The organism is Actinoallomurus liliacearum (genome assembly GCF_039542035.1).
GTDB classification, from domain to species: domain Bacteria; phylum Actinomycetota; class Actinomycetes; order Streptosporangiales; family Streptosporangiaceae; genus Actinoallomurus; species Actinoallomurus liliacearum.
In genome coordinates, this window is record NZ_BAABHJ010000027.1 from 112,828 (window position 1) to 227,150 (window position 114,323).

Here is a 114,323-nt window from a genome sequence, read left to right on the forward strand (position 1 = left end):
CGACCATGACGGCGGCACCGACCTGGCGTCCTCGGTGACGGGCGACACGAACGCCCTCGTCCTGTTCCGCGACGTCCGCGACCAGCCCGTCACCGCGACCGCCTACCCCGTCCAGACGAAGGGCGACGAGGTCGACGCCATCAACCCGGTCGCGGGCGACTTCACCGGCGACGGGTACACCGACCTGGTCGTACTGGTGCGCAGCTCGATCGACGGCGAGCAGGTCGAGAGACGCGCCGAGCTCCGGCGCGGGTCGCCCGCCGGTCTCGGCGAGCCCACCGCGGTGGGCTCGGGCATCGGGCCGGTGGCGGTCGCCGGAGACGTCAACGGCGACGGCCGGGCGGACCTGGTCGCCGCCACCGGCGGGGGCGACGGCGACCGCTCCGACCCGCCGGAGGGGATCCTCGTCTTCCTCGGCACCGCGTCGGGGCCGGGCTCGCCGAAGAAGTTCACCCAGGACACCGCCGGCGTTCCCGGCGTCTCCGAGCCGCGCGACGGCTGGGGCACGGTGCTCGCCGTCGGCGACGTCGACGGGGACCGGCGGGCCGACGTCGCGGTCGGCGCGCCCGGCGAGGACGTCGGCCGGGTGGCGGACGCCGGCGCGGTCACGATCCTGCGCGGCGCGGCCGGCGGCCTCACCGCCAAGGGCGCCCAGATCTTCGACCCGAACACCGCGCATGTACCGGGTGTCGCGGAGACCGCCGACGCCTTCGGCGGCGGGCTCTCGCTGGAAGACCTGTCGGGCGACGGCCGGGCCGACCTGACCGCCGGCGCCCCCGGCGAGAACGGCCAGGAGGGCGGCCTCTGGGTGCTGCGCGGCTCCCGGACCGGACTCACCACCACAAGCCTGCGCACCCTCACCCCGGCGGACCTGGGCGTCGCGAAGCGCCACGCGCAGCTGGGCCGCGTCCTGCTGCCCTGAGACCGCCGGTTCCCATGCCGCGCGGGACGCGCGGTCCCCTCGCGCCGAACCGGCCACCGTCCCCCGGCGAGAACCGCGGGCCGCCCCGGTCGGAACCACGCGCCGCCGGCCCGCTCCGCTGATCCGATCGACGACGCCGCCCCCGTACGACCGTCCGTGTCGTACGGGGGCGGCGTCGTTCCGCGAGGGGAACGGCACCCGGACCGGTTCGCGGCGCGGGCCTACGCCGCCAACGAATTCCCGGGTATTCCGACGTTTCCGTTGACATCAGGCCCTCGACGCTCAATGCTCCGGGACGTACGCCCAAATTTTGCCCACCACGCCCACTATTCGGGCACCACAGGCTGGAGCGCGAGTTCTTGTCCGATTCACGGGAGCAGCGATCTTCCGGCGCCCCGGGGAACGACGCCGTGGCGGCCACGTCCGATCCCGGGAACGGACGCCGCCTGTCCGGATGGTGCGATCTCCCGGGCTCGCGCCTCGCGCCCTCCATCGCGCGGCGCTGGGTCGCGGCCATGCTGGACTCGTGGGACCTCGCGCTGCCCGCGGACGACCGGGCGACGGTCGCGGAGCTGACCAGCGAGCTGGTGACCAACGCCGTCCAGCACGCGAACCCGGGCCCCGCGGGCGACCAGGAGATCCGGGTCAACGTCCGGGTCGCCTACGGCATGGTCTGGCTCACCGTCTGCGACCGGGACCCGACCCTGCCCGTGCGGCGGACGCCCGACTTCGTCGCCGAGTGCGGCCGCGGCCTGTTCCTGGTCGACGCCCAGGCCGACCAGTGGGGCTTCGTCCGGTACCACGGCGGCAAGTACGTCTGGTTCGGGATGAAGTACCCCGCCCGCGCCGGCCGGTCGACCGCCCGGCGCCCGGAGCTCATCGTCGCCGTCGCGCCCGAACCGCCCGTCGTGCCCGAGCCGTCTGTCTCGCCCGACCCGTCCGTACCGCCATCGACAGAACAGGACCCGGTATGTCTCCCGTCGCCCTTCCCCATGCCCTCTGCGGCACCGGACCGCATCGGGTGATCGCGCTGCACGGCTGGTTCGGCGATCGCGACGCCTTCGCCAAGATCCGGCCGTACCTGAACGGGGAGGCGTTCACGTACGCGTTCCCGGACTACCGCGGCTACGGAGAGGCCCGGGACATCACCGGCGACTACACCCTCGCGGAGATCGCCGGCGACGTCATCACGCTGGCCGACAAGCTCGGCTGGGACGAGTTCTCGCTGGTCGGGCACTCGATGGGCGGGACGGCGATGCAGCGGGTGATGCTGGACGCGCCCGGGCGGGTCCGCAGGATGGTCGGCGTCTCGCCGGTCCCCGCCTCCGGCGTCCCGTTCGACGAGCAGGGCTGGGCGCTGTTCTCCGGCGCGGCGGACGAGGCCGGGAACCGCCGGGCGATCATCGACTTCACGACGGGCGGCCGTCTCCCGGGCGCCTGGCTCGACGAGATGGTGGACCACTCGCTGCGCGTCTCCACGGTCCCGGCGTTCCGCGCCTACCTGGACGCCTGGGCCCGTACCGACTTCCACGAGGAGGTGGTGGGCGACACCACGCCGGTACTCGTCATCGCGGGCGCGCACGACCCGGCGCTGTCCGCCGACGTCATGCGGGGAACGTGGCTGGAGTGGTATCCCAACGCGCGACTGACGACGTTCCAGGACGCCGGCCACTACGCGACGGACGAGACGCCGCTCGCGCTGGTGGCCGAGATCGAGGGCTTCCTGGCCGCCTGAGCGCCCTCCGGGCCACCGATCCACCGGTCCACCGGCCGCCCGGAACGTTCCAGCCGTCCGAGGATCCAAGGGGACATGTTGCCGGCCGAAGAACGAGACACCACCGCCGTCCCGGCGAACCCCGCCGCGGATCTCGACGTGTTCGACCCGAACGTCTACGGGCGGGGTGTCCCGCACGAGACCTACCGCCGGCTCCGGGACGAGGACCCGGTGCACTGGCAGGAGGAGTACGAGGTCGGCGGCTGGCCGGCCGGTCCGGGATTCTGGGCCGTGACCCGCCACGCCGACGTCGTCCGCGTGCTGCGCGGTCCCACCGAGTACAGCTCGTGGATCGGGGCGACGCAGATCCGCGACCCGGACCCGGCCGACCTGCCGTTCATCCGCCGCATGATGCTGAACCTCGACCCGCCGGAGCACGGCCGGCTGCGGCGGATCGTGTCCAAGGTGTTCACGCCCCGCCGGGTCGAACGGTTCGCGACCGACATCGAGCGCCGGGCGCGCCGGCTCGTCGACGACATCGCCGAACGCGGCGAGTGCGACCTGCCGGTCGACGTCACCGACGACTACCCCATCCAGAACCTCGCCGACCTGCTCGGGATCCCCGAAGAGGACCGCGACCGGATCCTGGGCTGGACCAACCGGGTGATCGGCTACCAGGACCCGGACCACGCCGAGGCCGCCCGCGGCCCGGACGGCAGGCCGGTGAACCCCCGGTCGCCCGCGATGCTGGCCGACATGTTCGAGTACGCGCACACGCTCGCCGACGCCAAGCGCCGGGATCCCTCGGACGACTTGATGACCGCGCTGGCGACCGCCGAGGTCGACGGCCGGCGCCTCAGCGATCCCGAACTCTCGATGTTCTTCTTTCTCCTGGTGATCGCCGGCAACGACACCGTACGGTCCGGCCTGCCGGGCGGGGTCATGGCGCTCCTCGACCACCCGGACCAGCACCGGCGGCTCCTCGATCAGCCGGAACTGCTCGACTCGGCGATCGACGAGATGCTGCGCTGGCATCCGCCCGTCCTCAGCTTCCGCCGCACCGCCGTTCGGGACACCGTGCTCGCGGGACGCCCGATCGCCGCCGGGGACAAGGTCGTCGTGTTCCATGCCTCCGCCAACCGCGACGAGCGGGCGTTCGCCGATCCGGAGCGGTTCGACGTCGCCCGGCGGGCGGGCGACCACGTGGCGTTCGGCGACGGCCCGCACGTGTGCCTCGGCGCGCACTTCGCCCGCCTGCAACTGCGGACCTTCTACCGCGAGTTCCTCTGGCGGCTGCCGGACCTGGAGCCCGCCGGGCCGCCCGTGCGGCTGGTGTCGAACTTCATCGCCGGGATCAAGCACCTGCCCGTCCGCTACACGCCCGTACGACGGAGCGACGCGCGATGACCGACCGACCGCACCGCTCGGTGCCGCCCGGCCGCCCGCACACCGATACGCCGGCCTCCCCCGACGCCGGGTCGGCGTACCCCGGCACGGAGCCGCAGCCGTCCCCGGCCACCGGGTCGAAGACCATCGACACCGGCCTGCGGCTCCTGGAGATCCTCCGGGACCATCCCGACGGCATGACGATCAGCGAGCTCGCCCGCGCCGCGGACGTGCACCGCAACGCCGTGGCCCGGCACCTGACCGCGCTGCGCAACCACCGCCTCGTCTTCCGGAGCGGAACGCGCTTCACGCTGGGGCTCGGCATCGTCGAACTCGGCGCCGCCGTACAGCACCGGCTGCGCGCCGCCGCCGAGGGAGCACTCCAATCGCTGGCCGACGACTGCCGCGCGACGGCGTTCATCAGCGTCCTGGACGACGAGGAGGAGGTCGTCGTGCTGGCCGTCGCCGAGCCGCGGGACTCCGACTTCCATGTGGCGTACCGGGCGGGCAAGCGGCACGCCGTGGACCGTGGCGCGCCGGGAATCGCCATCCTCGCCGGCCGGCCGCCTCATCCGGACGAACGGCCGATCGTGGACGAGTCCCGCCGGGCCGGCTACGCGGTCACCGCCGGCGAGCTGCAGTCCGGCGCTTGGGGCGTCGCCGCGCCGATCGTCACGAGGGGGCGGCCCGCCCAGGCGAGCATCGGCGTGGTGAAGATCGGAGTGCAGGACGAGTCCTCGATCGCGCCGCGCGTCCTCACCGCGGCGAACGAGATCGCCCGCCTGCTCTGACCGTCGGATCCCGGGCATCGCGCCTGCTCTGCCTCTCCGACCTGTGCCCGGATGAGGGCACGACCGGAGGTCTGCGGTTATCGTGCCGCTCATGCGCTTTGGGATGCTCGGCCCGCTGGCCGTGTGGGCCGACGAGGGACGGCCGGTGCCGGTGCCCGGGGCGAAGGTACGGGCGCTGCTGGCCGATCTGCTGGTGCACGCGGGACGGCCCGTCCCCGCCGACCGGCTGATCGACGACCTGTGGGGCGACCGGCTGCCCGGCAATCCCGCCGGCGCGCTGTCGGCCAAGGTCTCCCAGCTGCGGCGGGTCCTGGAGGACGCCGAGCCGGGAGCGCGCACCCTGGTGGTCTCCCGTCCGGCGGGATACCTCATCGCGGTCGACGACGACCGGCTGGACGCGCACCGGTTCAGGACCCTGACCCGCCGGGCGCGTACGGTCGCCGAGCCCGCCGAGACGGCGGCGGCCCTGGCCGACGCGCTGGCGCTGTGGCGGGGCCCGGCGCTCGCCGACTTCGCCGACGAGGCGTTCGCGCAGGCGACCGCCGCCCGGCTGACGGAGCAGTGGCTCACCGCGCTGGAGGACCACGCCGAGGTCCGGCTCGCCCTCGGCGAGCACGGCGCGCTCGTCGGCGAGCTCGGCGACATGCTGACCGCGCATCCGCTCCGGGAGCGCCTCCGCGCCGCGCACATGCGCGCCCTGTACCGCGGCGGGCGGCAGACCGAGGCCCTGGAGAGCTACGAGCGGCTGCGCGCCGAACTCGCCGACGAGCTGGGCCTGGATCCCGGTCCGGACCTGGTCGCCCTGCGCCAGGCGATCCTCGAGCACGACCCCGCCCTGGAGGCGCCGCAGCCCCCGAGCGCCGGCGCCTCGCGCCGGCCGCGGACCAACCTGCACGCGCCGGCCACCGAGCTGATCGGCCGCGACGAGGCCCTCGCGGCGGTGCGCGCCCGGCTGGCCACCGACCGGCTGGTCACGCTCACCGGGCCGGGCGGCGTCGGGAAGACGCGGCTGGCGCTCGAGGCCGCCGGCCGGCTGGTCGACGACTTCGCCGACGGCGCGTGGCTCGTGGAGCTGGCGGGCGTGTCCGGGCCGTCGGGGACCGCGCTCGAGGCGGCGGACGCACTGGCCGACGTGGTGCTGCGCGCGCTCGACATCCGGGACGCCGCGGGCGAGGGGCGCCCCGTCGCGCCGGTCGACCGGCTCGCCGACGCGCTCTCGGCGCAGCGGCTGCTCCTGGTGCTGGACAACTGCGAGCACCTGATCGAGCCGGTGGCCGAGCTGACCGACCGGCTGCTGCGGGCGGTGCCCGGCCTGCGCGTCCTCGCCACGAGCCGCGAGCCGATCGGGCTGACCGGCGAGGTCGTGTGGAGCGTGCCGCCGCTGCGGATCCCCGCGCGGGCCGACGAGGCGGATCCGGCCGCGCTCGCGGAGTTCAGCGCGGTGCGGTTCTTCGTCGACCGGGCGACGGCGGCGGCGCGCGGGTTCCGGCTGGACGCGGAGACCGCGCCGGCCGTCGCCGTGCTCTGCCGGCGGCTGGACGGCATCCCGCTCGCCCTGGAGCTGGCCGCGACGAGGATGCGGGCCCTGGGCGTGCACGGCCTGGTCGCCCGGCTCGACGACCGGTTCCGGCTGCTGGCCACCGGCCACCGGGGCGCGCCACAGCGACAGCGGACCCTCATGGCGATGATCGACTGGAGCTGGGAACTGCTGTCCGACCCGGAGCGTACGGTCCTGCGCCGGCTCGCCGTCCACGCGGACGGCTGCGCGCTGGAGGCCGCCGAGGCCGTCTGCTCCGGACCCGACCTGCCCGCCGAGGAGGTGCTCGACCTGCTCGTGCGCCTCGTCGACCGGTCGCTCGTCGTCATGGCCGAGGACGGCGACGACGGGCCGCGCTACCGCCTGCTCGAGTCCGTGGCCGCCTACTGCGCCGACCGGCTCGCGGAGGCGGGCGAGCACGAGCGGGTACGCCGCCGGCACCGTCGCCACCACACGGAGCTGGCCGAGCGCGCCGAGCCGTACCTCTACGGGCCCGACCAGGCCCGATGGCTGGACGTCCTCGACGCCGAGGCGGCCAACCTGCGGGCCGCGCTCGACGGCGCGGTGACCGACCGGGACGCCGAGGCGGCGCTGCGCCTCGTCAACGCGCTGGCGTGGTACTGGTTCCTGCGCGGCAGGCTGACCGAGGCGCGGCGGTCCCTCGAGGCTGCCCTCGCGCTCGACCATCCCGGCCGTGCGCGGCCGCACCGCGCCAGGGCCCTGGCGTGGCGTGCCGGCCTGGCCCTGCTGCAGGGCGACCGGACCGACTGGGCCGCCCGCAGGGCGGCGGCGCTGGAGCTGTTCACGACCGACGACGACCCGGCGGTGACGGCCCGGGCGCAGTGGTTCCTGGCCTTCACCGCCGGCGAGGTCGAGGATCCCGCCGCGGGCGAGGAACTGCTCGACCGGGCCCTCACCGGCTTCGACGCGGCCGGCGACCGGTGGGGGCGGGCGGCCGCGCTCATCCTCAAGGCGAAGTACGCGCACGCCCGGGGCGAACTCGCGGTGCTGGAAGGCGAGGCCGAACGGGCGGCGCGCCTCTTCACCGGGCTCGGTGACCGCTGGGGGCAACTGCAGGCCGCCGAGTGGCTCGGCGCCCTGGCCGAGCTGACCGGCGACCACGAGCGGGCGGAGCGGTTGCAGCGGCGGGGCCTGGCCGCGGCCGAGGAACTGCGGCTCTGGCCGGACGTCGCCGTACGGCTCGCCTGGCTCGGCTGGACCGCGATGATGCGCGGCGCGTACCCGTCGGCACGCGAGTACGGGCGGCGGGCGCTGCGGCTCGCCCTCGAACAGGGCCACCAGCCGGCCGCCGTGTTCGCGCGGACCACACTGGGCTACACGGCCCTGCGCGAGGGCGACCTCGACGTCGCCGAGGAGCACCTGGAGACCCTGCTGCGCGCGGTGCCCCGGGACGACCCCGACGCCGTGCCGCCGCTGCACCTGCCGATGCTGCAGACGGGCCTCGGCTTCGTGGCCGAGCACCGGGGCGACGCGGCCACGGCCCTGGCGTTCCACCGGGACGCCCTGGCCGCCGCGCTGCGGATGGGCGCGCCCCGCGACACGGCGGGGGCCCTCGAAGGCGCCGCCGGCGCGCTCTGCCTCTCCGGCGACCCCGCCCGGGCCGCCCGCCTGCTGGGCACGGCGGCCGCGCTCCGCCGGTCCTCCGGGCTGACCGCCGGCCCCGCCGAACGCGACCACGTCGACCGCGCCACGGCCCGGGTCCGCGCCGCGCTCCCGGAGGCGGAGTTCGCCGCCGCGTACGCCGAGGGCGGTTCCGCGTCCCCGGCCGACTGCCTGGAAGAGGTCGCCCGGCTGACCGAAGCCGTACGCGGCTTGGCGCGGTGGCCGTCGAGGCGAGGCGGCTGAGCGCGGTTGACGTCGCGGCGAAGCGGGCCGTGCGCGGCTGAGCGCGGTGGGTTCAGGCGGGCCGGGCCGGCGTGGGCCGGTGGGCGTGGCCGAGCAGGGCCAGCGCGCGTGCGGTCTCGGTCGCGGTGAACGGCAGGCCGGGCCGGTGCAGCCGGACCCGGTCGCCGGTCGGAGTCGTGAGGGACAGCGTCTCCCGTTCGGCCCGGCCGGCCCGGTCGCCCGTGTCCGGGAGGAGACGGGCCTCCAGCAGAGCCGCCAGAGCGACCGGCAGCCGATGCGGGTCCTCGCCGGCCCAGGACGCCAGCAGGAGCGCGCGGGTGACCGGATCGACGAGTTCCCGCACGGTGGCCGGGCGGACCCGCACCGACCGGCCGCCCGCCGCGGTGAGCGCGTCGACCAGCGTGGGCGCGGTGACGGGCTCCGGCAGTTGGACGTGAAGTTCGTCGATGGTTCCGTCGGTGTCGGGCTGGGTGCTCAGCGACAGGATGTTGCCGCCGAGCGCGGCGGTGGCGGCGGCCAGCGCCGCGAGTTGTCCCGGCGTCTCGCGCACCCGCGCCCGTACCCGCCACAGCCGCGCCGTCGGCAGAGCGGCCTCCGGCGCGGGGCCGGCCCGCGAGGGCGACGGGCGCCCGTGGTGGTCACGCCGGTGGGTCAGCCAGATGTGCGCCGACACGATGACGCAGAGGACACCGCCGAGCACGACGAGCATGAGGGCGCCGGACCGGCGATGGCCCAGCGCCGTGGAGAACAGGTGCGCGATGCCCGCCGCCACGAACAGCGCCGCGAACTCGACGGCCTCCCGCCGCCAGGCACGTCTGCCGTGACCGTGGGAGGCACCGACGCGGTCGGTCGATCGGCCGTTCCTGATCTTCAATCCCATGGGGGCCACTCTGCGGAACCCGCGTTGCGCCCTGCGGTCGGCGCCGTGACGTCCAGGTAACCGAGCAGCCCTTTCCGTAAAACCCGGACGAAGCGGGATCGATGACAGCGACGACAACAGTGCCTTACCGTGGGTGTCAGCGGATCGGCGACCCGGGGAGCGATGAGCGATGACGTACGGGGCGGACCTGGCGCGGCTGGAGTTCTGGGGGCGGCCGCAGGCCGAGCGCGAGCAGGCGTTCGCGGCGCTGCGGGCCACCGGGCGTCCGGTGTTCGTCGACTACGCACCGGACGCGGCGCAGCCGGTGGACGGGTTCTTCGCGCTGACCCGGCACGAGCAGATCATCGAGGTCAGCCGGAATCCGGAGGTCTTCAGCTCCGAGCCGACCGCGACGAGTCTGGACGACCCGCCACCCGTCCTGAGCGAGTTCACCGGATCCATGATCAGCATCGACGACCCCCGGCACGCGCGGCTGCGCCGGATCGTCTCCCGCGCCTTCACGCCCCGGATGATCAAGAAGTTCGAGGACGACGTCGCGCTGGTCGCCAGGGACATCGTGGACCGGCTCGTCGAGCGGGGGCCGTGCGACTTCGTTACCGAGGTGGCGATGCCCCTGCCGCTCACGATCATCTGCGCGATGATGGGAATCCCGGAGTCGGAGTACGACGGCGTGATCGACGCCACCAACCTCATCATCGGGGTGGGCGACCCCGACTACGTGGGGCCCGACGGGCAGGACCGGGTCTCGATGGTCGCCGAGCGGTTCGCCTACCTGCACCGCCTGATGGGCGAGCTCGCCGAGGAACGCCGGGCACGGCCGTCGGACGACCTGGTCACCGCCCTCGTCACCGCGAACGTCGACGGCGAGTCACTGACCGAACGGGAGCTGGGCAAGTTCTTCGGGCTCCTCGTCATCGCGGGGAACGAGACGACCCGTACGGCGCTGAGCCACGCCCTGACGTTGTTCACCGACCACCCCGACCAGCGGGCGCTGCTGATGGAGGACCTCGGCACCCGGCTGCCCGGCGCCGTCGAGGAGGTCGTGCGGTACGCCACGCCGGTGACCTGGATGCGCCGCACCGTCACCCGCGAGGTGGACCTGCTCGGGCACACCTACCGGGCCGGCGACCGCGTCGTCCTGTACTACAACTCGGCCAACCGCGACGAGGCCGTCTTCGACCGCCCGGACGTCTTCGACATCACCCGGACGCCCAACCCCCATGTCGGGTTCGGCGGGCCCGGTCCGCACTTCTGCCTCGGCGCGCACCTCGCCCGCCGCGAGATGACGGTGCTGCTGCGAGAGCTGTTCACCCGGCTGCCCGCCCTGCAGGCCACCGCGCCGCCCGTCCGGCAGCGTACGAGCTTCATCAACGGGATCAGCCGGCTGCCCTGCGCCTTCTGAGGCCGCACACAGCGGATCAAATGCGTGAATTCTGCGTTACACGCCGTGTCGTCCGCGCCGTCCGTCTTCGGGCGCGCCATGCTGTGAGTCCCCCTCTGATCGACACCTGTGCGAGGACATCGATGCTCAGGCGCTCGCGGCTGTTCGGCCGCAAGACCCGTGTCACTTTCAGCCTTCCCCCCGACCAGCCGGACGGCGTCGTCAGCGTCGTCGGCGACTTCAACGACTGGGAGCCCGGCCGCCACGAGCTCATCAGGCGGCGGCACGGCAGGCGCACCGTCTCGGTGATCCTCTCCCCCGGCGTCCACCGGTTCCGCTACCTGGCCACCGGCGGCGTGTGGTTCGACGACGAGACCGCCGACCGCAGAGACGAGCACGGCTCCCTGATCGAGGTCTGACCCCACCTCCGTCAGCACCGCGTCGACCACGACCCCGAGCAGCCGCCCGGGGTCGTGGTCGCTCCGAACGGCGGCCAGACCGGCAACGGGTCCTCAGGAAGCCCGACCCGCCGTCCCTTGAAATAGTGGTCGGGGAAGCCGCGCTACGTCAGCAGGTCGGTGACAGCCTGACGATGGGCGGTCAACTCCAGCGCCTCATCGAGGCATCCCATACTGGCCTGGCGGAGCTGCGCGTGCCGCCCTTCTCCGCCAATGCCCACCCCGGCATCGCCGGCCCGTTCCATATCTTGTCACTTCTATCGTCAGTGGATGCCAGTGATCACGGAAGGCGTCCTTCCGGAAGCCGGCTCGTGGGTGGGGTGGTGGGTCATGCCGCTGCGCCGTGCCAGTGTTGCAGCGCCTGGTGGAGGCCGTCGGCGTCGTCGTGATCGGCGGTGCGCAGCCAGGCGGTGTGACCGTCCGGCCGCAGGAGGATGGCGCGGAGGTCGGGCTGGTCGGGGCAGGTCGCGGGGACGATGTCGACGCGGTCCGTCCATCCTGCGGCCGACTCGCGGATGGCGCTTCCCCCGGTCAGGTCGAGCAGCAGGCCGCGTCCCGAGGCGAGCAACTCGGCCAGGCTCGTGCGGCCGGCGTCCGTGGTCAGGGCGAGGTCGGGCGCCAGGCGGCCCAGCCAGGGATGGTCGGTGGCGGGGCGCATCTCGTAGCGGGTGTCCAGTCCGGTGATGGTCTCGGCGAAGGCGCGGTTGCCCGCGGGGTGGCCGGCGACGCGGGTGAGCAGGTCGGTGAGCGGCGCGAGCCGATCGTCGGCGTCGCCGAGCAGCACCTGGGCCCGGGTGTTGGCCAGCACCTGCGCGCCGGCGGTGTGGCGTTCGGCGTGGTAGCTGTCGAGCAGGTCCGCCGGCGCGGTGCCGCGCACGGTGGCGGCGAGTTTCCAGCCGAGGTTGAACGCGTCGTCCAGGGCGACGTTGACCCCGATCGCCCCGGCCGGCGGGTGGATGTGCGCGGCGTCCCCGGCCAGGATGACCCTGCCCCGGACGTACTCGGCCGCCTGCCGGGCGGCGTCGCCGAACCGGGTCAGCCAACGCGCGGCGCGCAGCTCGACGTGGCGGCCGAGCGCGTCGTCCACGGCGGTCTGGAGCAGGTCGAGAGTGACCGGGGCGTCCTTGTCCACAGGGGGCCGCACGTCGGAGGTGATGATCCTGACGTAGCCGGGGCGGGGAATGACGAACACGGCCCCGCGGGGGCCGGTGGTCACGCCGAACGGCAACGCGTCGGGGTCGGCCGGCTCGACATCGCCGAGCAGGGTGAAGCGGGTCGCCTCGGTGCCGGGGAAGTCGATGCCGGCCTGTTTGCGGACGGTGCTGCGGCCGCCGTCGCAACCGACCAGGTATGCCGCCCGGACGCGGTACTCCCCGTCGCCGGTGGCGACGGTGGCGGTGACGGACTCGTGGTCCTGTTCCAGGGCGCGCAGTTCGTGTCCGCGCCGGATGTCGGCTCCGAGGTCGAGGGCGTGCTCCTCGAGGATCTCCTCGACCCGGGTCTGCGGGATGCCCAGCGAGTACGGGTGGTCGGTATGCGCGCCCGCGAGGGTGAGCGTCACCGGTAGGCCGGAGAACGGGGCGTGCGGGACCTGCCAGCCCTCGCCGATGAACTTCTCGGCGAGGCCGCGCCGCGCCAGCAGGTCCAGGGCGCGGGCGTTGAGGTTGAAGCCCCGGCAGAAGCCCGGCCGCTGCGCGTGGCGTTCGACCACGACCGTGTCGACGCCGGCGAGCCGGAGCTCAACGGCGAGCAACAGCCCGGCCGGACCGGCTCCGACGATCAACACCTCGGTCATCGGGTGGTTCCCTTCCGGTCTGTGGGGGCGGACCACGTCCATCCCTGTTCGGTTCGCTCGACCTCGGGCCAGAACAGGCTGCCGTCGCGGATCTCCGCGATGGTCCGCCGCGTCCAGGCCAACTCGGCCTCCCAGGCGTGCAGCGCGCACTCGACCTCGATCATGAACAGCCGAGGGACCTGGCCGGAGCCGACCGTGTCGGCCAGCACCGTGTTCGTCTCCTCGATCCGCCGCTCCAGATGCCCGGCCCGTTCGGTCAGCGCCTCCGCCGCCCCGTCGGGACCGAGCGCGCCGAGGTAGGACACCGCGGCCATGAACTTGGGGTACTCCGCGACGGGCGTGCGGAGGAGTTCGTCGATCCAGCGGACGAATTCGCGCTGGCCGAGCTCGGTGGGCGCGTACACGGTCCGCTCCGGCCGCCTGCCCTCACGCGCCGTCTCCACCGGTTCGATCCAGCCATGCCGGACCAACGCCTCGACCGTGTCGTACAGCGAGCCGGAGTTGACCTTGAAGCTGCTGTCCTTGTGCCGCTCCCGCAGGGTGGACGCCATCTCGTACGGGTGCATCGGCTGCTCTTGCAGCAGGCCCAGCACGGCCAGCGCCAGTGTGTTGGAGATCTTTCGCTTCGCCATCAGAATCACCGTTCCCTAATAGCCGGAACCTACTATAAGGCGTCGGCTATCAATGGCGAATCCGCCGCCGCGGCCCGAGCGCCGTCGCCGTTCGGGAGCGCGGCACGGCACACGGAGCCTCGGGCAGGGCCGGGCTACAGTGGAGGCCGCCGATCCGGAAGGACGCCGTATGGGGTATCTGCTGGACGCTGTGGCGATCCACGTGATCGGAGCCGTCAACCGGGTGGTGTTCCGGGTGTCCCGCGGCCGGGTCCTGCCGTACCGGTTCGACGGAACGCCGACCGCTCGCCTGACGGAGATCGGCGAGGTCCCGCAGCTCGATCCGGTCGCCGTGGACCACCTGCGGGACGGCGACGACTACGTCGTCCTCGTGCGCGCCGCCGAGGTCACGTCGGACCGGGTGCGCGACCTGTGCGGCGCCGAAGGTGTCACGTTCGAGGTCGAGGACGGCGGCTCTCGTACGGCCGTCGCCGTGGTCACCGACGGAGCGGACGACGACGCGGAGGCGGCACGGCTCCGGGCCGGGATCGACGCCGGGCCGACCGCGCGCGAGGTGCGGGCCGAGGTCCTCCCGGTCGCCGATGGCGTGGAGCGGAGGGAGCTCACCGCACGCCTGCTCAGGAGCGCGTCACTCGACGAGCGGTACGCGTTGCGGAGTGAGAACCTGCTCCCCGTCGCCCGGCTGAGGCCCCGCGCGTCCAGCCGTCGCAGGACCGCGCGCCTGGGTTGAGGTCGTCAGGACGCCGCGTCGGCGGCGGAAGGGGCGTCGCCGCGGACCACATCGAGGTACTCGGCGATGGCGTCTCGGTTGCGGGTCAGGCAGGTGATGCGCTCGGTCATCCGGTCGCGTTCGCGCTCGAGCGTCGCGAGCATCTCCGGGGTCGCGTCCGGGAAGTGGATGGACCTCGGCTTGTCGAGGCAGGGCAGGATCTGCTTGATGATCCGCGTCGGCAGGCCCGCGTCGAGGAGCCCCCTGATCTGGATGACCCGGTCGACGAAGCGCGGATCGTAGTCGCGGTAGCCGTTCGCGCAGCGCGCTGAGACGATGAGACCCTGCTCCTCGTAGTAGCGCAGCAGCCGCCTCGACGTGCCCGTGCGTTCCGCCAACTCTCCGATGCGCATGTGCGCCACCTCACATGGTCCCGAGTTGACCGTCACATCAATGTGAAGGTTTGAGCATACGGGCATGTCCCTCCATGACGCAGCCCCGTCTGCCGATCCGGCCTCCGAAGGCCGGCGCCTCCCGCTGTCCCCGCTGCTGGCGCTGGCGACGGCCGTGTTCATCACCAGCCTGACCGAGACGCTCCCCGCCGGTCTGCTGCCCGGCATCAGCGCGGACCTCAACGTCAGCGAGTCGGCGGCCGGACAGCTGGTGACCATCTACGCGGTCGCCACGGCGGCGACCGCGATCCCGCTGACCTCCGCGACGGCGGGGTGGCGGCGCAAGCGGCTGCTGCTGGCCGCGATGACGGGATTCGCCGTCGCCAACACGGTCACGGCCGTATCGACGAGCTACCCCCTGACCATGGCGGCCCGCTTCGTGGCGGGGGTGGCGGCGGGCGTGGCGTGGGCGCTGCTGGCCGGGTACGCCCGCCGTCTGGCCCCCGCCCACCTTCAGGGCCGGGCGCTGGCCATCGCCATGGCCGGCATCCCGATCGCCCTGTCGCTGGGCGTGCCCGCCGGGACCTTCGTGGGGAAGGCGCTGGGCTGGCAGACGGCGTTCTGGAGCATGACCACGCTGACCGTCGTCCTCATCGCGTGGATCACCGCGTCGGTTCCCGACCATCCCGGCCTGCGGCAGCACGAGCGGACTCCGATCCTCGGCGCGCTCCGCGTCCCCGGCGTGGCGGCGGTCCTGGTCGTCACGTTGGTCTTCGTCCTGGCCCACACGATCCTCTACGCCTACATCGCCACGTTCCTCGACCGGCACGGAATGGGCGACTCGACCGACCTGGTACTGCTGGTGTTCGGCATCGCGTCCCTGGTGAGCATCTGGGTCGTCGGCGTACAGATCCACCGACGGCTGCGCACCCTCACCATCGCCGCGACGCTCCTGGTCGCGCTGGCGGCCACCGTCCTCGCGCTGTTCGCCGACGATCCCACGCCGGTGTACGCGGCGAGCGCCCTGTGGGGCCTCGGCTGGGGAGGCGTTCCGACCCTCCTGCAGACCGCCGCGGGCCAGGCGGGCGGTGAGCAGGGTGACGCGGCCCAGGCCATGCTCGTCACCTTGTGGAACGTCGCCATGGCCGGCGGCGGGATCGTCGGCGGCCTCCTCCTCGCGCGGTCCGGCCCGGGGTCGTTCCCCTGGAGTGTCCTCGTGCTCATGGCGCCGGTCCTGCTGGTCGTGCTCGTGGCCCGCGCCCACGGCTTCCGTGACGGTCACCCGGCCTCGACTCCGCCGGCCGGCTCGCGGGAGGCCGTGCCGGATCCTCGGTGAGCCGACCCTCATGTCACACTTCGGCGCGGTACGTCGTCACTGGAACATGAGATTCGCCGTGGCTGGAGGAGAGCGGTCGTGACCGGAGCGCCGAGGAACGGTGACATGCCCGGCGGAGGCCGGTGGACGCAGGAGGACCTCGCCCGGGCCTTCGAAGCGGAACGGCCGCGCCTGCTGAGCGTCGCGTACGCGACCACCGGGTCCCTGGCCGAGGCGGAGGACTGCGTGCAGGACGCGTGGCTGCGGCTGCGCCGGCTCGAGGACCCGTCCACGATCCGTGAGCTGCCCGCGTGGTTGACGACCACCGTCGGCCGGCTGGCCCTGGACGCGCTGGGCAGCGCGCGCGTCCGGCGAGAGCGGTACGTCGGTCCGTGGCTGCCCGAGCCGCTGGTCGGGGACGCCCACGCGGACGATCCGGCCGATCGGGTGACGCTCGACGAAACGGTGAGCATGGCGCTGCTGGTCGTGCTCGAGCGCCTGTCTCCGGCGGAACGGACGGCGTTCCTGCTGCACGACGTGTTCGGGATTCCCTTCGACGAGGTCGCCGGCGTGGTGGGCCGCACGCCGGTGGCGGTGCGCCGGCTCGCCTCACGGGCACGCAAGCACGTCGAGGACGGCCTGCCGCGGTTCCCGCCGACGTACGACGAGCAGCGGGAACTCGTGTCCGCGTTCATGTCTGCCTGTCAGGGCGGCGACCTGGACCGGCTCGTGGGCGTGCTCGACCCCGAGGTCACCATGCGGGGCGACGGCGGCGGCAAGGTCCCGGCGGTGAGCCGGGTCGAGGGAGGCGCCGAGCAGGTCGCGCGTCTGCTGGTGGGGTTCATCGTCCAGCCGTCCGTCGAGGTACGGATCGCCGACGTCAACGGCGCGCCCGGGCTCGTCATGCTGGACCCGGCCGGTGTGCTCACCGTCATGGCGTTCACCGTCGACGCCGGCCGGATCACCGCGATCGACGCGGTCCGCAATCCCGACAAGCTGCCCGGCGTCCGGTTCTGACCGCCTCGTCCGCGCCGCCGTCCTCGACGAGGCCGGCGGCGCGGCGTCGGGGTACCGAACGCTCGGTGACCGCCGCCGCCGATGCGCGGGAACCACCACATCAGCTCGCGCGGCGGCGGCCTTCACCGAGCGGATCGTCCGCCCCTGTCGGGGGCCTCAGAGACGGGTCAGGTCGATGGCCGCGGCCATGGCCTGGTAGCCCGCGTCGTTCGGGTGCAGGTGATCGCCGGAGTCGTACGCGGGGTTCAGGGCGAGAGGGTCGGCCGGGTCGCGGGTGGCCGCGTCGAAGTCGATGACGGCGTCGAAGACCCGGCTGCTGCGGATGTAGGCGTTCACCGCCTCGCGCGTGGCCTCCAGCGTGTCGTCGTACACCGACCAGCCCTTGAACGGCGTGAGCGTCGCACCGATCACCTTGATGCCGCGGGCGTGGGCGCGGGCCGCGATCGTCTCGTACGCCGCGGTGATCTTGGCGGGGTCGGTCTGGTGCGGGCTCTGCTGGATGTCGTTGATGCCTTCGAGCACGATGAGCGTGCGGACGTCCGGCCGCGACAGGACGTCCTCGTCGAACCGGGCGAGCGCGTTCACGCCGTACGATCCGCCGTCCAGCAGCAGCCGGTTGCCGCTGATCCCGGCGTTGAGCACGCCCAGCCTCCGGGAGAGCGGCAGCGCCTGGATCCGGCGGGCCAGGTAGTCCGGCCAGCGGTGGTTCGCCCCTGCGGTGGAGTCGGCGCCGTCGGTGATCGAGTCGCCGAGGGTGACGAGGCTGCCGCGCATCGGCGGGTCGAACACGTCGACGCCGGTCAGGTAGTACCACCGGCCGAACGTGCCGGTGTAGGCGTCCCCGGAGACGTCACCGGCGTGGTCGCCGCCGGGCGCGTAGTAGGAGGTCTGCTGGGCGAGCGGATGCGTGGTCACCGGCCCGGAGACGACCGGCAGGTACGCGGTGACGAGAAGGTCGGCGCCGGGCCGTACCGGCAGGACGGCCGGATCGGCGGTGACGTCCGCGCCGGCGGGGACGGTCGCCGACGGGGCGCCGTGGAAGGTCACCTCGCGCAGCGTTCCCGAGACCGCCTGCGCGCCGTCCGTGGCCCGTACGGCGACCGTGACGTGGCCGAGGGTCAGCGGAGCGGTGCCGAAGCGGTTGGAGAGCCGGATCCGCACGGCCGCGCCGCCCGCGCTGAGGTGCACGACCTCGCGGATCGAGGAGCCGGACTGCGCACCGGCGGGCGAGGACAGGCCCATGGCGGGTGACGCCTCCCACGCTCCGACCCAGCCCTGCCCGGCGTGCGCCGCTGGGCGGGGCGGGGCGGCCGGGGCCGCGACGGCCGCTGGCGCGACCGCCACGGCGGACGCCAGGCCCAGGACCGCCGCGACCAGGACCCGTACGCCTGCGGGTCCGCGCCTCCGTGTGTTCGGCATGCGCCCACCTTTCGAGGAAAGAAAGCGTTTTCTGACACTGAAGGTAAAGTGATCATCTGCCGCCGACAATGGTCGGAGCGCCCCCAGTGGCCGGGACGGCCGGATGCGGCCGCGTGCCCGCGCCGGCTCAGCGCGGCGGCGCGAACCAGGGCGGGAGATAGACCCGCCAGTGACGCCCGAGCCCGGACAACGGGTGGGCGACCCAGGTGGCGGCGTAGCCGGGCGGCGGCGTGCCCGGCGACAGGATCCCCGTCGGTTCCCGGCGTGCGGTCTCGAGCAGCCGCGCGGGGGTGGTCGAGGCGAGAACGCCGCCGATCTCCCCGGTCCCGCAGCCGAGGTAGAAGGCGACCGGCACCGACCGCGGTCCGCTGAGCAGGCACGGCCGGCGCAGCCCGAGCCGTTCGAGCGCCGCCGCGCCGCGTACGTACGTCCGGCGCTCGGCCGCGTTCTCCCGCACCTGCCGGGACAGCGCCATCCCCTGGGAGCCGAGCTGGGCCAGCAGGGCCATGACGATCAGGCCGGCCAGCGGCCGGCGGAGACGGGGAACGGCCGCCGGAAGCCGGGTCAGGCACTCGGCGACGGGCAGTGCCAGCAGCGCGTACGCGGGCAGCAGGAACCGCGGCGCGGCGTATCCCAGGAGCAGCAGGTACGGCACGGCCGCCGAGACGCCGCACGCGGCGGCGACCGCGACCGGGCCCACGGCGCGGGCACGGGCCGCCAGCACCAGGCCGCCGGCGGCGAGCAGCGGAACGGCGGCCCACCAGAGCGTGAGTCCCGGACGCTGGACGCCGACCCCGCAGGGACGGCAGAGCAACGGCCCGTTCACGGCGGACAGCTCGTACAGAAGTCCGCGCGGATGCCAGGCGATGCCGCCCTCGATGGCGCTGGACCTGCTGAGCCGCGCGAGCGGTCCGCCGTAGCGCAGGTACGCCTCGGCGATCCACTGCGCGGCGCCGAGCGCGAGGCCCGTGAGGACGGCGATCAGGACCGGGCGCCGCCGCCTCCGCACCGCCACCGCCGCGATCGGCAGCGGCAGCGCGATCCAGAAGGCGTCCCCCGGCCGCATGAGCGTGGTGACGGCCCCCGCGAGGACGATTCCGACGAGGGCACCCCGGCCGCCCGTCACGGCGTACCGCGCGAACCAGCCGGCCAGGGCCACTCCCCCGACGGCGACCCAGAAGTTCGGGATGACCTCGGAGACGTAATAGCCGGTGACCCACAGCCCGCTGAACAGGAGCGCCGCCAGCGGCACGACGGCCCGGCGGGAGGTCACCGCGAGCCAGGGCGCGTAGGCGAGGACGATCGCGGCCGCTCCGACGACGGCGAGGTAGGCCCGGAGCACGACGACCGACCCCGTGACCCACACGACCGGCGCGATGAGGTACGTGACGCCGCGCGCCCGGGGCGCGCTGAAGAAGGCCGCCGGGATCCGCGGGCTCACCTGGGTGATGTAGAGGGCCTCGTCCCAGCCGACGGTGCCGTGCCGTACGACGACGGCGAACTCGAGCGCGGTCAGGGCCACGGCCACGGCGACCAGCCACACGGCGGGACGGCGGATGAGGTCGGCCGGCTTCGGCACCGCCCGATCGGCCGGTCGCGGCAGCATCCGGGTGCTCACCCGACCCCCGTCTCGCCGTCCGGCCGCGGCCGGAGTCTCCCCTGGACGTCCCAAGAGTCGTGCGGGTCGACGAACGGACGATGTCCGACGGCTGAACGGCGGCCCTCCACGGGGGGTCGGCTGCCCGTCTCCGTACGCTCGCTACGGCAGGGCCGCGGCCCGGCATCCGTCACCCTCGCCCCCAATAGGGCCGCCCCGCATCCGTTACGCTCGCCTCCGCAGGGTCGTAGCGCAGAGGTCGTCGCGCCCGACTGCACATCGGGAGGACGCCGGTTCGATTCCGGTCGGCCCTGCCCCGTGTCCGTTAGGCTCGCCCCGCGGAGCCGTAGCGCAGAGGTCGTCGCGCCCGACGCCACAGCGGGAGGACGCCGGTTCGATTCCGGTCGGCTCCGCCTTCCCGTGCCTCGACCTCTCCGGCCTGTCCTGGCTGCCCGTACCCGCCGCCCGACCGGCCCGGGGGCGGCGCGGGGACCCCCCACGCCGCGCGGCCTTTTCGCGGGGAAAGGCCGGAAATCGCGAGCCGTTCCTGCAATGTCCGGGTCGTTCGCTACGCTCTCCCACGGCAAGGCCGTAGCGCAGAGGTCGTCGCGCCTTACAGCGGGTTGGAGGACGCCGGTTCGAATCCGGCCGGCCTTGCCCCTTTTCGTCATGCGATCGGCGGGGGTGTCGGTGGTGGTGGTCGATCCGGACCTGACCGAGGCGCGGGCCGGGTCCGGCACCGGCACCGGCGACGCCGAGATCGACGCGTGCCTTCGGGTGCTCACGCGGGCCCGCGGGACGCACCCGGACGATCCGCGCTGGGCGGCCGTTCGCGAGGCCGCCGCGCAGCTCTACCAGGCCGACAAGAAGGCGCGGAAGGCGATTCGCCGCGCCGACCGCAGACGCCAGGACCGCGAGGCCATGGCCGCGTCCGCGCGGTTCCGGGAGCAGGACCCCGCGTCCGGGCCCGACCCGGTGGAGGAGCGGTCCGCACGGCCCGCGCGCCCACTGGCCGGCACCCGGCGCTGCTACGTCTGCAAGACCTCGTACGGGCAGGTGCATCCCGAGTACCACCTGCTGTGCCCGGCCTGCGCCGAGGAGAATTCCGCCCGCCGGCACGCCCGGTGCGACCTGCGCGGCCGCCGGGCCGTCGTGACCGGCGGCCGGGTGAAGATCGGTTTCCAGGTGGCCTTGAAACTGCTGCGCGACGGCGCGGAGGTGCTGGTCACCACCCGCTTCCCCCGGGACGCCGCCCGCCGGTTCGCGGCCGAGCCCGACGCCGCCGGCTGGCTGGACCGGCTGCACGTCCACGGTGTCGACCTGCTCGACCTGGCCGCCGTCGCGCACCTGCTGGACTCCGTCCACGGCCGCTTCTCGTCCCTCGACATCCTCGTGAACAACGCGGCGCAGACCATCCGCCGGCCCGTCGCGTACCACCGTGCGGTGCGCGAGGCCGAGAGCTCTCCGCTGACCGGCCTCGCCGCGCGGATCGACGTGACCGACGCCCGGCAGGCCGCCGCGCCGGCCGGGTTCGCGTTGGAGGTCTCGGCTCTGCCGGGCGCCGCGGCATCCGGGCTCCCGGCGCCCGACGGCTCGGCGCCGCCCGCCGACGCGCCGGCGCCCGGCCCCGTCCGCACTATGGCCGGCGGCGCGATCGAGACGAGGGACGACGCGATCGAGGCGCTCTTCCCGTCCGGCCGCACGGACGAGACCGGGCAGCCGCTGGACCTGCGCGACCGCAACAGCTGGAGTCTCCGGCTGCACGAGGTCGACCCGGCCGAGTGGCTGGAGGTCCAGATGGTGAACTCCTTCGCGCCGTTCCTGCTGACGGCCCGGCTGCGCGGCCTGCTGGAGGCGTCTCCCTGTCCGGACCGCTACGTCGTGCAGGTCTCGGCGATGGAGGGCAGCTTCTCCCGCGGGTTCAAGACCGTACGCCACCCGCACACGAACATGGCCAAGGCCGCGCTGAACATGCTGACGCGTACGTCCGCCGCCGACTACGCGGCCTCGGGCATCTACATGACCAGCGTGGACACCGGCTGGGTGACCGACGAACGCCCCCATCCGGACAAGATCGCCCAGCGCGAGGCCGGGTTCCGCCCGCCGCTGGACGTCATCGACGGCGCCGCGCGGGTCTACGACCCGATCGTGCGCGGCGTGGGCGGCGAACGGCTGTCCGGCCTGTTCCTGAAGGACTACCGACCGGTGGATTGGTGAAGATGGAGCCGACGCCCGTACGCTGCCCCGCGATCGAGCATCCCGACGTGCCGCCCGCCGACCCGGCGGACCTCGCGCCGCTGCTCGACCGGCTCGCCGCCCCGGCCCCCGTGGCGGCCGACGAGACCTTCCCGCTCGGCGCCGTACGCCCGGACGGCCGGGTCGACCTGTGCAAGCAGGGCCTCGGCCCGGCGGGCGCGGCCCTGCTGCTCCCCGTCGCGGCGGCCTCGCCGCACGCCGCGCACCTGTTGCTCGGCACCAACGCGATCGGGACCGAGGGAGCGCGAACCGTCGCCGCCGCGCTGGTCCCCGGACACGGCCTGCGGACGCTGTACCTCGGCTGCAACCGCATCGACGCGACCGGCGCCGAGGCGCTCGCCGACCGGCTGGCCGACGACACCACCGTCCACGCCCTGTGGCTGAAGCGCAACCCGGTGCGGGACGCCGGCGTGCGCGCGCTCGCCGCGATGCTGCGCCGGAACACGACGATCCGCACGCTGGACCTGGTCAACACCGGGCTCACCGTCGACGGGCTGCGGGCCCTGCTGGCCGCGCTCACCGAGCGGCCGGCGCCGGTCGAGCGGCTGTTCCTCGGCGGCAACGGGCTGGGTCCCGAGTCGGCGGACACGCTCGCCGCGCTGGTCCGTGAGGCAGGAGTCCGCGAACTGTACGCCCCGGCCAACCACCTCGGCGACGGCGGCGTCACGACGCTCGCCGCGGCGGCCGACCCGGCGCGGCCCGTGCGCCTCGGCCTCGGCGGCAACGGCATCGGCCCGGACGGCGCGCGGGCGCTGGCCGACGCCCTCCACGGCATCGAGGCGCTGGACCTGGGGCGCCCGCCGTCCGAGCGCGCCCTGGGGGCGCCCGCCAACGTCACCGGCGACGCGGGCGCGGCGACGCTGGCCGCCGCGCTGCCCGGCAGCCCGCTGCGCCACCTGGACCTGCGCCACACGGGGATCACGGGCCATGGCGCCAAGGCCGTGCTGGCCGCCGTCCCGGACGACACCCGGCTGGAGTTCGTCGGGTTCGGGCCGGGGGTGCCGCGCCGGGTGAAACGCGCCCTGGCACCCCGGCTGCGGCCCGTCTCCGGACCTCATCCGGACGTGCACGCGATCGGGAGCCTGTACCGGTGAGTTCCACCGTCGTCCCGGGGCTGCCGCCCCGGCCTCCGTCGCGGTCCCATCCGCCGCACGAGGCGTCCCGGCTCCGCCGGATCCGGCGGTACGCCGTGCCCCGCTGGATGATCGAGCAGGCCACCGAACGCCGGCTCGCCGGCGACTGGCGCGGCGCCTGCGCGGCCGCCAACGTCGACGTCGCCTTCGACCTCGCCGACGTGGCCGACGAGCACGGCGCCGCCGTCGCCGCCGAACTCGAGGACGACCTCCTCAACCTCGCACCCGACCTGCTGCGCTGGCACCTGCCCCGGCTGGACCGCGGGCGTACGACGATCGTCCCCGACCAGGTGATCGTCCTCAGCGCGCCGGGGACGCCGTCCGGTGGCCCCTCGCTGTTCGTCCGGACGCCGCGCTGGATGGTCCACGGCCCGCAGCGGCTGACCCTCGGCTTCGGCCACGCGTCGGCCGATTACGTCTTCCTGGACACCGACGTCTCCTACTGCGCGTTCTGGCACGGCCTCGTCCAGCGGTGGAGCACCGCCCGGCACCTGTGGGACGTACGGCACGCCGGTGACCTGCGCGAACGCTGTGGTGGGGACGCGGGCCGGGCGCCGTTCTTCGAGGCCGACGGCACTCCCCGGGCGCTGCCCGCCGCCGACCCCGGTCGCGCCGATCCGGCGGCGCACACCGAGTGGGTCACCCTGCTGCACGAGAGGGGCGAGGTCGCGGCGGCCTTCGCCGCGGCGGGCGTCGCCCTGGACGCCGAACGCGTCGAGATCGAGCCCTATTTCAGCGTCAAGGAGGTCGAACCGCTCGACGTGTTCGAGCGGATGCCCCTGGCCCTGACGCGGCTGGAGGCGGAGATCCGAAGGCTGGCGGAGCGGACGGGACGGGACCGCTTCTGGATCCCGTACACCCATTACGCCACCGTCATCCTCGAGGCCGGTCCCTCGCAGGTCCGGGTCCGCGTCGTCGCCAACGAGGGAGGCAGGGAGCCGGACGACGCCGCGGTGCTGCCCGAGGCGTGCTGGCGCCGCCTGCCCGACCTGGACCTGCTGCGCGACGGCGGCACCCCGCCGGAGCGGCTGCATCCGCTCGTGCGGGACGCGCTGTTCCCCGGCCGTGCGGCCGCCGACGGCCCGGTCGGTCCGCCCGGCCCGGAGGCGCCCGCCCCGGTCCGGGTGCGCTGCCGGGACGCCTGGCACGAGGTGTCCTCCCGTGGAGGCGTCCTCCACATCCCGCACGACGAGGAGGAGCAGCGGCGTGAGAGCGCGATGCGGGCGTTCGGCGGCGCGATCGCCGGCTGCTTCGCCGTACGGGAGACGTGGACGTCCGGCACCGGGCGGCTGCCGAAGGCGCTGCGCGACCAGCGTCGGGAGCTGTTCTCCCGGGTCGAGCACGGAGACCTGCCCGGAGTCGTCGAGCTGCTCGACGCCGGTGTCGACCCCCGGATCCGCGACGGCCGGCGGCGCACCCTGCTGCACCTGCTGCATCTGCTGGACCCCGGCGTCGACGTCCGGGGCGTGGGCCCGAAGCGCCGCGAGTTGCTGCACCGGCTGGGCCTCCTCGACCACGACGGTCTGCTCGCCCGGCTCCTGGCCGCGGGCGTGGACATCGACGCGCGCGACGTGGAGGGGCGGACGCCGCTGTTCGCGGCGATCTGCGGGGACGGCTCGCCGGCGCTGGTGCGGGCGCTGCTCGACGCCGGCGCGCGGATCGACCTGAAGGGCGAGATCCACGAGGAGGAGATGTCGATCTACCGGCTCCTCCAACTGCAGCCCCGCGACGACCTGGACTTCCTCGTGGAACGGATCGAGCGCGACCATCCGGAGCTCACCGAGGAATGGTGAACGCCATCAGCACGCCCGTCCCCCGGCGGCGCCGCGCCCGGTCGGCGTCCTATCCGCCGGATGAGGCGGGGAGCCTGCGCCGGATCCGGCGGTACGCCGTGCCCCGGTCGATGATCGAGCAGGCCACCGAACGCCGGCTCGCCGGCGACTGGCGGGGCGCCTGCGCGGCCGCGAACGTCGACGTCGCCTTCGACCTCGCCGACGTCGCCCGTACGCACGGCGCCGCCGTCGCCGCCGAACTCGAGGACGACCTCCTCAACCTCGCACCCGACCTGCTGCGCTGGCACGTTCCCCGGGGCCGCTACGCGCAGGCGACGATCCGTTCCGCGCAGCAGGTGGTGCTCGGCGGCTACGGCGACCGGTCCACGGGCGCGGCCCTGCTGCACGTGACCACGCCTCCGAGTCCGCACGCGCCGCAGCGTCTCGTGCTGCGTTTCGGCCCGGTCCGGTCCGAGGACCGGGCACGAAGGCCGTGGGTGCCGGAGGACCCGTGGCTGCTGCACGACTGGACCCTGATCCGGGAGCTGTGGGACGCACGCCGCGCCGGCGAGCTGCTCGCGCGCTGCGGGGGCTCGGAGCGCGCGCCGTTCTTCGAGGCGGACGGGGCTCCCCGGGCGCTGCCGGCCACCGACCCCGGCCCCGGCGACCCGGCAGAACACACCGAATGGGTCACCCTGCTGCACGAGGCGGGCGAGGTGGAGGCGGCGTTCGCCGCGGCCGGGATCCGGCTGGACGCCTCCCGGCACCGGACCCGCTGGGCCACCCTGACCGAGCGGCCGGGCCTCTTCCCGCCGCACGCCCGGCCGTCGGCCATGCTGGAGAGGGTCCCCTTCGCCCTGGCCCTTCTCGGGCCGGAGATCCGGCGGCGTGCCGGCCAGGGCTTCGGCCGCCGGTTCCAGGTGCCGTCCGTGCACGACTGGCGCTGCGTCCTGCTGGTGGAGGTCGAGGACGACGGCGGCCTGCGGGCCTGGGTCGTCGATTCCGAGCAGGCCGAGGGAGTCCCGGTCCTGCCCGAACCGTGCTGGCGGCGGCTGCCGGACCTGGACGCGCTTCGGCACGGCGACACCGAGCCGGACCACCTCCATCCGCTGGTCCGCGCCGCGCTGTTCCCGCGCCGCGCGGACTCCGGCGGCCCGATCGGCCCGCCGGACCCCGAGGTTCCCGCCCCCGTACGGGTCCGGTGCCGCGGCGAGTGGCACGTCGCCGCCTTCCGGGACGGGACGCTCCAGATCCCGCACGACGAGGACGAGCGGCGGCGGGAACGCGCCATGGGAGCGCTCGGCGGCGCCGTCACCGGCTGCTTCGCCGTGCTGCCGGTGGTGCGGTCCGGTACCGGCCGGTTGCCGAAGGCCCTGCGCGCGCAGCGGCGCGAGCTGTTCGCCCGGGCCGAGCACGGGGACGCATCGGGGGTGCTACGGCTCCTGGACGCCGGGATGGACCCGCACATCCGCGACGGCGGTAGGCGCACGCTGCTGCACGTGCTCCACCTCGTCGATCACGAACGGCTGCTGTCGCGGCTCCTGGCGGCCGGCCTGGACATCGACGTCCGTGACCACTACGACTCCACTCCGCTGCACGCCGCGGTCAGCGGCGACGGATCGCCCGACCTGGTGCGGGCGCTCCTGGCCGCCGGTGCGGGGATCGAGGCCGTGAACCAGGACGGGAGCACCCCGCTGCTCCTCTCCGTGTACCGTTCCGCCCCGGTCCCGGTCGTGCGGGCACTGTTGGACGCCGGTGCGCGGCCCGATGTCACCGACCGCTGGGGCTCGTCGATACGCGACCACATTCATCGGTGCAGGCGTACGGACCTGGCCTTCCTCGCCGAGGCGCTGGACCGAGACCACCCCGGCGTCGGCCACGGCCGCTGGCGCCGGTCGTAAGAGAAAGAGAACGCGTGAGCGCAGCCGACCACCTGTCCACCGAGGAACCGACCACCGCCGACCGCCCCGTCGCGGATTCCCCGAGCGCCGCCGGTCGCCCCTCCGCCGCGGATTCCCTGAGCGCCGCCGACCGTTCCTTCGCCGGGGATCCGCTGAGCGCCGCCGACGACCTGGTGCGCCGGCTCGGGGCGCGGCGGACGGAGCCGGCCGCGAACCCGCAGCTCGAGGCGCTGGCCCTGGCCGTGTCCGCGAACCTGCCCGTGCTGCTGTGGGGCGAACCCGGCATCGGCAAGTCCGCCGCGCTCCAGCAGCTCGCGGCCGGGCTCGGCGTTCCGCTGGAGACCGTGATCGCCAGCGTGCACGAGCCGTCCGACTTCGCCGGCCTGCCGATCATCGGGGACGACCCCGCCGCCTCGGGCGTGCCGATGGCCCCACCGGACTGGGCGGTCCGGCTGGCCACGGCAGGGCGCGGCCTCGTGTTCTTCGACGAGTTGTCCTCCGCTCCCCCGGCCGTGCAGGCGGCCCTGCTCCGGGTCGTGCTCGAACGCCGGGTCGGCAGCCTCACCCTGCCCGAAACGGTCCGCGTGGTCGCCGCCACCAACCCGCCGTCGAGCGCCGCGGACGGGTGGCATCTGAGCCCGCCGCTCGCCAACCGGTTCGTCCACCTGCAGTGGACGCATGACCCGAGAACGGTCGCGCGCGGCATGGCCGGAACCTGGCCGGAGATCACGATCCCCCGCGTCGACCCGGGCCGGGTGCCCAGTGCGGTCGCCCGCGCCCGGGGCGCGATCTCCGGGTTCCTCACCGCGCGGCCCGGCCTGACGCACCACCTGCCCGAGGACGCCGAGGGCCGGGGCCGCGGCTGGCCGTCGCCGCGCACCTGGGAGATGACGTTGCGGCTGCTCGCGACCGGTTACGCCACCGGCGCCGACCAGAAGGCGGTCGCCGCCGCCGTGGTCGGCGCGGTCGGGGACGGCACCGGCCTGGAACTGCTCTCCTACCTCGAAGAGCTCGACCTCCCGGACCCGAACCGCGTGCTGGCCGACCCGGACGCGTTCGCGCTGCCCGAGCGGGGCGACCGGCAGCTCGCGTTCCTGACCGCCGTCGTCTCCGCGGTGCAGACGAACCTCACCCGCCGGCGCTGGGAGGCGGGCTGGACGGTCCTGGCCAAGGCGGTCGACGCAGGAGTGCCGGACGTGGCGGCCCGGGCCGCCGCCGACCTGGCCGTGCTGCGCGACACCGACTGGCCGGTGCCCAGCGGCATCGACGCGTTCATCGACCTGCTCCAGCTGTCCGGCGCGCTGCCGGGCGGTGCCTGAGCATGGCCGGACTCGACCGGGTCAAGCTGCTCGCCGCGCGGTACCGCGCCGCCACCGACCGGCCGTACCTCGCGTCGGCGCTGTACTCGCTGACGGTCGTGCCGAGCACCGGCGTGCCGACCATGGGCGTCGACCGGCACTGGCGGTGCTATGTGTCCCCGGCGTTCGTGGACGCCACGCCCGTGGCGGAGCTCGCGGGCGTGTGGATCCACGAGGTGGCGCACCTGCTCCGCGACCACCACGGCCGCACCGACCGGCTGTCCCCCGCCGACCGGCGGGACCGGCTGCGCGTGAACGTCGCCCAGGACTGCGAGATCAACGACGACCTGCTCGCCGACGGGCTGACGCTGCCGGCCGGCCGGGTGGAGCCCCGCTCCTTCGGGCTGGCCACCGGCGAGCTGTTCGAGACGTACCTTCCCCACCTTCCTCCGTCGGTGACCTGCTCCGACTGCGGGTCCGGCGCCCACGGCTCGCCGGCGGACTGGGAGATCGCCGGCGCGGACGGACCGGGCGGCGTCAGTTCGGTCGAGGCCGAGGCGCTGCGCCGGCACACCGCCGAGGCGATGCGCGCCCACCTCCGCAATCGCGGTGACCTTCCGGGGGGCTGGCGGCGCTGGGCCGAGCAGGTCCTCGAGCCGTCGGTCGACTGGCGCCGGGTGCTGGCGGGCGCCGTACGGGAGGCGGTGGCCTGGGCCGCCGGAGCGGTCGACTACACCTACCGCCGCCCGTCCCGGCGCACCGCCGCCCTCCGCGGCGTCGTGCTGCCGAGCCTGCGCCGGCCCCTTCCCGTCGTGGCGATCGTCATCGACACCTCCGGGTCCATGGGCGAGGACGAACTGGCTGCGGCCCTGGCCGAGGTGACCGGCGTGCTGCGCGAGGTCGGTGTCGGCGGCAACCGGGTCACCGTGCTCGCCTGCGACGCCGACGTGCAGACGGCGGCGCGGGTGACCTCCGCGCAGCAGGTGGAGCTCGCCGGGGGCGGCGGCACGGACATGCGGGTGGGCATCCGGTCCGCGCTCGGTCTTCCCGAACGCCCCGGCGTCGTCATCGTGCTGACCGACGGCTTCACCCCCTGGCCCGAGGAGCCGGCGTCGTCCCGGATCATCGCCGCGCTGATCGGCGCCGACCCGCCGGCCCCGCCCGCCTGGGTCGAGGCGGTGCACGTCACCGACCCGGGCTGACCGGCCGCGGCGGGCCGCCGGGAGGGTCCGGGACGCGGCCCCGGGCGGCTTGCGCCGCCCGCCGGGACTAGCCTGGTCGGGCCAGGGGATCGATGAGGGGGGCCGGGTCGCGATGACCACACGACGCGAGCGCCTGCGGGCCGAGCTCGACCGGGACATCCGGATGTCCGCGCGCCGGCTGCTCGGTGCCGACGGGCCGGCGGCGATGACCCTGGCCGCGATCGCCCGGGACGTCGGGATCACCGCTCCCGCCATCTACCGGTACTACGAGAGCCACGACGACCTCGTACGGGCCGTCGCCGACGACCTCATCGAGGATCTGGTCACGACGCTCCAGGCGGCCGCGGACCCGTCTCACGACCTGCTCGCCCGGCTCAGCGGCGCGACCAACGCGATCCGTACCTGGGCCCTGGAGCACCCGTCGGAGTTCGCGTTCCTGTTCGGGACGCCGAATAAGGCGACGGGCCGGGCCCAGGGGGAGATATCGGCGACCTGGGTGGTGCGGCTCGCCCACCTGTTCGGCGGCCTGTTCGAGGAGCTGTGGCGGCAGCGGCCGTTCTCCGTCCTGCCGGACGAGTCGCTCGCCCCCGCCCTGCGCGACGAGCTCGCGAGCTACCGGAAGACCACCGGGCTGGACCTGCCGCTGGGCGCCATCTGGACGCTCCTGACCTGCTGGCACCGCATCTACGCCGGGGTCTGCCTGGAGATCTTCGGCCATCTCGGGGTCGGCATCGACGACCACGGTCCGATGTACGACCAGATGCTCGTCGAGCTGATGGCCTCGATCGGCCTGACCTACGAGCCGCCGGCCCGCTGACGCCTATCCGGCGGCGGCCTGGAAGACCAGGGAGCGGTCCTGCTTGACCACGCCGCCGTAGGGGCCGACGAGTGCGGGCGCGGCGCCCGGCGACGCCTCGCGGTCGCGGCCGGTGCGGGCGTCGAGGACGACAGGGCCGTTGGCCGTGGTTCCGTAGACGGCGCCGTGCCACGCGGCGGTGACCGACGGACTCGTCCGCCCGTCCTTCGGCAGCTCCCACAGGAGCTGCGCCGTGGTCGCGTCGAGCGCCATGACCCGGCCCGTCGTGAAGCAGACGACCACCGACCGGTCGTCGTCGCGGCAGTCGTAGAGTTTCTCCTGGTCGGGGTACCGGAACCGGCGCTTCCCCGTGGTGATGTCCAGCAGACCGGCGGTCTCGTCGAACCCTCCGGACAGGGTGACCAGCCTGGGCCCGGCGCGTTCCGCCTGATACGTGTCGGCCGTGGACGGCGCCGTGCTCCAGCGGACCGCCGCCGTCGCCGTGTCGATGCCCTGGAGCCGGTAGGTGCCCTCGATGTTGAAGAAGCCGGACGGACGGACGGCGTCGATGACGACGACCAGACCGTCGGACGTGGCGACCGGGGTCGCCTTCTGCCGGGTCCAGCGGATCCGGTGCGCGGCCGGGTCGGCCACGACGACGGCGTCCGGGCTGGAGCCGCTCAAGCCGATCACGACCGCCCGGCCGTCGGTGCCGACGATTTGGTGCAGGTTGAAACCCTCGGCCAGTTCCGCCGGCAGCGGCATCGCGTCGTCCCCGGCGGTCCGTCCCGTGGCCGGATCGACGAGGAGGAGCTCGAGCACCGGGGTGGCGGGCGTGGTGCCGTGTCCCGGCAGCTCTCCGGGGAACAGGCCGATGATGTACTGCCGACCGCCCAGCGACGCGAGGGCGGGCCGGATGTTCCGGCCGTCGACGGTCGCGCCCGCGCCCGGTCGCGCGCTCCAGGAGGACCGGCCGGTGGTCACGTCCACCGCCTGCAGCCCGTCCCCATCCTGGAAGTACGCCAGGCGTCCGGCCAGCACCACGTCGCTCACGTCGCGCGGTCCGGTGGCCGTCGTGGTGGGCAGCAACGGCCGGCCGTTCGGCGCGAACCGCACGGGCGGGTCGTAGTGCGGCGCGTCCTGCGCGGACGGCGTCCTGGTCTCGTGCGCCTCGGCGTGCGACCCGCCCCGGTCCCCGCACGCCGTCATCGCGAGGGCCAGTGCCGCCCCGGCGAGCGCCGCCGCGACACCGGAGGGTCCTCTCAGCGACGAGGCGTTCCCACGCGACCTGCGGTTCATCCGACCTGCCTTCCGTCCGTCATCTCGACAACCCACGGCACCCAGGGACGGGAAGCGCGGGCACGGCCCGGCCGGCCCCCCATCACAGTGAAGTGCCATAGCGATGTTAATGGCAATAACTCTGCTACGTCTCGTAATTCACTGGCCTTCGGCGCGGACGCCGGGGCGGCTGTTCATTCGGAGGAGGGAGGGGGCCTCGGCCGGGGGAGGGAGGCGGCGGACTCACGCGACGGGGCATACTCACCCGCTGTATCCCATGAGCGCAGGAGTCGGCCGTGCGTACTGGCATCTTCCGGGTCTCACGGCTCGACGTCGCCGTGGCCGCCGTCGTCACCGTCGGGACGGTGACGACGGCGTTCGTCCCGTACCGGCAGCCGTGGTGGTTCCTGGTACTGACACTGTCGGCCTCGGTGCCGGTGGTCTGGCGGCGCCGGGCCGTCCTCACCGTGGGCGGCGTGGTCGGTGGCTCGACGACGGTTCTGGCGGTCATCGCCCCCTCGCTGCCGCACCCGCCACTGCTGTTCCTGCCGTACGGCGTGCTCGTCTCCGTCTACACGTTCGCGGGGCGGACCCTGTCGCCGCCGCGGCGGGCCGTCGGCGTCGGCGCGCTGGCCTTCGGTGTGACGGTTTCCTTGGTCGTCCCGGGCGAGGACCTGGAGACCTACCGCTACCTCGTCACGGCCGTCGTCGCCGCGTACGCCGTCGGGATCGGCGCGCGAGCACGGCGGGCCGCGCGCGCCGCCGACCGGGAGCGCGAGCGCCGGATCCGGGAGGAGCGCGCCGCCGCGGTCGAGCGCGAGCGCACCCGCGTCGCCCGCGACATGCACGACATCGTCACGCACTCGGTCGGCGTGATGGTGGTGCAGGCGGAGGCCGGATCGCTCGTCGTACGCGACGACCCGGACAAGGCCGAGGCCGTCTTCGAGGCGATCTCCGAGGCCGGGCGGGAGGCGGTCGGTCAGCTCCGCCTCATCCTCGGCGCCCTGCGAAGCGGCCGGCCCTACGATGGGCCGGTGCCCGGGATCGAGGCCGTACCCGGGCTGGTCGGCAACGCCCGCCGAGCGGGCCTCGACGCCTCCCTGGACGTGCGCGGCGAACCACGGCCGGTCGCGGCCGACGTGGACGCCGCCGCGTACCGCGTCGTCCAGGAGGCGCTGACCAACACGATCCGGCACGCGGACGCCCGAGCCGTGGCCGTACGGCTCCGCTGGTCCCCCGACGCGTTGGAGATCGAAGTGACGGACGACGGCCGGGGCTTCCCCGACCTGTATGAAGGGCACGGCCTCATCGGCATGCGGGAACGCGTCGCCAGTTGCGGCGGCACCCTCAGCGTGCGCTCCGGCGGCCGCGGCTGCACGGTGACCGCCACGCTGCCGATCACATGAGCGAGCGGCGCGAACGAATCATGAGCACGGCGTTTCCGATCACTCCCCCGACGGAGGAGGCCGCATGAGAGCTCTGCGCGTCCTGGTCGCCGACGACCAGGATCTGTTCCGGGGCGGCTTCGCGATGATCCTGAACGCCCATGACGACATCACCGTCGTCGGTGAGGCCGCCGACGGGGCCGAGGCGATCGCGAAGGCGGTCGAGCTGCGACCGGACGTCGTGCTCATGGACATCCGCATGCCCGGCGTCGACGGCGTCGAGGCCACCGCCGAGGTGTGCCGGCGGACGACGGCGAAGGTCCTCGTCCTGACCATGTACGACGTCGACGAGTACGTCTACGACGCGCTGCGCGCCGGCGCGGGGGGCTTCCTCCTCAAGGACGTGCGGCGCGACGAGCTCGTACGAGCGGTGCGCCTGGTGGCAGCCGGTGAGTCGCTGCTGGCGCCGAGCGTGACCCGGCGGCTGATCGCGGACGTCGTCGGCCGGGGCAGGGCACGTCCCGGGTTGCGCCGCCGGCTCGACGAGCTGACCGGCCGGGAGATCGACACGCTGCGGCTGCTCGCGCAGGGCCGGTCGAACGCCGAGATCGCGGCCGAACTGCTGGTCAGCGAGCACACGGTGAAGACGCACGTGAGCAACCTGCTGACCAAGCTGGATCTGCGCGACCGCGCCCAGGCGGTGGTCTTCGCGTACGAGTCCGGGCTGGTCGTCCCCGGCGACGACTGAGCGGTCTCGTTCTCCGGGACCAGGCGGGGTTCACTCGCACCGGCGATCCCGCGGAGCGCTCCGGTGACCGATGCTGCGGCGGTCTTCGAGAAGGAGTCTGCTCATGCTGAAACGGATCTCCGCGGCGCTGGCGTTGGCCGGCGCCGCCGTGATGATGTCCTCCTGCGCGTCGTCCGCGACGCCCGCCGGCGCCGGGAGCCGCGCGGACTGCACCACGACCACCTCGCTCGGGGTGGTCGCGGGTACCGCCCGCGCCGGCCTGTGCGCGTTCCGGGGCATCCGGTACGCCGAGGCGCCGGTCGGGTCGCTGCGCTTCCGCCCGCCACGCCCCGTCGGGCGCTGGCGCGGCACGCTCCAGGCGACGGATGACAAGGCGGTGTGCCCGCAGGACCGGGACACCATGTCGGAGGACTATCCCGACGCGCGCACGCTGTTCACCGACGAGGACTGCCTGCGCCTCAACGTGTGGACCCCCGGCACCGACCACCGCCGCCGGCCGGTGATCGTGTTCGTCCACGGTGGCGCCGCCCGCTTCGGCACGGCCAATGAACCGCGCTACGACGGGGCGAAGCTCGCCACCCGGGGGGACGCGGTCGTGGTCTCCATCAACTACCGGCTCGGCGTGCTCGGCTGGTCCGAGCTGGGCGGGCTGGACCCCTCCTACAAGGGATCGGGCAACAACGGTCTGCGCGACCAGATGACCGCCCTGCGGTGGGTGCGCGACCACATCGCCGACTTCGGCGGCGACCCGGCGAACGTCACCGCGGTCGGGGAGTCCGCGGGCGCCTTCTCCCTGAGCGCGATGCTGGCCACCGACCATCCGGAGCGGCTGTTCCAGCGGGTGATCCTGGAGAGCGGCAGTGGCGCCCTCGTGCACTCCGCCGCGTACGAGCGCAAGGTCGCCTCGGCGCTGCCGGTGAAGAGCGTGGCCGAGCTGCGCCGCATGTCGACGAAGCAGATCCTCGGCATGCAGAACAAGATCATCGACCAGGACGAGCCGGGCATCCTCGGTGCGACGTACTTCGCCCCGTACATTGACGGCACCCTCGTCCGGGACTCGGTGATCAAGCGGGTCGCCCAGGGCAACGCCCGCGCCGTGGACCTGCTGCTCGGGACGAACCGCGACGAGATGAACTTCTTCGGCCAGCTCGGTCCCGAGGCGATGACCGGCATCGCACAGCAGTACGAGACGGTGTTCTTCCCGCAGGAACTGGCCGCGCGCCGGAAGCGCATGGTCGCGGCCTACCGCAGGGGCCGGTCGGCGACCGCGGCGGCGCTGGCCATGTTCAGCGACCAGGGAATGCGGGTGCCGGCGACCCGGCTCGCGCAGGCGCAGAGCCGCTGGCGGCCGACGTACCTCTATGAGTTCGGCTGGCGGCCGACCGAGGAGTACGGCGCCGTGCACACGATCGAGTTGCCGTTCGTCTTCGGGTCGTTCCGGTTCACCGGGATCCTGGGCGGTGACAAGGCGTTCCAGGCCGACCGGGCCCGCCTCACCACGTTGTCGGACCAGATGATCGACGCCTGGACGTCGTTCACCCGCACCGGCGACCCGAACGCCCGGCGTACCGTCCAGCGCCCCACCTGGCCCGCGTACCGGGCGCCGCAGCGCGCCACGATGATGTGGAACGTCGACGCCACGGTCGCGAACGACCCGCGCGGCCGGGAGCGCGCCCTCTGGGACGGCTACCCGTTCGCCGCGTTCGACCTGCCCGCCTGAGGCCCCGGCCGCCCGCTCCGGGTCATCGGGTGTCGGCGGTGCGCCGTCTTCCGGCGGCCGCGACCCGGAGGCCCGGGGCGAGGTGGTCGAGGTCCGTGTCCGGCCACCGCTGCTCGACCGCCCTGACGAGCGCGGCCACCAGGTCGCGGCCGTCGACTCCGCGTCCCGCCGCCCCGTCTTCGGGCAGCCGGTGCCACAGCTCGTTGACGGTCTCGAGGTAGGCGTCGGTCGGCCGCACGGTGTTCGCCTGGTGGAGCAGATCGAGCACCGCCGCGGCCGGCAGCCTGCCGACGTCGTCGCGCAGGCGCAGGAGGACGAGCCGGTGCAGCTCGGGGAAGGCGACCGCCGCCCGGAGGGATTCGCGGTAGAGCGCCGCGCGTTCGTCGCCGGCCGCGTCGCGGGCGTGGTCGAGCCGCCCGAGCCGGTAGCCGGGCAGGACGGCCTTCTCGTCGGCCGACCTGAACCGAACGCGGTCGCCCAGGGCATGGGACGACGGCACGGACTGGAGGAGCAGCAGCCCCATCCGCCAGTCCGGCAGGAACGCCAGGGTCCGTACGAGCATCCCGAGGTCGCTCGTCGCGGTCACCCGAAGGTCGTACGCTCCGGGATCGCCGGAGAGGAAGAGCTCATAGTCGGTCGCCTCGGGCCGGGTGCCCAGAGGCGCGATGGCGAACGCGTCGAGGACCGAGACGGGGGAACCGTCCTCCCGGCTCAACCGGATCCGCAGCTCATCGGCGAGGCGCACCCTGACCCGCAGGGTCTTCAGGATCCTGTCCCATTCGGACGGGGACAGCTGGGCCTTCCAGAGTCTGCTCAGCCCGATCCAGCGCTCCACGGCTGCGGCCCCGGAGCCGGGGAACATCTCGGCGACGGTGATCCCTTCGCCGGACAGGAGGACGAGGAGGACGGTGAGGTTCGCCGTGTACGCGGCGAGCCGCCGGGTGACGGGATGCGTCACCGGCTCGTAGGCGGTGTAGGACCGTCCGGCGTGCGGGTACGGCGCGCCGTCGAGGAGCTCGCACAGCAGCGCCCGGCGCCCGCGCTCCTCCGGCCGGCGGCGGAGCAGCTCGCCGAGGAAGTCGACGATCGGCTCGCGTTCGGCGACGCACGCGAAGGACAGGACCGCGAACAGGAAACCGTCGTCCGGCCGGCCACCGGCGGCCGTCGACCGCGCGCTCATCACCTCCTTCACGGCGGTCAGATCGTCGAGCACGCGGACGGCGAGCCAGGCGACCAGGAACTCCGCGAAGGTCGGATGCAGGAACTCGAAGGTCCGGGTCCGCTGATCGTGGATCCGGGCCTCGGAGCGGTGGATGAAGAAGAACCGGCCCGTCGTGCGCTGCGCGGGACTCAGCGCGGCCCGCTCGTCGACGGCGGGGTCCCGGTGCTGTGGCAGCAGGACGGACAGGTCGCGGTCCAGCTCGGCCTCGTCGGCGGTCTGCCGGCCGCGGTTGAACATGGCCAGCGCGGCGACGGCCAGGTGCTCCAGCTCCGCCTCCGCCAGCCGGCGCTGCGCGTCCGACGGCAGCGACGCGGTCTCCGGCGCCTTGCGCATCTCGCGGAACGCGAAGTCCAGCAGCAGCGCCTCGTACAGGTCGGCCTGGCCGAGGCTCCCGGTGGCGGTCTGCAGCGCGTTGTCCTGCGCGTCGAAGATGGCGAGCATGAGCAGGAGCAGTGGCTGACGCGCCAGCTCCCGATGGGCCAGGACGGTCTCGACGGGAAGCGGGCGGCGGGACCGCGCCGTGAGGAGCGCCCCGTTGTGCCGGTGCCAGACGTCCAGCCAGTAGCGCACCTGGTCGTCGGTGAAGGGCAGGAGTCGCAGCGCGACGGTGCCCGCCGGATACCGTACGCGGTCGGCGACCACGGTGCGGCTCGTCACGATCACGGCGATCGGCTGCCCGAGCGCCGACTGCCGGCGCTGCAGGTCACGGACCTGCTCCAGGTAGTCGTACCGGTTCACGCCCGCCGCCTGCAGCATCTCGTCGAAGCCGTCGAGGATCACGACGGGCAACGCGCCGTCGGCCGCCTCGAGCAGATCGGGCAGGGTCACCCGTTCGCCCGACTGGCGGTGGATCGCCTGCTCGATCTGCTCCTGGATCATCGACTCGGCGGCGACCTGGCGGAGTTCGACCCGGATCGGCAGGAAGTCCTCCTCCGGCAGGCGGGCGGCGAGGACCTCGGTCAGCTTCGACTTGCCCGACCCGGGCTCGCCGAGGACCACGAGCGGGGCCTGGACCGCCCGCGGAGAGGTCAGGAATCCGGACAGGAACGCCGCGGCGTGCGGCTCCCGCACCTGCTCGTTCGCCCAGAACTCCGGGTCGGCCGGGCTCTCCGCCGGGGGGACCTCCGCCACCTTGCAGCGCGGGTTGACGTACGCGTCACCCAGGGCGGGCAGGACCACGCCGTCGGGCGCCCGGCCGGTCGCGACGATCGGCTCGGACAGCGCCGCGCGGTATCCCCGGAGCAGGTGGCGTCTCGGCCGTTCGCCCGGCCGGTTCGCCGCCATGGTGCCGAGGAGCGTTCCCACCTCGGACAGCCCCGCGCCGAGCGCCTCGAGCCGGGTCAGGTTCGCCCAGACCTCGAACTCCCGGTTGTCCGTCGCGAGCCTCCGGAACGCCTGCTCGTAGTTCTCCAGCGCGGCCGGTGGCACGGCCGCCACCGCCCGGGTCAGGCGAGCGCGCTCCGGGCCGGAGAGCGCGTCCCACGCGGCGACGCCCCGCAGGAAGGCCGTCAGCCGCCGCGACATCTGCTCGTACGTCGACCTGATCGCCGCTCGGGTGCTCTCGTACGGGACGTGCGGCTCGGGCAGCGGGAGCCGGTCGTTCAGCAGTCCGTCGACCAGTTCGGCGCCCCCGCGCGCGGGAAGGCCGCCGGTCGCATGGGCGACCTTCTCGCCGGGGGTCAGGTCGAAACGCTCGAGCCCGATCGCGGGATCCGCCTGTTCCAGCGCCTCGAAGTAGGAGGACACCACGAGGACGGCGTGGGCCGCCGCGAGCCGCTGCGTACGGTCGAAGCGGGACAGCCCGTTGCGCCGCTCCGCGATCCGGCGCACGGTGTCGTGCCCGAACCTGACGATCTCCTCTTTCAGGTCGAACAGGTTGAGGGCGGCGGACATGTCGTTCCCGGTCGCCAGCGCGGCGACCGACCACGTCACCAGGCCCGCGGCCGCCAGCCGGTCGGCGAGGCCGATCAGGCGGCTGGGACGGCCACCGAGGATCTTCAGAGCGTCGGCGTAGGTCAGCGACTCTGCCACTCGGGCTCCTTTTAGGGGGGAAGGTTCGCCCCTATCATCGGCCGAGAGAGCCGGGAGTCGCACTCGCGCCCGCGTACGGTGCCGGGACCGGGCGAGAGCCGCTTCGGGCAAGCGAAAGCCGGGCGGGTCGGTGCGACCCGCCCGGCTTCGTCCCTCGTCAGTTGCCCGCCGGGGCTCCGGAGGACGCCGTGAGGGCGGTCGTCGTCACCGGCTGCTTCGTGGCGCTCTCCTTCATCCACTTGGTGAAGGACAGCTGCCAGTAGCCCCAGCCGTTGTTCCACTCGAGGTCACGGGTCGTGCCGCTGATGACGATGACGTCGCCGCGGTTGCTCAGGTTGAAGAACCACTGCGCACCGGCGGGCGTCTGCCGGACGCAACCGTGACTGCAGTTGCTGTGGCCGAGGCACCCGTACTCGCCGGGGCTCTGGTGCAGGTACTCGCCGCTGTTGCTGATCTGCACGTCCTTGTAGACGAGCTCGTGGTAGTACCCGGGCTCGCCCTCCTTGATGTTCGGCGAGGTCATGGTCACGACCGGGGACTTGCCCATCGCCAGGTGGACGCCGCTGGTGGTGCGGAAGTCGTTGCCGTGGGAGTCACCGCCGCCCATGCCGCCGCTCACCTTGATGGTCTTGGCGAGGTTGCCGTCGACGTAGACCTTGTTCAGGTGGGTCTTGAGGTTGACCTTGGCGATGTGGGAGGCGCCGATCGAGAAGTTCTTCGTGACGTCCTTGGTCCCGTACACGCCGGCGGACGCCCGGACGCCCGCCATGTGCGCGACGAGGCTGACCTTGCTGTGCGCGGGCCAGTAGGCCTTCGTCCGGAAGATGACCTGCTGGCTGGTGATCCAGCGCCAGGCGCCCTCCATCGGGGAGGTCGACCGCACCTCGAGTGCCTTCTCGACGGCGGCCTTGTTGGCGACCGGCCGGTCGAAGCTCACGGTGATCGGCATGCCGACGCCGACGGTCTCCCCGGCCCGTGGGATCACGTCGCTGACCTTCACCGTCGAGGACGCCTTGAGGGTCGTGAACTTACTCGTGGCGGTCGTGACCTTGCCGTCCGCGTTCTTCGCGGTGGCGGTCACGGTGTACGTGGCGCCGGGCTTGAGCGTCCACTTCGTCTGCCAGGTCTTCCTGTCCGCGGACAGGGCGCCGTCGACGGTGCTGGATCCCGCCTGAACGCTCACCTGCTGCAGGACGCCGCTGGCCGCCGTCACCGTCACGCCCTTGTCCGGGCGCACCTTGGCGGCCCCGTTGGCCGGCGTGATGGTGGCCGCCGCGTCCGGCGCCTTGGCGGACTTGCCCGTCGTGGAGGCGTCGCCGCTCGATGAGCACGCCGCGGCCAGTGTGAGAAGGGCTGCGGCCGCCGCCGGCATGACCCATCGACCCGATCGACTGATGCGCACTGATGACCCCACTTCGCGCAGAAAGATGCGCGGCTCATCACGGCAGAACGGAGGCGCGCATCGGTAGATCCCCGGTAATTTGAGCATCATAGTATCGATCATCGCCAATTAACCGGGCAATACCGCTTTTGCGGCCGCTGACTCGCGAAACGGTGATACGAGGCGGGCGGTCGCCGCGCTCTTCGGCGTGAACGCCGGCGGATACGACGGGACCCCGCCGGTCGGCTCGACCGGCGGGGTCCCGCGTCCCTTCCGCTCGTCAGCGGGTGAAGACGGTGAGCGTCTCGGCCACCGGACGCGGCTCTCGCGGCGAACACGGAACGACGACGTCACCGAAGGGCGCGGTGCTCACCTTGAGCACGACCCTGGCGAGCCGGAGCCGATCGACGCCGATCGCCCTCGGGACCCACCCGCCCGTGAGGTCGCCGGTGACGGGCCCGTACGCGGCGACCGGACCGCCGGATCCCGACAGCCGGAACGCGCCGGTCTGCGCACCGGCGACGTCGACGTCGGCGATGGCGCTCCAGGAGGTCACCGCCACCGGCGGACGCAGGCTGAGCCGGGCGACGTGCAGGTCGACCCGCGTGAACGTGCCGACCGTGGGCCGGTCCGGCGTCGCGGTCAGAGTGCCGTCGAACTGCACGCTCCGGTCCCCGAGGATCGGCACCGCGCACGTGTAGACCATGGAGAAACGGGCCGCGTCTGCGGGCGCCTGGGTGAGGACGAGGCCGAGTGCGACGGTCGTGGCCGCGGTGACGATGCGTCGGTCGAAAGACTTGATCATCTGATCTCCTTGGCAGAGGTCGTTTCCGCCAAGAAGACGATCACGGGTGACCGGCCGGGCCACCCCCGTGAAACGCGATTCGACGGAATCTTTGAGCCGCCGGTACCTCGCGCGGGGCGCCGCCCGGCCCCGCCCGCTCTACCGCCGTGCCGCGGGCACGACCAGGGGCGTCCCGGTCTCCGGGTCGTCGATCACACGGCAGGGCAGGCCGAAGACCTCCTCCACCCGCTCGGCCGTGACCACCTCGGCGGGGGCTCCCTCGGCGACCACCCGCCCGCCGCGCATCGCGATCAGATGGTCGGCGTACCGTGCCGCGTGGTTCAGGTCGTGCAGCACGGCGACGAGGGTGCGGCCCTGCTCCCGCTGCAGGCGCGCGCACAGGTCGAGCACGTCGATCTGATGGGCGATGTCCAGGTAGGTCGTTGGCTCGTCCAGGAGCAGCAGCGGGGTCTCCTGGGCCAGCGCCATCGCGATCCAGACGCGCTGGCGCTGGCCGCCGGACAACTCGTCGACGTGGGCGCCGGCCAGCTCCGCCACGCCGGTGGCGGCCATCGACTCCTGGACGACGCGCTCGTCGTCGGCCGACCACTGGCGGAACAGGCCCTGGTGGGGGTGCCGGCCGCGCGCCACCAGGTCGGCGACCCTGATGCCCTCCGGGGCGATCGATGACTGCGGCAGCAGCCCGAGCGTTCGCGCGACCGTTCGCGTGGCCTGCGCGTGGATGTCCCGGCCGTCCAGCAGCACGGTGCCGGAGCGCGGCCTGAGCATGCGCGCGAGCGCGCGCAGCAGCGTCGACTTGCCGCAGGCGTTCGGCCCCACGATGACGGTGAAGGACCCGTCGGGGATCGCCACGGTCAACTCCTCGGCGACGACCCGGCGCTCGTACGCGAGCGTCAGCGCCCGCCCCATGAGCCGGGTTCCGCCCGCTCCCGCGCCCCGCTCCCCCGCCACCGGTCCGGCCGCGTCGTCCGGCGGACGGGGCGTGCGGTGCCCCTGGTCCGCCGGTCCGGGTACGGCGCCCGGCGTACGGTGTACGCGTTCGCGCGTGCCGTCGTGTCCCACGTTTCCTGCCTCCGTCGTCGAACGGTCCGAAGTCGTCACAGCCGTCCCGTGCGGCGTTCCGTGGCGAGCAGCCAGATCAGGTAGGCGCCGCCGAGCACGCCGGTCACCACGCCGACCGGCAACTGGTGGCCGGGGATCAGCCGCTGGGCGGCCAGGTCGGCGGTGACCAGCAGCGCCGCGCCCATGCACAGGGAGGGCAGCAGGTTGGGGCCCGGTTCGCGGGTGAGGCGCCGGGCCAGTTGCGGGGCGGTCAGCGCGACGAACGACACCGGGCCGGTGGTGGCGGCGGCGAGCGCGCTGAGCAGCACCGCCGAGGCCAGCAGCACCAGGCGGATCCGCTGCACCCGCACGCCGAGCGCCGTCGCCGCGTCGTCGCCCATCTCGAGGATCCGCAGTCCCCGCGCGCAGCCGAGCAGCACCGCCGGCACGACCACGACCGTGGCCGTCAGGACCGGGGCCAGGTCGCCCCAGCCGCGCCCGTCGAGGGTGCCGGTCAGCCAGAGGACCGCGCGTGCGGCGTCGGAGATGTTCGTGCGGGTGATCAGGTAGCCGTTGATCCCGGTGAGGATCGCGGCGACGCCGATGCCGACGAGGACGAGCCGGCCGCCGTGCAGACCTTCGCGCCAGGCGAGCAGGTAGATGACGACGCCGGTGGCGATTCCTCCGGCGACCGCGCCGGCCGCCAGCGCCACCGCGCCGCCGCCGACGACGATCGCTGTGAGGGCCCCGGCCGCCGCGCCCTGGGTGAACCCGAGGAGGTCCGGGCTGCCGAGCGGATTGCGGGCCAGCGCCTGGAACGCGGCACCGGAGAACGCCAGCGCGGCACCGGCCGCCAGGGCCGTGAGCACGCGCGGCAGCCGTACCTGCTCGACGATGAAGACGTCGGCGGGGCTTCCCCCGCCCAGGAGCGTACGGACGACGTCCACCGGGCTCATCGGATAGTCACCGCCGCCGATGGCGAGGACGGCCCCGGCCGCGGCGATCAGGACGCACGCCGCGCCGACCGCGAGGGCGCGCGGCCGCAGCCGTACCGAGAGCCCACCGGAGGTCCGAAGGACGATCGCCCTGCTCGGCTCGTTCCGCTCCTGCCGCTCGTCCACGCGCCTCATGCGCGTCCCACCCGGCCCCGCCGGACGACGGCCAGGAAGACCGGGCCGCCCGCCACCGCGGTGACGATGCCGACCTGGATCTCCGCGGGCCGGCCGAGGACCCGTCCGAGCACGTCGGCGCCGAGCAGCATCACCGGGGCCAGCACCGCGCAGTAGGGCAGCAGCCGGCGCAGGTCGGGGCCGGTCAGCGCGCGTACGAGGTGCGGCACCATCAGCCCGACGAAGACGATCGGCCCGCACGCGGCGGTGGCCGCGCCGCACAGCAGCGTGACGGCGACGAGCGCGCCGGTCCGCGTCCAGGTGGGGCGGGCACCGAGCGCGCGGGCGCCGTCGTCGCCGAGGGCCAGCGCGTTGAGCGGACGGGCGAGCGCGGCGGTGAGCAGCACCCCGGCCGCGACGAACGGGGCGATCCCCGTGACGGTCGAGGGCCGGGCGGTGGCCAGCGACCCGACCGTCCAGAACCGCATCCTGTCCAGGGCGGCCGTGTCGATGAGCTCCACCGCGCTGACGTAGGCGTACAGCGCCGCGTTGACGGCCGCCCCGGCGAGGGCCAGCCGCTCCGGCGTGGCGGCGCGTCCTCCGCCGACCGCCCAGACCAGGACGGCGACCGCGCCCGCCCCCACGAACGAGAACCACACGTAACCCGAGACGGACCTGATCCCCAGGAAGGTGATCGCGGACACGACGGCGGCCGAGGCGCCGGCGTTGATGCCGAGCAGGCCGGGGTCGGCGAGCGGGTTGCGGGTCAGCGCCTGCATGACCCCGCCGGCGAGCCCGAGCGCGGCACCGGCCAGGAGGCCCAGGAGAGTGCGCGGCAGCCGGGTCTCACGGACGACGGTGTAGGCGGGGGCGTCCGGATCGAGGAGGCCGTGCCAGACCTCGCCGAGGGAGTACCGCCGGGCGCCGATGGCCAGGCTCGCCGCGAGGACGGCGAGCAGGAGCAGCAGCGCGGCGGGCGGCCCGGCCCGGCGCGCGGACCGGCGTCGTCCCACCGGTGGGGCGGCCGGGGGCGGCGCCGCGGACGGCGCCGGTGACTTGGTGACGGACACGGGAGGGCTCCGGATCGAGATCGCGATCACACTGGACAAGGCCGACTTAGGTTAGGTTAACCTAACTTCGATCTCGCGGCACCCGCCGCCCATCCCCCTGCAAGGAAGGACCCGCCATGCCCCATGCCCGGACCCCAGGACTGTCCCGCCGCGGTCTGCTGGCCGCGTTGGGCGGAATCGGCGCGGGCGCGCTCGTCACCGCCTGCGGAGGGGGCGGCGGATCGAAGGCCGCGGTGAGCGGCGGATCCTGGGCGTTCACCGACGACCGCGGCCGGACGGTGAACGCGAAGAGCCGCCCGCGACGCCTCGTCGCCTACATCGGGACGGCGGCGGCCCTGCACGACCTCGGCCTCGGCGACCGGATCGTCGGCGTGTTCGGCCCGACCACGCTCAAGGACGGCAGGCCGGACCCGCTCGCCGGGAGCCTCGACGTGAGCAAGGTGACGGTGCTCGGCAACACCTTCGGCGAGTTCAACGTCGAGAAGTACGCCGGGCTGCGCCCCGACCTGCTGATCACCAACATGTTCCTGCCGAACGCGCTCTGGTACGTGCCGGACAACAGCAAGGACAAGATCGCGGCGCTCGCCCCCAGCGTCGCCATCACCGCCGCGAAGGTGTCCATCACCGAGCCGATCCGGCGGTACGAGGAGCTGGCGGCGGCCCTCGGCGCCGACCTGAAGGCCCGGCAGGTCACCGACGCCAAGGCGCGGTTCGACCGCGCCGCGGAGACGCTCCGCGCGGCGGCCAGGGCCAAGAGCGGCCTCAAGGTCCTGGCCGCCTCCGGCAGCCCCGACCTGTTCTACGCCTCCGACCCGAACGCGAACGCCGACCTGCGGTACTTCCGCAGCCTCGGCGTGGACCTGATCGTGCCGGACAAGGTCAGCTCCCAGGGCTTCTTCGAGGAGTTGAGCTGGGAGAACGCCGACAAGTACCCGGCCGACGTGATCCTCCTGGACGCGCGGACCTCGGCGCTGCAGCCGAAGGACCTGGCCGCCAAGCCGACCTGGGCGAAGCTGCCCGCCGTGAAGGCGGGCCAGGTCACGCCGTGGCAGAGCGAGCCGCGCTTCAGCAACGCGGGCTTCGCGCCGCTCGTCGAGACGCTCGCCGCCGCCATCCAGAAGGCGCAGAAGGTCCGCTGACCCGCGACGACAGGAGACCCATCGTGAGCACCACCGCCACCGCCGCTCCGTTCCGGTTCTTCGACCTGCGGGTCGTGCGGACGCGGCGCCTCGGCCCGTCGATCGTCCGGATCACGTTCGGCGGGGCCCCCCTCACCGGCCTCGCCTGCGGCGGTCGTGACCAGCGGTTCAAACTGTTCCTCCCCCACCCCCACCAGGAAGCGCCCGTCGTCCCCACCGAGGCGGGCGAGGAGTGGTTCGCACGGTGGCGGGCGATGGACCCGGCCGTACGCGCGGTGATGCGCTCGTACACCGTGCGCGAGCAGCGCCGCGACCCCGACGAGCTCGACGTCGACTTCGCCCTGCACGGGGACGGCGGGCCGGCGTGCCGCTGGGCGGCCCGCGCCACCCCGGGAGACCCGGTCGTCGTGCTCGGCCCGGTGGAACCCGACAACGGCGGCGTCGACTTCCGGCCGCCGCCGAACGCCGACTGGATCCTGCTCACCGGGGACGAGACGGCGCTGCCCGCCGTCGCCGGCATCCTCGCCTGGCTGCCCGCGAGCGCCCGAGTGCGCGTGTGGATCGAGGTGCCGCACGCGGCCGACGTGCAGGACCTGCCGACGGAGGCGCAGGCCGAGGTCACCTGGCTGGTCCGGGAGAACGCCCCCGCCGGGGCGACCCTGGAGGCGGTCCGGGCCGCCACGCTGCCGGCGGGCACCCCGTACGCCTGGATCGCGGGCGAGGCCGCCGGCGTGCGGGCTCTGCGGCGGCACCTGGTCGCCGAACGCGGCTTCGACCGCCGCGCCGTGATGTTCACCGGCTACTGGCGCCGGGGCGCGACGGAGGAGGACCTGCTCGCCGAGGCGGTGGCCGGCACGGCCCCCGCCGACGACTGACCTGGGAAGGACGACCCGTGACCTTCACCTCCCCTCTGCTCGGCGCGGACACCGCCGACCTCTACCGCGGCCTCGTCGCCGCCGGCGTCGACCGCGTGGCGGACCGGATCGCCGCGGCGGACCGGCCGTTCACCGGGATCACGCCGGACCGGCTCGCCGAAGAGGTCGCCGCCGTCGACCTCGACCGGCCCCTCGGCGACGCGACCGCCGCCCTCGACGAACTCGAGGACCTCTACCTGCGCGACGCCGTCTACTTCCACCATCCGCGCTACCTCGCCCACCTGAACTGCCCGGTGGCCGTCCCCGCCCTGCTCGGCGAGGCCGTGCTGTCGGCCGTCAACTCCTCGCTCGACACCTGGGACCAGAGCGCCGGCGGCACGCTGATCGAACGCCGCCTGATCGAGTGGACGGCCGGGCGCCTCGGCCTCGGCCCCGCCGCCGACGGGGTGTTCACGAGCGGCGGCACGCAGTCCAACCTCCAGGCCCTGCTGCTGGCCCGCGAAGAGGCGTGCGGACGCGCGCCCGCTCGGGCGGGCGTACTCCCCCGGCTGCGCGTCCTCGCCTCCACCCACGGACACTTCAGCGTGGTCAAGGCGGCGCGGCTGCTGGGCCTCGGCGACGACGCGGTGATCGGAGTGCCGTGCGACCGGGACCGGCGGATGCGGCCGGGCGCGCTCGCCCGCGAGCTGGACCGGTGCCGCCGCGAGGGCCTGGTGCCGATGGCGGTGGTCGCGACCGCCGGGACCACCGACTTCGGCGGCATCGACCCGCTGCCGGAGATCGCCGAACTGTGCGCGCGGGCCGGCGTGTGGCTGCACGTCGACGCGGCGTACGGGTGCGGGCTGCTGGTGTCGCGCCGCCGGCACCTCCTCAACGGCGTCGAGCGGGCCGACTCGGTCACCGTCGACTACCACAAGTCCTTCTTCCAGCCGGTCAGCTGCAGCGCGGTGCTCGTACGGGACGGAGCCGTGCTGCGGCACGTGACCTACCACGCCGACTACCTCAACCCCGCGCGCAGCGCCGCGCAGGGCGTGCCCAACCAGGTCGACAAGAGCCTGCAGACCACCCGCCGGTTCGACGCCCTGAAGCTGTGGCTCACCCTGCGCATCATCGGCGCGGACACGGTCGGCGGGCTCTTCGACGCGGTGCTCGACCGGGCCGCCGAGGCGTGGACGCTGCTGGACGCCGACCCGCGCTTCGAGGTAGTCGTACGGCCGCGGCTGAGCACCCTCGTGTTCCGCTACGCGCCGCCCGGGGCGAGTGACGCGACGCTCGACCGGGCGAACCTGCACGCGGCCGCCGCGCTGTCCGCCTCCGGGGCGGCGGTCGTGGCCACGACGGTCGTCGACGGCCGTCACCACCTGAAGTTCACGCTCCTGAACCCGCGCACCACCATCCGCGACATCGCCGACGTCCTCGACCTCCTCGCCGGGCACGCCCGCGACCTCCTGGGAGACGACCTTGCCCACGCCTCATGACTTCGTGGCCATCGGACTGGGCCCGTTCAACCTCGGCCTCGCCTGCCTGACCGACCCGATCGACGATCTCGACGGGATCTTCCTGGAGAGCGAGCCGGAGTTCGACTGGCACCCGGGCATGCTGCTGGAGGGCACCACGCTGCAGACGCCCTTCCTCGCCGACCTGGTCACGCTGGCCGACCCGACCTCGCCGTTCTCGTTCCTCAACTACCTGAAGACGTGGGGGCGCCTGTACCCCTTCTACATCCGCGAGAGCTTCTTCCCGCTGCGCGCCGAGTACGTCGACTACTGCCGCTGGGCGGCCGGCCGGCTGCCCACGATCCGCTTCGGCCACCACGTCACGGCCGTGGAGTACGACGAGGCCGAGGAGGTCTACGTCGTCCACGCCGACCGGGCGGCCACCGGCGACCGCGCGACCTTCCGTGCCCGGAACCTGGTCCTGGGCACCGGGACCCCGCCGTACGTCCCGGACTGCTGCCGCGACCTGCCCGGCGACGCGCTGCACTCCTCCGAATACCTGCCGAACCGCTCCGCGCTGCGGGCCAAGCGCAGCGTCACGGTCGTCGGCAGCGGCCAGAGCGCCGCGGAGATCTACCACGACCTGCTGCAGGACGTCGACGACGGCGGCTACGAGCTGAACTGGGTGACCCGGTCCCCCCGGTTCTTCCCGCTGGAGTACACCAAGCTGACGCTGGAGATGACGTCGCCGGAGTACGTCGACTACTTCCACGCGCTCCCCGCCCCGACCCGCGACCGGCTCTCGGCGGCCCAGAAGGGCCTGTACAAGGGGATCAACGCCGACCTCATCAACGAGATCTTCGACCTGCTGTACCGCAAGAGCCTCGTCCGGCCCTGCCCGACGCGGCTGCTGACCGGCACGGCGCTGCGCGAGGTCCGCCACGACGCCGCGACCGGCGCGTACACGCTCGGCCTGCGCCAGGAGGAGCAGGGCCGCGACTTCACGCTCACGACCGAGGGCCTGGTCCTCGCCACCGGCTACCGGTACCAGGTCCCCGCCTTCCTCACCCCGATCGCGGACCGCCTCCGGTGGGACCCGGCCGGGCGCCTCGCGGTCCGGCGCGACTACAGCGTCCACACGACCGGCGGCGGCGTCTACGTGCAGAACGCCGAGTTGCACACCCACGGCTTCACGGCACCCGACCTGGGCATGGCCGCCTACCGCAATTCCTGCGTCATCCGGAGCCTGCTCGGCCGCGAGCCCTACCCGGTCGAGCGGTCCATCGCGTTCCAGGAGTTCGGCGCCCCCACGGAGGAGGTCGTGGCCGAATGACGGTGTTCTCCCGGACCGACGACCGGCTCGGCGAGTTCGCGCTCCGCCCCGTCGACCCGATCGGCGACGCGGCCCTGCTGCACCGCTGGGTCACGCACCCCAAGTCGGTGTTCTGGATGATGGGCGACGCGAGCCCGTCCGACGTGGTCGCGGAGTTCGAGGCCATCGCGGCGCGGCCCGGGCACGACGCGTTCCTCGGCCTGCACGAGGGCCGGCCGGCCTTCCTCGTCGAACGCTACGACCCGGGCCGCGAGCTCGGTGCGGTGTACGACGCGCGCCCCGGCGACGTCGGCATGCACTTCCTGGTCGCGCCGGCCGACACGCCGATCCACGGCTTCACCCGTGCCGTGCTCGTCACGGTGATGGAGTTGCTGTTCGCCGACCCGCGGACCCGCCGCGTCATCGTCGAACCCGACGTGCGCAACACGGCGGTCCACGTGCTCAACGCGACCGTCGGCTTCGACGTCGTCGGCACCGTGCCGCTGCCGGGCAAGCAGGCCCTGCTGAGCGTCTGCACCCGCGAGCGGTACGCGGCGACCCGAGTTCCCGGCGAGCGCCCCGACGCCCCTGACGCCGTCGCGCACCTGACGCCCGGACGCTGGGCGCACGCGAACCGGCTCCTGGTCCGCAAGGCGCTCGCCGAGTTCGCGCACGAACGGCTGCTGATCCCCGAACGGCTGCCCGACGGCCGGTACGCCGTGCGCGGCGACGACGGCGGCGTGGAGTACCGGTTCGCGGCCCGCGTCATGGCCCTGGACCACTGGCGGATCGACGCGGGCTCCATCACCCGCCGGCGGTCCGGCGCCGAGCTTCCACTGGACGCCGTCGACCTGATCCTGGAGCTGCGGCACACGCTCGGCCTCACCGACGACGTGCTCCCCGTCTACCTGGAGGAGATCACCAGCACGCTCGCGAGCAGCGCGTTCAAGCTGGCCCGGCCGCCGGTCCCCGCGGCCGACCTTGCACGGGCGGACTTCCAGGCCGTCGAGACCGGCATGACGGAGGGCCACCCCTGCTTCGTGGCGAACAACGGGCGTCTCGGCTTCGACGCCGAGGAGTATCACCGGTACGCCCCGGAGGCGGCCCGGCCCGTCCGCCTGCTGTGGCTGGCCGCGCACCGGGACCACTGCGCGTTCACCGGCGGCGCGGGCCTGGACAACGACGCGCTGATGCGCGCGGAGCTCGGCGAGCGGGTCCTCGACCGGTTCGCCGCGACGATGACCGGGCTCGGGCTGGACCTCGCCGATTTCCACCTGATCCCCGTCCACCCGTGGCAGTGGTGGAACCGCCTGTCGGTGACGTTCGCGGGCGAGGTGGCGCGCCGCCGCCTGGTGTTCCTCGGGCCGGGGGACGACGAGTACCTCGCCCAGCAGTCGATCCGGACGTTCTTCAACGTGACCGCGCCGTCGAAGCACTACGTCAAGACGGCCCTGTCCGTGCTGAACATGGGCTTCCTGCGCGGCCTGTCCGCGGAGTACATGGCGGCGACCCCGGCCATCAACGACTGGGTCGCCGACCTGGTCGCCGGCGACGAGGTGCTCAAGCGGACCGGCCTGGCCGTCCTGCGGGAGCGCGCCGCGGTCGGCTACCACCACGAGCAGTACGCCGCCGCCTCGGACAAGAGCTCCGCGTACCGGAAGATGCTCGCCGCGCTGTGGCGGGAGAGCCCGGTCCCGCTGCTCGGGCCCGGCGAGCGGCTCGCGACCATGGCCTCGCTCCTGCACGTCGACCGGGCGGGCGACTCCCTGGCGAGCGCCCTGATCGGAGGGTCGGGTCTGGAGCCGGCCGCGTGGCTGCGCCGGTACCTCGACGCCTACCTGACGCCGATCCTGCACTGCTTCTACGCCCACGACCTGGTCTTCATGCCGCACGGCGAGAACGTCATCCTCGTCCTCGACGAGCGGGGCGTCCCCCGGCGCGCCGTCTTCAAGGACATCGCCGAGGAGATCGGCGTGATGAGCGCGGACCGGCCGCTGCCACCCGCGATCGAGCGGATCCGCGCGGACGTGCCCGAGGACGTGAAGATCCTGTCGATCTTCACGGACGTCTTCGACTGCTTCTTCCGCTTCCTCAGCGCGGCCCTCGACGCGGACGGCACTCTGGACGAGGAGGGCTTCTGGTCGACGGTGGCCGCGTGCGTCGCCGACTACCAGGACTCCGTCCCTCACCTGGCCGACCGGTTCGCACGCCACGACCTGTTCGCCGAACGCTTCGCGCTGTCCTGCCTGAACCGGCTGCAACTGCGGAACAACCGGCAGATGGTCGACCTGGCCGACCCGGCCGGCGCGCTGCAGTTCTCCGGCACCCTGGACAACCCCATCGCGCGCTTCGCGCGGTAGCGCTGAGCGGTCTGTGACCATCGGCATCCTGTTCCGGCCTCACCGGTGAGCCCGAAGGGCACTCCGGATCGACCGGCCTAGGGTGGAGTCACCTGCTGTGCCGACGCGGCTGGTGAGAGCGTTGGACCGCCTCCCTTCGGAAGGCGGTCCAACGGCGCGGACGCAGGTCAGAGCGTCGCGACTTGGAGCACGAGCTTGCCGGTGGTCGCTCCTGCTTCGATGCGGCGGTGCGCCTCGACGGCCCGTTCCAGGGGCAGGGTTTCGACCTGGACCCGCAGGGTGCCCTTCGCCGCGGCCGCCACCGCGCGGCGCAGCGCCCGGCCCGCCTCTTCGGGGAAGGCGGCGGAGAAGGCGGCCAGGTTGAAACCGGAGACCGTCTTATTGGTGAACCACAGCTCGTTGGCCGGGACCCCGACGTCGTCGGCGCCTGACGCGTTGCCCATCACCACGAGGCGTCCCATCGGCGCCAGCCGGTCCAGGCTGGCGCGGCGAGCGGGGCCGCCGACCATGTCGACGATGATGTCGAACTCCCCCGCCTCGGCGATCCGGTCGCGCAGGATCACCTCGTCATAGCCGAAGTTCCTGGCGGTCTCGATCTTGGCCTCGCTGCCGACCGTGCCGACCACGCGGCCCGCGCCCAGCAGCCGGGCGGCCTGGCCGAGCTGGCTGCCCACGCCTCCGGCCGCGGCATGGACCAGGACGCTCTGTCCGGGCTCGATGCGCGCCACCCGATCGAGCACCAGAAAAGCGGTGGTGCTGTTGGACGGCAGCGCCGCGGCCACGTCCAGCCCGAGCCCGAGGTCGTCCAGCGGAGCGACCAGGTCGGCGGAGGTGACGGCCACCTCCGCGTAGCCACCGCTGTCGACGATCGTCAACGCCGCCACCCGCTGGCCGACCGTCAGATCCTCGACGCCCTCACCGACGGCACGGATCCGGCCCGCGACCTCGATGCCGGGCACGAAGGGCAACGGCACGTCCACCACGCCACGCCGGTAGAGGACCTCGGCGAAGTTGGCGCCCGCGTACGCCACGTCGATGGCGACCTGGCCCGGGCCGGGCTCGGGGATCGCCACCTTGTCCGTGCGGAGAACCTCGGCCTCGCCGAACTCGGGGATGGTCACTGCCTTCATCTGCTCGCTGCTGCTCATGGAGGTGAGTCTGCTGTCGCGGCACGGACTCGGGCAGTGTCAGCTCATCCTGGGTGTGTCAGCACCAGGCTGCGCTCCCGCATCAGCTTCTCCAGCCGCTCCTGGGTGCCGGTGCCCGGACGCGGGTTGTGCAGGATCAGATGATGTCCGGGGTGCTCGGGCAGCGGCAGCAGCGTGGCGTCGAAGGTCAGCGTCCCGGCCTCCGGGTGATCGACCGCCTTCACCGCGCTGGTGTGCTCGGCCACGTCGTGGCGCGCCCACAGTTCGGCGAACTCCGGGCTGACCTCGGCCAGCTCGGTGGCGATGCGGTCGAACTCCGGGTCGTCGGGATAGCGCGCGGCATCGGCGCGGAAGCCTGCGGCCACGTCGGGCGCGGTCTCGGTCCAGTGCCGGTGCACCACCCGGTAGCGGGTGTTGGTGAAGAAGGAGACCAGGCAGTTGTGGTCGGTCTCGCCATAGCCGAACACGACCCGGGCGGCGTCGTTGATGGCGGTGAAGTTCCAGTGGCGGTCGCGGATGTAGCCGGGCCGCGGCGACCAGGCGTCCAGCAGCCGCTGGACCTCCGGGGAGGCGGGTACGGAAGCCGAGGCTCGGGCCTGCGGCGGGTTGAGCCCGGCCAGCAGGTACAGGTGCGCGCGCTCGGCGGAGTCCAGCAGCAGCGCACGGGCGACCGCGTCGAGGACCTCCTCGGACACCTTGATGTCGCGCCCCTGTTCCAGCCACGTGTACCAGGACACCCCGACCCCGGCCAGCACCGCGACCTCCTCGCGCCGCAGCCCCGGCGTACGGCGGCGACCGCCCGCCGGCATCCCGACATCCTCGGGCGAGACCCGCGCCCGCCGGCTGCGCAGGAACTCCCGCAGCTCGGCCCGTCGTCGGTCACGGGACATGGAGGAATCAGCGCTGGCCATGGCCCCAAGCCTAAGCAGTTCCCTCGGGCAGTTCCGCCTGGAGCGTGTCGAGTGTCCGGGTCAGCCATGCGCGTCGGCGAATCAAAGGCCGGCTGGTCGAACGCCCGGGCTCTACCGGGCGTTCGACCAGCGCGCCGACGAAGTCATCAAGGCACAGCCGTACTCATCGTCCGCTGCGCGCCCTGTGGGCGTCCCCGGTCCCCCCGAACACCGGTGGGAAGCGCACGGGCAGAGCGGTCAGGGCCCGGTGGAAGGGACCTGTCCGCCACTCCAGCTCAGCGGCCGGGACGGCCGGCTCCATGCCGGGCAGCGAGTCGAGCAGCCTCTCGATGGCCACCGTGGCGATGAGCTGGGCGGGCCGCTTGGCCGGGCAGGCATGGGGGCCCCCACCCCATGCCAGGTGGGCACGGTTACCGACCCGGTTGCCGGAGGCCGTGGACGGGTCCGTGTTGGCGGCGGCGAAGCTGATGACCACCGGCTGGTCGGCGGGCAGGAGAACACCGCGGAATTCGACGTCCCGTTCGGGATAGGTGAAGGCGAAGTTCGCTATCGGGGGGTCCGTCCACAGGAGCTCGTCGAGTGCGTCCTCAATGAGCAGATTGCCGCCCCAGACGTCACCGGCGACCTGATCGCTCGTCAGCATCAGCCGGAGTGTGTTGGCGATGAGGTTCTGCTCCGGCTCGGCACCGGCTCCCATGAGCAAGAGGACCTGGTGCAGTGCCTCCTCGTCCGACAGGCCCGCGGGGTGAGCCAGTATCCGGGAGGCCAGGTCGTGTTCGGGGTTCTGACGTTTGAGGGCGATGAGCTCGGCCACCCCACGTGTCAATCCGGCGTTCGCCCGCTTGGCGTCCACGCCGTCGAAGATCCCCTTGTAGTGGGCGGCGAGCCGCTCACTGAGGTCAGGCGGGCAGCCGAGCGCCTGGCTGAAGACCATGAGCGGCAAGGGCCGGGCGAACTGGCCGAGCAGGTCGGCTTCCCCCGCGGAGCGGAATTCGCGGATCAGGGCTTCGGCGCTGTTCTCGACGTGATCGCGGAGCACGTTGGGGTCGACGGACACCAGCCCGTCGGTCACCACCTGCCGGAGGCGCGCGTGGACGTTCCCGTCGGTGTACATGCAGTTCGGCCGGTACATCATCAGCGGCAGAACCGGGCAGTCCCGGGAGACGCGCTTTTCCCAACGACGCGGGTCCTTGGGGAAGGTGACAGGATCGCGCAACACCTCCAACGCGGCCGTGTATCCGATGATGAGCGTGGCGGGGACACCGGGCGCCAACTCGACCGGGACCACGTCGCCGTACTCGCGAAGCCGCGCATACGTACGCGCCGGGTCGGCGGCGAATTCCGGGTCGAAGAGCCGTGCCCGGACCGGGCCCGTGGGAAGGCTCGGCACTGGGCTCCGTCTCGATATTCGGGGAAGGGCGGCCACTGTCGACTCCTCACTGAAGGAAGGGGAAGTAGATTCCATTACTTCGTCATCGGTTGTCGAGATTTATTCGATCGCACAACACGCGCGGCGCGAAATATCGCACTCGGCCGGACGAGGTCATTGGGGTGGGCCCGCATATTCGCTACCTGAAGGAATCGATGATTGATATCCGCGTCAGCGACGGACGCCTGCAGTATCAGATTGCTTATCCGGCGTGCGACCCGGTAGCCGCGCGGATACGGCCCATTGACATGCGGCAATGCGAGGTCGTTGAGCGTGGAGGTCTGCCAGGCGGCGTCGATGACGATCCGGACCATTTCGAAATAGTCTCTGGCGGGCTTCGACAACGAGGGCGCGGATCTCAGATAGGCCGACAGACAGGATGCGTGCAGCGCGGCCGATGACATGCCCTGGCCATAGATGGGATTGAAGGACGCCACGGCGTCCCCCACAGCGAGCAGGCCGGCGGGGAGGTGACTCATCAGATGGAAATCACGTCGCCGGGAGTCGGCCTGCCGGTAGGTCGTCACCGGGGCGATCATCTGGCATGTGTCCGCCACCTCCGCGAACATCGGCGGCAGTCGCCGGCAACGCTCCCGGAAGTCGTCGGGGTCCCGCGTCGGGCGGTCGGCTGCGAATCCCGACAACAAGATGGCCCAGCGGTCTTCTTCGACCGCGGTCAGCACACTCGTCCCGGCGCGACGCCCGTTCTGTGGCAGAACGATTGCCTGCACGGTGGTCGCCCCTGGAGATCCTTCACCTCGGCGGAATTCGGCGGTGGCGTAGTTGAGATCGATGCCGATGCGCCGCATGGCCGGACGCGGCAGGCCGGCCCGCTCCAGCCAGTCGCTCAGCCGGCTCGATCGACCCATCGCGTCGACCACCAGGTCGGCGGCCATGGTCCTGACCTTGTCGGCGGGCTCGCCGGCGAGAGTGCACCGCACGCCCGAGACGCGGTCCCCAGAGAAAATCACGTCGCGCGTTTGCGCCTGCACGGAGTGGACATTCGGCAGGGAAAGGGTTCTGGCGCGAACCTGGCGTTCCAGGAACGGGCGGCTGGCGCTGATGATCTCATTGGCCACGGGCACCTTGGCGGCGCCGTTGACATACATGCGAATGGCGTCGTCCCGGGAGTGCACGGCGCCCGCCGCCACCAGATCATCGGAGAATCCGGGAAACCAGCGATCGAGTTGTACACGGCCGCCGTCCAGCAGCACATGGACCTGCGCGCCCTGGGGCACCCCCGGCCGCCTCTCGTCCTCAGCCGTCAGGTCGTCCCGTTCGATGATCACCACTTCGGCGGCGTGCTCGCTGAGGACCCGTGCCGCGAGCAGGCCGGCGATGCTGCCACCCATCACGACGGCACGCCGCAGAATGACCCTGCTGTCGGCCGGCGGCTGTGAAGTGCCGAGTTCCCGGAAACGACGAGATGATTTATTGCTCATGAATCAGCAGACTTCCGGGCTATGCCACCGATGTGCCAAATACGCTCCGCCGCGGTGGGGTCCACCGGACCCTCTGGGTTCCAGGCCGGTATCCACACCACTCCTGGAGATATGACGTCGAAGTCACCGAAGAAACGCGTTATCGGTTCCCTGCCGCGCGCCGTGGCCGAAGGATTCGCGCCTCGATAGGCGTTCATTACACCGTTCACCTTGTCTGGATGAATGTCCGAGCATGCGTGTGAAATGGCGAGATAGCTACCGGGCGCCAACGCGGCGCGGATCGTGTCCATGACTTCATCCGGCCGATCGTCGTCGGATATGAAGTGCAGAACCGAGGTAAGCAGTATCGCGACCGGCTCACGCAGGTCTATGAGCTGCATGAGTTCCGGGTGGCCAAGAAGTCCGCCGGGATCGCGCAGGTCGGCGCCGATGACCTTGATGTGGTCGTTCTCGGTCAGCAGCGCCTGCCCGTGAGCGATGACGATGGGGTCATTGTCCACATAGACCACTCGGGCGTTCGGGGCGACGCCTTGTGCGACCTGATGGACGTTCTCGGCCGCCGGAAACCCCACCCCGATCTGGACGAACTGCTCGATGCCGCACTCACTCACGAGGTGGCGAACGACGCGTCGTGTGAAGCGGCGATCCTCGATGGCGATCTGCCGTATCGCCGGGTCGGCCCGGACGGCTTCTCGTGCGCGTTCCCGGTCGACCTTGAAGTTGTCCTTGCCATCCAGCAGACAGTCGATCACTCGGGCTATCGACGCCGTCGCGGACGTCACCCGTGGACGGCCTGCCGGGAGCGGCCGATCGTCGTGCCGGAGTCGCGGCGAAGCTGGATGCACGCGGACAGGATGTGATCACGAGGGTCCTCCCGGCATCCGTACTCGTACCGAGTTCCGCACGGAACGGCGGGTCGGCCGACGGCCGGTACCGCCGACGGAGGCCCGGCAGGGCCGATTCAGGTGTCGAGGCGTTACCGAGATCACTACGATGGCACCCGACCTGACATGGACCGTGACAGGGTCGCTGTCGGGCAGAGACCGGATGCGGACGGTGTCGGTGGCGGAGCGGACCGAGAACAGATGGCGTGGCGGCTACATTCCAGCCGAGTTGAACGGTTTCATCGGGCGGAGAGAACTCCTCTCCACCGCGAAGGCCAGACTGGCCGACCCTCAGCTACGGCTCCTCTCCCTGACCGGCGCCGGCGGAACGGGGAAGACCCGGCTCGCAATGCGGCTGGCGAACAGCGCACGGCGGGCCTATCCCGACGGCGTGTGGTGGGTGGATCTCGCCTCCATCGTCGACTCGTCCTCGGTCGGCGGGGCGATCGTCGGCGCACTGCCCATCGACGACGTGTCGGTACGCGAGGCCGGTGATGTCCTGATCAGGGTGCTGGCCGGGCGAGCGCTCCTGCTGGTGCTGGACAACTGCGAGCACCTCATCCAGGCGATCGCACCTCTTGTGGTCCGTCTCCTGCACGGATGTCCTGAACTCCGGATCGTGGCGACCAGCCGGGCCCCCTTGCGATGCGAGGGTGAGCACCTGCTGGACGTCCCGCCGCTGAGCGTGCCCGCCGATCCCGAGCACGCCGTGGCATCCGAGTACGAGGCGATGCGGCTCTTCGAAGCGAGAGCCGGTGCCGCACGGGCAGACTTCACGATCACGACGGAGAACGCCGCCTACGTGGCGCGCCTCACGAAGATGCTGGACGGCATCCCGCTGGCGATCGAGCTCGCAGCCCCTCTCGTCCGCGTGATGTCACTGCCCGACATCGTGTCACTGCTGTCGACCTTCCGGTTCAGAACCTCGATGAAGGAAGCGGGTGCTCTGGCCCATCACCGGACCCTCTGGGACAGCTTCGAGTGGAGCTACCAGTTGTGTTCTCGAGATGAGCAGTTGCTGTGGACCCGGCTGGCCGTGTTCGCGGGCAGCTTCACCGCGGACGCCGCGGTGGCCGTCGCCTCCGATCACGCGCTCGACGCCGACCGGGTGCCGATGATCCTGGGGGGACTGGTCAGCAAGAACATCGTCACGGCCGATACCGACTCGGTTCCCACGCGGTACGCCATGCTCTCGACGGTGCGCGAATACGGGCAGGCTCGGCTGTCCTCCGGAGAGAAGCACGAGCCCGTCTCTCCGCCGGATCGGCTCGTACGCGAGACCGGCGACGAATCGGCGGCGTACCGCAGGCTCAGGGCGCACTTCCTGCGCCGGGCCGACCACTGCGGTCGGCATTGGTACGGACCGGACGAGACGCGATACCTGTGGGAGGCCGGCCAGGACCTGCCCAATTACCGGGCCGTTCTCGATCGATGTGCCACGGCCACGACGCTCGAGGAGGCCGAGGACGGGGCCAGGATCGCGATAGCGTTGGCGACCCTTCGCCTGTGGTTCTTCGGCGGATCGCTGGGCGAAGGGCTGCGGGCGTTGCTGCGCGCCGATGAGGCCCTGGTGCGCACCAACGCCTCCGATCCGCTCCGGCTGACCGTACTCACCAAGGCGGGCTGGATCGCGCTGTGCCTGGGCGATCAGGCCTGCGCCGAGGACCTCCTCGAACGCTGCCGAGTACTGGCGGCGCGAGTGACCCATGGGCATGAGACGGAGGTCGCGCTGGCCGGCCTCACCTTCTTCACCGGTGCGGCGGACCTGTTCGTACGCGGTGACCCCGCCGCACTCGGACTATTCGCCAAGGCACGGGACGACCTGGCCGCCGCGGATGATCCCGGCGCCGTTCCCCTGGCAGAGATGTTCCATGCCCTCGCGGCCGCGTTCATGGCACCCGAGGCGGACGCCCTGGCCATCACCGAGCGGCATCTGGCCGATACACGTGCCCATGGCGCGCCATGGGCGGTCACCTGGGCGCAGTGGGCCCGTGCCGTGACGGAACTCCGCCACGGAAGCCCGCAGGCCGCCGTCGCGATGTTCAGATCCGCGCTGCGCGCGCAGTGGGACATGGGCGACCGATGGGGGTCGACATGGTGCGTGGAGTCGCTGGCCTGGTGCGCAGCCGCCCGTCACCATTTCGAGGAAGCCGCCCTGCTCCTCGGCGCGGCGCAGAAGATGCAGCACACGCTGGGCGTGGCGATCAGCCGTCTGCGCCCTTGGGCACAAGCGCGCGCGGCCTGTGTCGATCAGGCGCGTACGGCCCTCCACGAGGACTATCAGGTCACCGAGGGCTACGGCATGGAGATGGACGTCGACACCGTCGTCGACCTCGCGCTCGGCCAGCCCTCCGCGCCGCAGGCCGACGCCCCGCCACCACCGAGAGCCGTCAAGCCGCCGCTCAGCGAGAAACAGCAGGCCGTGGCCGGACTGATCGCCGAAGGAAAGACCGATAAACAGATCGCTGCGGCCCTGTTCCTCAGCCCGCGCACGGTGCAGTCGCACGTGAGTGCCATCCTCCGCAGACTCGGATTCAACAGCCGTACGGAAGTCGCCAAATGGGTCGTCGAACGCGCTGAGCCCGGCCTTCAGCGGGTAACGCCGACGGTGGAGCGCAGGCCGATCGGGGGGAGGTAGTCACGTACGAGCCGGCGGTCCCACCACCGGCCGGTCTCGCGGCGTTCGTGCCAGGTGGTGAAGCGGTAGCGGTAGAGGCGGGCGCGGACGACGGCGGGCGGGGTGTCCGGGAAGGGATCGTGCCGGAGCAGCCGGAGCGTCGCACGGTCGCCCATCAGCAGCTTCTCGGCGAGGGGGACGATCCACGGCTCCGCGTACAGGGAGGACAGCCCGGCGAACCACATCAGCCAGTCGAGGCGGAGGTGGTAGGGCGCGAACTGCGGCGGCCGCCGCCGAGGGTCGCCCGGCTTGCCCTTGAACTCGTACTCCCGCCACTCGCTGTCCGGACCGGGGTCGGGGTCCGCGGTGCCCTCGATGACGACCTCGTACCGGGTCCTGGTGATGCTGCCGAACGCGCCGTAGGAGTTCACCAGGTGCAGCGGGTTGAAGCTGGCGTTCATCCGTTGCCGCCGGGAGACGAGGTTGGCGACCGGCCAGTAGCTGAGCACGACGACCAGCACGGTGACCGCGATGACCAGCGCCTGGTGCCACGCCGGGTCGCCGGTGGGCCCGGAGGACACCGGCAGGCCGAGCGCCCGCCAGTCGACGACGGAGGTCGCCAGGATCGCGGTGATCCAGTTCAGCCAGGCGAAGTTGCCGGAGACGATCAGCCACAGCTGGGTGACGATGACGATCGCGGCCGCGACCGTGGCGTACGGCTGCGGCGCGAACAGCCCGAACGGCACGATCAGCTGGGTGAAGTGGTTGGCCCCCACCTCGACGCGGTGCAGCGGCTTGGGCAGCCGGTGGAAGTACCAGCTGAGCGGGTTCGGCATCGGCTGGGTCTCGTGGTGGTAGTACAGGCACGTCAGGTCGCGCCAGCACGGGTCGCCGCGCAGCTTGATCAGGCCGGCGCCGAACTCCAGGCGGAACAGCAGCCAGCGCAGCAGCCACAGGATCAGCACCGGCGGCGCGGTGCGCGCGTTGCCGAGGAAGATCGTCAGGAAGCCCGCCTCGCACAGCAGCGACTCCCAGCCGAAGCCGTACCAGACCTGCCCGACGTTGACGATCGACAGGTACAGCAGCCACAGGAGCGCCCAGAGCACCATCGACGCCCACAGCGGCACCGCGTCGGCGAGTCCCGCCAGGACGGCGGCCGACACGGCGGTGCCGGTCCAGGCGACGGTTCCGAGGAACCGGTCCGAGTAGTGGAGGTGGAAGAGGCTCGGCGCCCGCCGGAACGACACCCTTCGCAGGTACGCCGGCACCGGGGTCAGCCCCCGCTCCCCGGCCAGCGCGCGGAACTGACCGACCGCGCAGAGGAACGCGATGAGGTAGATCGCGGCGAGGCCCCGCTGGAAGATCAGCCGGCCCGGCCAGTACCCGGGGTCCGTGAGCCATCGCACGGCCGCCGCACCTCCTCTCCGGAGAGCCGGAAGACGCGGCGCAGGGCGACGAGGGCGGCGTGGTGCCCGCACATGCCGTGCACGCCCGGGCCCGGCGGGGTCGCGGAGGAGCAGAGGTAGATGCCCGGGTTCGGCGTGGCGTACGGAACCCGGGCCATGGTGGGCCGGAACAGCAACCGCAGGTGGTCGCACGCCCCGCCGGCGATGTCACCGCCGACGTTGTTCGGGTTGCGCGCCTCGATCACGGCCGGTCCCGACACCGCGCGGGCGAGCACCAGGTCCGTGAAGCCCGGGGCGAACCGTTCGATCTGCCGCTCGATCGCGCCGGTCAGGTCGCCCGGCCAGTCGCGGGGCACGTGCCCGTAGACCCACAGGACGTGCGAGCCGGCCGGGGCGCGGGACGGATCGGACAGGCTCGGCTGGGCGACGATGAGGAACGGACGGTCCGGCGCCGCGCCCTCGTACGCGGTGCGCAGCGCCGTGCCGATCTCCGCGAACGACGGGCCGAGGTGTACGGTGCCGGCCCGCCGGCAGGCCTCGGCCCGCCACGGCACGGGACCGGACAGCGCGTAGTCGACCTTGAAGGCGGCCGGGCCGTGCCGGTACCGGCGCAGCCGGTCGGCGAACCCGTCCGGCAGCCGGGGGCCGGCGAGGGCGGCCAGGTGCTCGGGCATGACGTCGCACAGGTACGCGCGGGCGGAGGGCAGCTCGTCGAGATTCCGTACGTGTCGTCCCGTCTCGATCCGGCCGCCGAGGGAGCGCAGGTGGTCCGCCAGCGCGTCGGCGATCGCCTGCGAGCCGCCGGCCGGGAACGGCCAGCCGACCTCATGGGCCGCGAGGGCGAACAGCAGCGCGATCCCCCCGGTCGCGGGCGTGCTGAGCGGCGCGATGGCGTGCGCGGCCAGTCCCGCGAGCAGGCCGCGGGCGTGTTCGCCCCGGAACAGCCGGGCCAGCAGCGCGGCGGGCGCGGCGGCCCGGACGCCGAACCGGGCGAGCAGCATCGGGTGGGCGGGCAGGCCGTCGAGCGGGGCGCGCAGCACGTCGGGCGCGAGGTCCGCCCAGCGGTCCAGGAACGGCCCGATCAGGGCGCGGTAGGCCGGGCCGTCCCGCCCGAGGACGACCGAGGTCTCCTCGACGGACCGGGCGAGGATCGCGGCCGACCCGTCGGGGAAGGGATGGGCGAGCGGGATGGGCGGCTCGACCCAGGTGACGCCGTGGCGCTCCAGCGGCAGCGCGCGGAAGGCGGGCGATCCGGCGCCGAGCGGATGGACTGCGGAGCAGACGTCGTGCCGGAACCCCGGCAGGGTCAGCTCCTCGGTTCGCGTCCCCCCGCCGACCTCCGCCGCCGCCTCGTACACCCGCACGGTCAGCCCGGCGCGGGCGAGCGTGACCGCCGCCGTCAGGCCGTTCGGACCCGCGCCGACCACGACCGCGTCGACTTCGACCATGAACCGTGGGCTGCCCCGACGGCAGATCGTTACACCGTCGGCGCCGCCCCTTCGCATGCGAAGGGGCGGCGCCGGTCCGGGCCGGGTGAGGGGTGTCAGCGGTCGACGGTGCCCAGGGTGACCGGCAGGGACAGCGGGCCGATCGTGAAGAAGGACGGCGAGTACGGAATGGCGTCCGGGTCGATCGTCAGGCCGAGCTCCGGGAACCGCCGGTAGAGCGAGGCGAGCGCCAGCCGGCTCTCCAGCCGGGCCAGCGGCGCGCCGATGCAGTACCGCGGGCCGTGCCCGAACCCGAGGTGCCCGGCCTTCTGCTCCCGGGTGAGGTCGAACCGGTACGCGGTCTCGCCGTACTCCTCCGGGTCGAGGCCGGCCGCCTGATAGACCACGCCGACCGCCTTGCCCTTGGGGATGTCCACCCCGGCGATGGTCACGTCCTCCGCGGTGAACCGGTAGCTGGTCATCATGACCGAGTGGCGGTAGCGCAGCGTCTCGTCGACCACGTCGGACCACCGGTCCCCGGCCTTGGCCAGCGCGAGCTGGTCGGGGTTCTGCGCGAGCGCCACGATGGCGTGCCCGAGGAGGTGGACGGTGGTCTCGTGGCCGGCGACCAGCATCAGCCACAGCAGGCCGACCAGTTCCTCGGTCGTGAGCCTGTCGCCCTCGTCACGGACCTGGACCAGGCCGGAGGTGAGGTCGTCACCCGGCTCCCGCTGCTTGCGCACCACCAGTTCGTGCAGGTAGGCCTGCAGGCTGTTCTGGGTCGCGAACGCCACGTCCGGCGGGGTGGTGTGCGCCAGCAACGTGGCGGTCCAGTCCCGTAGCCGGTGCCGCTCGTCGGCCGGTATGCCGAACAGCTCGCAGATCACCCACATCGGCAGCGCCTCGGTGAAGGTGGGGACCAGGTCGACGCCGTCACCGGCGGCCGCGACGTCGTCCAGCAGGCTGTCGACGATCTGCTGGATCCGCGGCTCCAGCGCCTGCACCCGTGCCGGAGTGAACGCCTTGCCGACCATGCCGCGCAGGCGCCGGTGGTCGCCGCCGTCCTTGGTCGACAGGTGACCGCCCTGGACGATGGCGCGCAGCGGCCAGTCCTCGGGGATCGTTCCGTCGTACAGGGCGGGCCAGTGCTCCGGCTCCCGGAGGAAGGTCTTGTTGTCCCCGGCGAGGATCTCCCGTACGGCGTCGTGGGTCAGGGCCAGGTAGGCGGCCACGCCTCCGGGGAACTCCACCTCGACCACGGGAGCGATCTCCCGGAGTCGAAGGCATGTGTCGAGTGGCCTTTCGTCCGCGGCGGGGAACGAAGGGAGGGTTGTCGCCATGTAACGCCCTTTGTCAAAGAAGTCGGCCAAAGATCGTTACGGAGATACCCGTTCGGAACCCCGAGATCACGGAGCCGAGCCATCGGTTCACCCGATCGTTACACGGCGCGCCGCACCGGATCGGCCGCCGGCCACGGCCCGGACGGCCGGGCCGGCGGGAAACGCGGAGGTCAGGAGCGGTGGAACACCTTCACCGAGTCCACCAGCATCTGAGCCGAGTCCACGTCCGGGGGCGGCGCGTCGTGGTAGGCCCCGTCGGCGACGGCCAGGTCCACGATCAGGTACGCGCCGTCACTGGCGAAGCCGCGCCCGTCGGAGTAGACGAGCCTGCCGTCGTAGTACCAGTCCACGCTCGACGCGCCGAGGTAGGCGCCGAGGTGGTGCCAGCCGGCCGACACGTCGGACCCGGTCTCGTAGTACTTGGCGGCGCCGCCTCCGGTGTGGTTGGTCAGCTCCAGCAGCCCGGCGTGGTCCGGGTGGTACTCGAAGACGTCCACCTCGTTGCCGCCCGCGTTCCAGGTCCAGAACGCCGGCCACGTGCCGAGCCGGCCCGGGAGCCTGGTGTGGATCTGGATGTAGTCCCCCTGCTTGACGAAGGCGCCCGCCGAGGGACCGTGGCCGCACGAGTCCCCGGTCGCGATGAGACCCGACGTCCAGTCGTACGACGTGCCGTCCGGCGAGGTGTGCGCCTGCCGCCGCGCCGTGATCGTCAGCCGGCCGTTCCCCACGGACAGGTTTCCGGGCAGGTTGTACTCGAGCTTGTGATCGGGCTTGTTCCCCCGGCAGGCGTCGGAGTACGACGCGCTCCAGGTGGTCCACTTCGACCCGTCCAGCGCGGAGCCGTCGAAGTCGTCCTGCCAGGTGGTCGACCAGTGTCCCGGGGGCAGCGGATCGGCGGCCCGCGCCGGTGCGGGGGCGGCCGCCAGCGTCGCGCCCGCCAGGGCGATGACGCAGCCGGCGGCACGGAGAGTACGCGGCATTCAGTTGTCCTTTCCGACGAGTCGGGTCCGCTCCCCTGTCCGGGTGTCCCGTGCCGACCATGATCGCAGCCCGTTGTGGTTCCGCGACTACTTTCCGCGAAGTTCCGGCCGGCGAGGTGCCGCGCCCGGCCGCGTCGCCGGCCGGCGAGGGCCGCCTACCGGTGCGCCGCCGGGGGGACGCACCAGTCCAGGACGGTGCCGCCGCCGTCACGGGAGCGGATCTCGAAGGTGCCGCCGAGGGCCTGGGCGCGTTCGGCCATGTTCCGCAGGCCGCTGCGGCGGCCGTCCTCGGGGACGCCGACGCCGTCGTCCTCGACGCGCAGCACGAGTTCGTCCCCCACCATCAGGGAGACGCCGACGTGCCGGGCCCTGGAATGCCGCGCGGCGTTGGACAGGGCCTCCTGCAGGACCGCGATGGCCTGGTCCCCCGTCGCCTCGTCGACCACGATGTCCAGCAGGCCGTCCAGCCGGACGGCGGGGGCGAAGCCCAGGGTCTCGGCGGCGCTGTCGATGATGCCGTGCACGCGCGTCCGGAGGGTCTGCTCCATCGTGCTCTGCAACGCGAAGATCGTCGAGCGGATCTGCCGGATCGTGTTGTCGAGGTCGTCGACCGCCCGCTGTACGCGGTGGGCGACCTCCGGCTTCTCGGTGATCTTGATGGCGCTCATCAGCGTCATGGCGGTCGCGAACAGCCGCTGGATGACCGTGTCGTGCAGGTCCTTGGCGATCCGGTCGCGGTCCTCCAGGACGACGAGACGCTCCGCGTCCCGGCGGCGGCCCGCCAGCTCCAGCCCGACGGCGGCCTGGGCCGCGAACGGCTCCAGCAGCCGGCGCACCGGTTCCCCGAAGACCGGCTTGCCGGGGGCGTTCGCCACGGACAGCACCCCCCGGGCGCCGCTGCCCACGCCCAGCGGCACGATGAGCGCCGGGCCGACCGGCACCGCCTCGGGGACGCCGACGCGGCGCTCCGCGCCGCTCGCGTCGGCGAGCACGAGCGGCTCACCGCTGCGGAACACCCCGCCGGCCAGGGACTCTTCGATGGGCACCCGGAGACCGTGCAGCTCCTCGGCGTGCTCACCGGCGACCGTCTCGACGACCAGTTCGCCGCCCGCGACGAGCGCCACCATGGCCATGTCCGCGTCGCAGATCTCGCGGGCGCGCTCGGCCACCAGCTCGATCACGTCGCCGGCCTCCGTGCCGGACAGCAGCGTCGTCGACACCTCCGCCGACGCCTGCAGCCACCGCTCCCGGCGCCGGGCCTCCTGGTAGAGCCGGGCGTTCTCGATCGCGACGCCGGCCGCGGTGGCGAGCGCGGTCACGACACTCTCGTCGTCCTCGTCGAACTCCCCGCCGCCGGCCTTCTCGGTGAGGTACAGGTTGCCGAAGATCTCCTCGCGGACCCGGATCGGCACGCCCAGGAAGCGGCGCATCGGCGGATGGCCGGCCGGGAATCCGGCTGACTCCGGGTGCGCGGCCAGGTCCGGCAGCCGCAGGGGATGCGGCTCCTTGATCAGCAGGCCGAGGATGCCCTCGCCGTGGGGCCAGTGGCCGATCTCGGCGATCTCCTCCTCACCGACCCCGACGGTGATGAACTGCACGAGCCGGCCGCCGTCGCCGATGACGCCGAGCGCGCCGTACCGGGCCTCCACGAGCGTGGTCGCGGCCTCGACGATGCGGCGCAGGACCGTCTCCAGCTCCAGGTCACTGCCGATCGACACGACCGCCTCGAGCAGCGAGTGCACCCGGTCCCGCGTGGCCAGGACGGCGTCCAGCCGGGACTGCAGCTCGCCGAGGAGATCGTCCAGGCGAAGCTGCGGCAGCGACAGACGGGCGTGCTCTTCCTCGGGCGGATCCTGCGGCACGTGAACGTCCTCTCTAGAAGGAGCCGGCGGCTTCTCTCCATCATCGGCACCCTTGCGGCGGCCCGCCACCCGGGTCCGGAGATGGCGAAGATCCGCGAGAACGCCGTGAGCCCCGGCCGGTGCCGGGGCTCACGTGGTCGGGGTGCCCAGGTGGCGCTTAAGGTCTCAGATGCTTCCGGAGAAGGTGTTGCAGCGCGGCGGCTCGCCGGTGTCGTACCCGGTGGAGAACCAGTGCCGGCGCTGCGCGGCCGTGCCGTGGGTGAAGCTCTCCGGGTCGACCCGTCCCCGCGCCCGCTGCTGGATGCGGTCGTCGCCGACCGCCCCGGCGGCGTCGAGGGCCTCGGCGATGTCGCCGTCGGTGAACGGCTTGCTGAAGAAGCCGGTCTGCACGGCGTGCTTGGCCCACACGCCGGCGTAACAGTCCGCCTGCAGCTCCAGGCGGACCGAGGCGCTGGTCGCGCCCTGACGGTCGTTCCCGACCCGGTCCATGGTGCCGAGCAGGTCCTGCACGTGGTGGCCGTACTCGTGCGCGACGACGTACGCCTGCGCGAAGGGCCCGCCCTTGGCCCCGAACTTGTCGTGCAGTTCCTGGAAGAAGCCCAGGTCGAGGTAGACCCGCTTGTCGCCGGGGCAGTAGAAGGGGCCGACCGCCGAGCTGGCGGTGCCGCACGCCGTGGCCGTCGAGCCGCTGAACAGCCGGGTGCGCGCCACCGTGTAGGTCTTGTCCCGGTCGGTGAACTCCTTCTTCCAGTACGCCTGGACGCTGTTGACGACGCCGACGATCCGGCAGTCGTCGGACTGGTCGGCGTCGGCGCCCGTACGGCACTTCGACGACAGGCTGCCCGCGGGCGGCGCGCTGCCGCTGCCGCCGCCGCCACCGAGGATGTTGCCCGGGTTGACCCCGAAGAGCACGGCGGCGACCAGGGCGATCAGGCCGATCGCGCCACCGCCGATGGCCATGCCGCCGAAAGGCATCCCCCGGGCGTCCTCGACCTGGGACGCGTCGAGCCCGGCATCGTCGTCGAAGTCCACCAGAAACCTCCCGTGCGTGATCCGACGGGTCGATCCCCCGTGGAGAGAGAATTTAACAACGTTTCACCATGCCATTACGGCGGACGCGAGACGGCGCACGAGATCCTCGTCCACCTCATGGCCCAGGCCGGGGCCCGGCGGCACCGGGACGAGCCCGTCGGCGGCCCGGATCGGCGGCTCGACGACGTCGCGCTCGTAGTACTTGTCCGAGCCGGACACGTCGCTCGGCAGGGTGAACCCGGGCAGCGACGCGATCGCGACGTTGGCGGCGCGCCCGATACCGAACTCGTGCATGCCGCCGCACCAGACCTGCCAGCCGGCCGCGACGGCGCGGTCGTGCGCGGCGCGGGCCGGCGCGAGCCCGCCCATCCGCGAGACCTTGATGTTGAGGATCCGGCCGGCCTCGAGGGTGATCGCCGTGTCGAGCCGGTCCAGGTCCTCCACCGACTCGTCCAGGCACAGCGGGGTGGCGATCCGGGCCTGCAGCCGGGCGTGCGCGGCGAGCGCGCCGGGGGCGTACGGCTGTTCGATCATCGTCAGGCCGAAGTCGTCGAGTTCGGTGAACACCGCGCTCTGGCCCTCGGTGTACGCGCCGTTGGCGTCGACGTGCAGGGGCAGTCCGGGCCGTGCCGTGCGGACCGCGCGCACGGGTTCGACGTCCCATCCCGGCGCGATCTTCAGTTTGATCCTGCGGTAGCCCTCGGCGGCGTACCGGTCGACCTGGGCCAGCAGGTCGTCGACCGTCCGCTCGATGCCGAGGCTGACGCCCGCCTCGATCTCCGGCCTGGTCCCGCCGAGCGCCCGCGCCAGCGGCAGGTCCGTCGCCCGGCACCACAGGTCCCAGCAGGCCATCTCCACGCCCGCCTTGGCGAACTCGTGGCCGCGGATCCGCGCCCAGGCCGCGCCGACGTCGGCGGGGTGCGCCCAGTCCGCGGAGAGGAGGGCGGGCGCGAGGTACCGGTCGACCATGAGCAGGCAGTCCTCCACGGTCTCCGGGCAGTAGTACGGGTCGCTCGGCGACGCGATCTCCCCCCACCCGACCGCTCCGTCACCGTCCTCCACCCGGACGAGGATGTGCTCCAGGTACGCCTTGCGGTGTGAGCTGGTCTCGAAGACGCGCACGAGCGGCAGGCTCACCCGGAACACCTCGATCTTCGACACCTTCGGCACGATGCCTCACCTTCCCTCCGGGCCGTCCGGCCGCGCCCGGCCCGCGGGCCGGAACCGGTAGACCGCCGTGTCCGCCGTGCACGTGTTGCAGGAGGTCGCGACGTAGCCCTCGTCGATCAACCGCCGCAGTTCGGCGGCGAGGTCGTCGCGGACCCGCAACGACGTTTCGCGGTCCCGGGCGACCAGGGCGTCCCAGTCACGGGGCGCGCCCAGCAGCACGTCCTCGCCCTCCTGGCGGGCCTCTCCCCAGCCGGTGTCCGCGGGCGTCGGGGCGGGCGGCCCGGCCGGCCGGAGCAGGTCCCACTCGACGATCAGCCGGTCGGTGCGCATGCCCGGATCACGTCCGATGTCCTCGACGCCGTAGAAATCCCGTTCGAACCAGCGGCCCGTCGCGCCGAGGACGTCGAGGTTGAAGTGGGCGTTGTGGGTGCGGACCGGGTCGAACGCCCAGCGCATCCGGGTGACGCCGCCGGACAGGACGTAGTCGCGCTGGCTGAACTTGAGCGCCCGTCCCACGCCGCGCCGCTGCCAGTCCGGCCGGACCGCCGCCACCTGCGAGTAGTGGTAGACGGTCCCGCCCTCCGAGCCCAGGAAGCCGTACGTGAACCCGACCAGTTCGTCCCCGGCGAAGGCGCCGATCACCGAGCCGGCGTTGCGCTGCAGCGCGGCGAGCAGGCGGGGGCTGACGGCCGGGTCCGTGGGAGTCAGCGCGAAGGCGGCGCGGTACACCTCCACCCCGGCCCGCATCTCGGCGGAGGTGGTGAGCGGCCGCACCGTCAACTGCGGCGAGAGGGGCTGCACGATCTGCTCACGGGTACGCTCAGTGCAGGGCTGCCACCTGCGGCTTCCTGACTTCATCCATTATCGACGGGCCGCTCACGGGAGGTGAGATGACCCCCGACCTGGCCACCGCCCTGGCCGACGAGACCGCCCGGCTGCTCGACTTCGGGCGCCGGCGGCTCCGGGAGTACGCGCTGGCGGAGTCGCCGTCCGGCGACTCCGCCGCGCTGGCCCGCTGCGCCGGGCTGATCGAGGCCGGCCACCGGGAGGCCGGCGGCACCGTGGCCCGCGAGGGCGAGCACCTGGTGTCGCGGTTCGGCCCGGAGGAGGGCCCGCACCTGCTCCTCGTCGGCCACTACGACACCGTCTGGCCGGTGGGGCGGCTCGACACCATGCCGTACACCGACGACGGCACGACGATCACCGGGCCCGGAACGTACGACATGAAGGGCGGCCTGGTCGCCGCCGAGATGGCGCTGCGCGCGCTGCGGGCCGCCGGGACGGCGCCCGCCCGGCAGGTGCGCCTGGTCGTCGTCGCCGACGAGGAGGTCGGCAGTCCCACGGGACGCGCCGCCGTCGAACGTCACCTCGACGGCGCGGTGGCCGTCCTCGGCCTGGAGTCGCCGCACCCGGACGGCGCGCTGAAGAACGCGCGCCGGGGCAGCGTCCGCGTCCGGCTCGGCGTCCAGGGCCGCGAGGCACACGCCGCGCTCGACCCCGGCAAGGGCGTGTCCGCCATCGACGAGCTCATCGACCAGCTCGCCGTGGTCCGCGGCGTCGTGCCGGCCGACGGCACCACCCTCTGCAACGTCGGGCGGATCGAGGGCGGCCGGCGCGCCAACGTCATCGCCGGCGAGGCGTCCGCCGAGATCGGCCTGCGGTTCGCCTCTGCGGACGCCGAGCGTACGGTGCTGGACGCCCTGGCCGCGCTGCGCCCCGTACGGGCGGGCGCCGTCGTCGAGGCCTCCGTGCTGTCCGCGCGGCCGACCTGGCCGGAGCGGTCCGTGGATCCGCTGCTCGACCACATCGCCGGCCTCGGGGGGCTGCTGGGCCAGCGGATCACCGGCCGGCCCGCCGCCGGTGCCGGGGACACGAACCTGCCCGGGTCGCGCGGGCTGCCCACGCTGGACGGGTTCGGCCCGCCGGGCCGGGGCGCGCACGCCGCGGACGAGGCGATCAGCGTGGCCGGTCTCGCCGACCGGGCCGCTCTCCTCGCGGGGATCATGGCCTGGCCACCGCCGTCGGCGGCGGGTTCCGGAAGCGCCTCGGAGGATCTCCGGTGACCCGCCTACCGCCGCGATACGGCACTATTGCCGCATGTCGGCTCTAACCCGCGCGGAGGCGCAGGCGCGCGCTCGTCTGCTGGACGTCCGCGCCTACTCGATCCACCTCGATCTGACGCGTGGGGACGAGGTGTTCCGCTCCGACACCGTCGTCCGGTTCGGCGCGGAGCCCGGCAGCGAGACCTTCGTCGAGGTACGGCCCGCGCGCCTGCACCGGGCCCTGCTGAACGGGCGGGAGCTCGATCCGGCGTCCCTGCGGGACGGCCGGCTGCCGCTGACCGGCCTGGCGGCCGACAATGAGCTGCGCGTCGAGGCCGACATGCCGTACTCCCGGACCGGCGAGGGCCTGCACCGGTTCACCGACCCGGCCGACGGCGAGGCGTACGTCGCGTCCCAGTGCGCTCCGGACGACGCCCCGCGGCTGTTCGCCTGCTTCGACCAGCCCGACCTGAAGGCGCCGATCGAGTTCGCCGTCACCGCTCCGCCGCACTGGACGGTGCTGAGCAACGGCGCGGGCGCGAAGGACGAGGAGGGCCGCTGGCGCTTCGCCCCGACCGTGCCGATCAGCACCTACCTCGCCGCCGTCGTCGGCGGCCCCCTCCACTCGGTCCACGCCGAGCACGACGGGATCCCGCTCGGCGTCCACTGCCGGCGCTCTCTGGCCCCGTACCTGGACGCCGAGGAGATCCTCGAGCTCACCCGGCGCTCCCTGGACCGGTACCACGAGCTGTTCGCGGACCGGTACCCGTTCGGGAAGTACGACCAGGTCTTCGTGCCCGAACTGAACTTCGGCGCGATGGAGAACCCCGGCTGCGTCACCTTCCGCGACGAGTTCCTCTTCCGCTCCGCCGTCACCGACGCCGAGCGGGAGACCCGCGCCATCGTCATCGCACACGAGATGGCGCACATGTGGTTCGGGAACCTCGTCACGATGCGCTGGTGGGACGACCTGTGGCTCAACGAGTCGTTCGCCGAGTACATGGGCTACCAGGTCGTGACCGAGACGACCCGCTTCACCACCGCCTGGACCGGCTTCACGATCGCCCGCAAGCCCGGCGGCTACGACGCCGACCAGCGCCGCTCGACGCATCCCGTCGCGGCCGAGGGCATCGACGACACCGCCGCCGCGCAGACCAACTTCGACGGGATCTCCTACTCCAAGGGCGCGTCCGTGCTGCGGCAACTGGTCGCCTGGCTCGGTCCCGACGCGTTCTTCGCCGGGATCAACGCCCACTTCGCCGAGCACCGGTTCGGCAACGCGGCCATGGCCGACCTGCTGGACGCCCTCACCGCCGCGAGCGGCCGGGACGTGCACGGCTGGGCCGAACGCTGGCTGCGCACGAGCGGGGTGGACACGCTCCGCCTGGAGCTCACCGAGGCGGACGGCACGCTGACGTCCGCGACCGTCGTCCACACGGGGACGCCAGGGGATCCGTCCGCGCTGCGCCCGCACCGGATCACGGCCGCGACGTACGACCTGGTCGACCGCGCCGAGGGCGGCCGGCGGCTGACGCCGCGGGAACGCTTCCCGATCGACCTGCCCGCGGACGCGGAGGCGGACGGCACCGCCCGCGTGCCGCTGGAGCGCCTGGCCGGGACGGCCCGGCCCGACCTCATCGTGCTGGACGAGGGCGACCTCAGCTACGCCAAGCTCCGGCTGGACGAGCGGTCCCGGCAGGCGGCCGCCGAGGCCCTGAGCACGATCGACGACGGCCTCACCCGCGCCGTCATCTGGGACACCGCGCGCGACATGGTGCGGGACGGCGAGCTGCCCGCCGCCGAGTTCCTGGCCCTGGTCGAAGCCCATCTGCCCGCCGAACCGGACGTCAGTGTGGTCGAGGCCATGCTCGCCTTCGGCCGGCGGCGGGTCGCCGACCGCTACACGCCGCCCGCCGCGCGTCCGCCGGTCGTGGCGGCGCTCGCCGGCGCCTGCCGGGAGATCCTCGCGCGCACGGCGGACGGCTCCGCGCCGACCCTGCGCCTCGCCGCCGTCCGGGAGCTCATCCACTGCGCCGAGACCCCGGAGGCGCTCGCCGAACTCCAGGAGTGGCTGCGGGACGGGCGCGTCCCGGACGGCCCCGCGCTCGACCCGGACCTGCGCTGGAGCGTGCTGGCGCAACTGTCCGCGCACGGGGCGGCGGGCGAGTCCGACATCGGGGCCGAGGTCGCCCGCGATCCCAGCGCAACGGGCCAGGAGGGCGCCGCCCGGTGCCGGGCCGCGCTCCCCGACCCGGCGGCGAAAGAAGCGGCGTGGCTGCGGCTCTTCACCGACGGCGCCCTGTCCAACCGCCTGCTGACCGCGACCGCCCAGGGCTTCTGGCGACCGGCGCAGGCGGAGCTCACGGCCGGATTCGTCGAACGCTACTTCGCGGACGTGCCGGCGGCGGGCCCGCGCGGTCCGGCGGTGGCCAGGGCGCTCGGCCGGGAGCTGTTCCCCGCCCACGCCGCGACGCCGGCCACCGTACGAGCCGCCGAGGAGTGCCTGGAGCACGCGGACCTGACGACCGCGCTGCGCCGGGCACTCGACGACGAGCTCGACGACCTGCGCCGCGCGCTGCGGGTACGCGGCGGCTGACCCGCAGCGCGCGGATTCCCTACTCGTCCTTGGCGCCGGCGGTCTGCTTGGCCGTCGACCGCCGCGTGCCCGAAGAGGAGCCGGAACCGGAAGAGGAGGAGCCGGAAGAGGAGGACTTCTTGGCGCCGGAGGACCGCCCGTTACCGGAGGACCGCCGGGTGCCCGAGGACTTCGTCCCGGAGGACTTGGCCGACGACTTGGTCTCGGACGACTTGGTCGACGACTTCGCGGAGGACGACTTCTCGTCGCCGGACTTGGCCACCTCGCCGTCGTGGATCTCGCCGCGCCAGCCCTCGACGTCATCATCCGGGTGGAGCAGCGCCTGCGACATCACGTGCCGCCGGAAGTGCTTGAGCTCGAGCCGGGCCCGCCGTCCCTGCGCGCGCCAGAGGTTGCCGGTCTTCTCCATGAAGCCCTGGGGGTGGTACTCGAGGACGAGCAGCACCCGGGTCAGGTCCGAGGAGAGCTCGTGGAAGGTCACCGCCCCGTCCACGTAGCCCTTCTGGCCGGTGGAGCGCCAGACGATCCGCTCGTCGGGGACCTGCTCGACGATGGTCGACTCCCACGTGCGGGTGGACCAGAAGATCTTCGCCTTCCAGCGCAGCTTCTCGTCGCCGAGCTGGTCGGTGCCCTGGACCTTCTTCATGAAGGTCGGGAAGTCCTGGAACCGCGTCCACCGGTCGTAGACCAGCTGCCGGGGCGCGCCGATGTCGATCTCTTCGATGATGTTGGTGACCTTCACCTTGGCGGAACCGCCCTTGTCGTTCTTGTCGTTCTTGCCGAGCACCTGCCCACCGACCTCCTTCAACGCGGCGACGCCTCCGGCGACCGCCGCCTTCGCCGACGTCCCACCGGCCTTGCCGATGGACTTGGCCGCGCCGGACGCGACCTTCGGCCCCAGACCACCGCCGCGCCGGGCCTCCTTGGCGACCGTCTTGACGGTGCTCTCGATCTGCTTCGTCACGGGCTTGGCGATGCCCGTCGCATGTTTCACCAGAAAGTTCCCCGGCCGCTCGGCCATCTTCGTACCCTCTCGTTCGAATCCCTGCGTCTTTGCTTGCTTTGACCGGCTTGCTTACCCGGGAAAAGGCGACACATTCGCATTGGCCGCCGATCGTCGGCGCATCACGGCGAGCGCATCGCCGAACACGGCGCGTCAACGAATATCGGCAGTACGGCTACCTGCGGAGGAATAGGTCGCGCTGTCCGGGTAGGACGGTGTTACGTAACGGTTGTCCCCCGAATAGGAGAGGCGCTCCATGCGCAAGAACATTGCCGGTGCGGCGGTGCACAAGACCGCCGAGTCCCGTCCGGACAAGAAGGTCACGCAATCCGCCGGCGCGCTGAAGAACGCGCCGAAGAAAGCGGCCCAGGAAACGGTGATGAAGGGTCTGCGAGCCCCGATCGTCGGGAAGGTGCTGCAGTCGTTCGCGCTGGCCCGGCTGATGCGGGTGCTGGGCGCGGTCATCCGCTTCATCGGGCCGCGCGCCCTGCCGGTGGCCCTCGTGGTCCTCGCGGGCTGGTTCGTCCGCCGCCTGCGGAGGAAGTGACCCGCTCCGCCCGCCGGTGGGAGGGCGGCGCTCCCCGTCGCCGCCCTCCCACCGGCGGACGCTTGTCGCGTGCGGCCCGGTCCGGCGCCGGACGGCCGGTGGCGGACCGCTCAGCCCTCGGGCAGGAGCGTCCCGAGCGGGCCCAGGTCGAGGTTGAGATCCTCGGCCGTCAGCCCGAAGTGGTCCTTCAGCCGCTCCATCGCCTCGTCGAGCCGCATCAGCGCCAGGCCGAGCTGCTCGACCTGTTCGTCGGTGAGGTTCTCGTCCTCCTCGACCCGCCGCAGGGCCTGCTTCTCCATCAGTTGCCGGATCAGCTCGATCACGGTGAGGACCAGCGCCGCGAGGTCGTGCTCCACGGTCTCCGGGTCCGTCCGCAGTCGCTCAGTGAGGGACGATGTCATCGCATTCCTCTCGCACGGCGGTGATCAGGGCTCGCAGCGACACCCGGACGAGATCGATCTCCGCGATCGAGATGACGAGGTCACCGGCGATCACGACGCCGCCCGCCAGGAGCCGGTCGAGCAGGTCGACGAGGGCGACGCGCTCGGACGGCAGGACCCGTGGGTCCTGCCGTACAGCCACGGCGCGCTCGACGTCCTCCCCTACCGTCATGTCGCGTCCAGTTCGGTGAAGGAGTACGCGGGCCAGGGACCGGTGAGCTCGATCCGTACGCCGGGCATCCGGGTCGCCAGCCCGTCGGCCGCTGCGGCCAGGGCCTCGGTCTGATCCTCGTCGAGCAGATACGCCACGTTGAGGATCATCGTGCCCTCGTGCCCGGACAGACGGGGGTCCTGCGGCGGATGCTGCCGGCTCGCCACCGCGTGTTCGGACAGGGTGGTGTGGATCTCCTGGGCCTGCTCGGCCAGCCGCCGGGACGCATCCTCCCGGCTCTGCCGCTGGACCCGCCGGCGTCGTAGGTAGGCCATGCCGGGACGCTCGTCCGCGGCGTCGTCCGCGTCGGGCGTCTCCCGCGCCGCCGAGTCCGCGGTCCCGTACGCCTTGACGCCCCACTCGACCCGGCCGACGACGCGCCCGAGGACCTCGGTGAGCTCGTCCCGCCGGTCCCGCAGCAGCTCCCGGACGCGGTCGTCGTCCCGGTAGACCGTCGCGATCCGCACGGGGGCGGTGGGCGCCGACCGCGCCACCGTGTCGACGACGTCGTGGTGGGCCCGCGCCGTCGCCTCCAGCCACTGCAGGTTCTCCAGGTTGCGCCGCAGCCCCGCCTCCCCGAACTCCTCCAGGTCGACGGTGCTCACGAGCGCCGTGAACGCGCCGTCCGCGACGGCGCGCACGGGCGTGCCGGCCACTCCGGAGAGGTCGCGGACGGCGTCGGGAGCAGGGTCCTGCGCCACTCCGTACAGGTAGACGCCGACGTCAGCCACGATCCGCCTCCGCGTCCTCGCCCGTCGTCCGGCTCCGGCCTCTCCTGGTCGTCTTGCGACCGCCCGCCGTGGTCTTGCGCGAACCGCCGGTGGTCTTGCGGCCGCCGGACGACTCCAGGGCGGGGGCCTCCTCGTCAGCGGACGCGCCGTCGCCGCCCTCGAGGGCGGCGAGGCGCTCACGCAGCCGGCGGTTCTCCTCGAGCACCTCGCTCTGCTTGCCCGAGAGCGTCGGGTCGTGCTCCCACCAGTCGATCCCCATCTCCTTCGCACGGTCCACGGACGCGACCAGCAGCCGGATCTTGATCGTGAGCAGCTCGATGTCGAGCAGGTTCACGCGGATGTCGCCGACGACGACGATCCCCTTGTCGAGGATCCGCTCGAGGATGTCGGCGAGGTTGGCCGACGACGGCCCGCTCCCGCTCCGCTGGGGAGCGGCGGAGCGGGAGTCGCCGGCCCATGTGACTTCGGTCATCTCTTGTCCCTATCGAACCGACCGCGGAAGTAGCGGTCGGTCCTCCGGTATGAGAGCAGGTTGCCCTCGTCGTCGAGTTCCGCCTCGTACACGGCGAGGATGTCGTTGGTGTCCGGGATGCGGCCGGACTCCACGACCTCCACGCCGACCCTCCAGCCGTCGTCGGTCCGTTCCAGCGCGATCACGCCCTCGCTGTCCCGGCCCGTCATCTCGGCGACGTGCTCGACGGCCTTCCGGGCTATCTCCTCCGGGGAGAGGCCGTCCCTGCCCCGGCCGTTCTCACTCCGGCCGTTCTCACTCTGGCCGCCTTTCCTCTGGCCGCCTTGGTTCTGGGCGCTTCTGCTCTGGGTGCTTCTGCTCTGGGCCACGGTCACCTACCTCCGGCGGGACCCCTCTGCCAGCAGGTTCACCAGTTCGTCCTCCTGGCGGGCGGCCTCTTCCTCGCTGATCTCGCCAGCGTCACGGGCCTCGGCCACCTCTTCCAGGAGGCGGACGATGCGCTGGGGGTCGTACAGCTGGCGTTCGGCCTGTTCCTGTACCTGTTCGGCAAGCCATACGACCCCCCGTACCGGAGCCAGCGGCAACAGCACCAGCCCGGTGAAGAGTCCCATGTCAGCTCTCCTGGCCCACGAAGTCGTAGGGCGGCAGGGGGCCGGCGACGCGGACGCGGATGCGTCCCTCGTTGTCCTTGCCGACCTCGTCGACGAGCTTCTGGAACGCCTCGCGCTCCTTCCGGTCGATCAGGAAGCCGGCGTCGAGCACGTCGTCCTCGCGGGACAGCTCGCGCTGCGCGACCGCCGTCGCCCGGGGCGCCAGGGCGTCGAGCAGGCCCTGCCCGTCGTTCTGCCGGCGGCGGGTGAAGGCCTGCGCGATGAGCTCGCCGAGCCGTACCCGGTCGTAGTAGGCCGCGTCCTCGGGCAGCTCGCGGACCCGCTGGTTGAGCTCGGCGATCTCCGGCTCCTCCTGGACCATCTCGCGCAGCACGGCGTCCTCCTCGTACCGCGCCTTGATCCGCACCTCGACCTGCCCGCGCAGGGGTTCGAGCTGCTCGACGAACGTGTCCTCGTGGGGGCTCAGGAGCTCCTCGACGACCGCGTCCCGGTCCGCCAGCGCGCCGCCGAAGCGGAAGGGCAGGATGGTCCCGCCGGCCTCGACGATCGCTTGGAGGACGCCCTGATGGGCCATGAGGTCGTCACGCGTGCCGAGGGGCCGGTCGGCGGCCAGGTCGCTCACCAGGGCGGCGCAGCGTCCGTGGGCGACCAGGGACACCTCCTGGCCGTCGATCCCCTTCAGCGTCTCGGGGATCTCCACGTCGGCGTCGGTGACGCCGTAGACGTACTGCACGGTCACTGCTCCTCCTCGTCGTCTTCGTCCTTCTTCCTACGGGATCCGGCCTTCTCCTTGTCCTGGCCCCGGCCGAGGGAGTCGCGGAGCGTCTCACCGGCGCCCTGCAGCGCGCCCCTGGTCTTGCGCTTGGCGCCGCTCTCCGTCATCTGGCCGATCATCTGGGGGAGGCCCGCGCTGGAGCCGTCGTTGGCGATGTCGAGACGGTTGCAGGCCTCGGCGAAGCGCAGATAGGTGTCGACGCTCGCGATGACGACCCGCGCGTCGATGCGGAGGATCTCGATGCCGATGAGGGACACCCGGACGAAGGCGTCGATGACGAGGCCCTTGTCGAGGATCAGCTCGACGACGTCGGCGAGACCGCCGCCGCCACCACCGGAGGACTGTTGTACCGGAGCGCCACGCTGGGCTATCTGCCCGCTGCCCATGGTTCATTCCTTTCTTCGACGGTCCGGCCGGAACCGGTACCCGCGGTTCGGCCGGTGGTCCAGCGGCTACCCGCACAAATCGCCTCCAAACAGACATGGGCTCTGCGGCGTCCGTAACCAACGTCCGAGGTCACCGGCATATCCCCGCCGTGCTCGACGGAGCGAGAGCGACCCCGTACGAGGCGTAGAAATAGAGGCCGGAAAACCACGGAAATGTCACTCAGCGTTGACAGGCGGGCACGATCCGGCAGATCTTCCGGTTCTCGTGAATACCGGTGGGTTCCGCTGCGGCGGCGGCTCGGGAGAAGATGCCGGACAGTGCTCGCCATTCTCGGATGGAGTGACGGATGACCGCCCTGCTGATCCTGCACCAGGACGACGACGTGGCACTGGCCACCGAGGATCTCGCGGCCGGCACGCCGGTCCGCGCCGGACTGGTCACCCGGGACGGCGTGCCGCGCGGCCACAAGGTCGCCCTGCGCGACCTGCCCGCCGAAGCCCAGGTGCGCAAGTACGGCCAGGTCATCGGCTTCACGACGCGCCCGGTGGCCGCCGGGGAGCACGTGCACACCCACAATCTCGGCTTCCAGATGTTCGACCGGGAGTACGAGCACGGCGTCGCGGTCCGGCCGCCGGAGACGCTGCCCGCCGCGGAGCGGGCGACCTTCGACGGGATCCTCCGGCCCGATGGCCGGGTCGCCACCCGCAACCACATCGGGATCCTCGCCACGGCGGACCACGCGGTCGCGACCGCCCGGCGGATCGCCGAGCGGTTCCGCCGGCAGGAGGGGCTGCCCGGCCCCCTGGACGCCTACCCGGCGGTGGACGGGGTGGTGGCGCTGCCCCACGGCCTCGGACGCGGGACGGCCGGTGCGGGCGGCGAGGAGGCCGCCGTGCTGCGGCGCACCCTCACCGGGTACGCGCGCCATCCGAACTTCGCCGGCTTCCTCGTGCTCGGCCCCGGCGGCGAGCTCGACGAGGTCCGGTCCCTCGCCGAGGAGTGGGGGATCGGCGCGGACACGCCCGTGGTGCCGATGGCGGTCCAGGAGCTCGGCGGCACCCGGGCGGCGGTCGCCGAAGGGGTCGCCCGGATCAAGAAGCTGCTGCCCGCCGCGAACGCCGTGCGCCGGCGGCCCGTGCCCGCCTCCGAGCTCATCCTGGCGATGGAGTGCGGCGGCTCGGACGGCTACTCCGGCATCACCGCGAACCCGGCCCTCGGCGCGGCCGCGGACCTGCTCATCCGGCACGGCGGCACGGCGGTGTTCGGTGAGACGCCGGAGATCTACGGCGCCGAGCACCTGCTCGTCCGGCGGGCGGTCAGCCGGGAGGTCGGGGAAAAGCTCGTCCGCCGGATCCGCTGGTGGGAGGAGTACACCGCCGGGCACGGCGGCTCCATGGACAACAACCCCTCCCCCGGCAACAAGGCCGGCGGCCTGACCACCATCCTGGAGAAGTCGCTGGGCGCGGCCGCCAAGGGCGGTCAGTCCAACCTGGCCGACGTCGTGGAGTACGCCGAGCCCGTCACCGCCAAGGGCCTGGTGTTCATGGACACGCCGGGCTACGACCCGGTCAACGCGACCGGGATGGTGGCCGGCGGCGCGCACGTCCTGTGCTTCACGACGGGCCGCGGGTCGGTGTTCGGGTGCAAGCCGACGCCCAGCCTCAAGCTCGCGACGAACACGCCGCTGTACGAGCGGATGACCGACGACATGGACATCAACTGCGGCCTCATCGCCGACGGCGAGTGCGACGTCGCCGAGATGGGCCGGCGGATCTTCGGCCTCATCCTGGACACCGCGTCCGGCCGCCGCACGCGCAGTGAGGAGCTCGGCTTCGGCGATGAGGAGTTCGTGCCCTGGCGGCTCGGCGCGGTGATGTGACGCGACCGAGGTCAGGTCTCGTTTTCGCCACTGATCGCGAAAGCACCTTGGTGCGCTCTTTACCTTTTCTGTACCTTTGCTCCCTCGATCGACCGTGTTACGAGACGGGGACAGATGGACTTCCAGACTTTCCAGGCGCAGCGGCGGCTGCTCATCCGCCAGCGCGTGCGGCTGATGGTGAACCAGTACGAGGTGCACGCCGAGAACCCGGACGGCTCCGAGGGCGAGCTCATCGCCTTCGCCCAGCAGAAGCGCCTGGCGTTCAAGGAGCAGGTCACCTTCTACAGCGACGACCGCAAGGAGCACCCGCTCTTCGGTTTCAAGGCCCGCCAGCGCCTCGACCTCGGCGCGACCTACGACGTCACCGACCCGGGCGGGCAGCCGATCGGCAACTTCCGCAAGGACTTCAAGGCCTCGCTGCTGGCCTCCACCTGGCACCTGGAGCAGCCGGGCCTCGGCGTGACCACCGGCTCGGAGCGCAGCAAGTTCGTCGCGATCCTGCGCCGCGTCTGGGACTTCATCCCCTACGTCGACAGCCTCCCGTTCGCCTGGCCGTACCACTTCGACTTCACCGCGAACGAGCAGGAGACGTTCTTGGTGGACAAGAAGTTCGCGCTGCGCGACAAGTACGTCGTCGACATCAAGGACCCGCGCCTGGACCGCCGGCTGGTCATCGCCCAGGCAGTGGCGCTGGACGCGCTGCAGCACCGCTGATCCGTTCGTCGAGCGGCCCGGCGGCTCGGAGGCCGCCGGGCCGCTCGACGTACGGGGTCCGGCCGGCCGGGCCCGCGGTCAGCGGACGCGGACCGGAGCCGACAGCGGCAGGTTCCGCGAGGAGTCCCCGACCGCGATGACGTGGCGGCCGCCGACGGTCGTCCACCGCTGCGCCGCGGTGTCCCAGACGGAGAACGCCCGCGCGTCCAGCCGTATCGTCACCCGCCTGGTCTGTCCGGGCCGCAGCGTCACCTTCGCGAAGCCCTTGAGCTGCTTGGGCGGCTCACCGGCCGACGGCGGCGCCGTGACGTAGACCTGGGCGACCTCGGCGCCCGTACGGGATCCGGTGTTGCGGACGTCCACGCTCACCGTCACCCGCCCGTGCCGGTCCGCCACCGGCGAGACCTTCAGCCGGCCGAACGCGAAACCCGTGTACGACAGGCCGTACCCGAAGGGGAACAACGGCTGCTCGCCCTGCGCGTCGTACCAGCGGTAGCCGACCTCCAGCCGCTCGGAGTAGTTCACGGTGCCGTTGACGCCCGGGTACCGGTCCGGCGTGCTCGTCGGCGTCTGCTCCTCGCCGCGTGGGAAGGTCACCGGCAGCTTGCCCGAGGGGTTCACGTCGCCGAACAGCAGCGCCGCGAGCGCGTTGCCGTCCTCCTCACCCGGATACCAGGTCTCCAGCACGGCGGGGACGTCGTCGATCCACGGCATCAGCACGGGCGCGCCGCTGTTGAGGACGACGATCGTGCGCGGATTGGCGGCGACGACGGAGCGGACCAGCCGATCCTGGTCGGCGGGCAGCGACAGGCTCGTACGGTCCGTGCCCTCCTTCTCCAGGTCGCCCACGATGACGACGGCGACGTCCGAGGAACCGGCCAGCTTCGCCGCCGCGGCCGCGTCGGAGCCGTCCGAACTCTGGACGGTGACGCCCCCGCCGACCCGCTTCTGGATGCCCGCGACCGGGCTGACGGTGTACAGCGGGTCGACGTGCGCGCTGCCTCCGCCGCCGGGGTGCGCCACCTGGGCGTACGGCCCGACCACCGCGATCGAGTGCGGGCCGGTCGCCGGGAGCGGCAGGGCCGCGCCGGAGTTCTTCAGCAGCACGGCGGTCTGCTCGGCCACCGACCGCGCCACCGCTCCCCCGGCCGCCGCGTCGATGGGCGTGACCGTCCGCGGGTGATCGAACAGCCCGGCGCGGATCTCGATGGCGAGCCGGCGCACGATCATGGTGTCGAGCCGCGCCATGCTCACCTCGCCGTCGAGGACGGCCTGCTTGAGCTCCTCGTCGTACGGGCCGTTGTCCCGCAGTTCGAGGTCCTGCCCCGCGGCCGCGGCGCCGACCGCGGTGTGCGTGGCACTGGCGTCGGACTGGACGAAGCCGCGGAAGCCCCACTGGCCGCGCAGCACGTCCGTGAGCAGGTGCGAGTTCTCACACATGAACGAGCCGTTGACCGACGGGTAGGCGCACATCACCGAGGCGGCGTGGCCCTCCTTCACCGCCGCCTCGAACGCCGGCAGGTGGATCTCGTGGAGCGTACGGTCGTCGATCCGCTCGTCGACGGTCCGGCGGTTCGTCTCCTGGTCGTTGGCGGCGTAGTGCTTCACCTCGGCCAGCACGCCCTGGCTCTGGATCCCCTGGATGTCGGCCGCCGCGAGCCGGCCTGCGAGGTAGGGGTCCTCGCCGTAGTTCTCGAACGCCCGGCCGTTCCGGTAGACGCGGACCATGTTGACGTCGGGCGCCTCGAGCAGGCTGTGGCCGACGTTCGCCGTCTCCCGGCCCTCGACGACGCCGTACCGCCGGGCCAGCTCCGGGTCGAACCCGGCGGCGAGGGCGACGGGCGCGGGCAGTGCCGTGGCGTCGGGCTGGGTCCCCACCGCGCCGGTGCCGACGCCCGCGGGGCCGTTGCTGATGAGGAAGTCGGGGATACCGAGCCGGGGAACGCCGGGCACCAGCCGCGAGACCCCGCCGGCGCCCTTCCCGGTGGTGTGCGTCTGGGTGATCTTCTCGTCCAGCGTCATCTGGGCGACGAGCGCCGCGGCACGCTGCTCCGGCGTCGGGGCGGGGGCCCGTCCGGCCACGGCGGCCGGTGCGACGGCGAGCGGCCCGATCAGGGCGACGGCCGCCGCGATCGCGGTGGGCAGGCGTCTCAATGGTCCTCCTCGGAGGTCAGGGGCTCGGCAACACCAAAACACCCGGACATCCGATGGTCAAGGAACCTTACAATCGGTGTGAGCCGGCCGACCGGCCGGAAATCGCCGCGTACCAGCGGATTCGTTGGAGGTATTACTGTCTGCCGGTGCTCTCCAGGTAGCGCAGGACGGCGGCGACGCGGCGGTCGGTGTGCTCGGTCGGGCGCAGGTCGAGCTTGGCGAAGATGTTGCGGATGTGCTTGTGCACCGCGCCCTCGGTCACGACCAGGCGCTGGGCGATGGCGACGTTGCCGAGCCCCTCGGCCATGAGCGCCAGCACGTCGCGTTCGCGCGGCGTGAGCCGGTCCAGCGGGTCGTCGGCGCGCCGGTGCGCGAACAACTGGGCCACGAGCTCCGGGTCGATGGCCGTTCCCCCCTCGGCGACCCGGCCCAGGGCCTCGAGGAACCGCTCGACCCGGCCGACCCGCTCCTTGAGCAGGTAGCCGATGCCGGCCGTGCCCTCGGCGAGCAGGTCGGTCGCGAAGCTCTCCTCGACGTACGCCGACAGCACGAGAACGGCGAGCCTCGGGTGGCGCCGCCGGGCCGCCACCGCCGCCTTGATGCCCTCGTCGGTGTGGGTGGGCGGCATGCGCACGTCGACGATAGCGATGTCGGGCGGATCCTCGTCGACGGCGGCGAGGAAGGCGTCCGGCGTCGCGACCGCGGCGACGACCTCGAACCCCTCCCCGCGCAGCAGCAGCTCGAGCCCGGCGCGGAGCAGGGCGTCGTCCTCGGCGATCACAACACGCACGGCAACTCCACGTCGAGAATGGTCGGCCCGCCCGGCGGGCTGGACAGGGTCACGCGTCCGTCATGCGCCTCGACCCGGCGGCGGATGCCGACGAGGCCGCTCCCGGACTCCTCGTCGGCGCCGCCGCGCCCGTCGTCCTCGATGCGCAGGCGCAGCCGGTCCCGGGTCTGGCGCACGTCGACGGTCGCGCGCCGGGCGTGACTGTGCTTGGAGATGTTGGTGAGCGCCTCGGCGACGACGAAGTAGGCGGTCGCGTCGACGGACGCCGGCCGGGAGCCCGGCACGTCGGCCGACACCCGGCAGGGCACGGCGCACCCGGCCGCCAGCGCGGCCAGCGCGCCGCCGAGACCGCGCTGCTCGAGCACCGGCGGGAGGATGGCGCGGACCACGGCGCGCAGTTCGGCGAGCGCCTGCTCGGCCGCCGACTGCGCCTGCTCGAGGGCACCGTCCGCGCCGGCGGGGTCGTTCCTCAGCGCCCGCCGCGCGGCGCCCAGCAGGACGACCACCCCGACAAGGCGGTTCTGCGTGCCGTCGTGGAGGGAGCGCTCGATCCGCCGCAGTTCGGCGGTGTGGGCGTCCAGGGCGGCGGCGCGCGTCGCGGTCAGCTCCGCGACCCGCGCGGACAGGTCGACGTCGGGATGCGGCCGGAGCAGGCGCCTCCCGGGCCGGGCCTGGAGCCTGGCCATCCTCGGGCTCAGCCCGACGGCGATCGCCACCCAGCCGGCGCCCAGGAGGACGCTCGCCGCCGCCCCGGTCCATCCGTCGGCCGGGAGGCCGACCGAGGTGGTGGCCTCGCCCGGTGGCAGCGCCCACGAGTAGAGCGGGAAGGTGAGGTCCCGCACCGCGAGCAGCGGCAGCATCGAGCCGAACAGGCCGAGGACGAACCCGAACAGGGCGTGGGTGGCCAGCCACTGAAGATCGCGCGCCGTCGCCGGGTCGGCCGCGGCGGCGCGGAGGCGCACGGACCAGCCGCTCGGCCACGGCGCGTACGGGCTGATGACCTCCTCGCCCCGCCGGCTCAGGCGCTCGCGCTCCCGGTCGGCGACCGCCCGCACGGTCGCGAGCGCCCCCGGCAGCAGCGGCAGCCCGACACCGACGAGGCAGAGGACGCCGATGACGACCAGTCCCATCGCGGTGAGCAGGGCGAGGGTCGCGGTACCCAGACCGCCGACCAGCCGCTGGAGCGCGTCGATCGGGCCGCGCAGCGCGCGTCCGATCACGCCGTCGTTCCCGCCTCGCATCCGTTCCTCCCCGCGACCAGTGGCCACCTTATGGCGGATCGCGGGGGTCCGGGGCATATCGCGCGAAGAGTGGTGCCTGCTGTACCACGACTGGGTAGCACGCGGGATCGTCGCAGGTCACAGCCGTCCGTAGCGTCGGGGTCCTACCGAGGAGGACCCATGACGAACGACCCCTTTCAGCTCGGCCGGCCCGGAGCGGAGCCCGGCGACCCCGACCGGACCGGCGGCGGCCTGAACGCGCGCCGCGCGGTCCTCTGGACGGTCCTGGTGGTCAGCGCCGCCGGGAACGCGGTGACCTCGATGAGCGGACTCCCGATCGCGGTGAGCCTGTCGTTCGGCATCGTGACGGTGCTGTGCATCGCGGGGCTGCTCGCCGACTGGTTCCGGCGGGGGCGGGCATGAGGCGCCGTGGATCGGCCGACACGCGGCCCGCGCCGCCGGGTCAGGTCATCGGCCTCGACCGGGTCACCAAGGTGCACCGCACCGGCACCGTGGCGGTGACCGCGCTGGACGACGTGTCGCTCACCGTCCCCTGCGGGGCGTTCCTCGCGGTGATGGGGCCGTCCGGGTCGGGCAAGAGCACGTTGCTGCAGGTCGCGGCCGGGCTCGACACCCCGACGTCGGGAACGGTCACGGTCGGGGGTACGGACATCTCCCGACTCGACGAGGCCCGGCGCACCGTGCTGCGCCGCGACCGGATCGGCTTCGTGTTCCAGGGCTACAACCTGCTCCCGGCGCTCACGGTCGAGCAGAACGTCACCCTCCCGCTGCGGCTCGCCGGCCGCGCCCCGGACCGGGAGTGGATCCGCGTGCTGGTCGACCGCACGGGCCTGGACGGTGTCCTGCACCGCCGCCCCGCGGAGCTGTCCGGCGGCCAGCAGCAGCGGGTCGCGATCGTCCGGGCGCTGGCCGCCCGGCCCGACATCGTGTTCGCCGACGAGCCGACCGGCGCGCTGGACGTCCGCAGTTCCGGGGACGTCCTCACGCTTCTGCGGCAGATCGTCGACGAGCTCGGCCAGACCATCGTGATGGTGACCCATGACCCGGCCGCGGCGGCCCGCTCCCACGAGGCCCTCATCATGGCGGACGGCCGCATCGTCGACGTGATCCGCGAGCCCGACGCGTCGACGCTCGCCGCCCGGCTCACCTCGCTGGGAGGCCGATGATGCTCCGGATCTCGCTTCTGCTCACCCGCGGCCGGACCGGCGCGCTGGTCGCGATCGTCTGCGCGGTGCTGGGCGGGTCCGCGTTCCTGACCGCCACGGGCGTGCTGGCGGAGTCCGGCCTGCGCTCCCACCTGCCCGTCGAACGGCTCGCCGGAACGGACGTCGTCGTCGCCGCCCGGCAGTCGGTCGCGCAGGACGAGGACCTGGCCGAGCCGCTGCCGGAGCGGGCGCCGGTCCCCGCGCGGCTCGTCGCCCTGCTGGCCGCGCTGCCCGGCGTCGCCTCCTCGGCCGGCGACGTCGGCCTGCCCGCGGCCGTCATCGGACGGGACGGCACGGTGATCGACGCCGGGGATCCGCGGACCGCCGGGCACGGCTGGTCGTCCAGGACGCTGCCCGGCCCTGCCTCCGTCCACGGCGTTCCCCCGGCCGGTCCCGGGGACGTGGCGCTCGACGCGGCCACCGCCGCGCGCGCCGGCGTCCGTCCCGGTGACCGGGTGACGGTCGTGGCCGCCGGCCGGCGGGCCGGATACCGGGTGTCGGCCGTCGTCGGCGGCCGGCCCGGCGTCTACTTCGGTGACGCCGTCGCGGCCCGCCTGGCGGGCCGGGACACGGGCCCGAAGCGCGGGACGGTCGACCTGATCGCGCTGCGCGCCGCGCCGGGCACCGATCCGGGAGCCCTGGCCGGGCGCGTCCGCCGGGCCCTCCGGGCGGACGGCCACGGCGACCTCACGGTGGCGACGGGCGGGGCGCGGGGCGACGTGGAGGAGCCGGGCGCGGCGACGGGTCGTACGGTGCTGTTCGCGCTGGCCGGTTCGATCGCCGGGGTCGTCCTGATGATCGTCGGTTTCGTCGTCGCGGGCGCGCTGTCGGTGTCGATCGCGGGACAGCGCCACGACCTCGCCCTCCTGCGGGCCGTCGGCGCCACGCCGCGGCAGGTCCGCCGCCTCATCGCCGCCCAGACCGGCGTGGTGGCGCTGCTCCCCCTGCCCTTCGGCGTGGCGCTCGGCTACGTCCTCGCCGGCCGGTTCGGCGGTCTGCTGGCCGCCCACGGTGTGATCCCGGACGGCCTGCCGCTCTCCTGGAGCCCGCTCCCGGCCGTCGCGGCGGTCCTGCTGCTGTCGCTCGCGGTGCGCGTGTCCGCGCTGAGCGCCGCGTTCCGTACGTCACGGATGCCGGCGACCGAAGCCGTCGCGGAGTCGCGGGCCGAGCCGCGTGAGCCGTCGGCCGTGCGCAGCGGGATCGGGCTGCTGCTCATCGCCGCCGCGATGACGATGGGGGCGGTGCCGCTGTTCCTGCGCACCGCCGAGGCGACGGTCGCGACCGGCTCGGCCGGTCTCCTGGCGGTCATCGGGCTCGGCCTCGCGGGTCCGAACCTCGTCCGGCACGGCAGCGGCGCGCTGCTGCGGCGGCTGCCGCGCCGTACGTCGCCGACGACCTGGCTGGCCGTGAGCAACGGCCACGGCTACGCCCTCCGGGTCGGCGGCGCGGTGACGGCGCTCGGGATGGCCGTCGCGTTCACGCTGAGCTACGCGCTGACGCAGACGACGCTGATGGCCGCCACCACCCGCCAGGCGAAGGAGGCGACGCGCGCCGACGCCACGGTCACCGCGCCCGCCCTCGGCGGGGTCTCCTCGGGCCTGGCCGACGAGATCCGTGCGACACCCGGCGTCGCCGCCGCCGTGCCGGTGGACACGACGACCGTCCTGTGGCCGCACCTGGAGGACGGCGCGAAGACGGTCGCCTCGTACCGGGCGCTCGTCACCGGGCCGGACGCCCCGGCCGTCCTGGACCTGGGGCGGCGCGGCGGCGACCTGAGCCGCCTGACCGGTGCGGCGATCGCGGTGAGCACGATCACCGCCCGGGTGCGGGGCGCCGGGGTCGGCGACCGCGTCACCGTGATCCTGGGTGACGGGACGCGGGCCGCCGCCCAGGTGGTGGCCACGTACGACCGCAGCCTCGGCTTCGGGGACGTCGTCGTCTCGCGCGACCTGGCCGCCGGCCACACGACGACCGGCCTGGCGGGCCGGGTGCTGGTCCGCGCCGCGCCGGGGCAGGACGCGAAGGTACGGCGCTCGCTCGCCGCGCTCGCCGCGAGGGAACCGGGCGTCCAGGTGGACGACGTGCGCGGCGGCGTCGCGAAGACGCCGACACCTCCGGAGGTCTGGGTGAACGTCGTCGTGCTCGCCGTGCTCCTGGGGTACGTCCTGCTGGCGGTGGCCAACCGGCTGGCGGCGGCCGCGGCGCAGCGGCGCGACGAGTTCACCGCGCTCCGGCTGGTCGGCGCCACCCCGCGGCAGATCGTCGCGATGGTACGGCGCGAGGCCGCGCTGGTCGCGGCCGCGGCCGTCGGCGCGGGGGTCGCGTTGTCCGCGGTGCCTCTGGCGCTGCTGGGCGCGGGCTTCCTCGGCCGGCCCTGGGCCGCCGGGCCGCTCTGGCTGCTCCCGGCGGCCGCCGGCACGGTCGCGCTGATCGCCTGGCTCGCCACCGAGCTCCCGGTCCGCGGCGCGCTGCGGGCCGCGCCCGCCGACGTCCTCGCCCAGCGCACCTGAGATGCCGTGATGGGAAACCCGCCGATCCGGCGAACCATCCGTAACGGGACATCGTTGACGGGGAAACGGTGCCGCTCCTAACCTGCTACCGACCGGTCGGTATGTCCGTCGGAAGGGCCGTGATGTTCGCCAGCACGATGCAGGAGTTCCCTCTCACCGTTCCCGCGATTCTGCGGCACGGCGCCCGCGTGTACGGCGGGAGCGAATGCGTGACCTGGACCGGCGGCGAGCCGCGCCGGGCGTCGTACCGGCAGGTGGCGGAGAACGCCGAGCGGCTCGCCGCCGCCCTGACCCGGCTGGGCGTCGGCGCGGGCGACCGGGTGGCGACCTTCTCCTGGAACAACCAGGAGCACCTCGAGGCGTACTTCGCCGTCCCGGGGATGGGCGCGGTGCTGCACACCCTGAACATCCGGCTGTTCCCCGACCAGCTCGCGCACATCATCGGGCACGCCGAGGACCGGTTCATCCTCGTCGACGACACCCTCGTCCCCCTGCTCGCCCGCGTCGCCGACCGGCTGCCGACCGTCGAGGCGTTCATCGTCGTGGGCGACGGCGACGCGTCCGCGCTGGGCGACGCCCGCGTGCTGCGCTACCACGAGCTGCTGGCGGCCGAGGAGCCCGGCTTCGCCTGGCCCGAGCTCGACGAGCGGGCCGCCGCGTCGATGTGCTACACCAGCGGCACGACGGGCGACCCGAAGGGTGTCGTCTACTCCCACCGCTCGACGTTCCTGCACGCGATGGTGGCGATCTCGGCGTCGCTGATGGGCCTCACCGAGACGGACCGCGTGCTCACCATCGTCCCGATGTTCCACGTCAACGCCTGGGGCCTGCCGTACGCCGCGTTCCTGTCCGGCGCCACGCTGCACATGCCCGGCCCGTTCCTCCAGCCGGAGCACCTGACCAGGTTCATCGCCGCGGAGCGGAGCACCCTCTCCTCCGCGGTGCCGACCATCTGGAGCGCGATCCTCAACTACGGCGCCGACCACGAGCTCGACCTGTCCTCGCTGCGGGCCGGCACCTCCGGCGGCGCCGCCGCGCCCCGCGCGCTCCTGGAGCGCTTCGAGGCCGAGTACGGGCTGCGCATCATCCAGGGCTGGGGCATGACGGAGACCAGCCCGCTCGGCGGCATGGCCTTCCCGCCGCCCGGCGTCGAGCCGGGCACCACCGAGGACGTCGACTGGCGCCTGAAGTCGGGCCGCGTGGCGGCGGGCGTGGAGATGCGGATCGTCGACGCGGCGGGCGAGGAACTGCCCTGGGACGGCGAGTCCGTCGGTGAGATCGAGGTGCGCGGGCCGTGGATCACCGGCTCGTACCACCGCGACCCGGCCCCGGAGAAGTTCCACGACGGGTGGCTGCGCACCGGCGACATCGGCACGATCGACGACCGCGGCTTCTTCCAGATCACCGACCGGGCCAAGGACGTCATCAAGTCCGGCGGCGAGTGGATCTCCTCGGTCGAACTGGAGAACCACCTCGTCTCGCACCCCGCGGTGCTCGAGGCGGCGGTGATCGGCATCCCGGATCCGCGCTGGGACGAGCGTCCGCTCGCCTTCGTCGTCCTGCGCGACGGCGCGTCGGCGAGCGCGGCGGAGCTGGCCGGCTTCCTGTCCGGCAAGGTCGCGCGCTGGCAGGTCCCGGAGAACTGGGCGTTCGTGGAGGAGATCCCCAAGACGACGGTCGGCAAGTTCGACAAGAAGCCGCTGCGCGCCCGCTACCGCGCGGACGAGGTCAAGATCGAACGCCTCTGACCCATCCTCGCCCGCCTCGCGGGCGAGGACGCGCAGGTAGGGCTCCTGTCATGGCGCGATCTTCCCGATGATTCAGGTTGACTTACTAGGGAATTATCGCCATGCTCGATCCATGCACTCCGAGGGCTGGCTGAGCCTGCACGTCGATCTGCGACGGCAGGCGAGCGCGCTGTGTACCACGCCCGTACCCGCGTGAACCGAACGGCCCTCAGAGTGAACAGGAGCAGCAGTACATGCCCGCGAGCACATCCGCGCCCGCCCGAACCCGTCTGGCCGACATCGCCCGGCGGTTGGCGACCGCCCCCGACGAATGGATCCACCGCGTACGCCTGAGCACCGAAGAGCGCTGGTACGAGCGCCTTCACCAGGACGACGATCACGAGATCTGGCTGCTCAGCTGGCTGCCGGGCCAGTCGACCGGCTTCCATGACCACGGGGGTTCCCGAGGAGCCTTCGCCGTCGCCCTCGGGAGCCTGCGCGAACACGACCTGGCCGTCGAACGCGACCTCGCGCCCGGCGACGTCCGGGAGTTCGGGCCGGACTACGTCCATGCGGTGACCAATGTCTCGGTCGCCCCGGCGGTCAGCGTTCACGTGTACTCGCCCCGGCTCACCGTGATGAACCGCTACGACCTCGTCGACGGCGACCTGATCAAGCTGGTCGAGGAGAGCGCGGACGACTGGTGACCCGCCCGGCACCCTCCTGACGGACGTCAGGGACGCGCGGGGGTGAGCGGTCGCCAGGCGATCGGCGTGGACAGGACCATCGCGGAGCTCGTCTCGCCGTGCGAGGCGAGACGCACGAGGATGCGCTCGAGCTCGGCGACCGAGGTCGTGGCGACCAGGACCATCGAGCACACGTCCCCCGTGAGCCGGGAGACCTCGAGCACCTCCGGGATGTCGTCGAGCAGCTCGGGGTGCACGGTGATGCACCGGGCGCCGTAGCACTTCATCCGGACCTGGGCGACGACGGAGAACCCGGCGGCCGCCGGGTCCACCCGGGCGTGGTAGCCGGTGATCACCCCGGCGTCCTCCAGGCGGCGGACCCGCTGGGCGACCGTCGGCGCGGACAGGTGCACCCGGCGGGCGAGCTCGTTGTACGAGAGCCGGGCGTCCTCCTGGAGCGCCCCCAGGAGGGCCCAGTCCACGGCGTCAAGGTCGGGTTTCATGGTCGTAAGCCTAACCGCCGCATCGCCTTGCGATCATAAGAAAAGAACGGCGCAACTCCCTTCATCGGCCCTTTGATGTCTGATTCCTCCCTCACAGAATGGTTCGGTGCCCATTAGTGACGAAGGGAGGAGGTCCGAAGTGACGACCGAAACACGGTCCGGCTGCCCGATCCAGCACTCCGCCGACGAGCCGAAGCTCGACTTCGGCGGTACCACGCCGTACGAGGACTACGTCCACGCCGCCACGCTGCACGAACTCCAGTGGCCGGTCACCGACGAGCCGCTGGAGAGGTCGTTCCTCGTGGTCACGCAGGTCATGGAGCTGTACTTCGGCCTGCTGGCGTTCGACCTGAGGTACGCCCGCGATCGCCTGGCCGCCGACGACGTCCGCGCGGGGACCACCGCGCTGTACCGCTGCGTGCTGCACGTGAAGGCGCTGCGGGCCGCCTGGCTGCCGATCGCGCGGATGACCCCACGGGAGTTCAACGCCTTCCGCGACGCGCTCGGCGAGGGCTCCGGGTTCCAGTCGGCGGCGTACCGGCAGGTGGAGTTCCTGCTCGGGGAGAAGTCCGCGTCGATGCTCGTGCCCCACCGGTCGGTCCCCGCCCAGCACGCCGAACTGTCGCGGGCGCTCGGCGAGCCCGGCGTGTACGACGCGGCGCTCGCGCTGCTGGCCCGGCGCGGGCACGCCGTACCGGACGACGTGCTGAACCGCGACCTCACCCGGCCGTACGCCCCCTCCCCCGCCGTCGAGGAGGTCTGGGCGAAGATCTACGCCACCGACGATGGCGAACCGCTCCGGCTCGGTGAGGCGCTCACCGACGTCGCCGAGGAGTTCACCGGCTGGCGGCACGACCACCTGATGGCCACCCGCCGCGCGATGGGCGCCAAACCCGGGACCGGCGGCTCGGCCGGTGTCTCCTGGCTGGAGAAGCGAGCACGCCGGGAGCTGTTCCCGGAGCTGTGGACCGCCCGTTCCCACGTCTGAAGGATCACGCCGATGGACCTGACAGCACGCGCCGCCAAGCTCGACGCCGAGGACCCCCTCGCGCACCTGCGCGCCGAGTTCGACCTGCCGCCCGGCACCGTCTACCTCGATGGCAACTCCCTCGGCGCCCCGCTCCGGCGGGTCGCCGACCAGATGCAGCGGGTGGTCCGCGAGCAGTGGGGCGGCCGGCTGATCCGGTCCTGGTCGGAGGGCTGGTGGGAGGCGCCCCGCCGGGTGGGCGAGCGGATCGCGCCGCTGCTCGGCGCCGCGCCCGGCCAGGTCGTGGTCGCCGACTCGACCAGCGTGAACCTCTTCAAGGCGCTGGTCGCCGCCGTACGGCTCGCGCCCGGCAGGCGCGAAATCGTCGTCGACGCCGCGACCTTCCCGACCGACGGGTACATCGCGACGTCGGTCGCGGAGCTGACCGGCCGCGTCCTGCGCACGGCGGACGCCGACGAGCTTCCGGCGGTCCTCGGCGACGGGACCGCCGTGGTCCTGCTGAACCACGTGGACTACCGCACGGGCCGGTTGCACGACATGGCCGCCCTGACCGCGCGCGTGCACGCGGCCGGCGCGCGCGTCGTGTGGGACCTGTGCCACAGCGTGGGCGTGCTCCCGCTCGCCCTGGACGCGCTGGGCGTCGACCTCGCGGTCGGCTGCACCTACAAGTTCCTGAACGGCGGCCCGGGCGCGCCGGCCTTCCTGTACGTGCGGCGCGACCTGCAGGAGGCGTTCGACCAGCCGCTGTCCGGCTGGGGCGGCCACCGGGAGCCGTTCGCCATGGCCCCGGACTACGTCCCCGCCGAGGGCATCGAGCGCGGCCGCTGCGGCACCCCGGACATCCTGTCCCTGCTCGCCCTGGAGTCCGCCCTGGAGGTGTGGGACGGCGTGGCCCTGGCCGACGTGCGTGCCAAGGGCCTGTCGCTGACCGACTTCTTCGTCGAGTGCGTGACGGAGCTCCTGCCGCCCGGCGCGGTGGAGGTGCTGACCCCCCGCGACGAGCGGCGCGGCCACCAGGTCTCCCTCCGCCACCCCGACGCCGAGGCGGTCATGACGGAGCTGATCGCCCGGGAGGTCATCGGCGACTTCCGCAGCCCCGACGTCCTGCGCTTCGGCTTCGCCCCGCTCTACGTCACCCACGCCGACGCCCTCCACGCCGCCCGGACCCTGACGGACGTCCTCGAGGCATAGGGCGTGTGCGTTGGATCCGCCGCCCGGCCGCGCCGCGAGCGGATCCGCCGACAGGTCCCCGAGCGGCGGGGTCAGATGATGGCGGTCGTCGCCTCGTCGTCGATGAGGCGCAGCCAGCGGTAGCCGTAGCCGGCCAGCTCAATCTCCCGGCCGAGCTCGGCCGCCGGCGCGTCGCCGAACATCTGGCGGATCTGCTCCACACCGGTCAGGTCCAGGTCGTCCGGCAGCCGGACGCGTACCGGGTCGGCGGACACGTTGTGCAGGGTGACGACGCGGCCCTCCCGCCACCGGTACGCGAGGCCGAGCACGCGCGTGTCGCCGACGTCGAGGATGTCCCAGTCGCCCCAGCCGAACTCCGGGCACTCGCGGCGGACGCGGATCGCCCGCGTCATCCACGAGCTGAGGGATTCGGGGTCGTGGCGCTGGGCGACGACGTTGACCTCGCGGAAGCCGTACTCGCCGTCGGCCAGGGCCGGGCGGTAGACCTCCTCGACCCGCGAGAAGCCGCCGTTCGGGCGGGCGGACCACTGCATGGGCGTACGGACGGCGAGCCGGCCGGGCAGGGACAGGTCCTCCCCCATGCCGATCTCGTCGCCGTAAAGGATGACCGGCGTGCCCGGCAGCGCGAGGGTTAGCGCCAGGACGAGCCGGATCCGGCGGGGGTCGTTGCCGAGCATGGGCGCGAGCCGGCGGCGGATGCCGCGCCCGTACACGCGGTGGGTCTCCTCGGGGGCGAAGGCGGCGAAGATCTCATCGCGTTCGGACTCGGCGAGCAGGCCGAGGTTGAGTTCGTCGTGGTGGCGGCAGAAGTTGGCGAACTGGCCGCCGATCGGGTGGGCCGGCCGGTTCCGCAGCGCCTCCGCGAGCGGGCGCGCGTCGCCGCGGGCGTGCGACAGCCACTGCGCGGCGCAGCCGCGGAAGTCGAACAGCATCTGCACGCCCTCGCCGCCGTCGAGGCCGAAGTACCGCTGCTGCTCCTCCGGGGAGACGTTCGCCTCGCCGAGGAAGATGGCGTCACCGCGCCGCCGTTCGAGGAACTCGACCATCGACCGCAGGAAGCTGACCGGGTTGTCCCGGCAGTCGGTGCCGACCGTCTCGATCATGAACGGCAGCGAGTCGACCCGGAAGCCGGAGATGCCCAGCTCCAGCCAGAAGCCGAGGATCTTGTTCATCTCGTCGCGGACCTCGGGCTTGGTGATGTCCAGGTCCGGCATGAAGTCGTAATAGCGGTGCATGTACCACTTGCCGGCCTCCTCGTCGTAGGACCAGGTGCCGTCCTGTTCACCCGGGAAGGCGACCTCGCTGGGCTCCTTTCGGGGGTGGTCGCTCCAGACGTAGTAGTCGGGACGGTCCCGGAACCAGCGGTGCTCGATGCTCGTGTGGTTCAGCACGAGGTCCACGAGCACCCGGATGCCGAGGTCGTCGGCGGTGCGGAGCATCTCCACGAAGTCGCCCAGGCTGCCGAACCGCCGGTCGACCGCGTAATAGTCGGTGATGTCGTACCCGTCGTCGCGCAGCGGCGACGGGTAGAACGGCATCAACCACAGGCAGTTCACGCCGAGGCCGCCGAGGTAGTCGAGCCGCCGGGTGAGGCCGGACAGGTCGCCGACGCCGTCGTCGTCGGTGTCCAGCCAGGTCGCCACGTCCACGCAGTACACGACCGCGTTCTTCCACCACAGGTCACTGGTCGCCTTGTCCGTCATGGGCGGCTCTTTACCCTGCTTTGCCCGCAGTGCACGTGCGCCGGAGCCTACGGGAGATCCCGCCGAGGAGCGCCAGGTGGTGCGGCTCGGCGGGACCGGTCGTTCCCGAGTGGGAACGGGCCGTCGGGGAGGGTCAGGAGGTCTGCAGAACGGCTTCGATCTCCAGGACGATCTGGACCTTCTCGCCGAGGGCGACGCCGCCGCCGGGGATGGGGCCGTTGTAGGTGACGCCGAACTCCGTGCGGTCGATCTCGCCGGTGGCGGTGAAGCCGGCGCGGGCGCCCTTGACGGGGTCGGACGCGAACGGGTCGGGGCCGAAGCCGTTGAGCTCCAGCTTCAGGGGGACGGGGCGGGTCACGCCTTTCAGCGTCAGCTCGCCGTCGACGACGTAATCGTCGCCGTCGCGGCGGACGCCGGTGGAGCGGTACGTCATGGTGGGGTACTTCTCGACCTCGAAGAAGTCGGCCGAGCGGATGTGCTCGTCGCGCTGCGCGTTGTTGGTGTCGATCGAGGCGAGGTCGATGGTCGCGGTCACGCTGGAGTCCAGCGGGTCGGCCCCGGTGACGATCCGCCCTTCGAACGAGCCGAAGCGGCCGCGGGCCTTGCTGACCATCAGATGCCGGACGGCGAAGCTCACGTCCGAATGCACCGCGTCGATGGTCCAGGTGCCGGCGACATAGCCCGGGATCTCGACAACCTCGGCTGTCATGGTGTCTCCTTGGTTCCTGCAGGTAAGGCGGTTCTCTTTGATGTGTTGGTTCCGTTCAGGAACCACTCTCATCCTGGGGCGACCGCCCCGATCGGCACAAGAACGCACTTTTTTCTTACTAGGTCACCTGGAGAGAACCATGGACACCGGGCTGGGCGACTGTCGGGCACGTGAGAACCTCGACCGCATCGGGGACAAGTGGTCCCTGTACCTGATCGCCCTGCTCGCCGAGGGCACCAAGCGATTCAGCCGGCTCAAGCGCGAGGCCGAGGGCATCAGCCAGCGGATGCTCACCGTCACCCTCCGCGGGCTGGAACGGGACGGGATCGTGACCCGGACCATGTATCCGGTGATGCCGCCGCGCGTGGAGTACGCCCTCACCGACCTGGGGCGGGACCTGCTGGCCGCCGTGACGCCCTTCATCGCCTGGTGCGAGGCGCACGTGCCGGAGATCGAGGCGGCACGCGAGGAGTACGACACCCGGACCGAGCAGGAGGCCGCCGCATTCGAGTGACCTGCCCGTCCGCACACCACCCGGCGCCCCTCGGGCGGGTCTCATCAGCGCCGAGCCCGGGACGGGCCTGGTCCGGCAGGCCCGTCCCGGACGGCTTGGGGCGTCGTTACTTACGGCGCAGGACGCTGCTCGGCAGGTTGAAGGGGAGCCGCTTCACGACCTTGGACCGGGCCTTCTTGCGCAGTGCCGGGTACAGGTCGGTGTAGGCCTTGCTCGCCAGGTACGTCCGCATGCTCGCGGTGTTCTTGCCGGCGGCGGAGGGCAGGCCGCCGCGGAGGTTCGCGACGGGCCCGAGCACGCCGCAGCCGCTCGTCCCAGGAACGCTGTAGGCGTCGTCGTTCAGCGTGAGGCCGAAGACGTCGTCGTCGTACGGCGTGAGGCTGGTCGGGTCGACCGTCGTGTTGAGCTTGATGGGCGCCTTGGCCGTGCCGATGTAGCACTTGTCGCCCATCAGCGCGTTGATCAGCTTGATCCGCAGGTCGAGGGCGGAGTGCAGGTTCCCGCTGTCGTCGATGCTCAGCCCCAAGTTCCCGACGTACTTCGGCTGGGCCTGCAGCGTCATGCCGGGCAGGTTCTCGGTGCCGGGGATGCCCAGCGCTCCGCCGGGCACGGTCATCGGCTTGCTCTTCAGGGTCACGACCTGCGCCGGGTTGCCGGCCCGGTCCGGGCCGGACGCCATGCTGATCGTCATCGGCTCGGTGAGCGGCTGGGTGATCGAGCCGAGCTTCATCGAGCCGCCGCCGATGACGAAGATGTTGCAGAACCACTGGGCCGGGTCGGCCCCGACGGGGAGCCGGTCGGCGCATCCGGAGAAGTCGATCTTGACCGGCGCGGGCTCGGCGTAGGCGGCGGGGGCGGTCAGGGCGAGGACGATGGGGGCGGCCGTGGCCGCGGCGAGGATCCGGCGCGTGGTCGACTTCATGGAGGCACCGCTTTCTCTAGTGGCAGAGGAGCAAGATCCTCAATGGCGAATCCCACCAGGTCAACCGGTCAGTAGCGATCTTGGCCGTACCCGGCCAACCGGCCATCCCGGCCGGGTTGAGCGGTGTGTGATCACACATGTGCGACATTCCGTAAAAAAGCCGTCTAGCAGGCTTTTCGCCAGATATGCGCTCATACCGCTGCACGGCGGAAGCGGGCTGGCTACGCTCGCGCGAGGCTCTCAGCCAAGATCATTCCGAAGACGAGTGGAGGAACACCGACTTGCACTGGCAGCGACTCGTGGTGGCCGTGGCCGAGACCGTCGCCGCACTGGCGACGGGATTCGGCCTGCGCGCGCTCCTGGGCCGATTGGCGAACCGCGCGGGCAACACCCGGTGGGCCTGGGACGACCTGTTCGTCAGGCTGCTGCGCGACCTCGCGGTGGTGCCGTGCACGGTCCTCGGCCTGTGGATCTCGGTGCTGACGCTGCACCTGAGACCGGGCATCCGGACGACGACGGGCCGCACCCTCGTGGCCGTCCTCATTCTGACGATCTCCATCGCGATCGCCCGCTTCGCCGCCGGCGTCGTCTCCTCGGTCGCGCTCGCCCGGTCGGGCGTCGCGCAGTCCGCGACGATCTTCGTCAACATCGTCCGCGTCGTGATCGTCGGGATCGGCGCGCTCATCCTCCTGCAGAGCCTCGGGGTCTCGATCACCCCGCTGCTGACCGCCCTGGGCGTCGGCGGCCTGGCGGTCGCGCTGGCGCTCCAGGACACGCTGGCCAACCTGTTCGCCGGGGTGCACATCCTCGCGTCGAGGAAGGTGCAGCCGGGTGACTTCGTACGGCTGGACAGCGGCCAGGAGGGCTACATCGTCGACATCAACTGGCGGAACACGACGATCCGCCAGCTTCCCGACAACCTGGTGGTCGTGCCGAACTCCCGCTTCGCCGATGCGATCGTGACGAACTACCACCGGCCGGCGCAGGACATGTCGATCTCGGTCAAGGTCGTCATCGGTTACCACAGCGATCTGGAGCACGTGGAGAAGGTGACCCTCGACGTGGCCGAGGAGGTCATGGCCACCGTGGACGGCGGCGTGTCCGACTACGAGCCCTCGGTCCGGTTCAACACGCTGGGCGAGACGAGCATCGGCTTCTCGGTCAACCTCCGGACCCGGGAGTTCACCGACCAGTACGTCGTCATCCACGAGTTCATCAAGCGGCTTCACCGTAGGTACCGCGCCGAGGGGATCGACCTCCCGTTCCCCCCGGCCGGCCTCCTCCTCGCGGGCGCGGCCCAGCCTCGCTGACGGCGTCACCGGCCGGCCGTACCGAGCCGACCGCGGCACCGACCGGGTCAGGCGAGACCGGCCGCCCGAGACGAGCCGACCGCGGCATCGACCGGCTCAGACGAGCCGGTCGGTGATGGCGGACAGCCGGCGGACGAGGGACACGGCGTGTTCCCGTTCGCCGGCGGGCAGGTCCGCCCAGAGCTCGGCGAAGCGGCCGACGATCTCCTGCCTCTTCTCCTCGAGCACCGCCCGGCCCGCGGCGGTCAGCGCGACGCACGTGCTCCGGCCGTCGCTGGCGTGCGGGGTGCGCTCGACCATTCTTCTGCGCTCCAGCGCGGCCAGGGCGCGGGTCACCGTGGGCTGGGCCAGCCCCGCGTGCTCCGCCACCGCCGACACCCCGCGGTCCCCCGCGGCGTCGATCGCTCCCAGGACCACGAGCTGCGGCACCGAGATGGCGTCCCCCTGGACCGTGTTGGCCGCGCCGCCCGTACGCCGGGCCGCGCGGAGGAGGTCCAGCACCGCGTCGACGAAGGCCTGAAAAAGGTCGGCCGATTCGTCACTTCCGGTCGTTATAGGACCCCGGTCCGTCATGTATATAGCGTACTATGGAGTCAGATTGAGGAGACGGCCACCATGGACGAGTCATTCATTCCGGGTCCCGACGGCACCGAGCGGGACGCATGGCACAGACCTCTGTTCGTCGTGGGCGTGGACGGATCCGACTCCGGCCGGGCAGCGCTGTGCCAGGCCGCCGAGGAGGGGACCAGGGCCGGCGCTCGGATCCTCTGCGTGCACGTCCGCTGCCAGCCGAGCGTGGGCGAGATGGCCGCGCTCGTCGCCCCCGGCGCCGCGCTGGCCAGCCGGGACTGCCGGGATCTCCTGGAGATGCAGGCGTGGCTGGACTGCGTGCAGATCCTGGACCCGCTCGACTGCCCCTGGGAGTTCCAGGTCGTCATGGGCCGTCCCGACAAGAGCCTGCGCGGGGTCATGATGGCGCGGCACGGCGACGCGCTGTTCGTCGGCCAGTCGCCCCGCACCGGCTGGTGGGCCCGGCTGTTTCACCGCTGTCCCGCGCGCCGGCTCGCCCGTGCCCAGGAGTACTCCGTCCACCTCGCGATCACGCCGTGACGGACCGTCCCCACCGCCGTCCGGAAGCGCCGTTTTAGTCCTTCCGTGCCAAATCGCCGCTCCGTTTTCGTGCCGAACGCGCGCAGCGAACGGACGGTGATTCCGCAAGGGTGATGACTCCTCGTCGAGCATGGAGAGCGGGAGTCGTCGCATGGTCGCCAGCGCCGTCACGCGTAGCCTCGCCGGAGTCCTCCTGGCGGTCGCCGCCTCGGTGGGCGTCCTGTCCGGTACGGCGGACGGCGCCGTGAAGCGGGTGGCGGCCGACGACGGCGCGAAGATCACCGCCGAGCACTGGATCGACGCCCGCACCGTCGACCTGACCGTCCGCTCCCCGGCGCTGGGCGCCTCGGTGCCGGTCCGCGTGCTGGTGCCGCGCACGTGGAAACGGGCCACCAAGGCGTCCTGGCCGGTCGTGTACGCGTACCACGGCGGGCGGGACACCTACGTCTCGTGGACGCGCAGCACCGACATCGCGAAGGTCGCCGCGGCGTACGACGTCATGGTGGTGATGCCCGACACCGGCTGGGCGGGCTGGTTCACCGACTGGTGGAACGGCGGCAAGCGCGGCACCCCCAAGTGGGAGACCTTCCACACGAAGGAACTCCTCCAGCTGATGGAACGCAACTACCACGCGGGCACGCACCGCGCCACGATGGGCGTGTCCTCCAGCGGGTACGGCGCGGTGAAGTACGCCGCGCGGCACCCCGGCATGTTCGCGTACGCGGTCTCGCTCAGCGGCATCCTCCATCTGACCCAGACCGGCGTGCCCGCCCTGGTGATGTTCGAGGCGAGTGAGAAGTACGACCCGTTCCGGATCTGGGGGATCCCGGGCATCGACGACAAGAACTGGAAGGCCAACGACCCGTACGAACTGGCGGCGAAGCTGAAGGGGACCGGGCTGTACCTCGCCAGCGGCCGCACCGGCCTGCCCGGCGCGCACGACCCGGCGGGCGGCGAGCCGGTCGAACTGCAGGAGGTCGTGTGCGGGGCGACGACGGTCGCGATGGTCGACCGGCTCCGCAAGCTGCACATCCCGGTCACCGCGCACATCTACCAGAAGGGCTACCACGACTGGTCGACCTGGCAGCCGGAGATGCACACCGCGTGGCCGCTGATGATGAAGGCGATCAAGGCGAAGAAGCTCTCCTGAGCCGAGACCGGGAACGCCCCTGGGCGGTCGATCCCTTGACCTCCGCGTCCTGTTAACCGGCGCGACTCGCGGGTAGGGGCGGAGCGTTGCGACGCCGGGCCGGATGAACCGGTCCGGCGTGTACCTGGAACGCTCATGAGGGGTGAGTGAGGGGATGACGGACCGCAGCAGGCCCCGCGTCGTCGTGGTGACCGGCGCCAGTGGGGGCATCGGACGGGCGACGGCACGGTTGTTCGGCGCGCGCGGCGACAAGGTGGCCCTGCTGGCCCGCGGCGAGACCGGACTGCGGGCCGCGGCGGAGGAGATCCGTGACGCCGGCGGGCAGGCCCTGCCGATCCCCACCGACGTGGCCGACTGGGAGCAGGTACGCGACGCCGCGGACCGTACCGAGGAGGAGCTCGGCCCGATCGACGTGTGGGTGAACGTCGCGTTCAGCTCGGTGTTCGCCGAGTTCAAGGACATCGACCCGGCGGAGTTCAAGCGCACCACCGAGGTGACCTACCTGGGGTACGTGTACGGGACCAAGGCGGCGCTCGAGCGGATGCTGCCGCGCGACCGCGGCGCCATCGTGCAGACCGGGTCGGCGCTGGCCAAGCGCGGGATCCCCCTGCAGTCGGCGTACTGCGGCGCCAAGCATGCGATCCAGGGTTTCCACGAGTCGCTGCGGACCGAACTGCTGCACCGGAAGAGCAACGTCCACGCGACGATCGTGCACATGCCCGCGGTCAACACCCCGCAGTTCGACTGGGTGGAGAACAAGCTGCCCAAGCACGCGCAGCCGGTGCCGCCGATCTACCAGCCTGAGGTCGCCGCACGCGCGCTGGTGTACGCCGCGGACCATCCGAAGCGCCGGGAGTACTGGGTGGGCGGCAGCACGGTGGCGACCCTGCTGGCCAACCGCGTCGCCCCGAGTCTGCTCGACCGCTATCTCGCGCGGACCGGGTACGCGTCGCAGCAGACCGACCGGCCGCGCGACCCGCACCAGCCGGCGAACCTGTGGAAGCCGGCCGACGGCCCCGACGGCCACGACTTCGGCGCGCACGGCGGTTTCGACGACAAGGCGCACGCGCGCAGCGTCCAGACCTGGGCGGCGGAGCACCGTGGCCTGCTGGCGGCCGGCGCGGGAGCCGCGCTGGGCCTGACCGGGATCGGGCTCCTGCGGAACGGCCGATGAGGGCGCAGCCGATCGCGCGGCTGACCTGGGGCACCCTCCTGATCACGGCGCCGGGCACGGTCCTGGAGACGATCACCGGCCGGCCCGCCACCACCTCGCAGCGCTGGGTCCTGCGCGTGCTCGGGAGCAGGCACGCCCTGCAGGCCGGGATCGACCTGGCCAGGCCGACCCCGGCCGTGCTCCGGTGCGGCGCCGCCGTCGACCTGCTGCACGCGGCCACGTGCGCGGGCGCGGTGGCGTTCCTGCCGCTGTGGCGGCGCCCCGCCGCCGTGGACGGCGTCGGCGCGCTGGCACTCGCGGCCGGCGCGCTGGCCCACGCCCGGGCGCACTGACCGCTCAGTCGCCTGCTCGCGGCCGGCGCCCCGACCCACACCCCGGCGCGCCGGCCGCTCAGCCGCTGCGTACGGCGCGCAGGGTCTCCTTCAGCGAGGACAGGGTGGCGAAGACGGCCGTGGGCTCGTAGCCGCAGTGCGCCATGCAGTTCGCGCAGCGGGGGTCGTTCCCGCGGCCGTAGGAGTCCCAGTCGGTCTCCTCGACCAGTTCCCGGTAGGTGCGGGCGTACCCGTCGGCCATCAGGTAGCACGGCCGCTGCCAGCCGAACAGCGAGTAGGACGGGATCGCCCAGGCCGTGCACGGGAAGTCGATCCGACCTTCGAGGAAGTCGAGGAACATCGGTGAGTGGTTGAATCGCCAGCGCCGCCGGTTGCCGTCCCCGAACGCCTCCCGGAACAGCCGCGTCGTCTCCTCGACGCCCAGGAAGTGCTCCTGGTCGGGGGCCTTCTCGTAGGCGTACGCCGGGGAGATCATCATCTGGTCGACGGCCAGGTCGTCGTTCAGGTAGTTCAGCACGTCGACGACCGTCCGCGGGCTGTCGGTGCTGAAGAAGGTCGTGTTCGTGGTGACCCGGAACCCGCGGCGCCGGCACTCCTTGACGGCCGCGACGGCCTGGTCGAACACGCCCTTCCTGCACACCGAGGCGTCGTGGCGCTCGCGCAGGCCGTCGATGTGCACGGTCCACGCGAAGTACGGCGACGGCTCGAACTGGTCGATCTTCCTGGGGATGAGCAGCGCGTTCGTGCAGAGGAAGACGTACTTCTTGCGGGCGACGAGTTCGCGGACCATCCGCCCGATCTGCGGGTGCAGGAGCGGTTCACCGCCCGCGATCGACACCATGGGCGCGCCGCACTCCTCGACGGCGGCCACCGCCTGTTCGACGGGCATGCGCCGGCGCAGCACGTCGGCGGGGTGCTGGATCTTCCCGCAGCCCGCGCAGGCCAGGTTGCACGCGAACAGCGGTTCCAGCTCCACCAGCAGCGGGAACCGCCGGACGCGCCGGAGCCTGCGGCCCAGGATGTAGGCGCCGATACGAATGCTTTGGCGAAGCGGCATAGTCATCGTTCAACCTCCGGAGGGTGGGCCCAGGCGACGAGGACCGGGGCGACGCGGCGCAGCCGGCTGCGGGCGATCAGGACGCGGCGTACGGTGCCGGGCCGCAGCAGCGGCACGGCGGGGGTGTCGACGATGACGCGCACCGCCACGAACGGCGTGCCGGTCGCGACCACGGCGAGCGGTCCGGTCTCCATGTCGACGGCGCGCACGCCGGCCGCCGCGAGCCGCAGCCGCTCCCCGCCCGTGACCAGGCGCGGGGAGGTGAACAGCGGCCCGGTCCGCGTGGCGAGCCCCGCGAGCGCCAGCCGCTCGGCGATCGGCCGGGCCGCCACGCACGGAAAGACCCGCTCGCCGAAGCGCACCTCGGTCGCCACCAGCACGTCGCCGGGGCGCAGCCCGGTGTCCAGCGCGCCGCCGAACCCGGTGACGGCCAGCGCGGCGTGCTCGGGCAGGCGGGCGGCGGCGCGGGCGGCGCGCCGTGGCCCGAGGCCGGTCCGGACGACGCGGACGTCCCGGGCGGACGCCGGCAGCCCGCGGCGTACCGCCCGCCGCTCGATGCGGAGCGCGGTGCAGATCACCAGCCCGGTCACGGGCCCTCCGCGGAGCGCAGGTAGCGGCCGAGGGCGCTGATCGGGAAGACGAGGCGGTACAGGTGGTAGTTGATGTAGAAGTCGCCGGGGAAGCCGGTCCCGGTGAAGTAGGGCTCGTCCCAGGTGCCGTCCGCGCGCTGGGCGCCGACGAGCCACTCCACGCCCCGGTCGACCGCCGCGGAGCGCTCCCCCGCCGCCAGGAGCCCTAGGAGCGCCCAGGCGGTCTGGGAGGGGGTGGAGTGGCCGCGCCCGACCCAGGCCGGGTCGCGGTACGACCGCAGGTCCTCGCCCCAACCGCCGTCGTCGTTCTGGTGGCGCTCGAGCCAGGTGACGGCCCGCCGGACGCACGGCCGCTCCGGGCGCACGCCGGCCGCGACCAGGGCGGGCAGCACGGCCCCGGTGCCGTACACGTGGTTGGCGCCCCAGCGCCCGAACCACGAGCCGTCCGGCTCCTGTTCCTCGAGCAGCCAGCCGACCGCCCGGCGCAGGACGTCCTCGTGGGCGGTCGGGCGCTCGTGCGCCAGCGCCTCGACGACGTGCGCGGTGACGTCGGCGGACGGCGGGTCGATGACCGCGCCGAAGTCGCAGAACGGCAGCCGGGTGCACAGGACGCGCGTGTTGTCGGCGTCGAATGCCGCGAACCCGCCGTCGCGGGACGCCATGCCGGCCATCCAGCGCAGCCCCCGGTCGATCGCCGGCCCGACGTCCGGGTGCTCGACCCGGCGCAGGGCGAGGATCACCTCGGCGGTGTCGTCGGTGTCCGGATAGCCGTCGTTGTCGAACTCGAACGCCCACCCGCCCGGCGGCAGCGACGGCCGCCGTACGGCCCAGTCGCCGGGGCCCTTGACCTCCTCGTCGAGCAGCCATCCGGCGGCTCGTACGAGCGCGGGGTGGTCGCCGGGCAGGTCCGCGTCGCGCAGCGCGTTGACGGCGAGCGCGGTGTCCCACACCGGCGACTGGCAGGCCTCCAGGCGGCGGCCCCGCTCGTCGCGGACCGTGAACCGGTCGAGCCCGGCCAGACCCCGGCGCATCACGGGATGGTCCAGGCCGTAGCCCGACAGATGGAGGGCGATGAGCGAGTACACCCAGGGCGGCTGGATGCCACCCCAGGAGCCGTCCGGCTCCTGCCGGGCGACGATCCACTCGGCGGCGCGTCGCAGGGCCGCGCGGCGCAGGCCGGGCACGGGCCGCCGCTGGTAGCGGTGCAGCACGCGGTCGAGGGCGCCGAAGAACCCGTCCCAGCCGAGGCGGGACCCGCGGCGCGGCCGGCGGCCGGTGCGCAGCTCGTCCAGGTCGAAGGGCAGCGGCCGGACCGGGCGCCGCGCGCTCACGACGGTCAGCGGCACGACCGTCTGCCGGGCCCAGCACGCCCAGTCGTAGACGTTCAGCGGGAACCACGGCGGCAGGAAGATCAGCTCCGGCGGCATGACCGGCAGGTCGGCCCACGGCCACTGCCCGAACAGCGCCAGCCAGATGCGGGTGAAGACGCGGCTCTCCTCGATGCCGCCGTGCCGGCGCGCGAAGGCGGCGGCGGCCCGCATGTGCGTGGCGTCGGCGGAATCCCCGGCCAGACGCAGCGCCGTGTACGCCTCGATCGTGGTGGACAGGTCGCCGGGGCCCGCGTGGAAGTTCGCCCACGAGCCGTCCGCGCGCTGCTCGGAGCGGATCCAGCGGGCGGCCTCGGCGGTGTCCTCGGGGTCGCGGACGCCGAGGAACTCCCGCAGCAGCAGGTCCTCGGCGTCCATCGTGACGTTGGTCTGCAGCTCGGCCTTCCACCATCCGTCCTCGGCCTGCAGGCCGAGGAGGTGGTCGCAGGCCGCCTTGAGAGCGACGTCGGCGCCGGCGACGGCCGTACGGGTGTCTGTGCTCACTAGTGGTCCCGGGATGCGATGAAACGGATGATCTCCCCGAACTCCTCGCGGACGCCCGGGGGCAGGTCCAGGGCGGCGAGCTGCCGCTCGGCCGCGTCGAGCCGGTGCTCGGCCTCCGCCTCGGCCCACGCGCGGCCGCCCGCCTCCTCGACCAGCCGGGCGGCCTCGGCCAGCTCGACCTCCGACAGCGGGTCCGGCTGGGCGAGGAGTTTCGCGAGGCGCTCCCCGGCGGTCGTGCCGCTGGTGAGCGCGGCGACGACCGGCAGGCTCTTCTTGCGCGCCCGCAGGTCGGCCAGGACGGGTTTGCCGGTGATCTCCGGCGCGCCCCAGATGCCGAGCAGGTCGTCGGCCAGTTGGAAGGCCAGGCCCGCCTGCGCGCCGAACGCCGCCAGCGCCGCGACGAGGTGGGCGGGCCCCTCGGCGACCATCGCGCCGATCGAGCAGGAGCAGGCCAGCAGCGAGCCCGTCTTGTCCGCCGACATCCGCCGGCACTCCTCCAGGCTCACGTCGGGCCGCCCCTCGAACTCCAGGTCCGAGGCCTGTCCGGCGATGAGGCGCTGAGTGGCCGCGGCGAGCCCGCGCGCGGCCCACACCCCGCCCCGCGTGCCCTTTTCGAGGAGGAGCTCCCCGGCCAGGACGAGCAGCGCGTCGCCGGCGAGCATGGCGGCCGACCGGCCGAAGACGGTCCAGGCTGCGGGCCGGTGCCGGCGGGTGCGGTCGCCGTCCATGATGTCGTCGTGCAGCAGCGAGAACGCGTGCACGAGCTCCACCGCGGCGGCGGCCGGCAGGCACGCTCCGACGTCCGCTCCCGCCGCGCGGGCCGACAGGATGGCCAGGGCGGGCCGCAGCGTCTTGCCGCCCGGCGTGGCCGGCCGGCCGTACGGGTCGCTCCAGCCCAGGTGGTACCCGGCGACCTGGGCGGTCAGCGGGTCGAGCCGTGCGACGGCGTCGCGCAGCACCGGTTCGACGAGCGAGCGGGCGCCGGCGACGGACGGCGGGGCGATCGCCGTCATGAGGCGCCCCCCGTCAGCCGGCTCCGGACCAGACGGGCGGCGGTGAGTCCGCTGCGCACGGCTCCCTCCATCGTGTCGGGCCAGCCCGTGTCGGTCCACGAGCCGGCGAGGTACAGCCCGGGCCACCGCGTGACCGGGCCGGGCCGGAGTGCGCCGCTGCCGGGCGCCTGGCGGAAGGTCGCGCGGCGTTCCCGGGTGACGAAGAAGTCGCACAGCCGGGCGTGGCGGGTCGCGGGGAACAGCTGTTCCATCGCCGGGACGAACTCGGCGCGGAGCTTGGCGGTCGGCTCGTCGATCCAGCGGTCCGCCGCCGACACCGAGACGGCGAGGTACTGGCCGGCACGGACGCCGGCGGCGTGGGTGCGGTCGAAGACCCACTGCACGGGCGAGTCGACGACGGCCGCGAACGGCAGGTCGGTGACCGGCCGGTCGTAGTGGAGGTGGACGTTCACGATCGGGCTCTCGCCGAGGCCGGCCCAGCGTTGCCGGTCGGGGACGGCGTCCCACGGGACGAGGTGCGCGGCCTGCCGGTGCGGGGTCGCGACGATGACGGCCGGCGCGTCGATCCGCTCGCCGTCCACCACGACCACCGGACCGGGCTCGATGGCGGTGACCTTCGTCGCCGGCCGTACGCGGCCGCCCCGCTCCTTGATGGCACGCTGGGCGGCGGTGCCGTGCAGGTCGCCGAGGGGCACGGCGGGCACGCCGATGTCGGCGGCGTCCGACCGGCCCAGGAGGGCGGTGCGGAAGACCATCGCCGCCGGTCCCAGCGCCGCCTCCTCCACGCCGATGTTGAGGGCGGCGACGGCGAACAGCTCCCACAGGGCGCGCCGTGCCGTGTCCCGCTGCCCGTGGACGGCCAGCCAGTCCCCCAGGCCGATCCCGTCGAGGCCCGGATCGGCCGGGTTCAGGCGGCGCAGCGCGAGCGCGCAGCGTACGGCCCGCAGCCGGTCGGCCGGCCGGAGCAGGGAGTAGGCGGCGAGGGCCGGCATCAGGTGCAGCGGCCCCGGCAGCGCCGCCCGCCGCAGCCGGCCGGGCCGCCCGGCGGGCGTGAGCACCCGCAGGTCGAACCGCTCCTGCAGCCGGACCTGGTCCGCGACGCCGAGCCGGTCGAGCAGGCCGCGGTAGGCCGTGCAGCAGCGCAGGAAGACGTGCTGGCCGTTGTCCACGACCAGCCCGTCCCGTTCGAAGGAGTGAGTGGCGCCGCCCAGCCGGGGGCGCGCCTCGTACACCGTGACCGGGAGACCGGCCTCCCCGAGCGCGAGCGCGGCGGTGATGCCCGCCAGACCGCCTCCGACGACCGCGACCGGCGCCATCGGGCCCCGCCGGCCCGGCGGACGCACCGGCCGCCGGACGCTCGACGGATCCGGCCGGCCGGGACCCGGCACGTCCGGCCGTCCGTTGGGACTCGGCGTGTCCGGCCGCCCGTCCAGGACCGGCGCGTTCACCGGCCCGCCCCGACCAGGGCGCGGGCCGCGACCATCGCCTTCTCCCACGTCGGCAGCGCCGAGCGGGCGGTCAGCGCGGCCGTCGGATCGGTGGCGATCCGCTCGAGCAGCGACTGGTAGATGCCGGCCATCGCCGCCGTGCACGCCGCGCTGCGCCGGTCGAGCAGGGGCAGCAGCCGCAGGCCGCGGAGGTACCAGCCGCGGGCCCGGTCGGCCTCGAACCGGACCAGCGCGGCGAGGTGGCCCGGTGGATCGGTGAAGGCGCCCTCGCGGTCGAGATTCAGGGTGCAGCCGAAGCGGGCCAGGTCCTCGGCCGGCAGGTAGATCCGCCCGATCAGGCGGTCCTCGCGGATGTCCCGGAGGATGTTCGTGAGCTGCAGGGCGATGCCGAGGGAGTCCGCGAGCGGCGTGGCGGCCTCGACGTCCTCGGCGCCGAAGACGCCGAGGGAGAGGCGTCCCACCGACCCGGCGACACTGCGGCAGTAGGTGACGACGTCCTCGGCGCGGGCGTAGGTCGTGCCGCGCACGTCGGACGCGCACCCGTCGATGAGCTCGTCGAACGCTGTCACGGGGATGGGCAGGCGGCGGGCCGCGTCGCGGAGGGCGACCAGCACGGGGTCCCCGGGATCGGGCGTGCGGCGGTGCAGGGCGGCCCGTTCCTCCTCCAGGCGGGCCAGCCGCCGGTGCGCGGGCCCGTCTCCGTCCCCGATGTCGTCGATCCGGCGGGCGAAGGCGTAGACGGCGCTGAGCGCGCGGCGTTTCGGCCCCGGCAGCAGCCGGATGCCGTAGGAGAAGTTGCGCGCCTCCGTGCGGACGATCTGCTCACAGTTTCGATAGGCGTCGGATACGCTCACCGGCTCACCTTCCTGTCGCGAGGACGCGCAGCCACGTCGTCAGCAGCCGCGTCCGCCGGGGGCGGACGGCCCGGCCGAGGACGTCGTGGTCCGCGGCCGTGAGCGCGGCGATCGTGGCGCGGCCGCCCGCGATGTAGCCCGCCACGGCGACCCGCGCCGGGCCGGTCAGCGCCGGGACCAGGGCGGTCCCGGCGTCCAGGAGCGCGGTGGCCCGCGTGGTCTGCAGGGCGACCGCGCGCCGCAGCCGGTCCGGGGTCGTCGCGCGGGCGAAGTCGTCGTCCGTGCAGCCGAATCGGCGCAGGTCGGCGCCTGGCACGTAGACGCGGCCCCGGGTGTAGTCCTCTCCGACGTCCTGGCAGTGCTCGATCACCTGTAGCGCCGAGCACACCTGGTCGGAGAGGGCGCAGCGCCGCTGGTCGGCGACGCCGAACACGTGCAGCACGATGTGGCCGACCGGGTTCGCGGACAGCTCGCAGTAGGCGAGCAGTTCCTCGAAACTCTCGTAGCGGGTGACCGCCTGGTCGCGCCGCCCGGCCCGGATGAGCCGCCGGAAGGGCTCGGCCGGGATCGCGTACTCGCTGACGGTCCGCTTCAGCGCCCCGACGGCCGGTACCTGCGCGGTGCGCCCGGCGTAGAGGCGTGTGAGGTCGTCCTCGACGACGTCCAGCAGGCGGAGCCGGTCGGCGGGCGGCGCCTCGTCTCCGATGTCGTCGATGAACCGGGCGAAGCCGTACACCGCCATCAGGTGCCGGCGGTACCCACGCGGCAGCAGCCGCGACGCCACCGGGAAATTCTCCCGGCGCGCTTTGTATATGACGCCCTCTGCCGATGACACGGCTTCACGATTTCCCTGGAGAGACGACGTAAACGACTAGGGGGCCGATAACAGCTAAGCGAACCGTAGATCCACGATGATTTGACTCTTCGGAGATCTTTAGGTTGCCCCGAACAGGGAGAACTTATACTGACGACCCCGCCGTCCCGCACGGAAAAGACCCGCCAACAATGACCCACGGAACCACAATGGGAAGCACCGAAATAGACCGCGACCCGGGCACGGAAAATGAATCTGAAAAGGGCCGCCGAGTGCTGCTCCTCAGCGCCGGGATGGGCGCCGGCCACGATGCCGTCGCCGGCGAACTCGCCGGGCGGCTGACGGCTGCCGGGCACCGCGCCGACGTCGTCGACGTGCTCGAGCTGCTTCCGCTGCGCCTCGGGCGCGCCCTGCGGTGGTGGTACGGCTGGATGATGCGGCGCGCGCCCTGGCTGTACGCGCTGATCTACCGGGTGTTCTTCGTGCCCGGCCGGGCCGGCGCCGCGCCGGGCCGACGCCGTCCGGCGTCGCTCGCGTCTTCGCGTCCGGCGTCGCTCGCGTCCCCGCTGACCGTGCTGGCCGCCGCGCGCCTGCGCCGCGTGCTGCGGCGGCACGCCCCGGACCTGGTCGTCTCGACGTTCCACCTGGCCGCGCAGGCGGCCGGGCACCTGCGCCGCACCGGGCGGTCGCGGGCGCCGGCCGTGGTGCTGCTCACCGACTTCGCGGCGCATCGACTGTGGCTGCATCCGGGCACCGACCGCTACCTGTGCCCCTGCCCGGAGACGGCGCGGGAGGTCGCCGCCGCGTCCGGCCGTCCCGCCGTCTGCCACGCCCCGCTGACGCGCCCCGTCTTCCGGAGCACGCGGGCCGACGCGGCCGCCGTGCACGCCCGGCTCGGCACCCGGCCGGAGGACCGCCTGGTCCTGGTCTCGGCGGGCTCGTGGGGCGTCGGCGCCGTCGAGGAGACCGCCCGGGTGCTCGCGCGCTCGGGCCGGTACGTGCCGGTCGTGCTGTGCGGCCGCAACGACGCGCTCCGGGCCCGGCTCGGCACCGCCGAGGGGACCGTCGCGCTCGGCTGGCGTCCGGATCTGCCGGAGCTGATGGCCGCCGCCCACGCCCTGGTCGACAACGCGGCCGGGCTGACGTGCCGGGAGGCGTTCGCGGCACGGCTGCCCGTCGTGTCGTACCGGCCGATCCCCGGCCACGGCCGGGACGGCGTCCTGGCGATGGCCCGCGCCGGGCTGAGCGTCCACGCCGCCGACGCCGAGCGCCTCCTCGCCGAGCTCGACCGGCTCGGTGACCCCGCCGCCCGGAGCGGCCCGGTCGCCCGCGCGGCGGCGCTGTTCGACGCGCCCCCGGCCGAGGACCTGCTCTTCGGGCCGTACGCGACTCCGGTCAGTGACCCAGACGGCTCTCGCTCTCCGGACCGGGCGGGTTGACCTGGGGGTGGCCACGGACCGGCGGTGACTGGGCCAGCAGCCTGCTGCCGTAGAGGAGCAGGCCGACGCCGAGGAGCTCCAGGACCACCCACCCGCCGAGCCGGATCTCCTCGCCGAACAGGCCGACCCCGTACGCGATGCTGGAGACGGGATCGGAGACGTTCAGCGCGGGCTGCACGGCGACGAGCGTGCCGCTGTGCAAGGCGTTCTGCAGGAGGAACAGGCTGCCCAGCCCGGCCGCCACCATCGCCCACACCGCCCAGGAGGTCAGCAGCGCGACGGGGCCCGCCGACAGGACCTCGGTCGCCTCCTTCATCAGCGCGGCGGTGAACGCGAACCCCAGACCCGAGGCGATCCCGAGCAGCACCGCGCGGCTCGTCCCGCTGGTGACCTTCGCCACCGAGACGAGGTAGCCGACCAGTCCGAGGGTCACCGCGGTCGCGATCGCCCACTCGATCCGGTCCGGGTGCCGGTGCCCCGCAGACGGGGCGGCGGAGGCCAGGAGGGCGGCCAGCCCGACGGTCAGCGCGCCGACGGCCCGCCAGGACTCCGTGCCGAGCCGGATGCGGAAGATGCCGGCCATTAGCAGCATCGTGATCGGCAGCTCGGTGACGAGGATGGGCTGTACCAGGGACAGCTCTCCGGTGGTCAGCGCGGCGGCCTGGAACAGGAAACCGAACATCAGCGCGACGATGCCGCCGAGCCACTCCGGGCGCCGGACCAGGTCCAGGATCAGCGCGAACCGGAACGCCTCCTCCTCGGGCGCCGACCGTGCCGCGTGCCGCTGCAGCACGGACGCGAGGGCGTTGCTCCCCGCGGCGAGGACCGCGAACAGGACGGAGATCATCCCGACCCGCCGTCCTGCCGCACGACCGATCCCGGCTTGCCGAGGAAGGACGAGCGGCCGAGCACGCCGATGCCGGTGACGATCATCAGCAGGCCGATGACCTCCGCCGTGATCGCGGCCCCGGTGAAACGGAGGTTCTCGGCGAACACGAGCATCCCCAGGACGATGCCGATGATCGGCTCGACCGCCGTCATCGCGGGCAGCGAGATGCCGATCGGCGCGGCGTCGAACGCGCTCTGCGCCAGCAGCAGGGACAGCAGGGCGACGATGATCAGGGCGTACGGCTGCCAGCTCCGCAGGGCGACCGGCAGCCCCTGGCCGAGTTCGAGCAGCGAACTCCGGGTCAGGGCGTCCTGGACGCCGAACAGCATCCCGGCCGCCGCCGCGAACAGCATCGCCTTGGTCCGCAGAGAGCGCGGAAGAGCGACCAGAACGAACCCGGCCGCGACCACCACCACGGCGCCGGCCGCGAGCCAGCGAGGCGAATCCGGTGCCGTGGTCCGCCCCCCGTGCGGCTGCCCGAACGCCAGAAAGATCACCGCTCCCCCCGTGACGAGCAACCCGCCCCACCAGACCTCCCGGCTGAGCGGCTCCTTGTAGACCGCGTGGGCGATGACGAGCGCGAAGATCAGGTTCGTCGCCAGCAGCGGCTCGACCCGGCCCAGGTCCGATTCGTCGAGCGCCACCGCACCCAACACCTGCCCGCAGATCATGGCGGCGATGCCCAGCAGCCACACCGGCTGGCGGATGAGGTGGGCGAGCAGCTTGAACCGCAGCATCTCGTCCAGCGGCTCGCGGTATGCCACGTGCTGCTGGGCGACGAAACCGATGCCGAGGAAGCAGGCCGCCGCGAGAGCGAGGAGGGTCTTCATCGGCCGCCCGCCGGACTCACGTAGGGGGTGGTACCCGTACGCTCCGCCTCCTACCGGCTGACCTGGGATTCCGCGGGTGGGTAAGATCGTCCGCATGAAGCGATGACCTCGGCGCACCGATTCACCTGACGCCGTCCGAGCCCTCTGCTCCGGCGTCCGCGTGGTGTGCCCGCGGCGCCCGTCATCCACTTCTCGCGATCGGATCCCCATGACCGACGAAACGTTCCTCGACCTCCTCGCCGACCGGCTCGCGGCCCTGCCCGCCGTACGGGCCGTCACTCTCGGCGGCTCGCGTGCTCAGGGCACCCACACCCCGGACAGCGACTGGGACCTGGCCGTCTACTACCGGGACGGCTTCGACCCGGCCGAGCTGCGCGCCGTCGGCTGGGACGGCGAGGTCTCCGAGATCGGCGGCTGGGGCGGAGGGGTCTTCAACGGCGGGGCCTGGCTCGCGATCGACGG

Annotated in this window: 100 protein-coding genes and 3 tRNA genes (2 of these 103 only partly in view); 51 read left to right on the plus strand and 52 right to left on the minus strand. The window is 72.9% G+C overall.

Annotated elements, in window-relative coordinates; all coding sequences use genetic code 11:
* From ABD978_RS32130 to ABD978_RS32155, 6 genes are all read left to right on the plus strand, one after another.
* Nucleotides 1-922: the 3' portion of an FG-GAP and VCBS repeat-containing protein gene (locus ABD978_RS32130; RefSeq protein ID WP_345363182.1), read on the plus strand. The gene continues 482 nt to the left of window position 1, outside the view; only the last 922 of its 1,404 coding nucleotides appear in the window; its start codon lies off the left edge, out of view; its stop codon occupies nt 920-922.
* A gap of 410 nt (nt 923-1,332) precedes the next feature.
* Nucleotides 1,333-1,947 carry an ATP-binding protein gene (locus ABD978_RS32135; RefSeq protein ID WP_345363184.1) on the plus strand — a complete coding sequence of 205 codons (615 nt, stop codon included), beginning with the start codon at nt 1,333-1,335 and terminating at the stop codon, nt 1,945-1,947.
* Complete coding sequence (locus tag ABD978_RS32140; RefSeq protein WP_345363186.1) at nt 1,893-2,657, plus strand: alpha/beta fold hydrolase; 765 nt, start codon at nt 1,893-1,895, stop codon at nt 2,655-2,657. The genes ABD978_RS32135 and ABD978_RS32140 overlap by 55 nt, the downstream gene beginning before the upstream one ends.
* Before the next feature lie 75 nt (nt 2,658-2,732).
* On the plus strand, nt 2,733-4,043 hold the full coding sequence (locus ABD978_RS32145; RefSeq protein WP_345363188.1) for a cytochrome P450: 1,311 nt from the start codon (nt 2,733-2,735) through the stop codon (nt 4,041-4,043).
* Nucleotides 4,040-4,813 carry an IclR family transcriptional regulator gene (locus ABD978_RS32150; RefSeq protein WP_345363189.1) on the plus strand — a complete coding sequence of 258 codons (774 nt, stop codon included), beginning with the start codon at nt 4,040-4,042 and terminating at the stop codon, nt 4,811-4,813. Before ABD978_RS32145 ends, ABD978_RS32150 begins: the two co-directional genes overlap by 4 nt.
* Nucleotides 4,814-4,904: 91 nt before the next feature.
* Nucleotides 4,905-8,216, plus strand: a complete 3,312-nt coding sequence (locus ABD978_RS32155; RefSeq protein WP_345363191.1) for an AfsR/SARP family transcriptional regulator — start codon at nt 4,905-4,907, stop codon at nt 8,214-8,216.
* A gap of 52 nt (nt 8,217-8,268) precedes the next feature.
* On the opposite strand, the gene ABD978_RS32160 is transcribed toward ABD978_RS32155, so the two are convergent.
* Complete coding sequence (locus ABD978_RS32160) at nt 8,269-9,096, minus strand: hypothetical protein (protein WP_345363193.1); 828 nt, start codon at nt 9,094-9,096, stop codon at nt 8,269-8,271.
* Between the two features lie 169 nt (nt 9,097-9,265).
* On the opposite strand from ABD978_RS32160, the gene ABD978_RS32165 reads away from it, so the two are divergent.
* The 3 genes from ABD978_RS32165 to ABD978_RS44050 all read left to right on the plus strand — a co-directional run bounded on the left by ABD978_RS32165 (nt 9,266) and on the right by ABD978_RS44050 (nt 11,324).
* The gene (locus tag ABD978_RS32165; protein WP_345363195.1) at nt 9,266-10,498 is read left to right on the plus strand and encodes a cytochrome P450; all 1,233 of its coding nucleotides are present in this window, start codon (nt 9,266-9,268) and stop codon (nt 10,496-10,498) included.
* A gap of 122 nt (nt 10,499-10,620) precedes the next feature.
* Nucleotides 10,621-10,896 (plus strand): isoamylase early set domain-containing protein, encoded by a 276-nt coding sequence (locus ABD978_RS32170; protein WP_345363197.1) that lies wholly within the window; start codon nt 10,621-10,623, stop codon nt 10,894-10,896.
* On the plus strand, nt 10,836-11,324 hold the full coding sequence (locus tag ABD978_RS44050) for a Scr1 family TA system antitoxin-like transcriptional regulator (RefSeq protein WP_425550789.1): 489 nt from the start codon (nt 10,836-10,838) through the stop codon (nt 11,322-11,324). The genes ABD978_RS32170 and ABD978_RS44050 overlap by 61 nt, the downstream gene beginning before the upstream one ends.
* On the opposite strand, the gene ABD978_RS32175 is transcribed toward ABD978_RS44050, so the two are convergent.
* Together ABD978_RS32175 and ABD978_RS32180 are read right to left on the minus strand one after the other, a co-directional pair.
* Nucleotides 11,264-12,730, minus strand: coding sequence for an FAD-dependent monooxygenase (locus tag ABD978_RS32175; RefSeq protein ID WP_345363199.1), 1,467 nt, complete (start codon nt 12,728-12,730; stop codon nt 11,264-11,266). The two genes, ABD978_RS44050 and ABD978_RS32175, sit on opposite strands and share 61 nt — an antisense overlap.
* On the minus strand, nt 12,727-13,362 hold the full coding sequence (locus tag ABD978_RS32180) for a PadR family transcriptional regulator (protein WP_345363201.1): 636 nt from the start codon (nt 13,360-13,362) through the stop codon (nt 12,727-12,729). The genes ABD978_RS32175 and ABD978_RS32180 overlap by 4 nt, the downstream gene beginning before the upstream one ends.
* A 169-nt stretch (nt 13,363-13,531) precedes the next feature.
* On the opposite strand from ABD978_RS32180, the gene ABD978_RS32185 reads away from it, so the two are divergent.
* Nucleotides 13,532-14,092: a hypothetical protein gene (locus tag ABD978_RS32185; RefSeq protein ID WP_345363203.1), complete on the plus strand. Its 561-nt coding sequence runs from the start codon at nt 13,532-13,534 to the stop codon at nt 14,090-14,092.
* 5 nt (nt 14,093-14,097) lie between these two features.
* Here ABD978_RS32185 and ABD978_RS32190 read toward each other — a convergent pair whose 3' ends face one another.
* The gene (locus tag ABD978_RS32190) at nt 14,098-14,484 is read right to left on the minus strand and encodes a MerR family transcriptional regulator (RefSeq protein ID WP_345363205.1); all 387 of its coding nucleotides are present in this window, start codon (nt 14,482-14,484) and stop codon (nt 14,098-14,100) included.
* A gap of 64 nt (nt 14,485-14,548) precedes the next feature.
* Between ABD978_RS32190 and ABD978_RS32195 the strand changes: the two genes are divergently transcribed.
* Together ABD978_RS32195 and sigJ are read left to right on the plus strand one after the other, a co-directional pair.
* Entirely contained in the window at nt 14,549-15,799 is a 1,251-nt protein-coding gene (locus ABD978_RS32195; RefSeq protein ID WP_345363207.1) for an MFS transporter, read from the plus strand.
* A gap of 78 nt (nt 15,800-15,877) precedes the next feature.
* Nucleotides 15,878-16,795, plus strand: coding sequence for an RNA polymerase sigma factor SigJ (gene sigJ / locus ABD978_RS32200; protein WP_345363209.1), 918 nt, complete (start codon nt 15,878-15,880; stop codon nt 16,793-16,795).
* A gap of 156 nt (nt 16,796-16,951) precedes the next feature.
* On the opposite strand, the gene ABD978_RS32205 is transcribed toward sigJ, so the two are convergent.
* Entirely contained in the window at nt 16,952-18,214 is a 1,263-nt protein-coding gene (locus tag ABD978_RS32205; RefSeq protein ID WP_345363211.1) for an SGNH/GDSL hydrolase family protein, read from the minus strand.
* 127 nt (nt 18,215-18,341) lie between these two features.
* On the minus strand, nt 18,342-19,832 hold the full coding sequence (locus ABD978_RS32210) for a hypothetical protein (RefSeq protein WP_345363213.1): 1,491 nt from the start codon (nt 19,830-19,832) through the stop codon (nt 18,342-18,344).
* Between the two features lie 220 nt (nt 19,833-20,052).
* On the opposite strand from ABD978_RS32210, the gene ABD978_RS32215 reads away from it, so the two are divergent.
* The 10 genes from ABD978_RS32215 to ABD978_RS32260 all read left to right on the plus strand — a co-directional run bounded on the left by ABD978_RS32215 (nt 20,053) and on the right by ABD978_RS32260 (nt 30,190).
* Nucleotides 20,053-20,125 (plus strand) — tRNA-Cys (locus ABD978_RS32215).
* Nucleotides 20,126-20,151: 26 nt separating this feature from the next.
* Nucleotides 20,152-20,224, plus strand: a tRNA-Trp gene (locus tag ABD978_RS32220).
* 172 nt (nt 20,225-20,396) lie between these two features.
* A tRNA-OTHER gene (locus ABD978_RS32225) sits at nt 20,397-20,468 on the plus strand.
* Nucleotides 20,469-20,480: 12 nt separating this feature from the next.
* Nucleotides 20,481-22,028, plus strand: a complete 1,548-nt coding sequence (locus tag ABD978_RS32230; protein ID WP_345363215.1) for an SDR family NAD(P)-dependent oxidoreductase — start codon at nt 20,481-20,483, stop codon at nt 22,026-22,028.
* Nucleotides 22,029-22,030: 2 nt separating this feature from the next.
* Complete coding sequence (locus tag ABD978_RS32235; protein WP_345363217.1) at nt 22,031-23,161, plus strand: leucine-rich repeat domain-containing protein; 1,131 nt, start codon at nt 22,031-22,033, stop codon at nt 23,159-23,161.
* Nucleotides 23,158-24,993, plus strand: coding sequence for an ankyrin repeat domain-containing protein (locus ABD978_RS32240; protein ID WP_345363219.1), 1,836 nt, complete (start codon nt 23,158-23,160; stop codon nt 24,991-24,993). The genes ABD978_RS32235 and ABD978_RS32240 overlap by 4 nt, the downstream gene beginning before the upstream one ends.
* Entirely contained in the window at nt 24,987-26,873 is a 1,887-nt protein-coding gene (locus ABD978_RS32245; RefSeq protein WP_345363221.1) for an ankyrin repeat domain-containing protein, read from the plus strand. Before ABD978_RS32240 ends, ABD978_RS32245 begins: the two co-directional genes overlap by 7 nt.
* A gap of 14 nt (nt 26,874-26,887) precedes the next feature.
* Entirely contained in the window at nt 26,888-28,192 is a 1,305-nt protein-coding gene (locus ABD978_RS32250; protein ID WP_345363223.1) for an AAA family ATPase, read from the plus strand.
* 2 nt (nt 28,193-28,194) lie between these two features.
* Nucleotides 28,195-29,373 (plus strand): vWA domain-containing protein, encoded by a 1,179-nt coding sequence (locus ABD978_RS32255; protein WP_345363225.1) that lies wholly within the window; start codon nt 28,195-28,197, stop codon nt 29,371-29,373.
* Nucleotides 29,374-29,485: 112 nt separating this feature from the next.
* Nucleotides 29,486-30,190, plus strand: a complete 705-nt coding sequence (locus ABD978_RS32260) for a TetR/AcrR family transcriptional regulator (RefSeq protein ID WP_345363227.1) — start codon at nt 29,486-29,488, stop codon at nt 30,188-30,190.
* A gap of 3 nt (nt 30,191-30,193) precedes the next feature.
* Here ABD978_RS32260 and ABD978_RS32265 read toward each other — a convergent pair whose 3' ends face one another.
* On the minus strand, nt 30,194-31,468 hold the full coding sequence (locus tag ABD978_RS32265) for an outer membrane protein assembly factor BamB family protein (protein WP_345363229.1): 1,275 nt from the start codon (nt 31,466-31,468) through the stop codon (nt 30,194-30,196).
* Nucleotides 31,469-31,743: 275 nt separating this feature from the next.
* Here ABD978_RS32265 and ABD978_RS32270 point away from each other — a divergent pair, with 275 nt between their 5' ends.
* From ABD978_RS32270 to ABD978_RS32280, 3 genes are all read left to right on the plus strand, one after another.
* Nucleotides 31,744-32,853 (plus strand): sensor histidine kinase, encoded by a 1,110-nt coding sequence (locus ABD978_RS32270; protein ID WP_345363231.1) that lies wholly within the window; start codon nt 31,744-31,746, stop codon nt 32,851-32,853.
* A 64-nt stretch (nt 32,854-32,917) separates the two neighbouring features.
* A complete protein-coding gene (locus ABD978_RS32275; protein WP_345363233.1) occupies nt 32,918-33,580 on the plus strand; it encodes a response regulator in 663 nt (220 codons plus the stop codon).
* Nucleotides 33,581-33,683: 103 nt separating this feature from the next.
* Entirely contained in the window at nt 33,684-35,300 is a 1,617-nt protein-coding gene (locus ABD978_RS32280) for a carboxylesterase/lipase family protein (protein WP_345363235.1), read from the plus strand.
* Nucleotides 35,301-35,322: 22 nt separating this feature from the next.
* Here the strand turns inward: ABD978_RS32280 and ABD978_RS32285 are convergent, their stop codons facing one another.
* From ABD978_RS32285 to ABD978_RS32310, 6 genes are all read right to left on the minus strand, one after another.
* Nucleotides 35,323-38,553, minus strand: coding sequence for an NACHT domain-containing protein (locus tag ABD978_RS32285; RefSeq protein ID WP_345363237.1), 3,231 nt, complete (start codon nt 38,551-38,553; stop codon nt 35,323-35,325).
* 157 nt (nt 38,554-38,710) lie between these two features.
* Nucleotides 38,711-39,925 carry a L,D-transpeptidase gene (locus ABD978_RS32290; protein ID WP_345363239.1) on the minus strand — a complete coding sequence of 405 codons (1,215 nt, stop codon included), beginning with the start codon at nt 39,923-39,925 and terminating at the stop codon, nt 38,711-38,713.
* A gap of 289 nt (nt 39,926-40,214) precedes the next feature.
* Nucleotides 40,215-40,739, minus strand: a complete 525-nt coding sequence (locus ABD978_RS32295) for a hypothetical protein (protein ID WP_345363241.1) — start codon at nt 40,737-40,739, stop codon at nt 40,215-40,217.
* Nucleotides 40,740-40,877: 138 nt separating this feature from the next.
* Nucleotides 40,878-41,648 (minus strand): ABC transporter ATP-binding protein, encoded by a 771-nt coding sequence (locus tag ABD978_RS32300; protein WP_345363713.1) that lies wholly within the window; start codon nt 41,646-41,648, stop codon nt 40,878-40,880.
* A 188-nt stretch (nt 41,649-41,836) separates the two neighbouring features.
* Entirely contained in the window at nt 41,837-42,910 is a 1,074-nt protein-coding gene (locus ABD978_RS32305) for a FecCD family ABC transporter permease (RefSeq protein WP_345363243.1), read from the minus strand.
* Entirely contained in the window at nt 42,907-43,959 is a 1,053-nt protein-coding gene (locus tag ABD978_RS32310) for a FecCD family ABC transporter permease (protein WP_345363245.1), read from the minus strand. The genes ABD978_RS32305 and ABD978_RS32310 overlap by 4 nt, the downstream gene beginning before the upstream one ends.
* A gap of 116 nt (nt 43,960-44,075) precedes the next feature.
* Here ABD978_RS32310 and ABD978_RS32315 point away from each other — a divergent pair, with 116 nt between their 5' ends.
* From ABD978_RS32315 to ABD978_RS32335, 5 genes are read left to right on the plus strand one after another with little or no spacing between them, the layout of a single operon-like run.
* The gene (locus ABD978_RS32315; protein WP_345363247.1) at nt 44,076-45,098 is read left to right on the plus strand and encodes an ABC transporter substrate-binding protein; all 1,023 of its coding nucleotides are present in this window, start codon (nt 44,076-44,078) and stop codon (nt 45,096-45,098) included.
* Nucleotides 45,099-45,121: 23 nt separating this feature from the next.
* Nucleotides 45,122-45,973 (plus strand): siderophore-interacting protein, encoded by an 852-nt coding sequence (locus ABD978_RS32320; RefSeq protein WP_345363249.1) that lies wholly within the window; start codon nt 45,122-45,124, stop codon nt 45,971-45,973.
* 17 nt (nt 45,974-45,990) lie between these two features.
* Nucleotides 45,991-47,451 (plus strand): pyridoxal phosphate-dependent decarboxylase family protein, encoded by a 1,461-nt coding sequence (locus ABD978_RS32325; RefSeq protein ID WP_425550790.1) that lies wholly within the window; start codon nt 45,991-45,993, stop codon nt 47,449-47,451.
* The gene (locus ABD978_RS32330; RefSeq protein WP_345363251.1) at nt 47,435-48,742 is read left to right on the plus strand and encodes a lysine N(6)-hydroxylase/L-ornithine N(5)-oxygenase family protein; all 1,308 of its coding nucleotides are present in this window, start codon (nt 47,435-47,437) and stop codon (nt 48,740-48,742) included. The genes ABD978_RS32325 and ABD978_RS32330 overlap by 17 nt, the downstream gene beginning before the upstream one ends.
* Nucleotides 48,739-51,081 (plus strand): GNAT family N-acetyltransferase, encoded by a 2,343-nt coding sequence (locus ABD978_RS32335; protein WP_345363253.1) that lies wholly within the window; start codon nt 48,739-48,741, stop codon nt 51,079-51,081. Before ABD978_RS32330 ends, ABD978_RS32335 begins: the two co-directional genes overlap by 4 nt.
* 167 nt (nt 51,082-51,248) lie before the next feature.
* On the opposite strand, the gene ABD978_RS32340 is transcribed toward ABD978_RS32335, so the two are convergent.
* The 5 genes from ABD978_RS32340 to ABD978_RS32360 form a co-directional block, all read right to left on the minus strand.
* Nucleotides 51,249-52,229 carry a quinone oxidoreductase family protein gene (locus ABD978_RS32340; RefSeq protein ID WP_345363255.1) on the minus strand — a complete coding sequence of 327 codons (981 nt, stop codon included), beginning with the start codon at nt 52,227-52,229 and terminating at the stop codon, nt 51,249-51,251.
* Nucleotides 52,230-52,273: 44 nt separating this feature from the next.
* Entirely contained in the window at nt 52,274-53,140 is an 867-nt protein-coding gene (locus tag ABD978_RS32345; RefSeq protein WP_345363257.1) for a helix-turn-helix transcriptional regulator, read from the minus strand.
* 163 nt (nt 53,141-53,303) lie between these two features.
* Nucleotides 53,304-54,530, minus strand: a complete 1,227-nt coding sequence (locus ABD978_RS32350; RefSeq protein ID WP_345363259.1) for a cytochrome P450 — start codon at nt 54,528-54,530, stop codon at nt 53,304-53,306.
* 74 nt (nt 54,531-54,604) lie between these two features.
* Nucleotides 54,605-56,011, minus strand: a complete 1,407-nt coding sequence (locus ABD978_RS32355) for an FAD-dependent oxidoreductase (protein ID WP_345363261.1) — start codon at nt 56,009-56,011, stop codon at nt 54,605-54,607.
* Nucleotides 56,008-56,856 carry an SAM-dependent methyltransferase gene (locus ABD978_RS32360; protein WP_345363262.1) on the minus strand — a complete coding sequence of 283 codons (849 nt, stop codon included), beginning with the start codon at nt 56,854-56,856 and terminating at the stop codon, nt 56,008-56,010. Before ABD978_RS32360 ends, ABD978_RS32355 begins: the two co-directional genes overlap by 4 nt.
* A gap of 268 nt (nt 56,857-57,124) precedes the next feature.
* Here ABD978_RS32360 and ABD978_RS32365 point away from each other — a divergent pair, with 268 nt between their 5' ends.
* Nucleotides 57,125-59,533 (plus strand): ATP-binding protein, encoded by a 2,409-nt coding sequence (locus ABD978_RS32365; RefSeq protein WP_345363264.1) that lies wholly within the window; start codon nt 57,125-57,127, stop codon nt 59,531-59,533.
* Here the strand turns inward: ABD978_RS32365 and ABD978_RS32370 are convergent.
* The 8 genes from ABD978_RS32370 to ABD978_RS32405 all read right to left on the minus strand — a co-directional run bounded on the left by ABD978_RS32370 (nt 59,485) and on the right by ABD978_RS32405 (nt 69,530).
* On the minus strand, nt 59,485-60,918 hold the full coding sequence (locus ABD978_RS32370) for a lipase maturation factor family protein (protein ID WP_345363266.1): 1,434 nt from the start codon (nt 60,916-60,918) through the stop codon (nt 59,485-59,487). The genes ABD978_RS32365 and ABD978_RS32370 overlap by 49 nt on opposite strands.
* Nucleotides 60,876-62,366 (minus strand): phytoene desaturase family protein, encoded by a 1,491-nt coding sequence (locus tag ABD978_RS32375; protein ID WP_345363268.1) that lies wholly within the window; start codon nt 62,364-62,366, stop codon nt 60,876-60,878. The genes ABD978_RS32370 and ABD978_RS32375 overlap by 43 nt, the downstream gene beginning before the upstream one ends.
* Before the next feature lie 95 nt (nt 62,367-62,461).
* Nucleotides 62,462-63,604, minus strand: a complete 1,143-nt coding sequence (locus tag ABD978_RS32380) for a cytochrome P450 family protein (protein WP_345363270.1) — start codon at nt 63,602-63,604, stop codon at nt 62,462-62,464.
* Between the two features lie 251 nt (nt 63,605-63,855).
* Nucleotides 63,856-64,665 carry a glycoside hydrolase family 16 protein gene (locus ABD978_RS32385; protein WP_345363272.1) on the minus strand — a complete coding sequence of 270 codons (810 nt, stop codon included), beginning with the start codon at nt 64,663-64,665 and terminating at the stop codon, nt 63,856-63,858.
* A gap of 155 nt (nt 64,666-64,820) precedes the next feature.
* Entirely contained in the window at nt 64,821-66,527 is a 1,707-nt protein-coding gene (locus ABD978_RS32390; RefSeq protein ID WP_345363274.1) for a sensor histidine kinase, read from the minus strand.
* A gap of 165 nt (nt 66,528-66,692) precedes the next feature.
* On the minus strand, nt 66,693-67,559 hold the full coding sequence (gene ypfJ / locus ABD978_RS32395) for a KPN_02809 family neutral zinc metallopeptidase (protein ID WP_345363276.1): 867 nt from the start codon (nt 67,557-67,559) through the stop codon (nt 66,693-66,695).
* Between the two features lie 63 nt (nt 67,560-67,622).
* Nucleotides 67,623-68,729, minus strand: a complete 1,107-nt coding sequence (menC, locus tag ABD978_RS32400; protein ID WP_345363278.1) for an o-succinylbenzoate synthase — start codon at nt 68,727-68,729, stop codon at nt 67,623-67,625.
* A gap of 6 nt (nt 68,730-68,735) precedes the next feature.
* Nucleotides 68,736-69,530 carry a GNAT family N-acetyltransferase gene (locus ABD978_RS32405; protein ID WP_345363280.1) on the minus strand — a complete coding sequence of 265 codons (795 nt, stop codon included), beginning with the start codon at nt 69,528-69,530 and terminating at the stop codon, nt 68,736-68,738.
* 89 nt (nt 69,531-69,619) lie between these two features.
* On the opposite strand from ABD978_RS32405, the gene ABD978_RS32410 reads away from it, so the two are divergent.
* Nucleotides 69,620-70,792: a M20/M25/M40 family metallo-hydrolase gene (locus ABD978_RS32410; RefSeq protein ID WP_345363282.1), complete on the plus strand. Its 1,173-nt coding sequence runs from the start codon at nt 69,620-69,622 to the stop codon at nt 70,790-70,792.
* Between the two features lie 34 nt (nt 70,793-70,826).
* Complete coding sequence (pepN, locus tag ABD978_RS32415) at nt 70,827-73,367, plus strand: aminopeptidase N (protein ID WP_345363284.1); 2,541 nt, start codon at nt 70,827-70,829, stop codon at nt 73,365-73,367.
* 19 nt (nt 73,368-73,386) lie between these two features.
* On the opposite strand, the gene ABD978_RS32420 is transcribed toward pepN, so the two are convergent.
* Complete coding sequence (locus ABD978_RS32420; RefSeq protein ID WP_345363286.1) at nt 73,387-74,361, minus strand: SRPBCC family protein; 975 nt, start codon at nt 74,359-74,361, stop codon at nt 73,387-73,389.
* A gap of 265 nt (nt 74,362-74,626) precedes the next feature.
* Here ABD978_RS32420 and ABD978_RS32425 point away from each other — a divergent pair, with 265 nt between their 5' ends.
* Nucleotides 74,627-74,917 carry a hypothetical protein gene (locus ABD978_RS32425; RefSeq protein WP_345363288.1) on the plus strand — a complete coding sequence of 97 codons (291 nt, stop codon included), beginning with the start codon at nt 74,627-74,629 and terminating at the stop codon, nt 74,915-74,917.
* Nucleotides 74,918-75,027: 110 nt separating this feature from the next.
* Here ABD978_RS32425 and ABD978_RS32430 read toward each other — a convergent pair whose 3' ends face one another.
* From ABD978_RS32430 to gvpJ, 8 genes are read right to left on the minus strand one after another with little or no spacing between them, the layout of a single operon-like run.
* Complete coding sequence (locus tag ABD978_RS32430) at nt 75,028-75,318, minus strand: gas vesicle protein K (RefSeq protein ID WP_345363290.1); 291 nt, start codon at nt 75,316-75,318, stop codon at nt 75,028-75,030.
* Nucleotides 75,299-75,529: a gas vesicle protein gene (locus ABD978_RS32435; RefSeq protein ID WP_345363292.1), complete on the minus strand. Its 231-nt coding sequence runs from the start codon at nt 75,527-75,529 to the stop codon at nt 75,299-75,301. The genes ABD978_RS32430 and ABD978_RS32435 overlap by 20 nt, the downstream gene beginning before the upstream one ends.
* Nucleotides 75,526-76,299 (minus strand): GvpL/GvpF family gas vesicle protein, encoded by a 774-nt coding sequence (locus tag ABD978_RS32440; RefSeq protein WP_345363294.1) that lies wholly within the window; start codon nt 76,297-76,299, stop codon nt 75,526-75,528. Before ABD978_RS32440 ends, ABD978_RS32435 begins: the two co-directional genes overlap by 4 nt.
* The gene (locus tag ABD978_RS32445; RefSeq protein ID WP_345363296.1) at nt 76,292-76,771 is read right to left on the minus strand and encodes a gas vesicle protein; all 480 of its coding nucleotides are present in this window, start codon (nt 76,769-76,771) and stop codon (nt 76,292-76,294) included. Before ABD978_RS32445 ends, ABD978_RS32440 begins: the two co-directional genes overlap by 8 nt.
* Nucleotides 76,768-77,145, minus strand: coding sequence for a gas vesicle protein GvpO (locus tag ABD978_RS32450; RefSeq protein WP_345363298.1), 378 nt, complete (start codon nt 77,143-77,145; stop codon nt 76,768-76,770). The genes ABD978_RS32445 and ABD978_RS32450 overlap by 4 nt, the downstream gene beginning before the upstream one ends.
* On the minus strand, nt 77,146-77,382 hold the full coding sequence (locus tag ABD978_RS32455) for a gas vesicle protein GvpG (RefSeq protein ID WP_345363300.1): 237 nt from the start codon (nt 77,380-77,382) through the stop codon (nt 77,146-77,148).
* A 1-nt stretch (nt 77,383) separates the two neighbouring features.
* A complete protein-coding gene (locus tag ABD978_RS32460; protein ID WP_345363302.1) occupies nt 77,384-78,121 on the minus strand; it encodes a GvpL/GvpF family gas vesicle protein in 738 nt (245 codons plus the stop codon).
* Nucleotides 78,118-78,543, minus strand: coding sequence for a gas vesicle protein GvpJ (gvpJ, locus tag ABD978_RS32465; protein ID WP_425550791.1), 426 nt, complete (start codon nt 78,541-78,543; stop codon nt 78,118-78,120). The genes ABD978_RS32460 and gvpJ overlap by 4 nt, the downstream gene beginning before the upstream one ends.
* 347 nt (nt 78,544-78,890) lie before the next feature.
* Between gvpJ and ABD978_RS32470 the strand changes: the two genes are divergently transcribed.
* Together ABD978_RS32470 and ABD978_RS32475 are read left to right on the plus strand one after the other, a co-directional pair.
* On the plus strand, nt 78,891-80,423 hold the full coding sequence (locus ABD978_RS32470; RefSeq protein WP_345363304.1) for a UxaA family hydrolase: 1,533 nt from the start codon (nt 78,891-78,893) through the stop codon (nt 80,421-80,423).
* Nucleotides 80,424-80,537: 114 nt separating this feature from the next.
* Nucleotides 80,538-81,137 (plus strand): LURP-one-related family protein, encoded by a 600-nt coding sequence (locus ABD978_RS32475; protein ID WP_345363306.1) that lies wholly within the window; start codon nt 80,538-80,540, stop codon nt 81,135-81,137.
* A 78-nt stretch (nt 81,138-81,215) separates the two neighbouring features.
* Here ABD978_RS32475 and ABD978_RS32480 read toward each other — a convergent pair whose 3' ends face one another.
* From ABD978_RS32480 to ABD978_RS32490, 3 genes are all read right to left on the minus strand, one after another.
* Nucleotides 81,216-83,291: a glycoside hydrolase family 3 C-terminal domain-containing protein gene (locus ABD978_RS32480; RefSeq protein ID WP_345363308.1), complete on the minus strand. Its 2,076-nt coding sequence runs from the start codon at nt 83,289-83,291 to the stop codon at nt 81,216-81,218.
* 133 nt (nt 83,292-83,424) lie between these two features.
* A complete protein-coding gene (locus tag ABD978_RS32485) occupies nt 83,425-84,081 on the minus strand; it encodes a response regulator (protein WP_345363310.1) in 657 nt (218 codons plus the stop codon).
* Nucleotides 84,069-85,322 carry a sensor histidine kinase gene (locus ABD978_RS32490; protein ID WP_345363312.1) on the minus strand — a complete coding sequence of 418 codons (1,254 nt, stop codon included), beginning with the start codon at nt 85,320-85,322 and terminating at the stop codon, nt 84,069-84,071. The genes ABD978_RS32485 and ABD978_RS32490 overlap by 13 nt, the downstream gene beginning before the upstream one ends.
* 159 nt (nt 85,323-85,481) lie before the next feature.
* On the opposite strand from ABD978_RS32490, the gene ABD978_RS32495 reads away from it, so the two are divergent.
* From ABD978_RS32495 to ABD978_RS32515, 5 genes are all read left to right on the plus strand, one after another.
* Nucleotides 85,482-85,724 carry a hypothetical protein gene (locus tag ABD978_RS32495; protein WP_345363314.1) on the plus strand — a complete coding sequence of 81 codons (243 nt, stop codon included), beginning with the start codon at nt 85,482-85,484 and terminating at the stop codon, nt 85,722-85,724.
* Nucleotides 85,721-86,488 (plus strand): ABC transporter ATP-binding protein, encoded by a 768-nt coding sequence (locus ABD978_RS32500; protein WP_345363316.1) that lies wholly within the window; start codon nt 85,721-85,723, stop codon nt 86,486-86,488. The genes ABD978_RS32495 and ABD978_RS32500 overlap by 4 nt, the downstream gene beginning before the upstream one ends.
* Nucleotides 86,485-89,037, plus strand: coding sequence for an FtsX-like permease family protein (locus ABD978_RS32505; protein ID WP_345363318.1), 2,553 nt, complete (start codon nt 86,485-86,487; stop codon nt 89,035-89,037). The genes ABD978_RS32500 and ABD978_RS32505 overlap by 4 nt, the downstream gene beginning before the upstream one ends.
* Before the next feature lie 101 nt (nt 89,038-89,138).
* The gene (locus ABD978_RS32510; protein WP_345363320.1) at nt 89,139-90,785 is read left to right on the plus strand and encodes a long-chain fatty acid--CoA ligase; all 1,647 of its coding nucleotides are present in this window, start codon (nt 89,139-89,141) and stop codon (nt 90,783-90,785) included.
* A 233-nt stretch (nt 90,786-91,018) separates the two neighbouring features.
* Nucleotides 91,019-91,471 (plus strand): cysteine dioxygenase, encoded by a 453-nt coding sequence (locus tag ABD978_RS32515; RefSeq protein ID WP_345363322.1) that lies wholly within the window; start codon nt 91,019-91,021, stop codon nt 91,469-91,471.
* A gap of 26 nt (nt 91,472-91,497) precedes the next feature.
* Here the strand turns inward: ABD978_RS32515 and ABD978_RS32520 are convergent, their stop codons facing one another.
* Nucleotides 91,498-91,953, minus strand: coding sequence for an Lrp/AsnC family transcriptional regulator (locus tag ABD978_RS32520; RefSeq protein WP_345363324.1), 456 nt, complete (start codon nt 91,951-91,953; stop codon nt 91,498-91,500).
* A gap of 139 nt (nt 91,954-92,092) precedes the next feature.
* Here ABD978_RS32520 and ABD978_RS32525 point away from each other — a divergent pair, with 139 nt between their 5' ends.
* Complete coding sequence (locus ABD978_RS32525) at nt 92,093-92,941, plus strand: tryptophan 2,3-dioxygenase (RefSeq protein WP_345363326.1); 849 nt, start codon at nt 92,093-92,095, stop codon at nt 92,939-92,941.
* Nucleotides 92,942-92,953: 12 nt separating this feature from the next.
* Nucleotides 92,954-94,132 (plus strand): kynureninase, encoded by a 1,179-nt coding sequence (kynU, locus tag ABD978_RS32530; protein WP_345363328.1) that lies wholly within the window; start codon nt 92,954-92,956, stop codon nt 94,130-94,132.
* A 71-nt stretch (nt 94,133-94,203) separates the two neighbouring features.
* On the opposite strand, the gene ABD978_RS32535 is transcribed toward kynU, so the two are convergent.
* Both ABD978_RS32535 and ABD978_RS32540 read right to left on the minus strand, forming a co-directional pair.
* On the minus strand, nt 94,204-95,835 hold the full coding sequence (locus tag ABD978_RS32535; protein WP_345363330.1) for an alpha-amylase family protein: 1,632 nt from the start codon (nt 95,833-95,835) through the stop codon (nt 94,204-94,206).
* Between the two features lie 133 nt (nt 95,836-95,968).
* Nucleotides 95,969-96,544 (minus strand): YceI family protein, encoded by a 576-nt coding sequence (locus ABD978_RS32540; protein WP_345363332.1) that lies wholly within the window; start codon nt 96,542-96,544, stop codon nt 95,969-95,971.
* A gap of 139 nt (nt 96,545-96,683) precedes the next feature.
* Here ABD978_RS32540 and ABD978_RS32545 point away from each other — a divergent pair, with 139 nt between their 5' ends.
* Nucleotides 96,684-97,058 carry a winged helix-turn-helix transcriptional regulator gene (locus ABD978_RS32545; RefSeq protein ID WP_345363334.1) on the plus strand — a complete coding sequence of 125 codons (375 nt, stop codon included), beginning with the start codon at nt 96,684-96,686 and terminating at the stop codon, nt 97,056-97,058.
* A gap of 106 nt (nt 97,059-97,164) precedes the next feature.
* Here ABD978_RS32545 and ABD978_RS32550 read toward each other — a convergent pair whose 3' ends face one another.
* A complete protein-coding gene (locus ABD978_RS32550; RefSeq protein ID WP_345363336.1) occupies nt 97,165-97,980 on the minus strand; it encodes a hypothetical protein in 816 nt (271 codons plus the stop codon).
* Between the two features lie 281 nt (nt 97,981-98,261).
* On the opposite strand from ABD978_RS32550, the gene ABD978_RS32555 reads away from it, so the two are divergent.
* A complete protein-coding gene (locus ABD978_RS32555) occupies nt 98,262-99,290 on the plus strand; it encodes a mechanosensitive ion channel family protein (protein WP_345363338.1) in 1,029 nt (342 codons plus the stop codon).
* A 96-nt stretch (nt 99,291-99,386) separates the two neighbouring features.
* Here the strand turns inward: ABD978_RS32555 and ABD978_RS32560 are convergent, their stop codons facing one another.
* Entirely contained in the window at nt 99,387-99,863 is a 477-nt protein-coding gene (locus tag ABD978_RS32560; protein WP_345363340.1) for a MarR family winged helix-turn-helix transcriptional regulator, read from the minus strand.
* A 42-nt stretch (nt 99,864-99,905) separates the two neighbouring features.
* Here ABD978_RS32560 and ABD978_RS32565 point away from each other — a divergent pair, with 42 nt between their 5' ends.
* The 4 genes from ABD978_RS32565 to ABD978_RS32580 all read left to right on the plus strand — a co-directional run bounded on the left by ABD978_RS32565 (nt 99,906) and on the right by ABD978_RS32580 (nt 103,056).
* Nucleotides 99,906-100,400 (plus strand): universal stress protein, encoded by a 495-nt coding sequence (locus ABD978_RS32565; RefSeq protein ID WP_345363342.1) that lies wholly within the window; start codon nt 99,906-99,908, stop codon nt 100,398-100,400.
* Nucleotides 100,401-100,551: 151 nt separating this feature from the next.
* A complete protein-coding gene (locus ABD978_RS32570; RefSeq protein WP_345363344.1) occupies nt 100,552-101,550 on the plus strand; it encodes an alpha/beta hydrolase in 999 nt (332 codons plus the stop codon).
* Nucleotides 101,551-101,704: 154 nt separating this feature from the next.
* Nucleotides 101,705-102,724: an SDR family oxidoreductase gene (locus ABD978_RS32575; protein ID WP_345363719.1), complete on the plus strand. Its 1,020-nt coding sequence runs from the start codon at nt 101,705-101,707 to the stop codon at nt 102,722-102,724.
* Nucleotides 102,721-103,056 (plus strand): hypothetical protein, encoded by a 336-nt coding sequence (locus tag ABD978_RS32580; RefSeq protein WP_345363346.1) that lies wholly within the window; start codon nt 102,721-102,723, stop codon nt 103,054-103,056. The genes ABD978_RS32575 and ABD978_RS32580 overlap by 4 nt, the downstream gene beginning before the upstream one ends.
* A gap of 58 nt (nt 103,057-103,114) precedes the next feature.
* Here ABD978_RS32580 and hpnH read toward each other — a convergent pair whose 3' ends face one another.
* From hpnH to hpnC, 7 genes are read right to left on the minus strand one after another with little or no spacing between them, the layout of a single operon-like run.
* A complete protein-coding gene (gene hpnH, locus ABD978_RS32585; protein ID WP_345363348.1) occupies nt 103,115-104,119 on the minus strand; it encodes an adenosyl-hopene transferase HpnH in 1,005 nt (334 codons plus the stop codon).
* Entirely contained in the window at nt 104,116-104,703 is a 588-nt protein-coding gene (locus ABD978_RS32590; protein ID WP_345363350.1) for a phosphorylase family protein, read from the minus strand. Before ABD978_RS32590 ends, hpnH begins: the two co-directional genes overlap by 4 nt.
* A complete protein-coding gene (shc, locus tag ABD978_RS32595; protein ID WP_345363352.1) occupies nt 104,700-106,574 on the minus strand; it encodes a squalene--hopene cyclase in 1,875 nt (624 codons plus the stop codon). Before shc ends, ABD978_RS32590 begins: the two co-directional genes overlap by 4 nt.
* On the minus strand, nt 106,574-107,587 hold the full coding sequence (locus ABD978_RS32600; protein ID WP_345363354.1) for a polyprenyl synthetase family protein: 1,014 nt from the start codon (nt 107,585-107,587) through the stop codon (nt 106,574-106,576). Before ABD978_RS32600 ends, shc begins: the two co-directional genes overlap by 1 nt.
* Entirely contained in the window at nt 107,584-109,035 is a 1,452-nt protein-coding gene (gene hpnE, locus ABD978_RS32605) for a hydroxysqualene dehydroxylase HpnE (RefSeq protein WP_345363356.1), read from the minus strand. The genes ABD978_RS32600 and hpnE overlap by 4 nt, the downstream gene beginning before the upstream one ends.
* Nucleotides 109,032-109,889, minus strand: a complete 858-nt coding sequence (hpnD, locus tag ABD978_RS32610) for a presqualene diphosphate synthase HpnD (protein WP_345363358.1) — start codon at nt 109,887-109,889, stop codon at nt 109,032-109,034. The genes hpnE and hpnD overlap by 4 nt, the downstream gene beginning before the upstream one ends.
* A 4-nt stretch (nt 109,890-109,893) precedes the next feature.
* Complete coding sequence (gene hpnC / locus ABD978_RS32615) at nt 109,894-110,724, minus strand: squalene synthase HpnC (protein WP_345363360.1); 831 nt, start codon at nt 110,722-110,724, stop codon at nt 109,894-109,896.
* A 251-nt stretch (nt 110,725-110,975) separates the two neighbouring features.
* Here hpnC and ABD978_RS32620 point away from each other — a divergent pair, with 251 nt between their 5' ends.
* Nucleotides 110,976-112,142: an MGDG synthase family glycosyltransferase gene (locus tag ABD978_RS32620; protein ID WP_345363362.1), complete on the plus strand. Its 1,167-nt coding sequence runs from the start codon at nt 110,976-110,978 to the stop codon at nt 112,140-112,142.
* Here ABD978_RS32620 and ABD978_RS32625 read toward each other — a convergent pair.
* Nucleotides 112,099-112,989, minus strand: coding sequence for a DMT family transporter (locus tag ABD978_RS32625; protein ID WP_345363364.1), 891 nt, complete (start codon nt 112,987-112,989; stop codon nt 112,099-112,101). The genes ABD978_RS32620 and ABD978_RS32625 overlap by 44 nt on opposite strands.
* A complete protein-coding gene (locus ABD978_RS32630) occupies nt 112,986-113,861 on the minus strand; it encodes a DMT family transporter (RefSeq protein ID WP_345363366.1) in 876 nt (291 codons plus the stop codon). The genes ABD978_RS32625 and ABD978_RS32630 overlap by 4 nt, the downstream gene beginning before the upstream one ends.
* 208 nt (nt 113,862-114,069) lie before the next feature.
* On the opposite strand from ABD978_RS32630, the gene ABD978_RS32635 reads away from it, so the two are divergent.
* Nucleotides 114,070-114,323 carry the beginning of a nucleotidyltransferase domain-containing protein gene (locus tag ABD978_RS32635; protein ID WP_345363368.1) on the plus strand. It continues 496 nt past the right edge of the window, so the window shows 254 of its 750 coding nt (coding positions 1-254); the start codon lies at nt 114,070-114,072; its stop codon lies off the right edge, out of view.

Bases quoted from the DNA above. Each gene is read 5' to 3' on its own strand.
- ABD978_RS32140 (WP_345363186.1), top strand. From the start codon at position 1,893: ATGTCTCCCGTCGCCCTTCCCCATGCCCTCTGCGGCACCGGACCGCAT.
- ABD978_RS32145 (WP_345363188.1), top strand. From the start codon at position 2,733: ATGTTGCCGGCCGAAGAACGAGACACCACCGCCGTCCCGGCGAACCCC.
- ABD978_RS32150 (WP_345363189.1), top strand. From the start codon at position 4,040: ATGACCGACCGACCGCACCGCTCGGTGCCGCCCGGCCGCCCGCACACC.
- ABD978_RS32155 (WP_345363191.1), top strand. From the start codon at position 4,905: ATGCGCTTTGGGATGCTCGGCCCGCTGGCCGTGTGGGCCGACGAGGGA.
- ABD978_RS32160 (WP_345363193.1), bottom strand. From the start codon at position 9,096: ATGGGATTGAAGATCAGGAACGGCCGATCGACCGACCGCGTCGGTGCC.
- ABD978_RS32165 (WP_345363195.1), top strand. From the start codon at position 9,266: ATGACGTACGGGGCGGACCTGGCGCGGCTGGAGTTCTGGGGGCGGCCG.
- ABD978_RS32170 (WP_345363197.1), top strand. From the start codon at position 10,621: ATGCTCAGGCGCTCGCGGCTGTTCGGCCGCAAGACCCGTGTCACTTTC.
- ABD978_RS32175 (WP_345363199.1), bottom strand. From the start codon at position 12,730: ATGACCGAGGTGTTGATCGTCGGAGCCGGTCCGGCCGGGCTGTTGCTC.
- ABD978_RS32180 (WP_345363201.1), bottom strand. From the start codon at position 13,362: ATGGCGAAGCGAAAGATCTCCAACACACTGGCGCTGGCCGTGCTGGGC.
- ABD978_RS32185 (WP_345363203.1), top strand. From the start codon at position 13,532: ATGGGGTATCTGCTGGACGCTGTGGCGATCCACGTGATCGGAGCCGTC.
- ABD978_RS32190 (WP_345363205.1), bottom strand. From the start codon at position 14,484: ATGCGCATCGGAGAGTTGGCGGAACGCACGGGCACGTCGAGGCGGCTG.
- ABD978_RS32195 (WP_345363207.1), top strand. From the start codon at position 14,549: ATGTCCCTCCATGACGCAGCCCCGTCTGCCGATCCGGCCTCCGAAGGC.
- ABD978_RS32205 (WP_345363211.1), bottom strand. From the start codon at position 18,214: ATGCCGAACACACGGAGGCGCGGACCCGCAGGCGTACGGGTCCTGGTC.
- ABD978_RS32230 (WP_345363215.1), top strand. From the start codon at position 20,481: ATGCGATCGGCGGGGGTGTCGGTGGTGGTGGTCGATCCGGACCTGACC.
- ABD978_RS32235 (WP_345363217.1), top strand. From the start codon at position 22,031: ATGGAGCCGACGCCCGTACGCTGCCCCGCGATCGAGCATCCCGACGTG.
- ABD978_RS32245 (WP_345363221.1), top strand. From the start codon at position 24,987: ATGGTGAACGCCATCAGCACGCCCGTCCCCCGGCGGCGCCGCGCCCGG.
- ABD978_RS32255 (WP_345363225.1), top strand. From the start codon at position 28,195: ATGGCCGGACTCGACCGGGTCAAGCTGCTCGCCGCGCGGTACCGCGCC.
- ABD978_RS32260 (WP_345363227.1), top strand. From the start codon at position 29,486: ATGACCACACGACGCGAGCGCCTGCGGGCCGAGCTCGACCGGGACATC.
- ABD978_RS32265 (WP_345363229.1), bottom strand. From the start codon at position 31,468: ATGAACCGCAGGTCGCGTGGGAACGCCTCGTCGCTGAGAGGACCCTCC.
- ABD978_RS32275 (WP_345363233.1), top strand. From the start codon at position 32,918: ATGAGAGCTCTGCGCGTCCTGGTCGCCGACGACCAGGATCTGTTCCGG.
- ABD978_RS32280 (WP_345363235.1), top strand. From the start codon at position 33,684: ATGCTGAAACGGATCTCCGCGGCGCTGGCGTTGGCCGGCGCCGCCGTG.
- ABD978_RS32290 (WP_345363239.1), bottom strand. From the start codon at position 39,925: ATGCCGGCGGCGGCCGCAGCCCTTCTCACACTGGCCGCGGCGTGCTCA.
- ABD978_RS32295 (WP_345363241.1), bottom strand. From the start codon at position 40,739: ATGATCAAGTCTTTCGACCGACGCATCGTCACCGCGGCCACGACCGTC.
- ABD978_RS32300 (WP_345363713.1), bottom strand. From the start codon at position 41,648: ATGGGGCGGGCGCTGACGCTCGCGTACGAGCGCCGGGTCGTCGCCGAG.
- ABD978_RS32305 (WP_345363243.1), bottom strand. From the start codon at position 42,910: ATGAGGCGCGTGGACGAGCGGCAGGAGCGGAACGAGCCGAGCAGGGCG.
- ABD978_RS32315 (WP_345363247.1), top strand. From the start codon at position 44,076: ATGCCCCATGCCCGGACCCCAGGACTGTCCCGCCGCGGTCTGCTGGCC.
- ABD978_RS32335 (WP_345363253.1), top strand. From the start codon at position 48,739: ATGACGGTGTTCTCCCGGACCGACGACCGGCTCGGCGAGTTCGCGCTC.
- ABD978_RS32340 (WP_345363255.1), bottom strand. From the start codon at position 52,229: ATGAGCAGCAGCGAGCAGATGAAGGCAGTGACCATCCCCGAGTTCGGC.
- ABD978_RS32345 (WP_345363257.1), bottom strand. From the start codon at position 53,140: ATGGCCAGCGCTGATTCCTCCATGTCCCGTGACCGACGACGGGCCGAG.
- ABD978_RS32355 (WP_345363261.1), bottom strand. From the start codon at position 56,011: ATGAGCAATAAATCATCTCGTCGTTTCCGGGAACTCGGCACTTCACAG.
- ABD978_RS32375 (WP_345363268.1), bottom strand. From the start codon at position 62,366: ATGGTCGAAGTCGACGCGGTCGTGGTCGGCGCGGGTCCGAACGGCCTG.
- ABD978_RS32385 (WP_345363272.1), bottom strand. From the start codon at position 64,665: ATGCCGCGTACTCTCCGTGCCGCCGGCTGCGTCATCGCCCTGGCGGGC.
- ABD978_RS32410 (WP_345363282.1), top strand. From the start codon at position 69,620: ATGACCCCCGACCTGGCCACCGCCCTGGCCGACGAGACCGCCCGGCTG.
- pepN (WP_345363284.1), top strand. From the start codon at position 70,827: ATGTCGGCTCTAACCCGCGCGGAGGCGCAGGCGCGCGCTCGTCTGCTG.
- ABD978_RS32425 (WP_345363288.1), top strand. From the start codon at position 74,627: ATGCGCAAGAACATTGCCGGTGCGGCGGTGCACAAGACCGCCGAGTCC.
- ABD978_RS32430 (WP_345363290.1), bottom strand. From the start codon at position 75,318: ATGACATCGTCCCTCACTGAGCGACTGCGGACGGACCCGGAGACCGTG.
- ABD978_RS32435 (WP_345363292.1), bottom strand. From the start codon at position 75,529: ATGACGGTAGGGGAGGACGTCGAGCGCGCCGTGGCTGTACGGCAGGAC.
- ABD978_RS32445 (WP_345363296.1), bottom strand. From the start codon at position 76,771: ATGACCGAAGTCACATGGGCCGGCGACTCCCGCTCCGCCGCTCCCCAG.
- ABD978_RS32455 (WP_345363300.1), bottom strand. From the start codon at position 77,382: ATGGGACTCTTCACCGGGCTGGTGCTGTTGCCGCTGGCTCCGGTACGG.
- gvpJ (WP_425550791.1), bottom strand. From the start codon at position 78,543: ATGGGCAGCGGGCAGATAGCCCAGCGTGGCGCTCCGGTACAACAGTCC.
- ABD978_RS32470 (WP_345363304.1), top strand. From the start codon at position 78,891: ATGACCGCCCTGCTGATCCTGCACCAGGACGACGACGTGGCACTGGCC.
- ABD978_RS32475 (WP_345363306.1), top strand. From the start codon at position 80,538: ATGGACTTCCAGACTTTCCAGGCGCAGCGGCGGCTGCTCATCCGCCAG.
- ABD978_RS32490 (WP_345363312.1), bottom strand. From the start codon at position 85,322: ATGCGAGGCGGGAACGACGGCGTGATCGGACGCGCGCTGCGCGGCCCG.
- ABD978_RS32495 (WP_345363314.1), top strand. From the start codon at position 85,482: ATGACGAACGACCCCTTTCAGCTCGGCCGGCCCGGAGCGGAGCCCGGC.
- ABD978_RS32500 (WP_345363316.1), top strand. From the start codon at position 85,721: ATGAGGCGCCGTGGATCGGCCGACACGCGGCCCGCGCCGCCGGGTCAG.
- ABD978_RS32505 (WP_345363318.1), top strand. From the start codon at position 86,485: ATGATGCTCCGGATCTCGCTTCTGCTCACCCGCGGCCGGACCGGCGCG.
- ABD978_RS32510 (WP_345363320.1), top strand. From the start codon at position 89,139: ATGTCCGTCGGAAGGGCCGTGATGTTCGCCAGCACGATGCAGGAGTTC.
- ABD978_RS32515 (WP_345363322.1), top strand. From the start codon at position 91,019: ATGCCCGCGAGCACATCCGCGCCCGCCCGAACCCGTCTGGCCGACATC.
- ABD978_RS32520 (WP_345363324.1), bottom strand. From the start codon at position 91,953: ATGAAACCCGACCTTGACGCCGTGGACTGGGCCCTCCTGGGGGCGCTC.
- kynU (WP_345363328.1), top strand. From the start codon at position 92,954: ATGGACCTGACAGCACGCGCCGCCAAGCTCGACGCCGAGGACCCCCTC.
- ABD978_RS32535 (WP_345363330.1), bottom strand. From the start codon at position 95,835: ATGACGGACAAGGCGACCAGTGACCTGTGGTGGAAGAACGCGGTCGTG.
- ABD978_RS32540 (WP_345363332.1), bottom strand. From the start codon at position 96,544: ATGACAGCCGAGGTTGTCGAGATCCCGGGCTATGTCGCCGGCACCTGG.
- ABD978_RS32545 (WP_345363334.1), top strand. From the start codon at position 96,684: ATGGACACCGGGCTGGGCGACTGTCGGGCACGTGAGAACCTCGACCGC.
- ABD978_RS32550 (WP_345363336.1), bottom strand. From the start codon at position 97,980: ATGAAGTCGACCACGCGCCGGATCCTCGCCGCGGCCACGGCCGCCCCC.
- ABD978_RS32560 (WP_345363340.1), bottom strand. From the start codon at position 99,863: ATGACGGACCGGGGTCCTATAACGACCGGAAGTGACGAATCGGCCGAC.
- ABD978_RS32565 (WP_345363342.1), top strand. From the start codon at position 99,906: ATGGACGAGTCATTCATTCCGGGTCCCGACGGCACCGAGCGGGACGCA.
- ABD978_RS32570 (WP_345363344.1), top strand. From the start codon at position 100,552: ATGGTCGCCAGCGCCGTCACGCGTAGCCTCGCCGGAGTCCTCCTGGCG.
- ABD978_RS32575 (WP_345363719.1), top strand. From the start codon at position 101,705: ATGACGGACCGCAGCAGGCCCCGCGTCGTCGTGGTGACCGGCGCCAGT.
- ABD978_RS32580 (WP_345363346.1), top strand. From the start codon at position 102,721: ATGAGGGCGCAGCCGATCGCGCGGCTGACCTGGGGCACCCTCCTGATC.
- hpnH (WP_345363348.1), bottom strand. From the start codon at position 104,119: ATGACTATGCCGCTTCGCCAAAGCATTCGTATCGGCGCCTACATCCTG.
- ABD978_RS32600 (WP_345363354.1), bottom strand. From the start codon at position 107,587: ATGACGGCGATCGCCCCGCCGTCCGTCGCCGGCGCCCGCTCGCTCGTC.
- ABD978_RS32625 (WP_345363364.1), bottom strand. From the start codon at position 112,989: ATGATCTCCGTCCTGTTCGCGGTCCTCGCCGCGGGGAGCAACGCCCTC.
- ABD978_RS32630 (WP_345363366.1), bottom strand. From the start codon at position 113,861: ATGAAGACCCTCCTCGCTCTCGCGGCGGCCTGCTTCCTCGGCATCGGT.